Origin of the sequence: Nitrosomonas sp. sh817 (assembly GCF_030908545.1) — a bacterium.
Taxonomy (GTDB): Bacteria; Pseudomonadota; Gammaproteobacteria; order Burkholderiales; family Nitrosomonadaceae; genus Nitrosomonas.
The window spans coordinates 2,592,706-2,706,932 of sequence record NZ_CP133083.1 but is presented as its reverse complement, the minus strand read 5'-3'; the positions used below and the strand labels follow the sequence as shown (position 1 = coordinate 2,706,932).

Below are 114,227 nucleotides of genomic sequence, written 5' to 3'. Positions count from 1 at the left end.
CAGTGCTTCTGCAAACGGCAAGATATCGAAGGCCGGTTGCAACGTATGGATGGCTTTCATTTCGAGCACGGGCATGTGCATCAATCGGCCGAGCTGCTGCATCAAAGCATCGGGGGAGAAACCTTCTTCTTCCAGTATCTGGATGACTGAAACATTTTGCATAGCCGCTTTATGCCGGATTCCGGCCAGCCGGTTGAGGTCAAGGACGGGATTATTGGCTGTTTGCAAGGAAGTTTCCATCAATTAATACTTCCCGCCAATTCAAAAATAGGCATATACATCAATATGATGATACCGCCGATCACAATACCGATGAATGCCATCAGCAGCGGTTCAATCAGTTTGGTTGTCCATTCGACCCAGCGGGCAATTTCCTCATCATGAAAGTTGCCGATGCGCTCCATCATGTCGCCCATCAAGCCGGTACGTTCGCCGACACGGAGCATGCGATTACCGACCGCAGTCGTCAAACCTTCCATTTCCATGGCGCTGGAGATGGTTCTGCCTTCACGGATGTGTTTGGCAGCCGCAGCAACTTTGGGGCGCAGATGCGATTGCAACAAACCACCGACCATTTCCAATGCTTGCGTAATCGGAATACCGCCGCGTAATAACATTCCCAGCGTCTTATAGAACCGGGCCAGTTGATAGACCCGCATATGCTCGCCGATGGCGGGGATGCGCCATAGCCACTGCATGACTTTGGCGCGGAATGCCGGGCGGCTGACGGTATAAATCGTCAATCCCAGAATTGTGCATGAAGTAATGGCCAATTCCCAGCCGCGATCATGCACGAATTGTCCCCATTTGATCAGCAATAGCGAAAGCCATGGCAAGTCGCTGCCCATGTCGTCGTAAATAGCGCTGAATTTGGGAACGACAAACACCATCAGGAATACCGAAACCAGAAAACCGACCGCCAATAGCAAAACCGGGTAGATCGAGGCGCCGATCAGTTTCTTCCGGACAAAGTCCATTTGTGTCTGGTAAGTGATAAAACGCGTCAGCGCTTCCGCCAGATCGCCGGTGCGCTCGCTGGCTCGAACGGTGGCGATATACAATGGCGGAAACGCTTGCGGGTATTCTTCCAGGGTTTGCGAGAAAGTGACCCCTTCATACAGCCGCGCGAGAATACTTTGGATAATTTTGCGATTGCTGCCGTCCTGCTCTTTCTCCAATAGCGTTTCGATACTTTCGACCAAGCTTAATCCGGCGGTTTGCAGCGACAGTAATTCCTGGCTGAAGTGAACCAGCGGAAAACGCGTTTTCGATTTCAGCGAGAAGCCGGAGAAACTGCGCTTGATGCTGAGAACCATTCCGCCTTGCTCGATGATCTGACGGCGTGCTTCTTCCTCGCTGTTTGCTTCCAGTTCCAGATGCACGGTTCCTTGCCCGGAGATGACTGCTTTTATTTCAAACCGCATTAGCAATTTCTACCAATTGGTGATATCGGCTGCTTCGCCTTCGCCGCCGGGTTGCCCGTCCTTGCCGTAGGAAAGCAGATCAAATTCGGCGCGATCGCCCGGATACTTGTAAACATAGGGGCGTCCCCACGGATCGGCTGGAGGCAGTTTGGATAGATAGGGACCTTGCCATCTTGCTTCATTGCTGGGGCGGGTCACCAACGCTGTCAAACCTTGCTCGGTGGCCGGGTAGCTGCCGACATCCAAGCGGTATTGATGCAAAGCTTTCTCCAGGGCATCGATTTGCGCCTGCGCCATTTTGATTTCAGATTTGCCAACCTGAGAAAAGTATTTTGGTCCGACATAGGCAGCGAGTAAACCAATAATAACCATTACAACGAGAAGCTCAAGCAATGTGAAACCCAGCATATTATTTGTTTTTTGATGCCTAATCCGATACATCATAATTTTCCTTTAACTAGTAAGATTTATCATATTAAACTTTCACATGGTAAGTTGCTTATATGACAGGGTCAAGAAGGCATGCCACAAGGCAATGGATTTTGTTGGCTGTCAGCAACTATCGGCGGAGAATTGCCCACCATCGGGCGATATTGAGCAGTGTCATCAAGGACGCCGAAACGTAAGTCCAGGCTGCTGCACGTAATATTTTCCGGGCATGCGGCTCGTCGCCTTCCATCAGATAGCCGCCTTGCTCCAGCATCGGCAGCGCGCGGGCGAAGCTGGCATGCAGTTCCATCGGCAAGGTGATGAAATGAATGATGGTGGCAAACCCTAATGTTAACAGACCGCCCGCTAAAAATAGCGCGCCTGCGACCGGGGCTTTGGTGGTGACGGTAATGACCGGAGCAATCATTAAAATGGCTGCTCCCAGCTTTTCCACCGGGGCGGCGATTTCCACCAGACGCGTGCGCAACCGCAACGGCATATAACCATCACGATCCTGAATCGCATGACCGACTTCATGCGCCGCAACGGTGATTGCAGTCAATGATTTACCGTTATATTTATCGGCTGTCAGCCGAACGGCTTTTGCAATCGGATCGTAATGATCCCCCTGGTCCGTTAATTCTACCTTCACGGTTTGCAATTTTGCCCAATCCAGCAGGATGCGGGCCAATTCCGCGCCGGTACCGGGGTAGCGGTCTTCCGGAATGCTGTATTTTGCGAGCGTATGCTTAACCCAGTAAGAAGGTCCAACGATAACGGCGGTAATAATGATGATCAGTATCAAATAAAACATAAAAGTCTGATATTGACTCGAATAAATGGTTCCATCCGCTATTTTCCGATTATTTCGAAGGATGCGCCACCCGAGTTCGACGATATTTGCTTGCCAGCTTAGCAAAAATTTATTTTTCCGATTATGCGAGCAAAGTAAACAAATGCTGTTTATTCTTTTTTTAAAATTGCTTTATTCGCGAATAAAAATTGCGGACATATCGAATGCGGCGCAGCGATCGCACGATCGTGGCGGTCACATCCGGATCAGCTTCCGATTTTGATTGCGTAACATCCTTGAATGTTGGAATATCTCGGTTAGCAGCGCCGGTAAACAGATTTACGCGACGGATGGAGCTGCAAATTTCTTGTACCCAACTATGACAGTAATGTTGCAACCGATTTACTCAATGGCTTGTAATGGCAAGTAGCAACAGCTTTTTCAATCGAAGGTATTTTTTACAGCTATTGGGACTGGCCGGTTTGTATTTTGTTTTTGGCCATCTCAGTTTTATTACCGCTGTATCTCATTTTATTGTCACACCGGTTTTTTTTGTATCCGAAGGGATTGCGCTGGCTGCGGTTATTTTGCTGGGCCGTAAGGTTTGGCCTGGTGTCTTTCTGGGCCAATGGGCATTGGCTTTGAGTACCGGTCTTGATCTTCTGCCGTCGCTCATGATTGCCGCTATCAATAGCATGGAAGCCGTCCTTGGGGCGGTGATGTTCAAGCGTTGGGGAATGAATCCGGCGTTAAACGACGTTCACCACTTAGGCCGGCTGGTGGCGTTGATTTTTTTGATTTTGCAACCGTTCAGCGCCAGCTTGGGAACAGCCACGCTGTTTTTCTTTAATGCCATTGAGGCATCGCAAAATTTTCAGTTGGCATGGGTTTATTGGTGGTTCGGAAATAGCTTGGGGCAGTTTCTGGTGACGCCATTTTTGCTGGTAGTATTTTCGTCTCCGGGCCGGTTTAAGGATTTCCAGCAAGCCATCATGAGCGCAATTATCCCGCTGATGCTGATGCTGCCGGCTACCTGGCTGGTTTTCGGCGATACCGCTTTAAGCGGGATTGCGCTTGCCCTGGTGATTTATGTGCCGCTTTTGCTGTGGATTGCGATAGCAAGTAATTTGGCTGTGGTGTCGTTGATTTGCAGCGGCATTACTGTACTCGCCTTGTACGAGACGGCGCGTGGCTTCGGACCCTTTGTCGAAACGCAAAGCTTGCATATTCTCGACATGAATATCTTTATTCTGGGTATTTCGCTGACGGCGCAATTTGTCAGTGTACTGTTCGCCGAACGTAATCAAGTCGAGAAAGCATTGCGGGAAAGCGAAGCCAGGTTATATACGATAATCGATTCCTCGCCGATACCTAAAGCGATCAACGATGATCAGCAAAATATCGTATTTCTTAATAAAGCGTTTATTCAATCGTTTGGTTATACCTTGAACGATATCCCGGTATTAGCGGAGTGGTGGCTCAAAGCATACCCGGATCCATCCTACCGTCAATGGGTGAAAACCACCTGGAATGAACATTTGGAAAAATCATCCCGCGGCGGCATCGGTTTCGAGCCGTTCGATGTGGTGATCCGCTGCAAGGATGGCTCTGAACGGAGCGTGATCGCTTCTGCGTCATCACTGGGATCGGGCGCATCTCACAAGCATCGCTTGATTACCTTGGTCGATATCACCTTGCGCAAGAATCTGGAAAATCAACTTTTTAGAAGTCATAAGTTTCTTGAGGACTTATCCAATAGCATTCCCGGTTTTATTTACCAGTTTCAGCGCTTCCCGGATGGGCGGGTGTGTGTGCCGTATGCCAGTAAGGGCATTACCGGAATTTTCGGAATAACCCCGGAAAGCGTGGTTGTGGATGCTTCTGCAATCTTTTCCGCTATTCATCCGCAAGATTCCGGGTTAATCGACCGCTCGATCCGGGAATCCACCGATACCTTAAGCGATTGGTATGCCGATTTCCGGATCATTACCCCGCATAATGAATTCCGCTGGATACACGCGCAATCCAAACCGGAAAAACAAGCGGACGGCAGTATCGTTTGGAACGGTTACGCGACTGACATTACCGAATTGAAGAATATTTCGCTGAAATTTGCGGCTTTGCTCGAGCACGCCAGCGATGGCGTGCATATTCTGGACGAAGACGGCAATATCGTGGAATTCAGCCACTCGTTTGCGAAGATGCTGGGTTATTCCAACGAGGAAACCGCCCGGCTCAATGTCATGGACTGGGATGCCATGATTCCGAAAGATAAATTGATCGATGCCGTGCGCGAGGTATCGAGAACTCCGCGCGTTTTCGAGACGCTGCACCGCCGTAAGGATGGCGTCATCATCGACGTTGAGATCAATGCGCGAAGAATAGAAATTTCAGGCAAGCAATTGATTTATGCATCGTCACGGGAAATCACCAAACGGAAGTTACGTGAAAAAGAAATCGAATATCAACGTCTGCGTCTGTCCAATATTATTGAAGGCACGCATATCGGTACCTGGGAATGGAATGTACAAACGGGGGAAGTGATTTTTAATGAGCGTTGGGCTGAAATCATCGGTTATACCCTCGACGAATTGGCTCCAACCTCGATCGAAACCTGGCTTAGCTATGCGCATCCGGATGATCTAAAGCAATCCGAGGCGATCCTGAAAGATCATTTTGCCGGAAAAATTTCTTATTACGAGTTCGAAGCGCGGATGCGCCATAAAGCCGGTCATTGGGTCTGGGTGCTGGATCGCGGCAAAGTTACGAGCTGGACGGAAGATGGTAAACCGCTGATGATGTTCGGTACGCATCAGGATATTACGGAACAAAAAGAGCGTGAAGCGATGCTGATTGAAGCGCGCCGCCAGGCGGAAGCAGCCAGTATCGCGAAAACCCGTTTTCTTGCGATGATGTCGCATGAAATCCGTACTCCGATGAATGCTGTGATCGGTATGGCCTATTTACTAGGAAAAACCGCGCTCGATTCCCAGCAAAGCATGTTTCTCCGGAATATCGAGGGATCCTCCAAGATATTACTGGGTGTCATTAGCGATATTTTGGACTACTCCAAGATTGAAGCCAATAAAATTGAATTGGATAACATTCCGGTTGACTTGGATAATATTCTGGAGAATTTGTCGGCGATCGGATCTACAGCGGTAAAGGACAAAGCCATCGATGTCATGTTTTACATCGCGCCCGATGTGCCTAGATACTTTTCCGGCGATCCACTGCGATTAAGTCAAATTTTAGTCAACCTTATCAATAATGCGATCAAGTTTACCGATCAAGGCGAAGTAATTATCCGCATCGCGATTGAAAAGACGGGCCGTGCGGATACCGTCAAACTGATTTTCAGCGTGAGCGACACCGGCATCGGGATCAAGCCGGAGCAAATGGAAAATCTTTTTGAAGCATTTTCACAAGCGGATTCCTCCATCACCCGCCGTTTTGGCGGTAGCGGCCTGGGACTTGCCATTTCCCGCAGACTGGCCCGGCAAATGGGCGGCGACATCGTTGTTGAAAGCGAATATGGCAAAGGCAGTTGCTTTCGTTGCATCGTCAAATTGCAATTACCCGCAACTGACTTCCAGCCTTGGGTGGTTATTCCGGAAACCCTGCGTGCACTCAATGTGATGCTGATCGATGATCACGCGGTGACGCGCAAGGTATTGGCTGAAACAACGCAGTCATTCGGCTGGCAAGTGACTGCTGTAGAGAATGTTGAGCAGGCGGCCGGGCAACTGACGGGTGAAGGCTCACTGAGATACGATTTGATGTTGTTTACCCTACGCGATACCGGCGCTGACGGACGGGATGCATGTAAGGCGATTGCAATGGCGCTGCCAGCGCCTGTTAGACCCAAAATCATTCTGATGACCAATTCTCTGGATCCGGAGTTCTCAAGAAGATCCGAGACGGATAATGCTATTGGTATTTTGCATAAACCTTTTGTACCGTCGAGTTTGGTTAATCTCGTGATTGCGCTTTTCGGTAAAGAAGGGTCACGCGAGGGTGAGAGCGGTCATGGCGTGAAAAAATGAGCGGCTGGAGACGGTTTATCGATTCGCTCGTGCAGTCGATTAATCAGCGTTTTTTTAATAAGATCGAGAGCGTTTGGCCGGACATAAAGCGGCTATCGGTTTTGCTGTGATGGTATCCTGCCTGTGGTTGTTGGCAACGACAGTTTCCGATAGATTTCTCAATGCCCGGCCTGGAGGTGATCGTTATGAGATTGGCCGTCTGGTTAACAAGCGTTGTAAGCTACGGGGTCTGAATAGCGGCAGCGCGGTGAGTCCGATGAGCAGCATGATCCAAGCCTGCGGTTCCGGAACCGGCGTTACGGTTTCAAAGCTCACGTGATCCAGTGTATAGGAAGTGCTTGGTATCGGTCCGGAACGATTGATTAAGATCGCGATGCCGTCGACTTGATCCCAATTGAAAGCCAAGTTGTTGGATACGTCCAGGTTTACGGATAGCGGTCCCCCTGGAATGCCCGGCGCAATGTTTAGTCCGGACTGTGAATAATAAAGCGGACTGGATGGATCCAATGGCGCTGAGGTATAAAATACCGCGACCAGATTCAATGCATCTTCCACACCCGAAAAATTAAACTGCAGCGCGTTATACTCGGATAGATCCAAATTCAGCAGCGGTCCGCCCACCGACGGATCGCCGGTTGGTCTGGTGAAAGCGCCGTAATTGATCAATGTTTCGGCCATGGCGCCCGTTCCCTGCGCGACACTGAGATTGCCATCGCCAACCTGCAGCACGGATACGCTATGTAACGGATTATTGTAAACATGTAAAAAGGCTTCGCGGACGCCGCCGGGTACGGATGGCGTGGAAGTTTGAATTTCACCGGCTGCGCCGGGTGTAGTGAAATCGCCGGCGGTAGTGATTACGGTAAATTCTTTGGGCGTTGGCGCATCGAAGCTATCCAAAACGAAAGATGCCGCGCTTGCCGCGCTTGTTAAGAGCATGCCTGACAGTAAAAGCAAGCCGAATCGGCAATACGCTGATTTTAGAGAAAGGTTGTTGGTCGGCATATGGCCTCCTGCTGAAGAGAAGATAGAAACAAAGATACAATTAACTTTTGGTAGTATTGACCAGTTTACGAAGAATCAATGCCGCAGTCTGTGATAAAAATCACACTGCGCATTTGATTCCAACACACATGTTAAAAAATGCGAGATATCGATAAGGAATTGGATGCCCGCGGTTTGGTTTGCCCGCTGCCGATTTTACGAACCAAGCAATCGCTGGCGGCGATGTCGAGCGGGCAAATTTTGCGGATTATTGCCACCGATAAAGGTTCGGTGATCGACTTTCAAGTATTCGCCGAACAAACCGGTCATGCGCTGCTGTCGATGTCGCAGACGGCGGATGAGTTTGTTTTTGTGCTGAAAAAACGCTAATCCCCGTGCGTGCTCCGTGTCCAAAATGGTTTGATGCCATCGCTTCCGGTTGTTGGCTGCGGGTACAACAAGCCGATGCATTATTTCGCCCGGGATCGCGCGGCATTTAACAGGATAACGGTTGTGCCTGAATCGATCTATCCACTCTTCGCTTTTTTGCCGCTCGGGTTGGCCGCGGTATTGCTGGTGGGGTTCAACTGGCCCGCGCGGCGCGCCATGCCGTTGGTGTTTGCCGTCACCGTAGCGATTGCGCTGGTCGTGTGGGGCATGACCGTCAATCGCGTGATCGCATCCGCTTTGCAAGGATTGATTCTGACCGGTTCGATCTTGTGGATCATTTTCGGCGCGATTCTGCTGCTCAATACCTTGAAACACTCAGGTGCAATTACTACGATCCGGCGCGGATTTTCAAACATCAGCCCGGACCGGCGCGTGCAGGTCATCATCGTGGCATGGTTGCTGGGATGTTTTATCGAAGGCGCATCGGGATTCGGCACACCGGCGGCGGTGGTGGCGCCGCTGCTGGTGGCGTTGGGGTTTCCGGCTTTGGCGGCGGTGATGGCCGGCATGATGGTGCAATCGACACCGGTGTCGTTCGGCGCGGTGGGCACGCCGATCGTCGTCGGCGTTACCGGCGGACTGGACCAAACGGCCATCAGCGAGCGGCTGATCGAACACGGCTCAAGCTGGGATGCGCTATACCAAATGATCACATCAGAGGTTGCATTGATACATGCTGTCGCGGGCTTATTAATGCCGTTGCTGATGTGCACGATGCTGACGCGTTTTTTCGGTCGAGATCAATCCTGGCGCGAAGGATTGGCGATCGCGCCGTTTGCGCTTTTTGCCGGGCTGGCTTTCGTGGTGCCGTATGCGTTGGCGGGTGTTTTTCTGGGACCGGAATTTCCCTCATTGACCGGTGCCATGATCGGATTGGCGATCGTTGTACCGGCAGCGCGCACTGGGTTCTTGATCCCCAGGCAGCCGTGGGATTTTCCTGAAGCCCGCGATTGGCCATCGAAATGGCTGGGCAGTATCGACATCCGGCTGGAAAGCCTGGCGGCAAAAACACCGGTATCGCTGGTTGCGGCATGGTGCCCGTACGGGCTGCTGGCGTTATTGCTGGTAGTGTCGCGTGCCCATGACGGACTCAAATCGTGGCTGAATCAGCACGGCGTGCTGGACTGGGATGATATCCTCGGTGAAACCGGTATTTCCGGCAGCATCGCGTTGCTTTATCAGCCGGGCGGATTGATGATCCTGGTGGTGCTGGTGACTTTTTTTCTGCACCGCATGCAATTCGCCGAACTCAAAATGGCGGTTAAAGAATCGGCTCAAACCCTGATCGGCGCCGGTTTTGTGTTGATTTTCACGGTACCGATGGTACGCATTCTGATCAATTCCGGCGAGAATCTGGCGGGTTTGCCGGCGATGCCGCAGGCGATGGCGCAACTCGTTGCCGATAGTGTCGGCGCGGTTTATCCGTTTTTCGCGCCGTCGGTGGGTGCGCTCGGTGCTTTCATCGCCGGATCCAATACCGTGTCGAACTTGATGCTGGCACAATTCCAATTTGATACCGCGCAATTGATCGGTGTGTCCAGCGCGCTGCTGGTGGCGGTGCAAGCAGCCGGGGCGGCGGCCGGTAACATGATCGCAATTCATAACGTGGTGGCCGCTTCCGCGACAGTCGGCTTGCTCGGCCGCGAAGGCGAAACCATCCGCATGACCGTTGTTCCGACGCTGTACTATCTGATCGTAACCGGGGCAATCGCAATGATTGCGATTAACGGATTGGGCGTTACCGATCCTTTGATGCAGCGGTTTTGAGCGCCGTCAGCCGCCGGCAACGGTCATGCGGTCGATCAATACCGAACCGCATTGCTTCGAGCCGCGCACGATGACATCATCGCCGATTGCAATGATTCCGCGGAACATATCCTTCAGATTGCCGGCAATGGTGATTTCTTCCACCGGATAGCGGATGGCGCCGTTTTCAACCCAGAATCCGGAAGCACCCCGGGAATAATCCCCGGTCACCGGGTTAATGCCGTGCCCCAGTAACTCGGTGACCAGCAGGCCGGTATCCATTTTCTTTAAAAGACCCTGGAAAGACAGAGGGGTGCCATTTTTCATGATCAGGTTGTGCGTGCCGCCGGCGTTGCCGGTCGTGCGCATGCCGAGTTTGCGCGCGGAATAGCTGCCGAGGAAATAACCTTGCACAATGCCGTTTTCCACCACATGACGGTCAAGGGTGGCGACGCCGTCATCGTCAAACGGACCACTCGCCAAGCCTTTGTGCAAATGCGGTAACTCCACAATCTGAACATCCGGCGCAAAGACTTGCTGGCCGATGCTGTCGATCAGAAAAGAAGATTTCCGGTACAAGTTGTTACCGGATATTGCAGAAGCAAAATGTCCGAACAAGCCCGATGCAATGGGCGCTTCGAACAGAACCGGCACTTCGCAGGTGCTGATTTTTCTGGCACCCAGGCGTGCTGCGCTTCGTTCACCGGCTTTTCGTCCGATGCTTTCGACGGTTTCCAGATCCGCCGCATCGCGCACTACGCTGTACCAGTAATCGCGCTGTTTACTATCGCCTTGCTCGGCGATCATCGCGCAACTGATGCTGTGGCGCGATAATGGGTATCCACCCATGAATCCCAGGCTGTTGGCATAAATAAACTGCGATTCGCTGACGGAAACGCTCGCGCCTTCGGAATTGGCGATGCGCTTATCGGCGGCAAAACCGGATTGTTCGCATTGCTTGGCCAGTTCGATGGCTTCTTCGACGCTGATTTGCCACGGGTAATACAAATTCAGGCTCGGATAGTCTTTTGCCAGCAGCTCGGCATCCGCCAGACCGGCGCAATCATCGTCCGCGGTATAACGCGCAATCGACAACGCTGCGGCAACGGTGTCGCTGATTGCCTGCGGTGAGAAATCGGAGGTGCTGGCATGACCGCGTTTCTGCTCGATGTAGACAGTAACCGACAAGCCTTTATCGCGATTGTATTCAATCGTTTCCACTTCATGCTGCCGCACCGTGACAGTCTGGCCGAAGCCATCGGAAACGTTGGTTTCGCAAGCGCTGGCGCCGCCTTTTTGAGCGTGTTGCAAAATATCGCGGGCGATTTGTTGCAGCGTGCTGAGGGAATAGGAAAATCGGGTATCGGAAACAGTCAGGTTATTCATGTCGTACAATTAGAATGAAAATATAAGCGAATCTTAAACGAGGAAGCTATGATAACAGCTTCTTGATACCGCATTACACAGGTTACCGTGCAAAAAGAACCGCAACACGATGATAACGAAGCAATCGCGCCGAGCAAAACGCAACGCAAAAAAGATATGCACGATTTACAGGCAATCGGCGAGCAGCTGGTGGAACTCGATCCGAAGAAACTGGCCGAGTTTGACCTGCCGGAAATTTTAGTCGACGCCATCAAGCTGGCTCGGCCCATGCAAAAACACGGCGCGCGGCGGCGGCAACTGCAATACATCGGCCGCTTGATGCGCGAAGTCGATGCATCGCCGATCCAGGAAAAGCTCGACTCCTGGCAGCAAAACTCCAAACAACAAACCGCCCGGCTGCATCAATTGGAGCGCTGGCGTGAACGCTTGTTAAGCGATGAACACGCGCTCACCGAATTCGCCAAACAATACCCGCAAGCCGACTTGCAGCGCCTGCGGCTGCTGATCCGCAACGCGCAAAAGGAAAAAGCCGCCGAAAAACCGCCGAAGAGCTTCCGCTTGTTGTTTCAGGAGTTGCAGGGAATTGTTGAGGTCTGATGGTTCACTGCGTGTGGGTAATTAGCAGGCTATGTCACAGAATTGCTCGCCGGATCTGCATAGAGACATAAAAATAGAGGTATACACAATGAAATCAGCGGAATTTAAGCCGGAATGAGGTCATGGCATTGATCAAACGTAGCCAGGATGAAACCTGCCTGTCCTGCTTGTGAAACAACCGGGCTATACCGGCGATTGTTCACCGCCCGGTTAATATTGTTGCAGGTCAGTGTGTTATAAACAACATATTCAGAATGTTAATACTTATGGCAGCCGGCTCAATCAATGGATGAAAAGTTTGATGGAGTAGCTACGCGCTATCTTGGGAGTTATCTCGGATGGCGCAGAATGATTGACCGCCTCGGTCAAAATATTACACCGGCACTTTTTTCCCCGGCGTCTGTTGGAAAAACAAGACAGTTTCAACGGCTAAATGTGACATAGCCTTTTTAAAAGACAATTCCACAATGATTATCTACCACTTCACCCCTTCCGAATTTGCTCTCAGAGCCTTGCGTGACCGCCGGTTAAAAATTGCCCGCATCAATGAATTGATTGATCCATTTGAATTTTGTGTGGCGGATTTTTCCGATGCGGATACCCGGATCAAGCTGGAAACATTCAAGAATCAAACGAATGAACGATACGGCGTTATCTGTTTTTGCGAGAACTATCACGATCCGGTGCTGTGGAGTCATTATGCCGATGGGCATCGCGGTGTGGCGTTGGTGTTTGACATTCCGGACGATATGGCGATTCGCATCGGTTATCAGCCGGAGCGTTTTAAGCTGGATGTTGATGAGGCTATTCAGCGCGGCAGTTTCGATGAATCTGATTTGAAGACGTTTATTGCGACAAAATTTTCAAGCTGGGGTTATGAAAGAGAGATTCGAATGATGTGTCACCTGAGCGATCATTTTTGCCAGATCGATGCCAAAGGGAAAAAGGTTTATTTCGAATCGTTAAGTCTGGAATCGTATGGTGTGGATGCGTTGAAGCTGGTCGGATTGATCCGCGGCGTCGGCTGCGATTTGAAACCTGCGGATATCGCCAGTGAATTGCTGGCGGTGGATTCGCTGCCGGTTCAGGATGCGCGGCTGGATTCGTCGTCTTTCCAAATCGTTGCGGGTGAGTGCTATCCGGTCAGCGGTGTGCGATCGTTCTCCGCTTGCTGCTTCAGGGTCTGATCGTTTCATCAAATGTTCATGAATATTTCATCAACTGTTCAAATGCGCTTAACAATACCGCTCTAAACTTCCGTGTCATCAATATCCTATAAGGGCATTCATGATGACAGATAAAGCGCCAATCAAAGTTAGAAGTGTGTGGATCTCCGATGTGCACCTCGGTTTTCGCGGTTGCCAGGCGGAGGCGTTGTTGCATTTCTTGCATTCGGTCGAAACCGATTATCTTTTTCTGGTTGGCGATATTGTCGATTTCTGGAGCATCAAAAAAACGCCTTACTGGCCGCAGCAGCATACCAATGTGATCCGCTCTATTCTTGGCAAAGCCAAACACGGTACGAAAGTGATTTATGTGCCGGGAAATCATGATGAAGCGTTACGCGATTGCGTCGGCCATGTTTTCGGGAATGTGGAGATCCATCAGGATTACGTACATACCACCACGGACGGCAGAAAACTGCTGGTGATGCACGGCGACGAATTCGACATGATCGTCAAACACAGCCGCTGGCTGGCGAAGCTTGGCAATGTCGCGTATGACACATTACTGGATCTGAGCCATTATTTTAACGGCTTGCGCAAATTTTTCGGTTATTCCTATTGGTCGCTATCGGCGTACCTGAAGTTGAAAGTAAAAAATGCGGTCAGTTACATCAGCAGTTTTGAAGACGCATTGGCGCATCTTGCCAGGGAACGGGGTGTCGATGGTGTAGTGTGCGGCCACATCCATCATGCCGAGTTGCGGGAAATCAATTCGGTGCTTTATTGTAACGATGGTGACTGGGTGGAAAGCTGTTCGACGCTGCTGGAACATCTGGACGGTTCGTTGGAACTCGTGTTTTGGAACGAACGCTTTGAACAGTACCAGAATTTAGTCCAGGAACAATTGCTTGCCAGCAGAGAAGCCGCCTAGATTCTTGCTGAGCTTGGATGGCGGCGGCAGCCATCTGCTGATACAGCTGAGCGTGTTGGCCTGCCTGGAACAAGACACCGGCGTATCGACTTATGAGCGGTTCGATATGATTGCGGGCTCTTCCTCCGGCGGTTTGATCGCCTGTTTGATTCTAGGTCAAAAAACCAGTGCTGAGGCGCTCGTTCATAAGATTGTCAAAGAGCGGTTGTTGCAGGCAATGATGATTGAACATGGTATGAGCCGTTTTCTGAGCAGATTGCAGCTACGGCCGAAGTTTCAGAGCGCACCTAAAAGCAAAACACTGCAAGCGGCGCTGCAAGATTGCAGGCTTTCCTCGCTAGAGAAACTGCTTTTTATTCCTTGCTTCAATCTGAGCCGCGATTCCCTGGAGGTCTTTACCAATTCCGTTCAACCGGATTTTCTGCTGCATGAAATTGCCGATGCGTGTACCGCAGCGCCTTCGTTTTATGCGCCGGTCCGGTTACAAGACGGCGATTGGCGCATCGACGGTGGGGTCGGGATGAATAATCCCGGATTAAGCGCTTATTTATATGCGCAAAAAAACTGGCCGGACACCGGCATCAAAATGCTTTCGATCGGATCCGGCTGGCGCAGATTTGCGATGGATGGCGAGAAAGCCTGCCGCTATGGCGGGTTGCAATGGTCCGCATCCGGTATCGCCTCGCTGATTCTCCGGGAGAAGATGATTTCCAATGCCAATAATACGATGCAGGTACTTGGCGATCAGATGCTTTATATCAATGACTACTTGCAAGACTACAACATGCCGGATCACATGGATTCCGCCAAGGATCCGGCAATTCAGCGGAAAGCGCTGGATGTCGGCGTATCGTGGTTTCACCGGCACCGGCCGCAAATCAAATATTGGTTGAACAACGCGCACTGAGTGACTGACCCGTATGACTGCAACCTAATTGTCATGCGATTGCCAAGAATTCGTCATTCAGTTGTCACGCGGAGCCGCTAAAATTTCCCATCTTCATGATTTTTAGAATAATTAACTCTGATCTGAAATTACATAATGAAAATTTTTTACGGTATTCAAGGAACAGGCAATGGCCATATCACGCGCGGCCGGATTATGGCGAGGGAATTGCGGGCGGCTGATCTGGACGTGACGTATCAATTTACCGGGAGGCCGCAAGATAAGTTCTTCGATATGGAGATTTTCAACGGCCATCAGTGGCGAGAAGGGCTGACCTTCAGCACCCATAACGGCAAGATCAATCACCTGCGGACTGTGTTCCAGTCAAAGCCGCTGCGTTTTTTGAAGGATATCCGCGCGCTGGATTTGAGCCGCTACGATCTGGTGATTTGCGACTTCGAGCCGGTTACTTCCTGGTCGGCGAGACGGCAGGGTAAAAAAACCGTGGGTTTCAGCCACCAATACGCGTTTCAATACAACATACCGCGCGCCGGTAGCGATCCGATGTCTGAATTGGTGTTAAAAAAATTTGCGCCGGTCGATTTCGGTATCGGCCTGCATTGGCATCATTTCGATCAACCGCTGTTGCCGCCGGTCATAGAGACGCCTTTTAATGCCGAGCAGTTGCGGAAAAACAAGATTGTCGTTTATTTGCCGTTCGAAAATCAGCAGCACATCATCAAGCTTTTCTCGCGCTTTAAAGATTTCGAGTTTCATATTTATTCGCCGGATGTGATTCCATCACCTTTTACACATATTTTTTGCAAGCCTTTATCGCTCACCGGATTCCAGAAAGACCTGGCGGATTGCGCCGGTATTATTTGTAATGCGGGGTTTGAGCTGGCGAGTGAATCGTTGCAGTTAGGCAAGAAAATTCTGGTAAAACCTGTACATGCGCAAATGGAACAAGCATCCAATGCCGCCGCTTTGAAGGCCTTAGGTTATGGGCATACGATGCAGACAGTCGATGCGGCGATTATTGAGGAATGGCTGTATATCACGAAGGCGTTGCGCGTGACATTTCCCAATACGGCCAAGCATCTGGTGCAATGGATTAAAGCCGGAATGCCGCCAATCGATCAATCCTGGTGTCATCAGATTTGGTCGGAAGTCAAAATAATTCCCGTGGATCTTGCCTAAACACATTGTTGATATGTCGCTTTCTTTGATAAATGAGAATCTATTATTTCAATCCAGTCCGCTGATCCTCAAGATTCCAGCGCCGCAAAAAATCCTGATTATTTTCAATCCGATTTCCAGTGCCGGAAACACCGAAGCAACGGCGGTTGAATTGGCAAAAGAGCTGATGTGCGAGGGTAAAGTGGTGGAGGTGCTGCCATCCGAGAAAAAAACCAAGGGATATTCGCGTATTGCCGGCAAGATCGAGGAGAATGATCTGATTGTGGTGGCCGGTGGCGATGGTACGGTCAGAAAATTACTGAATCTGATCGATAAAACCGATATGCCGATTTATGCCATTCCCGGCGGCAATGAGTCGTTGTTTGCCCGTTCCTACGAAATGAGCGCCAGCGCGGATGATCTTTTGCGGGCGATTGTAGCTGGTTCCTGCATACAGCAATATTATGGTTTGATCAGCGGTAAAGGGATTAAAGGCAGCAAGCCTTTTTTTCATATGGCTTCGATGGGATTGGATTCGTTAACCGTCAAAAACATCGGCAAGCGCAAAGGTCCGCTGAACGATTCGATTTATCTTTGGCACGGCTTGAAAGCGTTGTGTTCGTTGCATCACCCTAAGGTTTCCGTGCAAGTGGATGGGCAAGCCGTTGTCGATCATCAATCCGGTTATCTCATCGTAGCCAATAGCTCTGCATACGCCAGAAATTTACAACTGGTGCCGAGTGCCAATCCTTCGAGAAATGAACTGGTGGCCGGCTTTTTGCCGGGCGCGCGGCATCAACATGAGTTGATCAAAGCCATAAAAATTTTGCAACGCAAACCCGCCAATTTGCCGATGCAATACTATTCCGGGAGGCACATTGCTTGCACTTTGCATGGACAATCCTATCCGTTACAAGTGGATGGCGATTATTTCCGGAACCGGGATATCGAGGCTGAAAGCACTATCGAGTTCACCATCAGTTCCCGTCCGATCCGGGTATTACTACCTTCGCGTTTCGGTGTATGAGCGTACGAGCGGTTTGTCGGCGATTCGCGTTAGAGATATCTTTGATTAATTGATTTGTTAATGGATTGATTTAGAGAGGGAACGTAGGGTGTAGTAATCCGGACTGTCTCAGTTAGCTTGGATTAAATACAATCCGGCTTAATCACCCTACATTGACTGCTTCTCAGAAGCTGGAGATCACGTAAAAGTAATTCCTATTGAAAACTTCCGAGGATTTACTTCCCTTGGTTTATTTCATTGCATTTATCTAAGAAAGCTTGTCGTGCTGGTTCATTGTTTTTGAATTCAGCCAGCGACTTTTCCATGCCTCGTCCTGCGCAATTGACTGAATCCGCTTCGGGAAGACCGCCACCACTACATCCTACTAAACCAACACTAAGAACAATGATGCCAACAACATTTTTATTAACCTTCATTTAAAATTTTCCTATAAAGAAACACTACGATCTAATATATCTATTGATTTATCAATAACTTCTGATGTTGGCCCAGCCACACGAACCTAACTTTTTTATTTTACCTTAATCCCATTGCCTTTGTATTTTGTTTCTGACTTCGTTTTGATGTTGATCAAACCTTGTTCCTTTAAGACTGGAAAGTTTCCCTAAAGGAAGTTTTTGCTTCAATTCAAATTTGTGCCCCTACGATTTTCAAGATGATTGCCGTTAACTTAGCGAAATAAATAACCTTCATTCAAGGAGAGAAAATGCTGAAAATCGATATGCGCAAGATTTATAATTTCTATCCCGTTGAACCCGCTCCAGATCCGGCGAAGCTCCCGACCAGCGGCGATTTATATTATGAATGCCTGGAATGTACGGAGATTGTTAATTCTTTGCCATTTATCAAATCAGCATGCAGCTGTGGAAATCTCGTAGGGAGTGAAGGAAAGCTTATTGTGAAAAATCCAGAATCTGTTCGGGTTATTCGTGGCAAATTACGATGAGCTGATATCTTCTATTGATCCGGGCAGATGAAGTTTGAAGTTTCAAGCGGCATATTTGACCCTCGGATCTTGAAAGAAGCTTTTGACCCGTTCGGGTGATTGTTCAAGTTTAACCATGTGTTCGGTGGCAGCGAGTTTGAGTTTGGCCTTGGTGCGCACCGGCACTTTCGTCCCGATGGCATGCTTGAGGTCGGCATTGAGGCGTTCCTCCGGATTCAGTTCCGGGCTATAGCTGGGCAGGTAGAACAGCTCGATTTTGTCTTGTCGTTCAGCGACCCATGCCTTGACCTGTTTGCTGTGATGAACCCGCAGATTGTCGAGAATCAAGAATACCTTCTTCCCGGCATCCTTGATCAGCGCTTCGAGGAATTCGATCAGCCTGTCGGCGTTGAAGGCCTCGTCGATAATCATCCAGCGTGTTTTGCCCTGATTCGTCACTGCGGCAATCATCGATAGCTTCTGTCGCGTACCACCAGCCGCGTAGGTGACTGGCGTCTTGCCTGCCGGAGCATAGCAACGACCGCGCACATCGGTATTGACCAAGGCGGTTTCATCGCCCCAGTGAATCTCGCCGCCTTCCGCCTTGGCGCGCTTCTCAATTTCCGGGTATTGCTCGTTGAGCCAGGCTTGTACGGCTTCAGGCCGCTGCTCATAGGCCTTCTTGATCGGCTTCTGGGGAGTGAAACCCCAACGTGACAGATAGTTGCCTACGCCGCGCACCGACAGCTTGATGCTGTACTCCCGCTCTATCAGTTGCATGACCGCCGCCCGATTCCACAGCGCAAATTCCATCTTCAGTTGCTCCGGACGCTTGTCACAAATGATCTTGCGGATGGCTTGTTCCTGCTCCTCTGTCAGTGACCGCCCTTGACCAGTACGCTTGCCTCGCATCCCTGGCTTCAGGGCGGAAAATCCGCCTTCTTCATACCGATCTATCGCAAACCGAACTGTCGGATACGAAAGCCCACTGAGCTCAACAATTTGCATCACGCCGTAGCCCTTGCGATGCAACCGCACCACTTGCTTGCGCCGTTCATGCAGTTGCTCCAGCGTCGAATATCTTGCGTCGTCTTTTTCCATTTCAACAAGATGGGGGCGGTTCATAAATTTCAAGTATTATTGTGCCGAGTCAATAAGTTACTCTTTGAGAATTTCCTTGTCTTAACTTAATACTGCTCAAGTATTGTCAATCGGAGTAATTCCGGCATAGATTGTTTTTCAAATCAAGCGAAGAACTGAAGGTTAAAAGTAGAAGCAGTAATTCTGAACTAAAAACCCAGTTCTTCCGCATTATCAATTTTCTCTAAATCTTTAATCCGGTTGCAATTCTAGGAAGTTTCTCCATGCTGCGAATCAGAAAGTATTCGATGCACTGCAGAAATAAATGAAGATCCCAGATTGCCGTTTGAACAAACCGTGGTGAATGTCATCAAAATTGAGTGTATCAAACAACCGGTTCAGCAATCATAAGCCTGTGATTCTGATTATTTCTCAATTCAGTGAGTGCTTGCTCACGAAATGATAGTTAATTCGATGAAAAAATATTCACGCAGGAAATTGCTGCAGTTTAGTCTGATCAGCAGTGTAGCTGGAATTTTAGGGATGGATAGCCGTTTTGCCAAGGCTTTAGCGTTGATGTCCACGCCCAGTGAAACCGAAGGGCCGTTTTACCCGGTAGCGAATCAAAAAGATAAAGATGCCGACTTGACGCACATCGATGGTTATCTTGACCGTGCAGCCGGACAATATATTATGATCAGTGGCCGTGTGACCGATATTTACGGTAAGCCGGTGGGAAAAGCATTACTTGATATTTGGCAAGCGGATGCCAACGGCCGCTACCGCCATCCTCGTGATCCCAACAAAGCCAAACTCGATCAAAATTTCCAAGGCTGGGCGGTGATTCAAACCGATGATGAGGGTTTGTATCGTTTCAAGACAGTGATGCCCGGTGCATATCCAGCCAGCAGAACTTGGACGAGACCGCCGCATATTCACCTGAAGATTTTTAAACCCGGCTATGAAGCATTGACAACCCAGATGTATTTTCCCAACCAGGAACTGAATAAAAGCGACTTATTATTGGGCCAAAAATCGGTTGTGGAACAATCCGCCATGATTGTCGCGGAAAAAGCCCGGGAAGGAAATTTGATTTTTTACGAGTACAATATCGTTCTTGATTTACTCCGTAACTAAACTATGACAACTAAACACAGTACACTGCTAATCCTTGGTTCCGGACCAGCCGGATATACCGCGGCAGTTTATGCGGCGCGGGCGAATTTGAAGCCGGTTTTAATCACCGGATTGGCGCAAGGCGGTCAATTGATGACGACAACGGATGTTGATAACTGGCCCGCTGATGCCATTGGGGTGCAGGGGCCGGAATTGATGGAGCGGTTCCAGAAACATGCCGAGCGCTTTGAAACCGAAATTATTTTCGATCATATTCATACAGCAAAGCTGACGGAAAAACCGATCCAGTTGATCGGCGATCAGGCAAGCTACACGTGCGACGCACTGATCATTGCGACTGGAGCTTCTGCTCAATATCTTGGATTGCCTTCGGAAGAAGCGTTTATGGGACGAGGTGTTTCAGCGTGCGCCACTTGTGATGGTTTTTTCTATAAGGGACAAGATGTCGCTGTCATAGGCGGCGGCAATACCGCGGTGGAGGAGGCTTTATATCTGGCTAACATCGCTCGTAGTGTTACGGTTGTGCATCGGCGTGATCAATTCCGGTCGGAAAAAATTCTGATCGACAAATTGATGGAAAAGGTTCAGAACGGCAATATCAAGCTAGCGTTAAACCATGTGCTGGATGAAGTGCTCGGCGACCAATCCGGTGTCACCGGCATGCGCATCAAGAGTACGCAAGATCATTCCACAAAAATGATCGACTTGCAGGGGGTTTTTATTGCCATTGGCCACAAACCTAATACCGATATTTTTACTGGCCAATTGCAAATGGAAAACGGCTATATCGTGACTCGTGGAGGTAGCCAGGGAAATGCGACGGCGACGGATATTCCGGGGGTATTTGCTGCAGGCGACGTACAAGATCATATTTACCGGCAGGCGGTTACCAGTGCGGCCAGCGGCTGCATGGCCGCGTTAGATGCAGAAAAGTATCTGGATGATTTAAAAAAATAAATCTAAAACCGGATCGATGTGAATTTGTGGTAAGGCAATGGCCCATAACGACTCTGTCAGTGACGAAGATGATAAAGCGCTATTTCACACTGCAATGCGTGATGTAGCGCCATTACCCGCTTCGGACAGATTGCCGCAAAGCCGCGCGAAGGCTTCGGTTCCGCGGAAATCCAGACATATCGATGAAACGGCCTTAGCAGACAATCTTTCCGACCATATTGCTATCGAGCTGGAAACAGGTGATGCGTGGTCTTTCATACAGCCTGGCATGTCAGCTCAGACGCTGAGGCGATTACGCCGCGGTTACTGGAAAATCGATGAGACATTGGATTTGCATGGATTTACTCGCGATGAAGCAAGGCAGGAATTGACTCTTTTCCTGGAAAATTGCTTACGTGATCGCTACCGTTGTATTCGTATCGTTCATGGGAAGGGATTAGGCTCAAAAGACCGCGAACCGGTTCTAAAGACAAGAGTCGGTAATTGGCTGATTCAGTGCGCGGATGTATTGGCTTTTTGTCAGGCGAGACCAGTTGATGGAGGAGGTGGTGCTCTGTTGGTCTTGCTTAGAAGTAAAAACTGAATCCGGCAATCCGCGACTCTATAGCGAAGGTGTCGATTCTTTCGGAAAGTCTCTCTCATACTTACTCTGACATTGAATGCAACGTTGCGCGGATGGTTGCGCAAGCAGGCGTTCAAATCCGATTTCATTACCGCAATCAATGCAGTCGCCAAATTCCAGTTCGCTTAGGTATTTCATGGATATTTCGAGCTCGCGCATTTCATTGATTTGCCGGTCGACCAACGCCGTGTCGATATCATCTGGAATCTGATTCAGATAATTCTCCAGTTTTGAGTTGCTAATATCTTGATTATGCGCCAGTTCATTCCGAACTTCCTGCTGTAAATCCAGGTATCGTTTGTGAAGCGCAGCTTTCAATTGAGTTAATTGTGTTTCGGTAAAATTGGCCATCTTTGCTCCTTACTTGATCTATATCCAATAATATTGCCGGAGTCGCTATTTTCAATCCTTTATTAATCGGGAAGGCGTGAACCGGAAGGATTTTTGTTCGATTCTTTTGCCTGAAATCCTTTCAAGTCCGCGATTATCTCCGTTGAATTTCGTGACGCGCTTGCTGATAAATACATGCGAGCAATTCTTCCTTCCGGATCAATCAAAAAAGTGTTGCGCTTAGCAAACTTGATGAATCCAAGATTAACGAGAGAATGATAATCAGCAGCCGTTTGTGCAGCGGTATCCGCCAGTAGCGGAAATTGCAATTGATATTTTTGTGCAAATTCGGCATGACTATCGGTATCGTCTACGCTCACGCCGACAACTGCCGCGCCTAAATGTACTATTTCCTGCAAGCCATCGCGAAAAGAACAGGCTTGCTTTGTACAACCTGGCGTGTCATCTTTGGGGTAAAAATACAAAGCTAGCCATTTTCCGTGAAAGTCCGAGAGGGTGTGGACTTTGCCGTGATGGTCGGGCAGTCTGAAATCCGGCGCAGATTGACCTAATTGGAGTGTTTTGTTTGTGGAAAAAAACCAAAACATAAATCCCAACGCAAGTGCTGACAACAGAATTGTAATCCATTCCATGATATTAAATCCTTATTCGGCTTGTTGTGCGTATCAATCTCGTTGAATCAATATTAGAACAGCTGTAATCGCCGGTTTCCGGCAGGAGTAATGGCTCATAATCTTGTGAATTGCTTACAGTAGCAGCTGCTCAAAGCTGCAGATCCCTAAATAGAACCAAACAAGAAAGTAAAAGTTTCAGACATACGTTCGAGTACAAACAGTATCACACCACAAAAAAACAATTCAATCCGCATCAGAGTAATCGCCGATGTTTGTCTGCGAACCACTGTTTTATCGTTATCCGCGATTGATTAGTGGCGATCTCGGCATCAATACTATCGCAGTCTGTGGTTTTATTGACGATTTCGTCGTTGAATCTTACAACCGCTGTCTCTATCGCTTTGAAGAAATCTACATATCCAGTTTATTCATTCCATGAGATTAGCGTAAAATGCGAAGTTTGCCCTGGTAGCTCAGTGGATAGAGCAACCCCCTCCTAAGGGGTAGGTCGCACGTTCGATTCGTGTTCAGGGCGCCAGTGAAGTTGAGAATTGGCGGCGATAACGGGTGTCGCTCTTTTTTGATCAAAGAGAAAGGGCTATGTGCTAATTGGAATGATGGTAACTGACAATTTCTTCGTTTAGAATTTGCAGATCGGCAGATCTTATCGGGGGCAGGATTAAAAGGGGTCTAAGATTCAGGTTTATTGGATGAACGGCCAAAGCAAGTTGGCAGCGCTTTGAGCAATCAAGCAATCAATGAATTGCTGGTAAGGAATACGCAAATAACGAGTGTTCAGTTCTTTGGAACCGCTGATTAGTTTTAGGTTTACTGGAAAAATGCTGCGTTATTTTTTGAAATCGAATACGAGTGAGTTTTTATTTTTTTAGATAGATGTTGTGTGCATTTCAACGTATGTACGCAATAAAAGAGCAAATATCCATTGTTGGAGGGATACAAATGATTAAAGTACTACTTTCAAATCCGCGAGGATTCTGTGCCGGTGTGGATCGTGCAATAGAAATTGTTGAACGCGCGCTAACGATGCATGGGGCACCGATCTACGTTCGCCATGAAGTAGTGCATAATCGCTTTGTGGTAGAAAACCTGGAGAAGAAAGGTGCTGTGTTTGTGGAAAATTTGGATGAAGTACCGCAAGACAGTATTCTTATTTTTAGTGCACATGGTGTGTCGCATGCAGTACGCCGTGAAGCTGCGGAGCGCAAGTTAAAAGTTTTTGATGCCACTTGCCCACTGGTTACCAAAGTTCATGTTGAAGTTGCAAAAATGCGTAAGGAAGGGAAAGAAATCATCATGATTGGTCACCAAGGACATCCCGAAGTTGAGGGGACAATGGGACAAATCGAGGGTGATGACAAAGGAATGTATTTGGTGGAAACGGAAGCCGATGTCGAAACTCTGAATGTCAAAGACGAAGCTAACTTGGCTTATGTCACGCAAACTACCCTGTCAGTTGATGATGCTGCAAGGATTGTCGATGCGCTAAAAAAACGGTTTCCGATGATAACCGGTCCGAAAAAAGATGACATTTGTTACGCTACTCAGAATCGGCAGGATGCTGTGAAAAAAATGGTGAATCAATGTGATTTGGTCATAGTGGTCGGTTCTCCAAATAGCTCTAACTCTAACCGTCTATGCGAGGTGGCAAGAAATGCAAATGTTGAAGCCTATATGGTTGATCGTGCCGAACAGTTGCAGGAAGGGTGGTTTGTCGGGAAGAGAAACATTGGTATCACAGCAGGAGCTTCTGCTCCGGAAATTCTGGTACAGCAAGTAATATCCCGTCTAAAACAAATTGGTGCTGAACAAATCGGTGATGATGTAACGATCGAAGAATTGAGCGGCGTGGTTGAATCTGTGGTGTTTCCTCTTCCTAAGGCTTGATTTATCAATGACCATTCCAGCCCATCCGATAAGGGCTGACATCAAATGGCTGCGCCGATTCCGTTAGTTCATTAACCAGTATTTCGGCGCTACCAGGAGCCATTGTTACGCCGTAACGGAAATGCCCGCAATTGATTGATAAGTTACGAATTTCCGGGTGTCGTCCAATAGTCGGGATATTTTTAGGCGATGCAGGTCTGAGTCCCGACCAATGCCTTTTGAGAGGCATTTGGTAAAGTAATGGCAAGATTTTTCCCGCATTCCCAATTAGGTGTTCGAACGCTGCTGCAGTTGTCTGTTTGTTAAACCCAACGTCTTCCAATGTGCTGCCTATGAGTACATGGCCATCTTTGCGAGGGATGATGTATAAATCTTCCCGGACGATGATATGGTCTATTGGCGGGGTATCGAATTTATATAACAGCATTTGTCCTCTTATCGGTTTGATGTCCAGCTTAAGAGCATGAATTCCCAATGTTTCTTTACTCCAGGCGCCGGTAGTGACGATAAAATGATCGGCTTTAAATTCTCCGCATGCGGTGGTGACAGATGTTATCTGCTGCGACTCTGTGTTTAGTGGATAAACATCGCAATTTTCAATGATTCTTCCACCTAACTGTTTAATTCGTGTAAATAAGGCGTTTATCAATCTTGGATTGCGTACTTGGGCGATATCCGGTAAATACAACGCGTGATCATCAATCTTTTTGCCGGTAGAACCGACACACTCTTCGTTGATTCGGGTGAGAGGGGTCTCGATATGTTCTATCGTTATTCCGCGAATTTGGCACCAATCCATCGCAATGTTTGCTTGGAAAGGCGGAAATATCAGCATGCCGGATCTATTGTATTCAGGATCTACCCCGGTATTTTTCTTCAAGCTGGACGTCCAGGCTGGAAATAGTCCAATACTGTAACCGGTAAGCTGGGTTACAGCATCAGAATAGTTCCAGGGGAAGAGCGGTGACAAGATACCACCACCAGCCCAGGAAGATTCCTGCCCTATTTTGTTTCTTTCCAAAATCGTGACGCTGGCACCTTGTGCCAAAAGACGCTCAGCTGATGCAAGACCCATGATCCCAGCGCCGATGATAATGATGTCCTGTTTCATGATGTTTGATTATCCGTTTATACCAAAAATGAAGAGCCCAGGGAAATCCAATAATTCTATCTGATACCGATCATAGTTAGTCGTAACCGACTGCCCAAGCGGTCAAAGAAGTGATTCATCTTTACTTCGCTAAAGTTTCTTGTGATTGCAGCCGCTAAAAAAACGACAAAAATATTCTGGTTTGATTTAAAAGAAAGCAGCAAAGCAGTAGTGGGGATCCCGGGAATGAATAATGTCTGTAAATATAATCAGTTACAAATTCAATGTGGTTTTACCATGGTTGAGTTGCTTGTGACATTAAGTCTGGCAAGTATTTTGTTATCCGTTGCAGTTCCCAGTTACCGTACTTTTACTCAAGATAATTTAATGGTTGTACATAGCAATAATTTCGCATCTTCAATTACTTTAGCAAAAAGCGAAGCAATCAGACGCAGCAGCCAGGCAACTATGTGTCCGAGTACTAATGGTACCAGTTGTACAGGGGGTACCGTATGGTCGGATGGTTGGCTGGTTTTTGCAGATGCCAACGGTAATGGCGTTGTTGATGCTGGGGATCAAATCTTGCATGTGAATGCGGCGCTTTCTGGTGGAAATACCCTTAGATCTGGGCCAACACGTACTAGAGTTACTTTCACGGCAAATGGTTTTTCATCAGGGTTTAATGGCACTTTCTCTTTATGTGACAGCCGTGGAGCAACGTATTCGAGAGCATTGGTTCTGAATAATCAAGGTCGTCTGCGTTCTGAAACTGGAACTGGAACATGTGGATGAATCGCGCATACTTGGAGAAAAAGCCACGAAATAATAGTGGTTTCAGCCTGATAGAAGTCCTCATTACGATCTTAATTGTATCTTTTGGCTTGCTTGGTATGGCAGCGTTGATTTTGTCAGGGGCGCGCAGCAACAATATTGCGCACTACCGTTCAATTGCTAGTAAGCAAACCGAAGACATCGCCGATCGTATGCGTGCGAATTTAGCTGGGGTTACTGCCGGAGCTTACAATGCACTCACAGCAACTATCCCCGCAAGTAACGACTGTTTGACGAATATTTGCAATGCCGCACAAGTCGCGGCGTATGACCATGCGCAATGGAACACCGCCAATTCCAGATTACTTCCTGGTGGTACAGGAACAGTGAATGGCAGTGTGGCGATTGGTTTTGTGATCACGCTAATGTGGACTGAAAAAGAAATGAATGGCCAAGCGGATCTTGCGTGTCCTGGCGGAACCCCAGTCAATACTCGCTGTTTTTTAACAAGATTTTCTCCATGAGAACGGATACTAAATTCTTTGAATGTTCAAGTCAACGAGGCTTTAGCTTGGTTGAACTGATGATAGCCATGACGTTGGGGTTGGTTTTGCTATTAGTCATTGGGACAGTTTTTGTTAGCAGCCGCCAGATTTTTCGTGAGCAAGAGGATAATGCCCGACTTCAAGAAAGTGGCCGATACGCACTTGAAATTATTGGGCGAAGTATCAAACAAGCGGGACATGTAGAGGTTCCTTTCACGGGTTTCAAAGTTGCTTTTGAGGGTACTGCGATCAGCGGAACGAATGGTGCCGGTGGCGTTGCAGATACTCTGACGGTGCAATACGAAGGTGCTGTCGGCGACAGAGATTGCGAAGGTACTGGGGTGACTGTTGCCGGAAGAATTATTCAAAATCATTTTAATCTTGACTCGCTTAATGCTCAATTACAGTGTAAAGGTGATATCGCGGATATACCTCCTGTACCAGCAGCACCGCCATCAGGACAAGTGTTACTGGATAATGTTGAAGATTTCCAAGTACTCTACGGAATAGATACCAGCGGCGATCAATCTGTTGATCAATATACAGAAATGCCGGTGGACTGGAATCAAGTTGTGACTACTCGTATCTGTGTGTTGATTCGTTCGGAGAAATTAAATGTGGTATCCGCAGGAAACTACCTCAATTGTAGTGGCACATCAGTAGCGATTCCTTCAGATAGACGGCTAAGACGAGCATTTACGGCAACTATCAATTTGCGGAACCGTATAAATTCTGCGCCATGAATAAAAATCCTAATTTTCATTTTAAGCAAAGGGGGGCTGTATTTGTTACCGGCCTAATCTTCCTTATGGTGCTAACCCTATTAGGTATTACTGCGGTGAGAATGGCAACAGTAGAGGAACGAATGTCTGGAAATATGCGTGACCGCATGCTGGCAATGCAAGCAGCTGAAATGGGACTGCGTTATGCTGAACAGCATATCCGCGATAACGACCCTACAACGACTTCACCGAAACCTATTGAGGGATTATCTGAATTTGATACTGGATGTACGGATGGGCTTTGTTACTACGGTGCTGGCGCAGAGGCGCCGGGAGTGGTTGTTGATACGGTATCTTCTTGGACTACTTATTGTACTCCGACATGTCCGATTGCCTATGTTGAAGGGACAATTTTCAGGGTGGACGGTGTGACATATACAGCACCTATATTACCTGCTGGAGTGCCCGCACCAACTTATCTTATTGAAGGGATACAGAAAACACCGCCAGGAAATGTATTGCGTAACTATTATCGAATTACGATTCGTGCTCAAGGTGCAAAACAAGGTACGGTTGTGTGGCTGCAAGAAATATTTAGACCATAAATCTTCCCGATAAATAAAAGGGGCTTGGTATCATGAAGAGGGTATTCTTTTGTAGTTCTATATCAGTAAATAGTCTGGTCGGGGCAGCCTTATTTTTTGCCGTTAATTTGTCCCATGCGCTTCCACCATTATCAAATGGTCCGCTTTTTCTCGGAGGAAATATCTCTCCGAATGTGATGTTCACACTGGATGATTCAGGATCCATGCATTTTGAGATCATGCCGGAAGAGTTGATTATCCAAGAAGTGCGTTATATGTTTCCACGCGCATCAGGTGTATACGGAGCTGATGATTACAACAGCTACGTGGTCGATTTTGATCCTGCGAACAGGTATGCCGCTAAGTTACGCTCTAGCTATGTTAACAAAATCTATTACAATCCAACTGTCAGATACTTGCCTTGGAGTAATGCAGATGGATCACTGATGAGCAATGCGAGTCCAACATGTGCTCACCATAATCCATTCAACACGGGAGTGGGTTGTCGAAATCTTACCGTGAATAACACGCAGACGGCTCGTTGGCTGAAAGATGACGGAACACGATCTTCCAGTACCTCTAAAACTTTTTATCCTGCAGTCTACTTCAATTACAATTCTGGCAGCATCAATGCTGCAAGCAGTTATACGCAAGTTCAGATTATATCAACAACTTCAACTTATACCGGTGGGCCTAATCGTACCGACTGTGTTGCAGCTCCTACATGTACTTATGCTGAAGAAATTCAAAATTTTGCCAATTGGTATACCTATTATCGATCTCGCATATTGTTGGCACGCGCAGGGATTGGGCGGGCTTTTGCTGCACAAGGTAATACCATGCGGGTTGGTTTCGCCGCAATCAATAAAGGATCTACGACGGTCGATGGTGTAGCAACAACCGTTGTAAAAACTGGTGTCCGGCAATTTACCGGAACCGATCGAACAAATTTTTTTAATAATCTTTATGATCATGATATTCCGGCAGAAGGTACGCCGCTCCGGGAAGCATTAATGGCGGTCGGTGAGTATTTTAAACGAGCGGATGATAAAGGGCCTTGGGGACAAACACCGGGATCGACTGGTGGTACTCAGCACGTATGCCGGCAAAATTATAATATTTTGATGACGGATGGTTATTGGTCCGAGACTTCCTTCACGAGCGTGAATAACTCCGATAATGAGTCTGGTAGCTCAATCGTCAATGACTCTTCTCCGGCCGTTCCCGCGAGTTATAGTTATGTTCCGGCGCTTCCCTATTCGGATGCGTATAGCAACACGCTGGCCGATGTGGCAATGCGCTATTGGAAGAGCGATTTGCGTACAGATTTACCCAATAAAGTGCCAACTAACCCGCATGATCCAGCTTTCTGGCAGCATTTGGTGAATTTTACCGTCGGTTTGGGTGTTCAAGGTTCCCGCTCTTCAATACCAACTGGGGCGGAGACCTGGCCGGACCCAATCTTAAATGATGCGAATAAAATTGATGATTTATGGCATGCCGCGGTAAATAGCCGTGGAGAGTTTTTTAGCGCCGCTGATCCAACAGCATTTACGAATGCGTTAACGAATGCTCTAAGAACTATTGTTGCCAGAACTGGTTCTGCTTCGGCAGTAGCAGCCAATTCCAACTCATTAACGACAAATGGTCGTGTATATCAGGCAAAATTTAATAGTGGCGACTGGAGTGGCCAGCTTCTGTCAATTCCGATCAACTCCTCAGGTGTAATGGGTACAACTGAATGGAATGCCGGAGAAATATCTCTTGCTTCGGGATCAATAAGCCCTTCTTCTCGAGTAATTATTACAAAAGGCAGTAGTAGTGATGGGGTTTCATTCGAGTATGGCAATTTAACTTCTGCACAAAAAGATCTGCTCAACAAAAATGCATCGGGTGTTATTGATAACTGCGGGCCTGAAAGAGTAGCATTTCTGCGAGGAGACGCAGCACGTGAAAATGCAAGCGGAACATTCACTTGCGCTAGTTCAACGGCTGTTAATAATTTTCGTGTTCGTCCAACAAGTAAACTGGGCGATATTATTAACTCTGGTCCACTTTATGTAGGGAAACCGATTGCTGGTTATTCCAATGTGGATCATCCTGGGTATGCAGCTTTTAAAAATAATTATAAAGATCGTGTACCCATGATATACGTGGGGGCTAACGATGGAATGTTACACGGGTTTAATGCCTGTATACCTGGCGTGACACCTGGATGCACCAGCGCGGATGCCGGCAAGGAATTACTAGTCTATGTACCTAGCACAACCTATGAGAATCTGAGTAGGCTAACTGATAAAAACTACACTTCAAATCATCGATATTTTGTTGATGGCTCTCCAATGATGGGAGATGTTTATTCGAGCGCTACTTCGACATGGAGAACTTTACTAGTTAGTGGCTTAAATGGAGGCGGGCAGGGATATTTTGCATTGGATGTGACTAATCCTGCAGATGCGGCAAAATCAGCTCCAACTTTTACTGCAGCGAATGCGGCCAGTTTATTGTTATGGGAATTCACGAGTAATGATGATGCGGATATGGGTTATAGCCACAATCTTCCGCAAATCAATCCATTTAACAGTCAATCGATGCAGATCGTTAAAATGGAGAATAATCAATGGGCTGTGATTGTCGGTAATGGTTATAACAGTACGGGGGGTAAAGCAGTTCTTTATATTTTATTTATTTCTGGTGGAGAAGATGGTTCTTGGACATTAGGTACAGATTATATAAAGTTGATCGCCGATGCTGGGACAGGAAACGGTCTTTCCACGCCAACTCCATTTGATTCGAATGGAAATGGGAAAGTTGATGTGATCTACGCCGGTGATTTCAAAGGGAACTTATGGAAATTCGATGTCAGCACATCTTCTCCGGCAAGCTGGAAAGTTGCTATTAGCGGTGCGCCCTTATTTTCATCGGGTACATCCAAGCCGATTATTTCTCCGCCTTCGGTAAGTTTTCATCCAAAAGGGGGGCAACTTGTCCTATTCGGAACAGGCAAATATTTGGAGACAGCAGATACAACGACTATCAATACCCAATCCATTTATGGTGTCTGGGATAACAATACAACTGCAACCGTAGCAGTAAGCTCACTTGTTCAACAAGTAATGACTGATGCCTCCTCCGTAAGAACACTGACACAGAATGCCGTGCCATACTCGACAACGGTTAAAGGCTGGTACATTGATTTACCAGTTAGCGGTGAGAGACTCACAGGCATTCCCAACTTGGAGGATGGCATTCTGGTTTTTAACACGATCGTGCCGTCTGCGTCACCCTGTGATTTTGGTGGTAGAGGGTTTGTTAATGCTATCAACTATTTGACGGGCGGGATGCTGCCATTTCCAGCATTTGATACCAATAGAAATCGAGTTCTGGCACTCGACGATGGTTTATCCGCAGGTATTGAAATCGGATTTTCCGTGGGCGGCGTTACGCGTATTAGAGGACACTCGGATGAGTCACATGATATTCTCGTTTATTCGCAAGCAGACGGTTTATTAAATCAAGCCACTACTGCAAAAGGCGCGGCGGGGCTGCGAGGCAGGATTACTTGGCGTGAGCTTATTCAATAATAGTCGAGTCAAAAAATATTTATTTAATTCTTAATATTGCGAGAACTATGAATTTAAAATTTTCTTCTATCAAAGTGACGGGATTTACATTAATTGAGTTAATGGTTGCCGTCGCTATTTTAGGTATCCTTGCATCGGTTGCTTTACCTTCCTACCAAAATTATGTAAGGCAGTCTAACCGCGCTGTCGCCAAATCGTTGCTCTATGAGAATGCACAATTCATGGAACGTTTTTATACACAAAATAATCAATATGACGCGACTGTAGGAGCGGATGGTGTTGCGAATAGAGGGGGAGACGATATCGCGGTTGCTTTGCCGCTTACACAATCACCCAGAAATGGAACAGCTCAATATAATATTTCATTGCAAGCGGTAACGGACAATACATTTATCCTCCAAGCAATTCCGACCGGGACGATGGCGGGCGATATCTGTGGAACGCTTACGTTGACACATACAGGCGTGCAAGGCGCCGATGGTAATATCGCGGATTGTTGGAATCGCTAGTTTAAAAGATAGCTTCTTTAGAGAAAATTGTCGGAAGGAAGCGTGTTGCTTAGCGTGAACTCTGCTTATTCTCTAATTTCTTGCTCAATCTGATCCGCCGTTACATGGCGCACATCTTTACCCTTTACCATATACACGACATATTCCGACATATTCTTGGCATGGTCTCCGATGCGCTCAATAGCTTTGGCAATAAACACAATCTCCAGGCACGTGGAGATTTTTCTAGGGTCTTCCATCATAAATGTAATTAATTGCCGCAGAATAGAGCGAAATTCTTCATCAACGAATTCATCCTGCCTGACAATTTGTGCGGCTGCGTTTAAATCCAGTCGTGCAAATGAGTCAAGTGCCTTATGCAGCATATCCATCGCGATACTTGCGACATGTTTAATCTCATTAAAACGTGGAATATGCATCCGATCCGAGGAATAGATTAATTTAGCCATACGCGCAATTTTCGCGGCTTCATCACCGATACGTTCCAGATCGGTAATGGTTTTTATGACCATCATAATCAAACGCAAGTCACTTGCTGTAGGTTGCCGACGTGCAATAATCTGATTGCAAATTTCATCAATGGATACTTCCATAGCATTCACTCGATGATCTCGCGTGATAACTTGATCGATCAATTCCTCATTTCCGCTGGTCAGCGCGTCAATGGCATATTCGATCTGTTCTTCGACAAAACCACCCATTTGCAGAACACGCGTACGTACTTCTTCGAGATCTGCATCGAACTGCTTAGAGATATGTTCTTTGTTTGCCATAAAATGTAGCCTTTGTCATTTCAAGATGAAATATACGAATCGGAACAGCTGATACCTATCAAGCAGTTATAGTACGTACACCATTATCGGTTCCCAGCAATAAAGTATCGGCTGGGCGTCGTGCAAAAAGCCCGTTGGTTACAATGCCTGTAATCTGATTAAGAGTTGCTTCAAGTTCTACAGGATTCATAATTTGCAAACCATGAATGTCCAAAATGACATTACCATTATCAGTTATAAAACCTTGGCGTAATGCCGGGTGCCCGCCTAAATGGACAATCTCGCGTGCAACATAACTACGGGCCATTGGAATAACTTCAATCGGCAATGGGAATTCCCCAAGAATGTTGACCAACTTAGTTTGATCGGTAATGCATACAAATTTACGTGCAACTGCTGCAACAATTTTTTCCCGTGTTAGAGCGCCACCGCCGCCTTTGATCATATGCAGATGTTCGGTAATTTCGTCGGCTCCATCAACATACACGGGCAAGTCAACAACATTATTCAGATCCAACACTTCAATGCCGTGACTTTTAAGACGCTGAGCCGTCGCATCCGAACTTGCAACTGCGCCTTCAATTTTGTGTTTTATTTTTGCAAGTTCATCAATGAAATAATTCGCTGTAGACCCCGTACCGACTCCTACAATACAACCGACTGGAATATGTTGAATTGCCGCTGCTGCAACTGCTCTCTTTTGTTCATCTTGTGTCATCGTAGCCATCATACTTTACAGAAAAATAATAATATAAGTTATCAGCATAGCGTTATCCGCTGAAATAGACAATGTTTCTAGCAGTCTAACAGAATGTCGTTTGATTACGGGCTGGAATAGAAGTACTATGGAAACGTTGATTTTTTGTTTTGCAATCGAGTTGCCGTGGTAATTAGCGCTTGACGCGCCTGCGACGAATTTGGTTTCGTGTGCTGTACTCAGCTTTTCTTGCATTTTATATTACTGGCGGATTGTGTAGCGCTTTCTTATTTTAATGGTATGAATTTGGCCGGCAATTCGGACACAAAAACACTGCGCAAGGTGACTAAATGAAAAAATTCCTTAGTTTGATGTTGATATCGCTAGCATTAGCTGCAATTACCATCAGTTCCGGCGTCTATAACTTTGCTGCCACAGAAAAGCACTGGCCTATTACAGAAAAGTTAATTGAGTGGATCCGGATCAGTTCTATCAATGCGCACGCAAAGGATATCGAAGTTCCACCGCTGGATAGCGGCGATATGATTAGGATCGGCGCCACGCACTACCATGCAATGTGCACAGGCTGTCATTTAGCTCCCGGCATGGAGCCGACTGAACTGTCGATCGGACTTTATCCGCAGGCGCCTGTTTTTTCTCAACGAGAAACAATCAGTAATCAAGCCGAAATGCTGGATCTGGCAAGGGGTTATTTTTGGGTTATCAAAAATGGCATTAAAATGACCGCTATGCCGTCTTGGGGATTGAGTCACGACGATGCGACCATTTGGGCGATGGTGGCGTTTATTTTTAAAATGAGCGGCATGACCCAAGCGCAATATAAGGAACTGACGCATTCAACCCGGGACCATGCGGCGGATCATGAGCACCATGATCATGCACGTTGATAATTGTTGTAATGCTTCCGATGAAATTCCGGTGGCTTCATCTGCAATAGCTTGCGATCTTGTTGATAGTTATCACCATGCAATTTACCGGATAGACACCGGGCCGGGATCAATCGCACTGCGAATCGGTCAATTTTCACGATCCCTTTCAGATCTTCTAAACGAACTTAAATGTACTCGCGCGGCAATTATTAGCGCTTACAACCCTTACAGCCAGCAATTGGGTCATGACGAAAACGAAACAGCGCATCGCTCGCTACGTAAATTATTAATCCACCGGTCTTACCCTATTATTGAAGGCATTAACCTCGACCCATCGGGGCATTGGCCCGTCGAAAAAAGCTTCTTTGTGGCGGGTTTGGATTTCGATACCGCTAAATTCATCGGGCAAAAGTATTCTCAGAATGCCATTTTATGGATGGCTGAGGATGCCGTGCCTCGTTTAGTCCTGCTGCGTTGACAGCATGGGAAATGCGTTGCGAGCCCATTTGCAATTTTTTTTGGAATTTACTATCAAATTAGTCCGGTATGGCTGGTAACGCAAACCGGATGCTATACTCTTTTTTTTCAATAACAGTTTGGGAGACAACGATGAAAAAAACACTCACCTTTCTGACACTGGCTTTTCTCAGTTTTGGATTGCTCGCCTTCGACGCAGAAGCAAAGCGCATGGGCGGTGGTAAAAATATCGGCACACAACGTCAAGCCGTAAACAAACAGCAAGCAACACCGACGCCACAACAAGCGCCTGCTGCCGCACCAGCGGCGGCGGCTTCTGGCGGCAGCAAATGGGGCGGCGCATTGGCTGGTCTGGCAGCCGGTGGTCTATTGGCAGCGCTTTTCATGGGTGGTGCGTTTGAGAATATCAATATGATGGATTTTGTTGTTTTAGCGTTATTGATAGGCGCAGTATTTTTCATTATCCGTATGCTGCGCAAACCCAGAACTGACGGACAAGCCGCTTCCATGCAATATTCCGGCATGAATACTGCGACACCGGATCGTTTTCAAACACCTCCGTTTGCCGGAGGGGCAACAACAGCCAGCGACAGCTCGTCAAATCAGCCGAATATTCCTGCTGACTTCAAGGTAGAGCCTTTCTTGCGCAACGCTAAAGCCTCGTTTATCCGTTTACAGGCTGCGAATGACCGTGGCGATATTAACGAAATCCGTGATTTTGCGACTACGGAAATGCTCGCTGAAATCAGCGCGCAAATTCAAGAACGCGGAGATGAGCCGCAACAAACCGAAGTCATGTTTATTGATGCCAATCTGCTGGAAGTCGAGACGACCAGCGACATGGCGATTGCCAGTGTCCGCTTTACCGGGCAACTGCGTGATTTGCCGGATGGCGAGCCTGAAGCGTTTGATGAAATCTGGCATGTGCAGAAAGATCTGAAAGATCCAGAGGCTACTTGGTTACTGGCCGGTATTCAGCAAGTTTCCTAGTATTATTCGCAAGAATTATTCAACACGAACCTGGCCGGGAAAGCATTGCATTGCTGGCCAGGTTTCTCAACAATCAGTCAGTGCTTAGAATGCTGCAATATTGATGTATCTCAATGGACGCTTAACTCGTATTGAATGAATTGAGACAGCGCTCTTCTCATGTATACGCGGCTATCGAAAGTCATACTGGTTTGGTCGATTGCATTTTTTGCAACCTTGGTGGCATTCAGCAATATCACCGATTACGACTCGAATTTTTTCTTTGTCGGCCATGTACTGACGATGGATACCACTTTTCCGGATAACAAAGGACTGTGGCGCGCCATCGACTCACCGTTTATCCATCATGCCGTGTATATTTTTATCATTGCGGTAGAAGCGCTGATTGCAGGGCTATGCTGGCTCGGTGGCTGGCGTTTGTGCCGGAACATCAAAGATCCCGCATCCTTTAATCAAGCGAAAAGTACGGCAATTCTGGGATTAACTCTTGGCTTCCTGCTGTGGTTCACGGGTTTTATGACCATCGGCGGTGAATGGTTTCTGATGTGGCAATCGGAAGTTGCCAATGGTCAGCAAGCCGCGTTCCGTTTTGTAATGATCATCGCTGTAACGCTGATCTATCTGATACAGGTTGATGACGAGCGTCATGCCTGAATGATCGGCAAAGGCTGCTATAAAAAACCCCCTGCACCTGCGCCCGATGCCGATTTAATTTTGCCGCGTCTCAGCGGCCTTGCAAGTGGGATATCAACGCGGCAATACCTGCCTGAGCAATCTGAGCATCTTGGAAAGACCGCACGCCGCTGACGCCGACGGCGCCAACGAATTGATCATCGATAATGATCGGCAAACCGCCTTCAACCGGCAATGCGCCGGGTAATTGCAAGTAATGCAGACGGCCTTCGGCAATGTTTTCTTCCAGGACTTTGGTCGGACGCCGGAAAGCGATCGCAGCGCGGGCTTTTTCAATGGCGACAGTGACGCTGCCAAACTGGGTGTTGTCGAGCCGCTGCAAGTACAGCAAATGACCGCCATCATCGACGATGGCAATCACAACCGGCCACTGATTCTGTAGCGCTTCGCTTTCGGCGGCTGCGGCGATTCGCTTAACATCGTCGAGTGTGAGTATTATTTTTTGAGTCGTCATCATGATAAGAATTGAAGATCGTCAGTGTTTATATTTTTGCAAAGGGTCAAATGCCGGCGCCGTTTTCAAATAGTTCATGCCGGGTTTGAGCTTGTGTGATATTACTGCCGGGCGGCACACTGCGGGTCAGCCAGACATTCCCGCCGATCGTTGAACCCCGGCCGATGGTGATCCGGCCCAGGATTGTCGCGCCGGCATAAATGACAACGTCATCTTCCACAATCGGATGACGCAGATTGCCTTTCACTAAAGCACCGTTTTCATCGACCGGGAAACGTTTAGCGCCTAATGTGACCGCCTGATACAAACGGACATTGTGGCCGATGATTGCCGTTTCACCAATCACCACCCCCGTGCCATGATCAATGAAAAAACTGCCGCCGATTTGCGCGCCCGGGTGGATCTCAACCCCCGTGACCGAATGGGCGATTTCCGAAATCATACGGGCGATTAAAGGCACGCCCAATTCGTGCAGCACATGCGCCAAACGGTAGTGCGTGATTGCCGTGATGCCGGGATAGCAAACCAGGACTTCATCGATATTACGCGCCGCGGGATCGCCCTCATACGCCGCTTTGATATCGCTTTCCAGCAAACGCCGGACTTCCGGCAAGCTTTTGGCGAGCGCCTGGGTAATGGCGACCGATTGCGCGCGATCTTCATCGCTGAGGATCTCCAGGCCGGAGTTATAGTGTAATTCGTGCTGAATTTGCACCATCAACTCGCGCAGTGTCATATTCAGAATATGCCCGACATAGTGATCGATACCTTCGTCCGCCAGCTCCGCGGAACCCAGCCGGTTTGGAAACATGGCGGCGCTTAAGCCTTCCGCGACACTTGCCAGAATTTTGCGCGATGGCAGACGGGGCGGCCGGTCGTGGCGGTTACGGCTTTCCAGTGATGCTACGCGCAGCGCGCGAAGTTCGGCTACGATGCTATCGATATCCAGATGCGTGCTGCGCAGCAAGAGCTCTCGCGTTCTTTTACTATTGTTCACTATGTTGTCAAACCTTGTGCATCAAACATGCCTTCAAACAAGATGCTGCTCAGATAGCGTTCGGCGGAATCCGGCAGTATCACCACGATGGTTTTGCCGGCGTTTTCCGCACGCTTGGCATGGCGCACCGCAGCCGCTACCGCGGCGCCGCAGGAGATACCCGCGAGTATGCCTTCTTCGCGAGCCAGGCGGCGAGCGTATTGTATCGCTTCTTCATTACTGACTTGCTCGATTTCATCGACCAGGGACAAATCCAGATTGTCCGGCACAAAACCTGCGCCGATGCCTTGAATTTTATGAGGCCCGGGCGCTAATGAAGCACCGGCGCGTTTCTGCGACAGTACCGGACTTGCCGAAGGTTCAACCGCCACCGAAGTGATTGCCTTGCCTTTGGTTTGCTTGATATAACGGGAAACACCGGTAATCGTGCCGCCGGTTCCGACACCGGCGACAAAAATATCGACCGCGCCATCGGTGTCGTTCCATATTTCCGGCCCGGTAGTCTTTTCATGAATCGCCGGATTGGCGGGATTCTTGAATTGCTGCAACAGCACATAGCGCCCGGGATCGGAAGCGACGATTTCTTCCGCCTTGGCGATTGCGCCGCTCATGCCGCGCGCGCCTTCGGTCAGTTCCAGCTTGGCGCCCAGCGCAACCAGCAGTTTCCGCCGCTCCAGACTCATGGTTTCCGGCATCGTCAAGGTCAACGGTATGCCGCGAGCCGCTGCCACAAAAGCCAATGCAATCCCGGTGTTGCCGCTGGTCGGTTCGACAATTTCTTTCCCCGGGCCGAGTAACCCTTTTTGTTGCGCGTCGTCAATCATTGCCGCACCGATGCGGCATTTAACCGAATAAGCGGGATTACGTCCCTCAATTTTTCCAAGCACCAGCGCGGGCGCGCCATCGGTTACCCGATTGAGACGCACCAGCGGTGTGCGTCCAATCGATAATGAATTATCTTCAAACCAATTTGCCATGATTTTCCTTTTAGTTGACGTTGCGCGAACTGCTTGTTCATTCAGTCAGTAAATTTTTCCCCGGATTTCGTTGCCGGAGCCGGTGTGGCAATTACCATACGCTTGCCGGTGTTCTAATTAAGCGGACTGTTCTTGATAACTGCCGTTTGATCCAGAAACAGATTCTATCATTGTTTTCAGGGTGAGATTAAAGCGGTAATTTTACGGAAAACCCTTGCTGACCGGAGGTACATGCTTCGGTGGTATCAGCTATTGAAGTTTACTGCAAAACTTGCGGATAAAAGCGATGGCCGGGATCGATCATATTGCGCCCTTGGTAACGTCAAAAATACTCCGGTTGTCACGAGTTAATCATTGGTTTTTTCTTAATAGCAATTGGCGCGAGACTAGGTATTTTTAAGCTGAACTTAATCCCTTATTAATCAGGTCTTTAGTTCAAACATATAGGAAAATCATAACGGTCGAAATAGCAGACGGTCTTAATCCCTTATTAATCAGGTCTTTAGTTCAAACAAGAAAACAACGACAAAAAGCCTTGGAACTGAAAGTCTTAATCCCTTATTAATCAGGTCTTTAGTTCAAACTCCGACGGTGCTGACAAGCAAGCTGAATCCGAATGGTCTTAATCCCTTATTAATCAGGTCTTTAGTTCAAACATGACGAAATGGATTGAATATACCGGCAGTGATGAGTCTTAATCCCTTATTAATCAGGTCTTTAGTTCAAACACAGACAGGTAAGAATAGAGCAGACATCTAAAGGTCTTAATCCCTTATTAATCAGGTCTTTAGTTCAAACGAACGTAAGCCATCACATCGAACCTTGTCTGTTGAGTCTTAATCCCTTATTAATCAGGTCTTTAGTTCAAACCCGGCTTTTCTCATCAATAAATGGGTAGGAATTTCCTGTCTTAATCCCTTATTAATCAGGTCTTTAGTTCAAACACCTTGTCTGTTGAAGCCTGAAAATTTCAGGTATGTCTTAATCCCTTATTAATCAGGTCTTTAGTTCAAACCGGCGAGAATTGCTTTATAAGTATTTATAGGTTCTAGTCTTAATCCCTTATTAATCAGGTCTTTAGTTCAAACTTCTGCTACAGATGCGGGAATTCATTGTATTCTACCGTCTTAATCCCTTATTAATCAGGTCTTTAGTTCAAACCTTTTATAATTGTTTATTAATGCACAGGAGATGAAGTCTTAATCCCTTATTAATCAGGTCTTTAGTTCAAACATAAAATCGAAATAGCTAAGCTGATAGTAAAATACGGTCTTAATCCCTTATTAATCAGGTCTTTAGTTCAAACTTCATCCAGCAGGGCCAAGTATTACCGGCTGTTAAGTCTTAATCCCTTATTAATCAGGTCTTTAGTTCAAACACCGCAATTATCTTTTCTTCATCGGCTGCTGCTGGTCTTAATCCCTTATTAATCAGGTCTTTAGTTCAAACCGACAAGAGATTTATAGATATTCAGGATTGTTGTCTTAATCCCTTATTAATCAGGTCTTTAGTTCAAACGGGTTAAGAAAATAAGAGCACATGGCAGGCAAGCGTCTTAATCCCTTATTAATCAGGTCTTTAGTTCAAACTGTTCAACGTCATCGACTCAGGTTCCGCAGCCGCAGTGTCTTAATCCCTTATTAATCAGGTCTTTAGTTCAAACGTACACCGTCGTTTTATCGGCTGTGATGGTTGGTGTCTTAATCCCTTATTAATCAGGTCTTTAGTTCAAACTGTCAGTGCGAGGATTGCAGGGGCGGGGATATTAGAGTCTTAATCCCTTATTAATCAGGTCTTTAGTTCAAACTTTAAATTCTGTTAAACAACTTGGAGACCACCCAGTCTTAATCCCTTATTAATCAGGTCTTTAGTTCAAACAGATCGATCTTTAAACACGCAGGTGCCACTAAAGTCTTAATCCCTTATTAATCAGGTCTTTAGTTCAAACTTCCAGTCGGAATTCGATAAACAGCGGCAATTATATATGTCTTAATCCCTTATTAATCAGGTCTTTAGTTCAAACACCATTTGACGCAGCAGCTAAGGCTGCCGAATGGAGTCTTAATCCCTTATTAATCAGGTCTTTAGTTCAAACGACAGAAAATCATGAAATTCAATTTTTACGCAGAGTCTTAATCCCTTATTAATCAGGTCTTTAGTTCAAACAATTCTTCAATACGGCCTATTCGCTGGAAAATGGTCTTAATCCCTTATTAATCAGGTCTTTAGTTCAAACCCTAGGTTTTATGAGATCGAAGACACCGAGACAACAGTCTTAATCCCTTATTAATCAGGTCTTTAGTTCAAACGCGGCCATCCAGTGAGCTATTAGAAATAATGGGTCTTAATCCCTTATTAATCAGGTCTTTAGTTCAAACTAAAGAGTAAAGGTATGTTCACAGCCGGAAATGTGTCTTAATCCCTTATTAATCAGGTCTTTAGTTCAAACAAACTATTAAAGTATTATTGAGTAATAAAGAAAGTCTTAATCCCTTATTAATCAGGTCTTTAGTTCAAACTTGATTTGCCATGTACATTAACCACCTAACCCTAGTCTTAATCCCTTATTAATCAGGTCTTTAGTTCAAACTTAACTTAACCACCAAAGGAGAAACTATGAGTCTTAATCCCTTATTAATCAGGTCTTTAGTTCAAACGGGACACATTACCCGATCATTCACCCGAATGATGTCTTAATCCCTTATTAATCAGGTCTTTAGTTCAAACTCTCAAATAGTATGGGGATTACCGGCTTTTCTAGTGTCTTAATCCCTTATTAATCAGGTCTTTAGTTCAAACGTGGAGGCAGGACTTATGGTGTATTGCTTGAGTCTTAATCCCTTATTAATCAGGTCTTTAGTTCAAACTTTGTGGTAATCAATGGGGGAATATTATGTATAGGTCTTAATCCCTTATTAATCAGGTCTTTAGTTCAAACAAATATATGCATTACATTGGTTTATCTGCGTGATGTGGGTCTTAATCCCTTATTAATCAGGTCTTTAGTTCAAACCAAATTTTACAAAACAATACCGATGTAAAGGAAACGTCTTAATCCCTTATTAATCAGGTCTTTAGTTCAAACAATTTGAAATTGCAAACAGGCAAGACCCGGATTTGTCTTAATCCCTTATTAATCAGGTCTTTAGTTCAAACAAAGCGTGGAGGTAAGGTAGATGATTATATAGAGTCTTAATCCCTTATTAATCAGGTCTTTAGTTCAAACGTACAGACCAATTACAAATATATCGTGCAACTCGAGTCTTAATCCCTTATTAATCAGGTCTTTAGTTCAAACTTCATGTTTTTAAAATAATCCTTGACACACACAGTCTTAATCCCTTATTAATCAGGTCTTTAGTTCAAACATTGTATGATGCTGTGCTCGCGTCGCTGGCTTTGTCTTAATCCCTTATTAATCAGGTCTTTAGTTCAAACCGCATGGTTCATTTCTTTTATAGTTTTCATAAGCTTATAGATGGGGTTGACAAAAAATTTCATTTCTCAAAAGTTAGCTTGACGCGATGAGCCAATTGGCCAGATGCTGCTGCAGATGTTTCAAATCTGAATGGCAGCATAAAGCAATATTGAGTTCTCTGGCGCGGGCGCGGCTGGCTTTATCGAGGTTATTGAAGCTGACCAGCATCGCGCGACCCTGCAGGCCGCCCATCAGGTCGCGCAGGCTGTCGAGTTTATACAGCATATCCGCATCCTTTTCAAAGTGTTTCGTTTTGCATTCGATCAGATGCAGGCGGTTGGCATGAATCAGGCCGACATCGATTTCATTTTTTACCGCAATTTTACCTGCCGGATGGCGCTGAATGGTAATGTTGCACGCCACATCCTGGATGCCGCATTTTTGTTTCAGTTGAAAACAGGCGGCATACGCGTGCATTTCAAGCCAGCCGCCATTCGCGATGAATCGTGCCTGCGGGTCGGAAAAACTGATCAGCCGGTGCTCGAGGCGGCAGATACCGGCGTTCTCGAATAATTCAAGCAATTCCCATAACACCGACCGGGCCTGACGGGTATGATCGATTCTGGCGCTCAATCGCGGGTTATTCGCCTGATACGCCAGATAATTCAGCGTACCGAGTTCATCGGCATAACGGTCGATACCGGCCAGCAATTGGCGGGTCAGTTCCTGAATCGCTGGCGGCACGCTTTGCGTTTCTGCAGGAATATCCACCTGATCGGCACCATAGGCCATCAGATAATCCTTCAGTCTCAAACGGTCGGCCAGCTCGTGCGGCGGCAGTTTCGGCGACAGCCACAGCAGCCGGTCATGCCGGGGATGCGCATAGTAAATCGGCGCATTTGCCGAACGAAATGCCTCGCAGGCGGCGATACTCATCAGCTTGGTGCCGCCGGTAGCGTTGAGCGCGATACCGCCATCCGGGTAATGGCAGAGAATGTCGAGCACTGTATCGCTGACCTGCTCCGCATCCCACGGGTCCGCGATGGCGCGGGATTCAACACCGATGCCGCGCGGCTTGAAAATATTCTCCAGCGCCCGCGCCCGTTCCCGCATATCCGGGCTGACCAGCATGATGACTTTCTTCGGCTTGACGGCATCGTCCAGCATGGGGGTGATGTTGGGAATGGGCTGGGCGGAGACGAGGATGAGGTGGGTATTAAGTTTCATCAGATTTGCGGTACTCCACAGGTTGCCGGTTTAACCGGGGTAATCGTCCGGGAGCTGTGCCGGCAGGGTTTTGATGCCGGACTTTGCGGTTTCCTCCAGCAACATGGGTATGAATTGACTTTCCAGCCATGCGTAGATGGGTTGCCACTGATTGTTTTGAATAGGCGTAAAACCATGCGCGAGTATCGAAGTATTGCGCGCTTCGATGTGGCTGCGCAGGGTGTTTTCCTGCTCAGTGATAAAAACCGCCGCAGGCCCTTTTGTGTGATGCTTGACCAATTGCCAGGCGTTAAACAGTCCCGCTTGCCACTGGCCTTTACGGTTTTGCGTCAGGGTCAGGTGACCAGGAATTTGCTCCGGCTTAATATCGCCGGTTTCAATATTAACCCGTGTTTTTAACAGCCATTGCGCGCTCCATTCAATAAGCCGGTAAATGCGAGCAACCGCATCGTCATAGCGACCCTGGGCGGCACGGCGTTCGGCGTTGCGGAATAAATCAAGCAAGCGCGCAGCGTCACATTTATCTTGATTGTTGTCATTCAGTTGGTTTGCGGTGCTGAGATATTTCTTCAAATGATCCGGCAGGCTGGGCGCATAAGTTTTCAGGATTGATAATGCCTGCGCATGATTGAAATTATCCCATTCGGCGAAGGCGCGGCTCAATTCACGAAAGCGCGTGTATTCATCCCGCAAGCCGCCGGGCGGTTTGAGTCCGGCCAGCCCCGCAACCGCCTCGCTGTAGGCGTAGCGCTCCCATGCCCGCCGGTAAGGTTCGGTTAACCTACGGTAACGCACCCGCTCGCAATCGGCTTTGCCGGAAAACTGCGAGCCATCCTGCACCTTGATCAAATCGGCGCGGCTGCCGGTAACGAGCTGCAAGTCAATGCCGGGACTTTCCACCACCGCCATCACCAACCCCGCGCTCATCGATTTGGTGCCGCCGGTATAATCGGCCACTATCCAGGCATCCGGAAAGCGGCGGCTGATGGCATCAATCGCGGTAATACAGTCCAGGTAAATGCGGTCAAGATTATCGGAAAGGGTCAGCACCGTTTCGTACTGTTCTGACGCAAGGCCGGTTTGGGTTGGAATGTTGGGCAAAGTGGGATTGGCGTCGCCGTTGTGCGCTTTAATGCAGTTACCCTTACCTTCGATTTGTACGCGGGAACCGGGCTGATTGGTCGCCTGGTCTTTGTCGGTACAGATAAACACCGCGAAATCCGGCCGCAAATCGTTGATCGCGCTAACGATAGGCTGATGACTTCCGCCGACGGTACAGATGAGGATTTGGGGCATAAAATTAATCCACTCGGTTATTCCACTATTACGTTTTTAAGGTTTTTATCAGCTCCTTGGCTTTTCTGTTGTCCGCAGCGCCAATGTATTGCACAATACTTTTTGCCACCGCCAACAATTCCAATCTGGACTCATTCGGCCAATCAGGGGCTTGTTCGATCAATTTGCGTAAATCGCCATAAAGCTGTCCACCGATCTGCTCGCGTACTTTGTTGGCCTGTTTTTGCTCAAACTGCTGGCGCAAAGTTTCGATTTGCAGTTGTTCCTGCGTCAGAGCGGCACGGCGTTGCTCTTCGGCCTGCTGCTCGGCAATCCGGGTTTGCTCTTCTTCGAGGTGGCGCTGCCGCTCAATGGCTTGCTGCTTCCGGTGCTGTTCTGTCGCCAGACGTTCTGCGGCACGTTTCTCAGACCATTGCTGTGCTTGCGCGTGCTGACTGCGGCAGAGCTCAGCCAGTTCCGACCAGTCATTGACCGGTGTATTACCGGCGTGGATTTCAACCAGCAACCAGCCGAAGGGAAGCAAGCCGGTGCGCTGTTTGGGATCATTGGCGGCGAGCCAGAGAGTTTTGGGCGCATCGGCGCATTCCGGTTGTTGCCCCTTACCTTTCATGATTCTGATGTTGCCGTTACGTGCACCCGATACGGTGACCGCTTCCGCACCGGAATGCCGCCCAATGCGCAACAAGAATACTTTACCGGTTTTGATGCGTTCTTGCGCCATCGCGAGTAGCTCGGCTAATTGTTTCAACCAATTGCCGTCGCCATAGCCTCGTTCTTGCAGTAATGTACATTCGGACTTCAATTGCGGCAAATAGAAATGATTACAGGCCATTGCAATATTGGTGATCGAAAAACGTAACGATTTGGCTGGTAATTTTTTAGGTGCTTCCAGGCCGACATGCTGAATCGTCATCTGCCCATTGAAGCCGTTACCGTAGAACGCCGGCACGCATTCCAAGATTTGATATAGGTTCTCGCCCATAGCCTGACGCAAAGTCCCCTTCTCATCAACCACCGGTGACTTTTTACGATTAACCGCCAGATAAATCTGAGTTGCTGGTAGACACTGCGCGGTATCCCAAGCCGCATCACCAAGCTGAATCAAACGCAGCGGATCTTGCTCCAGCACTGGCCTACCGCGTTCAGGATCGAGATACTGAAACAAGCGCCCCTGAAATTCGTGCAAGCCCTTGCGTTCGCTTGCACGCTCGCCTTGATTAATTTGATCCAGTAATGCCGTTCGTATTGCACCTTTTACCGATGAACCGAACAACACCGGTTGCCGGTTGACCGGATTGCAGGCGGTACGGTCGATTTCCAGCTTGTTCAAAACCTGGCCGCCGCCACTTTCGCGGTTGGCGGTTTGTCCGACCCGTTTGCCGTATAAATCCGCTACGCCGTTCAGTACCGGTATTGCGTTGATCGACCAAGGTTTGAGTTTATCGCGGCGCTCGTAAAAGAAACGCTGTACGGCTTTCAGCATGTCTTCGTTGGCGCGGGCATTGACGATTTTGTTCAGTTCGTTACGGTCGGTTCCGGTCAAAGCTGCCAAAGCACCGCCGGTGTCGAATTCGTACAGCGTGCCATCGTCGATGACATAGTTGGTGGGCTCGTAGCTGTCGCCGGTGCCGATATGAATGGGCGACAACGGCGTGTAAGTCAGGGTGTAGTGTTGTAAAAAATCGCTCATGTTCGCTCCTGGAGATGAATGGCGATACTGGGGGCATAGCCCTGATGCACAGTGGCGGACAGCGTTTTTGACAGCTTACCGTTACCGCCGATGCCCTGACCGATAAAGCCGGATGCAGGTGGCTGGGCAGCAAACACGGCGGCAGTCTGCGCCAGCAGCACTGGATTTTTGAAGGGTTTACTTTCCTGATGCACCGCAATATCGCCATGACGGCCGAAGCGGGTGAACAATTGATAGAAGCTGTTTTTACCGTCAAACCCCAGTCCTTGCGGTGCGCACGGGGCCAGCGTCAGACAGGCATTGGCTCCGGCTTGACCGGGTAGCGTAGTTTCCGCAAACCCGGATACCGAAAATTTGCCCTGACCGATACTGGCGTCGCGGCCAAAGCCAATGTTGCCGATGTCTTCCAGGCATTGCCGGCAGTCGTCCTGGCTCAAGCGTTCAGTGTTCAGCAACAGGTAAATTGTCCATGCAGCGGAGGTTAAGAACCATTCCTGCTCGATACTGTAGGGCGCAAAACCGCCTTCACCGGTAGTATGGGTCTGGCGGTTGATGGTGTTGTGCGGTTGCGGGTGTTTTTCACTGAGGTTTTTAGCCTGGCCGATAACATCGGACGCCGTTTTTGCCTGTGCCAGCCATTGTGTTACCGGCACGTTCGAAGCTTCCTCCGGCAACCAGCAGCGTTTTTTGACGGCTTTCCTGTCTGCGCCATCAATCTTATCGTAAAAACGACCGGGCAGTTTCGGCAGCGGCAAATAGCCCTGTGGAAAGGCATCCGATACCACGGCAAAAGGCTGACCGCTCGTATAGCCGTCCAACAGTCCAGTCAAACGGTTTTCACCCAACCGGTTTCTGATCGCCCAGCACAGTTGGCCAAATAGGGTGTCGCCTTTCAATGGCGTAGCGAAAGCCGACTGTAATTTGATGGTAATGTGAAATGCTTGCATTCAAACCTCCCAGTCGACCAGTTGCAATCCTTCGATACGGCTGAATTCGCGAGTGTTGTGCGTAACCAATGTCAGACTGTTGGCGAGAGCAATCGAAGCGATTTGCAAATCATAAGGACCAATTGGATTGCCTTGGCGGTGCAAATCGGCGCGGATTTTACCGAAAACCAGGGCTGCTCTACCGTCAAAAGCCAGCGATGGAAAGTGATCGAAAAGATTTTTCAGCAACTGCAGGTTTTCTCGCTGGCGGCTACTTTTATAAGCACCAAAATACAATTCCGCTTTGACCACATCACATAGTATAAGTCTGCCCGGTGCATGCTGGTGAATACGGGATTTAACCGGTGTATCCCCTGGATTCAAATAACGCACCCAAACGTTGGTATCTAGCAACCACATTATTCCAGCTCCAAACGTTGTTCGTAGCTGCCCTGCGATTCCCTGGTTAAAGGCTCGCCAGCCCATGCTCCGGCTGTAGCTTCAAAAAAACCTTGTGGCCAACCGTTTTCGTCCACTTGTCCTGCTAATTCTGTCTGCCCGGATAGCGGCCAGATTATGATTTCCACAGGCTGGTGACGTAATTCTTCAGGTATATCAATGCTGTCGGGCGCATCGTGGTAAATTTTACGTATCGGTTTCATCTTGTCTCCCTAGGGATTAATCGTTTCGAGTCTGTCCTGAACGGATTGGTCGTCCAGTTTCAAGTCAGTGAATCTGATTTTGCCGTAACCGCGCGAACCGGAACCACCCAAACCGGTTAATTCCAAGAGTTTCAAACCCTGCAGCACGGTATCCAATAAATCCTCGCTGTCATGGACGCGGATGGTCAGATTGAAATCGAATTTCGCGGTAGCCGGGACGCGTTCAGTGTTGCGAGGGTGTTCGGCTACACCACGGATGCGGTCAATCATGTTTTCCATCTTGGTCTCGGTGAGAGGCAGATTTTTAACATCCCTCATTTCCGTCACCCATGCTGGATCAAGCGAGCAATCCCAGAACGACAGGCGGCTGGGACCAATTTTCTTTACCAGATCATCGTTATTATTGCTGTCGGGGGCGCCACCGAACAAGCGAATCAAGTTTTCGGCCTTCTCTTTAACGTCACCGGGTAAATTGTTCAAATGTTTAAAGCTCAGCGGCTGGCCCTGGGTAATCTCGACCACGCCCAAATGCCACTCCAGCAAACTACGCATTTTGCCCTTGATACTGGAACCGGGAATGTAAGGCTCTTGAGTAATCGGGTTTTTGATCACCGGATTATCGGTGCCGCCGATGTGAATTTCGGTATTGCCGCTGCCAATATGCAAGCCGCTAACAAGTTCGATTTGTCCGGTGAGTTTTTGGATTTTAGTGAGTTGCATTTTTGGCTCCTTAATCTTTGGGTCTTTTTTCTTTGTAAAAGCCCATAAAGGCTTCCATGAACAGCTTGAAGTGGCGTAATTCATTGACCGTTTCCACTTGTTTCAGACAGTCAGATATCAACTTGACATAGTTGTGATCAACCAGTTTTCTACCCAGCGCATAAGCTGCTTTAGCATTGATCATGCGGACGAACGGCAGATATTCTGGGAATTTGTTGGGATTTAGACTGGCTTTATTCTCCCACATGACGATTTCATCGTAGAAGCGACGAAGTTGAGTCGGTTTGTTACTGTTTTTGTTTTCGGCGATCTTTTCGGCTGCTTCTCTGGCAACGTCGTCAAATAAATCAAAAGTGATGTTTTTAAACACTACTCTTGAAGTGTCGATAGGTGTCGACTGCCTATCTTCGTATCCGCCACGGTTCTGGCCAGTTCTTGATTGCGGTTGGTATGCCATCGAAATTCTCCTTTATAATTTTAATCAGACTACAGGAACAACGCTCTTACAAGCTGCATCAGTCACGTTGCTGGTACAAATGACAAAACAACGCAACGCGATAATTGCCGCCATACTCTCTAATACCGGCAACGGCAATTTCTTGCGCCAGCTCGGCTTGCCGGATTTTGCGCTGGTCTTTGTCGAATTTCTTGTTGCGTTCCAGCATTCGCGCGGTACGGTAGGCAAAATAGCTGTGCCAGAGCGCATTTTCCGGTTTCTCGCCAACCCTCTCCGCCATATCGATCAAGTGTAGCAAGCCATAGACGTAGCCGGTGCTCAAAGCATTCTCCTCAACCAGACTTTGTAGTCGCGGCAAACGCTGTGTCAATAATTCCTGGAACTCAACCCAGGACATGGTTTGTCCGAAACAGGTCACGGCATTTTTCGGCGGTATATCGGCTTTTTCAGGATTATGTGCCTTGGCTTGCTCCAGCGCCTGTTCCGCCAAGTCACCAATTTGATTGATCGGCAAACCCGGTTTTGTGGTGCTGATTCCAGCGGAAAAGTGTACATGCTCATTGTTGGCAACATATTTCTGAAAAGCTTGCCACATTTGCTTGGATAGTTTGATTTGCGACAGCCACGGTCCGATCAGGAAGAAATCATCGCCACCGGCAAACACGGTGTAAGTGTCGGGAAATTCGTGTTGGCATAGCCAGGGCAGATAAACGGTAAAGAAATTGTTGAGCTGCCGCGATAAGGCGGCGGTCTTGCTGAAGCTGGCATCGTCACCGAGACCGGATTCAAAGATACTGCCCAAATTGTCGACATCGCCTTTCAGGGTAGATAGTGCGCTGATGCCGATCCATTTGCCTGATTCATCTTGACGGCGATTGGCGCAAGCCAGATGATTCAGAGTTTTGGCGGCATCTATTTCCAGTTTTTCCTCGATGCCGATGTACTTGTCCCATTGCTCTTCGAGCAAGTCTGTTGCCGATGCAATCGGCACATAAGCGTTGATATTGCGGCGGGCATAACCATTCCACAGTGCTTTATCGGCTGATTTGGGCAAAGAAAAATCCCAAACACGCAAAAGATTGCCGTTTCTGACTTCAGCACCGAATTCACCTTTTGCGCTTTCATCGTCGGTGAAACTGAGTGCATAACCAAAGATCGTCAAACTCAGGGTACTCAGTTTCTTATCTTCCCGCAGTGGTTTGCGGGTGATCAGGATGCGTTGTTTGTTGGATTTGACCAGCCATGAACCAATATCAATTTGATCATTGGCTAAGTTGCTGATCCACTCGCCATCTTTTTGCACTTTAGCCGGTGAGCGCCCATCGATTTTGCACTCGCCATATTCGAATTCGTCGAGGAAACCATCGAAAACGATCCGTTCGTTGTTACAGAGATCGAAACGCTGGCATTTTTTGATTTCCATTTGCGCGAACAGCCTGTCGATCAATTGACGGTAAGGACTTTTCTCGTTCGCTTGATTACCGGTTTTGCGGCGAAAATTGTTGCAGCAGGCTTCCGTCCAGGCCAGACCGACACCGGCCTGACCAAAGCTATGGGCCAGGAACCACTGATCGAGTTCATTCTGCACCTGCTGTAATTTAGCTTTAGTCTGGTCAGTATTCGGCGCGACAATCATGAATTTACCGGCTGCGTTGATCACCTGACTGGTGGAGGGTAAATCCAGAACATCCAATACTTTGAGCGCAGCACATTCAGTCAGCAGCGACACGTAAAACGATCGGCCACGCAGCAGTTTTGCAGCACGTTTATTGGTTTCTCCGCTACTAGCGAAGATAAAATCCTGAATACCGAAGAAATCGCCTTGTACAAGCAGGAATTTTTTCTCTCGCCAACTTTCCGTCTGGTCACTCAGTTGCTTGCGGGCATTGTCATCGGTTTGGTTTTTTTCGTGGTGGAAACGCCATAGCGCAGTCGCCAATGCGGCGGTCACTCGCGAATGATCGTACAGCGAAACGTCCGGACGCACATTGAATGCCGTAGCAGATGGGATGGCTTGGGTGTAAACACCCCACGCCGTTTCGAAATGGTCTAGCCACAATGACCAGTTACCACGGTGCGATTGGGGTATTTTCTTTAGCGCCTGGGTAAACCCCTGCCAGAGTTCAAGATATTCTTGTTGCGCTTTATCTTTATCGTTATGTTCGTACTCCTCGGCTTCAACCGGAAAAATGCTGTCTGGCGAGAGTGGCTTGAGCGGATAGCGATAATCAAATTGACGTTTTTCCAAATTTTCTTTGTTTATTTGCTCAAACAATGTCATCTGGCGGGCGGTGTAATGGTTTTTACCGGTGCGAGTTATATCTTCGCCCTGGTTGTAAACTTCGAATTCCTCACGATCAAAACCCGAAGCAACCCGGTCTGCTGTGGCGATGATCCATTGCAGAAATGTCTCTGGTTTATGGTGTTTTGCAGCAGCGTTGATGAACGAATCGTCGGCATCTTTGGTTTTCCAGGAACCGAAAGGCGCAAAATCAGTGCCGGTTAAATCGGGTAAATAATCTTCGATCAAATCCATCGCCAAGCCGGTATAGGCGGCATGAACATGAGTGAAATAGCCCTTAGCATCGGTGAACGCCTTTGGATGCGGACAATAGAGCTGTTTGTTATCTTCCAAGATCTGCGAATTTACCGGTATCCTTGCCCGCTCGGCAAATTTCCCCAGATCATGCAGAAATGCTGCCAGAGCAATGCGGCTGGATTGTTCCAGCAAAGAGCTCATACTCATCCGTTAGTCTCCTGTCGAATTTCAATTTGATTATGTTCCAATGTAATTCGATACTGCGTCCTTGGCCGCTTCCCTTCCGGTGTTATCAAATACGGTTGCGCCGCATAAGCCAGGGTTTGTGTCAACGTTTTATTGATTCTTGATTTACGCTGCTCGAAAAATGTTTTACTCATACCATCCTTCAAAGTATCGATAGTGCGGTCTGCAACACCCATTTCACCGCTGATCCGGCGGTAGTGCTGTAAAAACTGACTGGCGTAGGTGTCATCCGGTGCGCCGTCGCAGGGGCAATGCGGCGATGGTTGTCCATCGGTTTGCCGCTGCAACAACCAGAGATAAAACGCCAGATCGGCGGGACTGAGCTTGATGGTCTTGCCGTGCGCGATGCACTGACGGTTTTTCAAGTTGATGGTCAGATGCGCCGGACCAAGCGCCTGTTGCGCGGCTGCCACCGATTGGGTGAAACTGGTTCTGCCTTCCAGCAAAGCCTGATCGAGTCCATGCCGCAGGCGCACGAAGGCGATGTCGGCCAGCATGACTTCTGCATTCTGCGTATCCAGCGGCTTGCGGCTGGGGTCGTTGCCGTAGATGACGTGCGAATACGGCGTCGGATAATAAAACTGCGGGTGCGATTCATAATCGGACGACACCAGCACATGACTGAGACGGTCCCTGGCGCGGCCGTACAGTGACAAGGCGTAACCCGCGTAAAAGCCCATGGTTTTGCGGCCACCGGCAATCGATACATGTAAATCGCTATGCGGGTCGACGGTAAAAGTCCTGATCCATTCGGTAATGGCATCGGCCATGGCCTGATTGTCGGCTTGCGTGCGGATGTCGGTGAGCGGTTCACCGTTGACTTGCCGCAGAACATGGATATTGGCTACTGAAAATTCCGGTTGCTTAAGGTGATAGTCTCGGCAGAAACGCGCCAGCCAGCCATCGTTGATCAGCGTCAGTCTGGCGCGCTGACTGCCTTCCGCTGTGGTCAGTATATGAACGGCTGAAGGCAGTTGTTCGCCCTGATCATGCAGGGCATACAGGGTTTCGGTGACGACCTGCGGCGTCAGTCCGGTAACGGCCAATAAAATGGTTTGTATGCTCATTGCGTCAGTATAGTCGCTTGGTTGGCGGATTGAATATCCGGCAAGCTTGTCGGTTCGATCGTGTATGCACCCATGCCCATGCTGGTGCCCTTGCCGACATGCGTCCATTGCCCGAGCCAAAGGTAGGGCCAGAAATCTTCCAGACCTTGCATGTTCAGGCTGATACTGCCCAGCAATCCGCCCATTTGCATTTCGGTTTTCTGGCGGGAGGAATAGCGGGTCCAATCGTACCAATGGAGATTCTGGGCGCTGAATTGGACGTTCCGGGCAGCAGCTGCAAGTCCGGCAAAATCCGTTTCCAATGGCGTGTCGGTATGAAAGTAGCAGATCATTGAAATACGCCGCAGTAAGGAACTAAACAATGCGCCAAAGCTGAAATGACCGGCGGCAAGATTTTTATTGTCCTGTTTGATACGCACCGGAGAATGAAAAATGATAGTGATTTTTTCCGGCATTTCAGGCAACGGCGGGCTTTGCAGCGGCTGCTGGTTGCGTAATTCCGCTTCCTGATAAACCGTGATAGGCTGGCCCTGAAAATCAATCGCGTCGACTTTGTTCAAACGGAACGGCTGCCGGTTTCCGCCGATACCATCCTGCCCCGCCATGTGCATGGCGTGAATAATATAAGGAAAAAAGCGCTGACCATGACCGAACAGGTTCATGTCAATACTGAATTCCTGCGTTGAGGATTTTGCTGCGGTAAAGCGGAAAACAAACGGATGCGGTGTGGCGGTATATTTGCGCATTTTTTCAGCATCGGCTGGCGGTGGCGTCTCGAAAATATAACTGTAAGCGCAGGCCTGTTTCAACAAACACTGCTGACAAGGCGTATTGCGAACGACGCAGACTGTTCTTTTCAAAGCATGGCCAAATGCACCGCGCCAGGCAGAACCGGGATAATCCGGTAAGCGTACCGGATTATCCGTATCAAAGTAAAAACGATAGCTGCTGAGAGGAATGGAAGGATTATTGATTGTTGTCATTTTCTTTTTTTCATGTATCAATCAAAGCCGGTAGATATCGCGCGCCGCTACCTTTGATTGTTTTTATTCAATACCGCTGGGTTTGTCAAAACAGTAACCGCCACTGCGAATATCAATGCCGCGTCAACATGCGATTGACGCCACCGGTAAACAGCATGACATCATCGGGAAAATACTGCTGACCGAGTATTTCAGCTGGGTTATTTTCCGGCAGACGGTAACAACGCACATCATCCTCGCGCTGATTAATCAGTGTATTGATCCGTTCCAGAAGGCGCAGCAAAGCCTTGCGTTTGAGAACCACCGTGAATACCGAATATTGCACGGGCAATCCTTGCTGCTTCAATACGCGATGAATCCGCGCAAGGCGTTTGGGATCCGCAATATCGTATGCCACCAGATATAAATTACTCTGACTGTCAGCCATCAGCTCACCTCCATTAAGAATTGATGCAATTTATTGTCCATCATAAGGTTAAAACCACCGGCTTCAGCCGGTCAGCTTTAGCTGCGAGAATATGCCACACAGGAGGTGTGGCATGGATTATAGATATGGAAGTCATACGGTTTATCAGATTGAATATCATTTTGTATGGGTAACGAAGTATAGATATAAGATTCTGAAGGGAGAAGTAGCAGAACGAGTACGAGAGTTGGTTCGTCAGACGTGTGAAGCATTTGAAATGAGAATTGTACAGGGTGTAGTAAGTAAGGATCATGTGCGTATTCTGGTGAGTTGTCCGCCGGAGATGGCTCCGAGTGAGATCATGAGGCGACTAAAAGGACGAACATCGAGCTATCTGTTTGAAGAATTTCCTCACTTGAAGAAGCGGTACTGGGGAAGGCATTTTTGGGCGCGAGGGTATTTCTGCGTGACAGTAGGTCAGATGACAGAAGAGATGATCAAACAATACTTGGAGCATCATTTTGAGCCAAATCCAAACGACAATTTTAAAATGGAGCCGGAATAAGACGCGTCGTTTAGTCGACGCGTATCCGGACTTTCAGTCCGTAACTCAAACCCACCGGCTTTAGCCGGTGGTTGTTTAGTGATGCTGCTTCGAAACAACCTGTAACAGCGTTCTTGGCGCTGCTGGAACAATTCCGCCATGATTTGCAAAGAATTTCCGCCAGGCTTTACCGCGTCCGGATCCAGGAGCGCGATATAGTAATCCCAAAGCAATAACCGGCTCAGATCAGCCGCTAGATCCAGCTCCATCGACAGCAACATTTCATTGTCCCGTTCAAAACCGCATTCCGGCAACCAGACCAGCAACTCACTGTAGAGGATGTTTTGGATTAACGCTGCGCGATGCCTGCCATGATGCCCCAGTGTTTGCCTGATCTGTCGGTGCAGTTCCAACGCAGGACGTTCGCGCCAATCGCACAGGCCAATTCGCCGCGCACAACCGCGCGCCGCCAGTTTTTCCATCGATAACAACCAGTTTGCATATAGCTCCGGCCCGTCGGCACGTGACAATAAATCGATCAATCTTTGAGTAAGCCGTTGCCGTTCACCGCTTTGACCCAGCCAGCGTGCACGAATAGCCCCGCTTTTTTCCAGAAACAGCAATTGGATACCCGCATCGGCGCAGGCCAGCAACGCCTGCATAGACCACTCCACACTGCCTTTGCAAACTACTCGTGAAATCCGCGATAATGGAAACAACTGATCCGCCTGATCCGGCATGGTTATCCGCAAGGCAGGGGCATCCAGTACTACCCGGCAATTGGTAGCGCCATCAATATACAGCGGTCTCATTATTTACCATCATGTATCAACTGATAGCGCCTGGCCAGCGCATACCCATACCGTCTCAGTAAACGCCGTGCGGGGCCACTATTCGATTCATAAAAGCCGTAAAAATGTTTTCGTCCGGCTTTATTCAGCAAGCAACGCCCGTTATCATCGCTGAAATGTTCCGCCCGTAAATCACGATCACGAAACATCTGCCACACCCAACGATCGATCAGCGGGCGCAATGGCTCCATCAAATCGCAGGGAAGCGATTCGCGTCCAAAACTGATGTCATGATAAAAACCCAACATCGTATCCAATCCGGCGATATGGCAGGCGTGCACGGCATCGTGGTGTAAAAGCGTATAGCCCAGCGACAAACATGCATTTACCGGATCGGGCGCAGGGCGTTTTTTTCGCCCTGTAAAATTCAACGATGGCGCGAATAATTGCGTAAATCCGCTGAAATAAGCGGATGCGGCAGCGCCTTCGAAACCGCGCAGACTTGATAGTGACGGTATGCTGGAATCTGCTCGCAATTGATTCATGATGTTGTCCAGTCGCTGCACTGCCACAGTCAGCGCATGCCGCAAATCCGCACGCACCGGCAAAGCTTCACGCAGCAGACGCTTTTGCGCGCGCACTTTTACCAGTACCAGCCAGTGCGCCAGTGGAGTACGCAAATCATCATCCAGGCTAACACGGTATTGCCCTAGCCGACGGGAATTCTCGTTATGGGATCTTCCCGCCAGCATGGCTGTCGCTTCGCTATTGCGTCCGGAGAGCACCAGCAGGCCGATATTCCGCGCCGATAACGCACCGAGCACCCGGCTTTCCAACTGCACATTACCGCGCATGACGACGCGTTCCAGCAAATGCAGCGGCACTGATCCTTTCCTCACGCCATCTTCATACAAAGCCAACGCCTGGCCGTCCAGCCTGATTTCCAGATTCTTCCGGTCAAGATATATGCAATTCATTAATCACCCGACATAATAAAAAGAACCATTCTGAGGAAGCACTGCTTTGCCAAGTGTATGAATATGGCTTCCTCCGCTCAACTTCAGCACAATGAATCGATCCTCATTCGGGTCGATGATCGTACTGATGCTCTTCAGCAAACAGGATTTTTCGGCATGCGTCAGATAACATTCGAATACCGATTTCTGCCCACCCGATGCATAACCGCGCAGCACATGCAGCGCTTTGCGCAATCGCTGATTACTGGAAATATCGTATGCTGCTAAATAGAGTTGCCGTTGAGTCATGGAACCAGTTTACCGAGAGTAACCAGACTCAGTTATGGTTGAAAAGCTTGTCAAATATCCGATAGTGCATTTGATCTAAAAACTCAATCAATTAAAGGCATCTCATCAAGTATTGTGTTGACTGCAATTTAATCTGTTCGTTAGTCACCCGATTGAAATCAATTTCTTTAGAAGAAATCCATTGGTATTTTCATTCGTGCCAAGTTCCCGGTACCAAAAATATTCCCGCATTCAAATTTTTAGCGATCACTGCATGCCCCGAAAACTCTAAATCTTGATCCCAGTGATCACCGGCTTTGCGGATAATGTTATCGCCATCAATCCAATAACTGCGTTGAAGGTTCGCGTGTTTGGTAATATTGGAGGTCAATGTTTTTCCCAATTCCCGATCCGGAACGGATGATTCATTGTTATTAGGCAGTAAGCATCACTTAATCAATTATTTTAAGCGGATACGACGAATGAGCATTTCGATTTTGCAATATAACCGCTGGCATTAAATATGAAATCCCAACCAGAACAACATACCCCGATGATGCAACAGTATTTGCAGATTAAAGCTCAGCATCCCGACATGCTGATGTTTTATCGCATGGGGGATTTTTACGAGTTGTTTTTCGACGATGCCGAGAAGGCGGCAAAACTGCTGGGGATTACGCTGACACAGCGCGGTGCTTCCGCCGGGAGGCCGATCAAGATGGCGGGGGTGCCGTATCACGCGGCCGAGCAATATCTGGCTAAGCTGGTAAAAGCGGGCGAGTCGGTTGCGATCTGCGAGCAAGTGGGAGATCCAGCCACCAGCAAGGGGCCGGTCGCGCGTAAAGTAGTCCGTATCATTACGCCGGGGACATTGACCGATGCCGCGCTGCTCGACGACAAGCGCGATTGCATTTTGCTGGCATTGTTCGTGCAGGATTCGACGCTGGGGCTGGCATGGCTGAATCTGGCCGCAGGCCAACTGAAAGTGCTGGAGACTTCCGCAAAGAATCTGCTGAGCGAGCTGGAACGGCTGCAGCCGTCGGAAATCTTGCTGCCGGAATCATTGCCTTCCGATGATTTGCAAGGCCGGCAGTGGGTGTTGAAGCGTTTACCATTATGGCAATTTGAGTACGATAGCGCGGTCAACGGATTGATTCGTCAATTTGAAACGCACGATCTTTCCGGATTCGGTTGCGATGATTTACCGGTTGCGTTATGCGCGGCCGGGGCTTTGCTGGAATATGTCCGCTTGACGCAAGGATCGGCTGCGCCGCATATCACGTCGATGCAAGCCGAACGCGAGAGCGTGTATGTGCGGATGGATGCTGCGACACGCCGCAATCTGGAAATTTCCGAGACGATACGCGGCGAACGGTCGCCGACCTTGCTGTCGCTGCTCGATACCTGCGCGACCAACATGGGCAGTCGCTTGCTGCAATTCTGGCTGCATCATCCGTTACGCGACAAGACAGCGATACAGCAGCGGCTCGACAGCATCGCGGCATTGCTCGGGGAAAACGGACAAAATGACTATCTTGCCGTCAGAAGCTTGCTGCGGCAATTTGCCGATGTGGAACGGATAACTGCCCGTATCGCACTCAAATCGGCGCGCCCGCGCGATTTGTCAGGCCTGCGCGACAGCTTGGGGTTGTTGCCTGGAATCATTCAAGCGCTACGCGCTTGTGCCAGCGAGCGCATCGGTCAATTGCTGCAGGCACTGCAGATCGATAAGGCATTGGTCGAGCTTTTAAACAAGGCATTATTGCCGGAACCGGGAGTAGTGCTGCGCGAAGGCAATGTCATTGCCGACGGCTACGATGCGGAGCTCGATGAATTGCGGGCGCTGCAGAACAATTGCGGCGAGTTCCTGTTGCAATTGGAAATGCGGGAGAAAGAACGCACCGGCATTCCGAATCTGAAAGTCGAATATAACCGCGTGCATGGGTTTTATATCGAAGTCACGCACGCGCACAGCGAGAAAATCCCGGACGACTACCGGCGACGGCAAACGCTGAAAAGCGCCGAACGTTATATCACGCCGGAGTTAAAAGCGTTCGAGGATAAAGCATTATCCGCGCAAGACCGGGCGCTGGCGCGCGAGAAATATTTATACGATGCGCTGCTTGACGCGTTGGGACAGTATATTCAAACACTGCAGCAAGTGGCGGCCGGTATCGCAGAAATCGATGGCTTGTGCGCTTTTGCCGATCGCGCGCAGGCATTGGACTACACCGCGCCGGAGCTGATCGATGACGACGAAATGATGATCGAAACCGGGCGCCATCCGGTGGTGGAGCAGCAAGTGGAAAACTTTGTCGCCAACGATGTGCAACTGGATGCCGAACATACAGGCAAGCCTCGCATGCTCATCATTACGGGGCCGAATATGGGCGGTAAATCGACCTACATGCGGCAAATTGCGTTGATCGCGCTGCTCGCGCATTGCGGCAGCTACGTGCCGGCAAAACGAGTGCGCGTCGGTATGCTGGATCAGATTTTTACCCGCATCGGCGCGGCTGACGACCTGGCCAGCGGACGTTCGACTTTCATGGTGGAAATGACCGAGACCGCCAACATTTTGCATAACGCGACGGCGCAAAGTCTGGTGCTGATGGATGAAGTCGGGCGCGGCACGTCGACGTTTGACGGTCTGGCGCTGGCATTTGCGATTACCCGGCATTTGTTGACCAAGAACCGCAGTTTTACCTTATTTGCGACGCATTATTTCGAACTGACCAAATTGGCGGAAGAATTCAGGCAATTGCAGAATGTTCATTTGGATGCAGTGGAGTACAAGCATCGTATCGTTTTTCTGCATAAAGTGGCCGAGGGGCCGGCGAGCCAAAGCTACGGCTTGCAAGTCGCGGCATTGGCCGGTGTGCCGGAACCGGTCATCCGGCTGGCAAAAAAACACTTGGTTCAATTGGAACGGGAAAGCATCCAATCCGCGCCGCAAATGGATTTGTTTGCTTTTCCACAGGCTGAACCGATCGAAGAAAAACCGGAGCAACATCCGGTAATCGCACTTTTGCAGAACCTTTCCCCGGATGATTTAAGTCCCAGGCAAGCGCTGGAGCAACTCTATATCTTGAGACAGGCGCTTGACGTTACGGAAAACCCATAAGGGCGCTTCTAAAAATCCAGATTTTGTTACAACACTTTGTTGCTCGCGCCTCGTTTTGTTTAAAACTTTGAATTTCCAGAGATGCCCGTAAATGATTTCCCGGCTGGCGGTTTGCCGCTAATGCGCATGGCCGTGCGGTCCGTGCACATGCTGGTGCGCGATTTCATCCGGAGTGGCTGGACGCACATCGGTTATCGTGCAAGCGAAAACTACCCGCATGCCCGCGAACGGGTGATTGCCATCGACAATTACTGAATCGTCGGTAACGTCGGTGACTTTGTAAATAATAAAATCGTCGGATCCTTCCACGCCGCCTTCAAAGTGCATGCCGACAACTACATTATCCGGAAACGAGTCGCGCGGCTCAACGCGGATCAATTCGGCATCGTACTCACCGAAGGTGTCTTCCGGTTCCATCGGAACCGAGCAAGAATGCCCGATCTCTTTTTCATGTAACGCTTCTTCCACCTGCGGAAAAATTCCCCCATAACCGCCGTGCAGATAACTGATTGGCGTATCGGTTTTTTCCAGGATTTTTCCCGAAGTGTCCGATAATTCATAATTTAGTGAAACTACAGTATTTTTTTCAACACGCATTTGATTTTGATCCTTTATTGAGTTTTGGATTGAAGCTAAATGAAACCAACGGTTAACACGAGTAACGATTTTTCAAATCACCCGGAATGACCAGCATTATACGCCTAAAGTTTTCTTCCCTTATATGAGTGCTCAATGATCCATGCTTGATGCGGGTTTTCTTTTGAAAAGCCTATCTATTTAGATTGATGTTCTTGACCGGCGCAAAACTTTGCCGGTGAATGTCGCAGGAGCCATGTTGTTGCAAGGCTTGAAAATGCGCTTTGGTAGGGTAGCCCTTATGCCGGTCGAAGCCGTACTGCGGATAAAGCTGGTGCAATCGCAGCATTTCGGCGTCGCGCGCGGTTTTTGCCAAAATGGAGGCGGCGGAAATTGCGGGAATTAAACGATCGCCGTTGACGATCGTTTGCACTTCGCAATTGAGCGCGGGGCTGTGTTTGCCGTCGATCAGCACCCGTCCGGGTTTGAGCGGCAGGCTTTGCACGGCACGCTGCATGGCGAGCAGGCTTGCTTGCAGGATATTGAGCCGATCGATTTCCTCAACCGTGGCGGATGCAATTGCCCAAGCAACTGCATGCTGCTTAATTTCGATAGTCAGCGCATCGCGTTGTTTTTCGCTGAGTTGCTTTGAATCGGCCAAGCCATCAATCACATGGTTCGGATTTAAAACAACGCAAGCGGCGTAAACCGGCCCTGCAAGGGGGCCGCGTCCGGCTTCATCGACACCGCAGACCGTGGTGCTATCAGCACTGGCTGATTGCAATTGCAACCGGGGCGAGGGAGATTAAACCGGACGGGCGGTACACATCAGCTGCGCTTCGGTGACCAATTGATCATCCACTTCAGCGCGGGCGGAATATTTCCATAAGCCTTTGATTTGACGTTCGATGGAAACTTTCAAGATAAGCTGATCGCCGGGCAAGACCGGCTTTTTGAAACGCACCCCGTCGATGCCGACAAAGTAATATACCGAATCGGTGTTGTTGGCGTTATTTTCGGTTTTGAGCGTCAGCAACGCGGCAGCCTGTGCCAGCGCTTCAACGATCAACACGCCCGGCATGACCGGATAATGCGGAAAATGTCCGGAAAAGAATGGTTCGTTGATGGAAACATTTTTTAACGCGACGATATCTTTGCCCGCTTCGAGGGAAATGACTCTGTCCACCAGCAATATCGGGTAACGGTGCGGCAGATATTTCAGGATTTCGTGAATATTCATAATATTGTCCTTTTGGGCCCTGTGTGATTTTGCTCGATATTTTTTGCGCCGCTTATTTGCCGGGTACTTTATTCGTTTTCGAGCACTTTGATAACTTTGTCGGTAATATCGATACGTTGGCTCCGGTATACCGAGTCTTGCAATTGCAGGATCAAATCATAATGCTCTTTTTCGGCAATATGATTGATGGCGCGGTTGGTGCGTTCCAGAATGATGCCGTATTCTTCGTTCTGGCGTACGCTCAGGTCTTCGCGCATTTGCCGTTGCGCGCGCTGATATTCCCGGCTCAGATTGGCAAGATTTCTTTCCAGATTCCGCCGTTCCGTTTCTTCCATGGCAGTCCCGTTTTTCTCGAGCTTGTCTTGAAGATTCTTAGCTTGCAGCGCCATTTTCTTGATGTCTTCATCGCGTGGAATGAATTCCTGCTCGATTTTTTTCTGCGCCTGTACTGCCGGCATGGATTCTCGCAGAATTTTTTCGGTATTAACAACGCCTATTTTGATTGCTTCCGCCAAAGCGACGCTATTGATTCCGGTTCCTGCGATCATGGCGAGTATCATCGCGATTGCATACTGCCGTTGAATGCTGCCAATTAGTCTTTTCACGCGTGACAGGATCCTGGTTGAATTCAGAATTGTTGACCGAACATGAATTGGAATCTTTGCAGATTATCGCTGGGAACATCGTTAAGCGGTTCGGCAAGACTGACTTTCAACGGCCCCATCGGCGATACCCAAGTCAGCGCGATCCCGGTCGAGTAGCGCACCAGCTCACTAAAATCATTCTGGGGACCGGGTTTGCTGAATCTGTTAAATACCGTTCCGCCGTCAACAAAGAAACTGAACCGCAGGGATCGATCGTCGCGCAGGAACGGCAGTGGAAACATCAGTTCCGCGTTGCCGACCACCCGTTTACTGGCGCCAATTGCGAACAGCCTTGAATTGACAGACGATATGCCAGTGATAAGTTCATCGCGAGGACCCAGGGAATTCAAATCATAACCTCTGATCGAATTATTTCCACCGGCAAAGAAGTTCTTGAAGAAAGGCAGGTTGTTGCCACTGTAACCATCGCCGTAGCCGAACTCGGTATTGATCATCAGCGTCATCCAGTCGGTGAATGAATAAAACCATTTTTGGTGGTAACTGACTTTATAATAATCCAAGTCTCCGCCTGGGACGCTGACTTCGCCGAACAAGCGGTGCGTGGTGCCCGAGGTGGTCCAGATTGCGCTGTCACGGCGATCTCGCGCCCAACTAAGGGTGAGCGGGAAATTGACGGTTGAATTGCCGAATTCTTTGACAAAGTCTTTATAGCGTACCGGGCTGTTTGTGAATGTACTGATGTCGGTATTTTCCGCAGCCAGACCCAATGATACGATGTCATTCTCCGCGATTGGAATGCCGAGACGAAAGCCTGCGCCCATGGTTTCGGTTTTAAATTCACCGAATCGGGTCAATGGTCTGGTATCGATATCGCGTTTGTACACATCAAAGCCGAGACTAACGCCATTCACCGTAAAATACGGATTAGTGAAGGACGCCGCATAAGTTTTATTGATCGCGCCGGTATTGACATCCAAGCTGAAGAAATTGCCGGTGCCGAAAATATTGTTTTGTGAGACCGAACCATTCAGAATCAACCCTTGGCGATCTGAATAACCCGCGCCAAACATGATTGATCCCGTCGGTCTTTCTTCGACTTTTACCTTAATGTCTACTTGATCCGTTTTATTCGGAACAGCGGGTGTTTCCACATTAACGCTATTGAAGAAAAACAGCCGGTCGACGCGCACTTTCGAGAGATTGATTTTGCTGGTTGAATGCCAAGCGCCTTCCATCTGACGGAATTCGCGCCGTATGACTTCATCACGGGTACGATCGTTACCATCGATATCAATCCGCCGGACGTAGACGCGCCGGCCCGGGTCAATAAAAAAAGTGAAGGCGGCTTGCCGGTTTTCGGCATCGATTTCCGGATTGGCATTGATATTGGCAAACGCATAACCGTCATCGCCTAAACGATCGGTGATCGCCTTGATGGATTCGGTCAGCTTCTGACGGGCAAAAACCTCTCCGGGCTTGATTAAAATTAATTTGCGGATTTCTTCTTCACCAATCAACGTTTCGCCAGCAACTTTAATGTCGGAGACCTTATATTGATCACCTTCGGTTAAATTGACGGTGATGTAGATATCCTTTAAATCGGGTGTGATCGATACCTGCGTGGATTCGATATTGAATTCCAGATAACCCCGGTCAAGATAGTGTGAGCGAAGTGTTTCCAGGTCAGCAGCTAGTTTTTGTTTGGAATATTGATCGTTTTTCGTGAACCAGCTCAACAAATCGGGTTTTCTGAGCACCAGCAGTGCGCGGAGATCTTTATCGGAAAACTTTTCATTGCCGATGAAGCTTATTTTCTTGATTCTTGCCGTGCGGCCTTCGCTAATATCAAAATTGATGGCGACGCGATTACGTTCCATCGGTGTGGTGGTGGTGGTAATCTTAACAGCGTATTTGCCCCGGCTGATGTATTGACGTTTTAATTCCAATTCAGCGCGCTCCAGCAACGAACGGCTGAAAATCCGCGACTCCGAAATACCCGCCAGCTTAAGGCCCTCAAGCAATTTGTCTTTTTCAAATTCCTTGGCGCCATTGATAATAATCTGAGCAATCGCGGGACGCTCGATCACTTCTACGATCAATATATCATTCTCGGTTTTTAAGCGGACATCTTTGAAGAATCCGGTGGCATAGAGCGCTTTGATAGCCTCGGTTGCCTTTTCTTCATCCATCACGTCGCCGACTTTAACGGGCAAGTAGCTGAAGACTGTGCCCGCTTCGGTTCGCTGGATGCCTTCGACGCGGATATCTTTGACGATGAAAGAATCACTGGCCCAAGTGGAGAAAGTTTGAAAGAGACAAACAAGTGCAACCAAAAGCCGGAATTTCATCATTTAACCAGTAATAAGCCGATTGATATCATTATAAATGGCAAAAGTCATCAGCATGAATAATAGGGTCAGTCCGATTTTTTGTCCGATTAACATGGCTTTGTCTGAAAGCGGACTACCTTTTACAATTTCGATGAGATAATACATTAAGTGGCCGCCATCCAAAATCGGTATCGGCAGTAAATTCAGAACCCCGATACTGACGCTGATCAATGCCAGGAATGCCAAATAGGATACCAACCCCATTTGCGCCGATTGACCCGCGTAGTCGGCAATCGAAATCGGGCCGCTGACATTCTTCCAAGAGACATCGCCAGTTATCATTTTAACAAGCATTTGCAACGTCAGAACAGTCGTTTCCCAGGTTTTCGACATCGCTTTTTGTAACGACTGGCCGATCGGGTAACTGACCGTAACGAGCAATTCATCGATTTCAGCTTGATTCACAACTGGCGCGACACCGATTTTACCAACTTGGTTGCCGCTTTCAGCCGCTGTTTCAGGTGTTACCGTGAGGGTAAGCATTTGTCCATGACGTAAGATTTCAAGCTCCAGCGTTTTTCCAGGACTTGACCGGATTTCTTTAACAAAATCCATCCACGTCAGAATTTCGGTATTGTTGACGGCTATGATTTCGTCGCCGGGCTGCAAACCGGCGCGAGAACCAACGCCATCGGCGATCACCTGTCCGATAACGGGATCAAATGTTGGCTGGTAGCTTGTTAGTCCGATAATGCCGGGAAAGTTCTCGTTGAGCTTATTCGGGTCTATTTGACTTAAATTCAATTGCCGTGAATTGCTATTGCCATGCTTATCAATTGTTTGGATTTTAACATTAGGCGATTGATCAACCGCGTAGCGCAATAACGTCCAGCGCGCATCTTGCCAACTGGAGACAGGTTCGTTTTCGATCTGAACGATGGTGTCGCCTTCTTCAAATTTTGCGTAAGCTGCAGGACTGCCTGGTTCAACAGGTCCAAGAACGGGTTTCATGCCATGGACACCCAGGATGAATAATAGCCAATATAAAACAATCGCCAGCAGGAAATTGGCAATCGGTCCGGCAGCCACGATCGCAAAACGCCGGCTGACAGGTTGACGGTTAAAAGCACGGGGTAAATCCGCGGCTGCAACCTTGCCTTCATTTTCATCGAGCATTTTTACGTATCCGCCTAAGGGAATGGCAGCGATTACCCATTCTGTGCGGTCTTTTCCCCAACACCGCCGGAAAATAGGTTGCCCAAAACCGATACAAAACCGTAAAACTTTTACACCACTCCATCGCGCAACCAGGTAATGACCAAATTCATGGAACGTGATTAAGATACCTAACGCGATAATAAAAGAAATGATGGTGTAAGTTATTGACATATTAATTGATTAATAAGGTAGTGCCGAGTAATGAAAACTTAGATTGCATAACCTTGTTAATTTTTATGCATGACCTTAGGGAAGCCCTGATTAATTGACTGCACGAGCGAATTGCTTCGTTGCGTGGTATTCACTCCCTCGCCTAACAGATTGATAGGTCTCGGTTGTTGCGTTCCGTGCGCCTCGCCCTTCATCACGTTCGTTGAATTAATCAGCGCTTCCTTAGAAATTCTGAATACTATCATTAATTAAAAAAAATGAAATCCAATCAATGCGACCTATGAATCTTTTTCACATTATTGCAACGTGGCCAGCCATGCATGGGCTTTTTCACGAGCAAGATGATCGGTTCTTAATACATCTTCCAGTGTCGTCAGCTCTTCGGGTTCGATTGTGCGCATGACGTTCTCAATCATGACCGGAATCGCTGTAAAGGGCATACGTCTTTGCAGAAAGGATTCCACTGCAACCTCATTGGCTGCATTGAGCACGGCCGGCATATTACCGCCAGTGGTCAATGCCTGATACGCCAGCCTCAAGCATGGAAATCGCTTGAAATCCGGTTCTTCGAAATTGAGCTGGGCAACCTTGAACATATCCAAAGCCGAGACACCACTTTCAATACGTTCCGGATAACCCATCGCATGCGCAATCGGCGTGCGCATATCGGGATTCCCGAGTTGCGCGATTACTGAGCCGTCGACATAAGCGACCATCGAGTGGATGACGCTTTGCGGATGAACGACAACCTGGATCTTGTCCGCCGGAGCATCAAACAGCCAGTGCGCTTCGATGACTTCGAGCCCTTTGTTCATCATGGTGGCAGAATCAACAGAAATTTTCTTTCCCATGTCCCAATTGGGGTGCGCGCAAGCTTGCTCAGGCGTGACTTGCTCCAGGGAATCGATCGATGCGCAACGAAATGGCCCGCCGGAAGCCGTAAGCAGGATCCGGCTAATTCCGGCCCTAGTGAAATTACCGTCAAATTGATGCGGTAACGACTGATAGATGGCATTGTGCTCGCTATCGATCGGCAACAAGGCGGCGTTGTTTTTCCTGACTAAGTCCATAAAAATCCGGCCGGCCATTACCAGCGTTTCTTTATTCGCTAACAATACTAACTTCCCGGATCGCGCGGCGGCAAAAGTCGGGCGGATTCCTGCGGCACCGACAATGGCGGCCATTACGGCATCAACTTCCGGCAAAGATGCAACTTTTTCCAACGATTCTATTCCGCATAATACTTCGGTTTTGATTCCGTCAGAGCGAAGGGCTCCGGCCAGTTGCTCTGCGCATTTCGCATCAAGCATTACTGCGTAGCGGGGTTGGAAGCGGCGGCACTGCAGGCGCATTTTTTCGACATTATGGTTCGCAGTCAATGCAAATGCTTGGAAACGATCGGGGTGGCGTGCGATGACATCGAGCGTGCTGTCTCCAATGCTGCCGGTTGCGCCGAGTACGGTTATTTGACGGGTTGTCTTCATATCGCAGGTGAATAAAATACAAGGATAGCCAATATGGCAAAGGGTAGGGCCGATGTCAAAGCGTCGATCCGGTCCAGTATTCCACCGTGACCCGGCAGGATATTGCCGCTATCTTTGACATTGGCTTGGCGTTTAACGAATGACTCATATAAATCGCCGATGATACCTAAGATAGCCATCATTATCAGCAATGGTACTAAAACTGGTGCTAATGACTGTTCTTCTGACCAGAAGTCCCACAGCAGGCCATAAATCAGCACGGCGGCAAGTGCTCCCGCTACACCTTCCCAGGTTTTATTGGGACTGATCTGCGGAGCCAGCTTATGCTTGCCGAGTGACCGTCCGGTAAAATAGGCAGCCGTATCGGAAATCCAAATGGTTGCCATTAAACCCAACAGTAACAGCGGACTGATGGAGCGCAATTGATAAAGCGCCAGACAGGTGGGTAACAATAAAATCCAGCCAATCAGCATCCACACCCAAGGTTTCGTAACTTTAAAGGATTGCTTCAGGTAGAGCGGTACCGCAAAAATCCAGAAGATTGCGGATAAACCGTATATCCAGATCAACTCGGTAGAAAGCGGGTCGATTTTTACAGCTTCGCTTACTTGAAGCAAAAGTTCGCCGCCAAGCAACGTGGTCAGTAACATAAAAACTATGGTATTTCTTACAGAGAGTTGCGCAAGGCGGCTCCATTCGCGTGAGCCGATGACAGTCAATGCAAGTAATACGATGGCCCAGAAAATATCTTGAAAATAGAATAAGGCGGCGAGGAAAAAAGGCAAAATGATACTAGCAGTCAGGATCCGGGTCTTAAGCATGAAAAAGCTCTTATTATCCTTCAGCAGGTAGTGCTATTTGCACTTGTTCGCTGGTACGCCCGAATCGCCGCTCGCGTTGTTGATAGGATTGGATGGCCAGTTCCAGCTCCTGCACGTCAAAATCCGGCCATAAGGTATTCGTAAAATACAATTCGGTATAGGCCAGCTGCCATAATAAGAAATTGCTGATCCGGTATTCTCCGCCGGTGCGGATGAATAAATCCGGCTCAGGCGCATAATTCATCGACAGATATTTGGAGAAGATTTCTTCGTCAATTTGAATCGGTGATTCTATGGATTGCGCCATCATTTTTCGCATCGCTTGCATGATGTCCCAACGTCCGCCATAGTTGGCTGCAATTGTAAAAGTGAGCTGTGAATTATTGGCAGTTAGTTTTTCACCGATATCGATAAATTCTACAATTTTCGGTTCAAATCTGGATAAATCGCCAATGACTTTGAAACGTATGCCGTTTTCATGCAATTTCGATATTTCTTGCTCCAACGCGCCCAGGAAAAGCTGCATCAGAGAAGCGACTTCATCAGACGGACGGCGCCAATTTTCGCTGCTAAAGGCAAATAGGGTGAGGAACGAAACACCGCGTTCCATACATGCTTTGATGACGCCACGGACAGTCTCTACTCCCTGTTTGTGTCCGGCAATTCTTGGCATGTACCGGTTTTGCGCCCATCGGCCATTACCATCCATGATAATTGCAATATGCGTTGGTACTGAGTTTACTTCAGGAGAGGGGGGCGTTGAACTCGGGCCTTCAAGCATATCAGACAGCCATCAGTTCGGCTTCCTTGACTTGCAAAACCTTGTCGATCTCGGATATGAACCGGTCGGTCAGTTTTTGTATTTCATCCTGACCGCGGCGTTCATCGTCTTCAGAGATTTCTTTTGATTTCAGCAGCTCTTTCAAATGCGCGTTAGCGTCACGCCGGATATTACGCATTGCAACACGTACTGTCTCAGCTTCATGCTTAACGACTTTTATCAAATCGCGGCGGCGTTCTTCCGTGAGCGGCGGCATGGGAACGCGAATGATGTCACCTACCGTCATTGGGTTTAAGCCTAAGTCTGAGTCACGAATGGCTTTTTCGATTGCATTCGCCATTTTTTTCTCCCAGGGGATGACGCCAATGGTACGAGCATCAATGAGATTGATATTGGCGACTTGGTTAACCGGAGTCTGTGCGCCATAGTAATCCACGGTAACATGATCCAGCAAGCCTGTATGTGCTCTGCCACTTCTAACTTTGCTCAAATCCACCTTCAATGCTTCCAGGCTTTTTTGCATTTTCTGTTCAGCAGATTTTTTTACATCGGTAATCATAATGTCTATCCCTATTACAGCTCTTCACAAGCATTCCCGGTTATTCAAAGTCAAACCGTTACCAAAGTCCCTTCATTCTCCCCTGTTATTATACGTCTAAGAGCGCCGGTCTTAAAAATGCTAAATACGCTGAGCGGTAATTTCTGATCCCGGCATAATGTCAATGCCGTTGCATCCATTACTTGCAGATTTTTTGAAATGGCTTCATTAAATGATAATTTTTCGAAGCGCGTGGCAGTCGGATCTTTTTTCGGGTCGCTGGTGTAGACGCCATCAACTTTTGTTGCTTTTAACATGATATCGACATTCATCTCCATGCCGCGCAACGCCGCTGCTGTATCGGTTGTAAAGAATGGATTGCCTGTTCCGGCAGCAAAAATTACGATTTTACCGTCTTTCAAGTAACGTATTGCGCGACCACGAATATAGGGTTCTACCACTTGTTCAATGCGTAATGCAGACTGAATACGCGGAACCAATCCCGCCAGTTTCATTGCATCCTGCAACGCCAGCGCATTCATGACAGTAGCCAGCATACCCATATAGTCCGCGGTCACTCGTTCGAGTCCATCATTGGCGGATTTCATGCCGCGAAAAATATTCCCGCCGCCCACGACGATAGCGATTTCAACACCTAACTTGCTGATTTCGTTAATTTCAGCAACGATTCTACCCATGACCGTGTGGTTGATTCCATAGCTGTCTTCACCCATCAGGGCTTCGCCAGACAATTTCAATAAAATACGTTTATAAACTGCAGCAGTCATCAATTATCAATCAGGTAAGTGAGAAAAGAGCTTTAATTAATTCGCTTGCCCCATCTGCGCTTTTACTTCTTCAGCAAAGTTTTCAACTTTCTTTTCTATTCCTTCACCGACAACAAACATCGTAAAACCATTCACTGCGGCGGATTTTTTTGCCAGCAATTTTTCTACAGTCTGTTCCGGATCTTTAACGAACGGTTGACCCAGCAGCGTAATCTCTGCAAGATATTTCGTGATGCGTCCATCGACCATTTTTTCAACGATATTGGCAGGTTTTCCGCTTTCTGCAGCTTGCGCGGTAAAAATCTGACGCTCGTGTTCCAATACCGCTGCCGGCACTTGTTCTTTTGATACGCAAATCGGCTTGCTTGCAGCGATATGCATCGCGATATCCTTTCCTAAGCTGTCATCGCCGCCCGTGTAATCAACCATCACACCAATCTTGGTACCGTGCAGATAATAGGCCAGCCGGCCTTGGGTTGTGTGCCGCCCACTGCGTCGGATGCTGATATTTTCCCCCAGCTTCATGATTAAAGCCTTGCGGGCTTCTTCAACGGTTTCGCCACTTTGAAGCGGAGCATCGCTGAGCGCGGCAATATCGGTTAGATTTTTTGTGGCGACCAATTCCGCCAGAGTCTTGGCGAAATTGATGATGTCTTCATTTCTTGCAACGAAGTCGGTTTCGCAATTTACCTCGACCAATGCACCGCATTGATTATCCGCAGAAACATACGCGCCGATCACGCCTTCGGCGGTAATTCTGCCAGCTGCCTTGCTTGCTTTGGCGCCACTTTTAATCCGCAGCAGATCTTCCGCTGCTTTCATATCGCCGTTCGTTTCAGTCAAGGCTTTTTTGCATTCCATCATGCCAAGCCCTGTCATCTCGCGAAGTTCTTTAACCATGCTTGCGGTAATTTCCGCCATATTTGCTCCAAATACAATAAAAGTTTATGAATAATTGCTGCTGAACATAATCTTTCAAGATAGCAATGTGATTTTTAGCTGAATTAACTCAGAGTATTCTCTGCTGCCGGTCAATCCCCGGAAATTCCGTTAAGGCCAACGGAAGATATTGGAAATTTTCGATCTGAATTGCCGGCAATCATTAAGAATGGAAGGAAAGACTCTTATTCCCCCCCTTCATTACTCATTTCGACAATTTCTTGGAGAGATTGATTACGGCCTTCCAGAATGGCATCGGCAGCACCTCGCGCATACAAGCGTATTGCTCTGCTTGAATCATCATTTCCCGGGATTATGTATTGCAATCCATCCGGGTTATGGTTGGTATCGACAACCCCGATGACTGGAATACCGAGCTTACTGGCTTCAGTGATTGCTCCTTTTTGATACCCCACATCGATTACGAAGAGCGCGTCTGGCAGACCTTTCATTTCTTTAATGCCGCCCAGGCTGCTGTTAAGTTTATCCAATTCCCTCTGCAGATCCAGCGCTTCTTTTTTTACGAGTTTATCCAATGTTCCATCGTTAACCATCGTTTCCATGTCTTGAAGGCGTTTGATGGATTGTTTGATCGTTTTAAAGTTCGTCAGCATTCCGCCTAACCAACGCTGGTCTACGTACGGAGAACCACAGCGTGCAGCTTCTTCGCGTACGATATCGCGGGCCTGCCGCTTGGTGCCGACAAATAAGATGACGCCTCTGTTAGCTGCTAATTGGCGGATGTATTTCATCGCCTCTTCATACATCACCAAGGTTTTTTCAAGATTGATGATATGAATTTTGTTGCGGTGACCGAAAATATACGGTGCCATCTTGGGGTTCCAGAAGCGTGTTTGATGACCGAAGTGAACCCCTGCTTCCAGCATTTGCCGCATTGTTACTGACATAAATTTCTCCTATAGGATTGAGCCTCCATCCGTGTTTTGCCATCTTTCAGATTAAATCTGATCTGCATAACATAACAGGATGTGTGAATTTAATTTGATTCACGCGATGCGATTAATCAAATTATCCTGCGATTATAACATTTTCTAAAACGTACTCAAGTTAACGCAACACCTATGCGCAAGATAAGCTATCTGCCTTGTATCTCATGTTGCCCCCGGATAGTTCAGTGTTGCCTTAAATCATTGCCTGAGACAATTTGTCGCATAGCCAAAACATAGAATTTACGTTAATGTTCCACAGTTAATCAAAAGAAAAATTTCGTTGTAATTGCCATCGAATGTTTAGTGATCTCAGTCAATCGCCGCTCAGTAAGAACCTGAAACGTTTATTTCTGCTTCGCAATATCGCCATCATTGCTCAATGCCTCACATTTGCGATCGTCTTTTGGACGATTGATATTGAAATACCTTGGGCTGAAATGATTTTTGTCGTGGCCTTGCTGGCTTTGCTGAATTTGTTGACGTGGATTCGGTTGCGTCGGAAGTGGCCGGTATCGCACCTGGAATTTTTTGCGCAATTGCTGATTGATGTTTTGGCGTTAAGCGCTTTACTGTATTTTAGCGGTGGCTCGACCAATCCGTTTATCTCTTTGTTCTTGTTGCCCCTTACCATCGCGGCCGCGACGCTGCCATGGCGCTATACTTGGAGCATGGCGATTATTACGATCGCTTGCTATACCTTGTTGCTAGTTAACTATGTGCCGCTGCCGCATGACCACAACAAGCATTTGATTGAGTTTGCGTTGCATGTCTCAGGGATGTGGCTGGCTTTCGTCTTGAGTACCGTGATCATTGCCTGGTTTGTCGTGAGAATGAGCGCTTCTATCCGGGAACGGGATCAAGATCTTGCCAAAGCGCGTGAGCATGCTTTGCGCAATGAACAAATCATCGCGCTTGGCACATTGGCAGCCGGTGCAGCGCATGAACTGGGCACCCCACTGTCAACGATGGCTGTCATTACCGGTGAATTGCAACAAGAATATCGAGATGATGCTGAGTTCCAAAACAATATTCATATTCTTCGGGATCAAATTACGCACTGCAAACAAACACTAACCCAGTTGCTGGCTAAAGCAGGACAAAGCAGAACCGAGCAAGGCAGTGAATTGCCGGTTGATGAATTTTTACGGCAAGTGCTTGATAAATGGAAACTGATCCGGCCTTCCGTGAAGTTTACCTATCAGGCAAACGGTGTGCAGCCCGTACCGAAAATAATGGACAGTCAATTACTCAACCAATCCTTACTGAATTTACTGAATAATGCAGCCGACGCATCTTCGGAATGCGTCACGATCAACAGTCATTGGGATCATTCGGCGTTGAATCTTGACATCATCGACGATGGCAAGGGATTGTCACCCGAAGCCTTGCAGCGCGCCGGCGAAGCGTTCTTTTCCAGTAAAGCACCCGGACAAGGTTTTGGAATAGGATTGTTCCTTGCCAATGCCAATATTGAACGGTACGGCGGCAGTGTCAGGCTGTTTAATCTGGAAGATGGCGGTGCTTGTACGCAAGTCGTATTGCCGTTGATAGGAGGGGCGCAGCCATGAATGATCTGCTGGCCGCCGACAATAGCGAAAAACCCAGTTTGCTGATCGTTGATGACGATACCGTATTCTGTGAGGTATTAACCAAAGCGATGAAAAAAAGAGGCTTTGATGTCACTTGCGCGCATACCATTGAAGATGCGCTGAATTGGGCCGAGCAGTCGACCCCGGAGTACGCCATCGTTGACTTGAAACTGTCCAGTGAATCCGGTTTGGTGCTGGTGGAAGAACTGCGGGCGCTGGATCCGGGTACCCGCATTGTGATGCTCACGGGTTATGCCAGCATCGCCACGGCGGTTGAAGCGATTAAATTGGGCGCCACCCATTATCTGGCGAAACCGGTCGATGCGGATCAAATCATGGCTGCTTTTGAACGGATCACCGGCGAATCCAGCATACCGATCAGCGCCAATCCGCTATCGGTCGGAAGATTGGAATGGGAATATATTCAACGGATTCTTACCGAGAATGACAACAATATTTCAGTGACTGCGCGGATATTGAATATGCATCGCCGGACGTTACAGCGAAAACTTGCCAAAAGACCGCTGAAAGAATAATCAGCGTCAGGTTTATAAAATGGAAGCAGTTATCCGGATATCCTGACCGATTAGCCGTAAATCTTTAATTCTTAGTGATTTCTTCTGATCCAGGCGCGTCAGTTCGGGTAACCTGATCATACCCTGCGCGGCATCGCCCAGCAGATGGGGTGCGAGGTAAATAATGATTTCATCTGCCAATCCGGCTTCAATCAAAGCGCCGTTGAGACCGCTCCCGGCTTCCACCAGCACTTCATTGATTTCCAATCCGGCAAGCAGGGCCATCATTTTATTCAGATCCACCGATCCCGCGCTGTCCGGCAAGATAAATACGCGGATTCCCATGTTTTCCAGAGCGGCGATTTTGTCTTGATCGTTACCGCATGCTGCGAAAACAAAAGTTTCAATTCCGCCTTGCAGCGCTTTTGCTTCCAACGGTATCGCCAAGCGGCTGTCGACAATGATTCTTTTAGGCTGACGGGGTGTTTCGATATGCCGGACGGAAAGCTGCGGATCATCCGATAGAATGGTGCCGATACCTGTCAAGATTGCACAGGATCGGGCGCGCCACCGATGCCCGTCGCATCGCGCGGCTTCGCCGGTAATCCACTGGCTGACGCCGTTGTTCAATGCTGTTTTGCCGTCCAGGCTGGCGGCTGTTTTAATTCTGACCCAAGGTTTCTGATGCGTCATGCGCGAAATGAAACCCACGTTCAGCGCCTGAGCTTCTGTTTGCATTAGGCCTGATTTTACCTTGATGCCGGCATGTTCCAGCAGCGCGAGGCCTCGCCCGGATACCAGAGGATTAGGATCTTGCATGGCCATAATGACCTGCGCAATGCCCGCATCGATCAACGCATTGACGCATGGCGGCGTGCGCCCGAAATGACTGCAGGGTTCCAGAGTCACGTAGGCGGTCGCGCCTCGTGACGCTGCTCCGGCATTTATCAATGCGTTGACTTCGGCGTGCGGTAGCCCGGCTTTCTCGTGCCAGCCGCAGCCGACGATTTGTTCATTGCGAACGATGACGCAGCCGACGCGTGGATTGGGCGCCGTGCTGTAAAGCCCTTTTTCCGCTAAACGCAGGGCTTGTGACATGAAAGTGTGATCGGCGGAAGAAAACATCTAAGAAACGCTGAATAATTGGCTACACAGGCGATCTGCTGCGTTGGGTGGTGCTCGGAAATTCGCCTATCACTATGATATATCTCATTTTCTGCGCTCCATCCGCCTTGCACCTCATCTTGTTCCCCGAATTAATCAGCATTTCCCAGGGAAGCGCTGATTAATTGACTGCACGAGCGAATTGCTTCGTTGTGCGGTACTCACTCCCTCGCCTATCGGATTGATATGTCTCAGTTGTTGCGTTCCGTGCGCCTCGCCCTTCATCACGTTCGTTGAATTAATCAGCGTTTCCCTAGGAAGTTGTGGTTGAACTACGATCCGTATGTGGCGTCGTGATGATACTTTGCGGAATCAAGATACTTTCTTCGACGGCATCGAAGGGTATTGCTTTTGCGCTTCTTTGATCGCGTCGCGGAAATCGTCAACGTCCTGGAAGCTCTTGTAAACGGAGGCAAAACGGATATAGGCGACCTTATCCAGCTTATAGAGTTCTTCCATCACGCTTTCACCGATACTGCGCGACGAAACTTCGCGTTCGCCCATTGCCAGCAGTTTTTGAACGATGCGGTCGATCGCTTCATCGACATAGCTGGTGGGAACCGGCCGCTTATGCAATGCCCGCTGAAAACCTGTCAGCAATTTGTTACGGTCGAATTCCGCCCGGCTGCCATCGTGCTTTACAACTTGCGGCAACCGTAATTCGATGGTTTCGTAAGTTGTAAAGCGTTTGTCGCAAGCGGGGCAGCGGCGGCGGCGGCGGATTTTGTGACCATCCTCGCTTACCCGTGAATCAATCACGTTGGTGTCATCCGCGTTGCAGAATGGACATTTCATAATTGATTAACGATCACAAGCATCAAGCCAGATTGATGTTTCCTCGGGAAATTTATCCATACACAGGAAATTTCGCGCACATTTTTTTGGCTTCGGTAGCCACTCTGGAAATGACCGCAGAATCTTCAGGCGCTGCTAAGACATCCGCGATCAGATTCGCCAGTTGCTCAGCCTCGAATTCTCTGAAGCCCCGTGTCGTAATTGCCGGTGAACCGACGCGGATACCGCTGGTAACAAATGGTTTTTGCGGATCGTTGGGAATGGCGTTTTTGTTGACGGTAATGTGCGCATGTTCCAGCGACTCTTCGGCTTGTTTACCCGTCAAATTCATCGCGCGCAGATCGACAAGAAACATATGGCAGTCGGTTTGACCTGAAACGATCCGCAGTCCGCGGCTGGTCAGTACTTTCGCCATAACGCGCGCATTCTCGATCACTTGTTCCTGGTAGTCCTTAAACTCTTTGCTAGCAGCTTCTTTAAAAGCAACCGCTTTGGCTGCGATCACATGCATCAGCGGACCACCTTGGGTTTGCGGGAAGATCGCTGAATTCAATGCTTTTTCATGCTCCGGCTTGGCCATGATGATACCGCCCCGGGGACCACGAAGCGTTTTGTGCGTGGTACTGGTCACGAAGTCGGCAATGCCGACCGGATTGGGATAAAAACCAGCCGCGACCAATCCCGCATAATGCGCCATATCGACAAACAGATAAGCGCCGACAGCATCGGCAATCTTGCGGAAACGTTTCCAGTCGATGACGCGAGCATACGATGAAGCGCCTGCCACAATCATTTTAGGCTTGTGTTCATGCGCTAAACGTTCCACTTCGTCGTAGTCTAGCAACTCCGTTTCGGGATGTAGTCCATAAGAAATGGAATTGAAGATTTTTCCGCTCATGCTGACGCTCGAACCGTGTGTCAAATGGCCGCCATGGGCTAAAGACATTCCTAGCAACGTGTCGCCCGGTTTTAACACCGAGAGGTAGACTGCGGCATTGGCCTGTGAGCCGGAATGCGGTTGCACATTGACGTATTCCGCGCCAAACAAAGCTTTCAGGCGATCGATCGCCAATTGTTCCACTTGATCGGCGTACATACAGCCGCCGTAATAGCGCTTGGTGGGATAGCCTTCTGCGTATTTGTTGGTGAGCACGGAACCCTGCGCTTGCATCACAGCAGGGCTCGCGTAATTCTCGGAAGCGATGAGTTCGATATACTCTTCCTGGCGTTGCATCTCGCCTTTAATCGCTTGCCATAGATCCGGGTCTACATTTTCAATCGTGTGTTTTTGCGAAAACATGGTGATACCAATCCTTTGAAATTTTGAGAATCAATTATCGCATTTTATCACTACCTGTTAAAACGCTGATAGCTGATCGGAATAAAGTCTGATAATAGGGTGAGAACAAAATTTATTACCAGCTTGGGTAGTTTTTCGATCCTCATTCTTGTGAATTTCCTTGAAAAATAACCGTTTGTAACTGTCCATCGGAAATTCCGTTACGTAACACCGCCGCAATAACCGCGTCATACTGGTTGCCTATACTGCCTTCCGTACTGTAAAGCCATCTCCGGCGTGAGCCGGTCAACGGAAAATCCAGGATCTGCATGACAAACCTATCCGTTCGGATAGCGCAGACAGCCGGATTGCCTGTACATCACTTCTTATCCACAAGAATTTTTTGATTACTTTTCGGGAGAACATGATGTTCCAGAAGAAAATACTGAATACATTAGTAACAGGTGCGATCGTCAGCATGGTTGCAGCAACACAGTCAATGGCGGCCAGCACCGGTTTTGATACTTTTACCCCGTTGGCCAGCAGCGTACCCGGCGGATCTTTACCGGAATCCAGCCCCTTAGAGCTTGGAAATGCATCCTGGACACAAATTTCAATTGCCAATCGTGCCAACCAGCTTGCACAGGGTCAAGCCAATAGCGGGAATTGGGATATGATTACCGCCAATGAAAGCGGTGTTGACGCGGGTCGCTATCTGTTCATGCCATTTGAAACCAGTACTGCGGGTGTGCAACGGGTTGATTTGTGGAATCCTGATTACAATACCCGCACCGTAACCCTGGTTGCACCCGGTACGCAAGGGTTTGTAGCGGGAGATGCTTCGCGCTGGACACCTTGGGGTGGTTATCTGACCGCCGAGGAATCGTGGGGCGCCGGTAGTACCAAAGGACGGCTGTTTGAATTGACCAACTCGGTAACTGCGACTGGCACCGGTGATTCCAACTTTATCCATCGCAGCCTGTTGCCACGAGTATCACACGAAGGCTTAGCGTTTGATAAGAACAACGCGATGTACTTTATTGATGAGTTTAATGGCGGCAGCATTTATAAATTTGTATCAGCCAATCCCAATGCAACTAACGGTGACGATTATTTTGCCGCAGGGCAAACCTTTGTGATGCTGGTAGATGGTGGCAGCAATTCCAATGCAACCGGCGCTATTACTTGGGAACCGATATCCGATGTCAATGGCGGTGCGATTCCGGGCGTATCGGTACTCAACGCGGACGGCAGCATCGACGGCCGCTTGACTGCCGATGTCGTGCATGGCACCAATTACCAGCGTCCCGAAGATCTGGAAATCAAAACATTGGCGAACGGCGATCAGATCCTCTACGTGGCGACTACGACCACCGATGAAGTGTATTCTTTCAACTTGGCCAGCAATACCGCCAATCTGTTTGTCAATTCCGCTACGCTGGATCTGGCGACTGGTCTTGGTGTAGGCGGGGTATTCAACAATCCGGATAATCTGGCGATCGATGCCGAAGGCAATATCTATATTGTCGAAGATCAACCGGGCGGTTCCGCCGATATCTGGTTTGCTACCGATGCCAATCACGATGGTATCGCTGAATCGGTTGGCCGCTGGGCATCGTTATCGACTTTAGGCGCTGAACCGACCGGCCTTTATTTCGATAAATTCAATCCCAATATCGCCTATTTGAATGTGCAACATCCAACCAGCGGCGATGACCGCTTAATCATGCTGGCTGTGCCGGAACCCGAAACCTACGCCATGCTGCTGGCAGGATTGGGTTTGATTGGTGCGTCGAGCTGGAAAAGAAGAAAGATATAGTATAGTGATTTGAAAAGTGAAAGCTTTGATCTTCACGGATATCTGATCACAGCAAGAAACCTAGAAATCCTAATCTTCGGTTTCTTGCTGTCCACTGTAATCATTCAAGTTAATCGAGTAGTTGTCTGGCTGTAATCAAAGCAATTGATTCGCCAGATTGGCCAAATTGGATCGCTCGCCTTTTTCCAGTTGGATATGCGCATAGATTTCATGATGCTTGATTTTATCGATCAGATAAGACAAGCCATTACTCTGCGAGTCTAAATAGGGTGTGTCGATTTGATAAATATCCCCGGTAAATATGATTTTGGTATTTTCGCCTGCTCGGGTGATGATGGTTTTAACTTCGTGCGGCGTTAAGTTCTGCGCTTCGTCGATGATGAAAAATACATTTGAGATACTTCTGCCCCGGATATAGGCCAGCGGCGTGATTTTGAGTTTTTCCTGCGAGACAGCTTCCGTGATTTTTTATATTCCTTGTCTTTTTCACTAAACTGGCTTTTGATGAATTTGAGGTTGTCCCATAACGGCTCCATGTAGGGCGCGAGTTTCGATGCGATATCGCCGGGCAGAAAACCGATGTCCTTATTGCTGAGCGGTACAACCGGGCGGGATAGCAAGATCTGCTTGTAATGTCTTTTCTGTTCCAATGCGCCGGCCAGTGTCAGCAAGGTCTTGCCTGTGCCTGCCACGCCTTGCAAGGTGACGAGCTTGATGCCGAGGTGGGTGATTGCGTGCAGCGCGAAGACTTGCTCGGCATTTTTCGGCCAAATCCGGTACGCGGGCTGTTTTTCGAGTTGCTCGATTCTTTGCGTGATGGGGTTATAAAACACCAGCACGGATGTACGGGTGTTTTTCAGGATAAAGTAGTGATTGGGAATGGGGTTTTGGATGCCGATGTCATCGGCGGAACAATAGCCGTGGGTATAGATATGATCGATGATTTCCTTACTCAGTCCGTGATCGTCGTCTTGCCGGTATACAGCGATTCCAGGTCAATTTGTTGTTGCTGCCAAGGCGATCAGCGACCGCATTGGTTGATAATGCTACCCTGCAGACAAAGGGGATTGCTCTATTGGAATTTTTCACCGGTCTGGGTGATAGCGATCCGGTTGTTCCGGCAGGTTCTGACGGAAAAGGCGCCTCCTTCGTTCATCCGGTTGGCGCCTTTCTTACGTGGTTCACAAATCTTAATTCAGCGCATTGCCCAAATTAAGAAATTGCGTTTCACCGGTTGAATTATCGACACCGTCGTTATCGGTGACGACATAGACGGTTCCGTCGATTGTTCTTGCCAAACCTTCCAGTTTGTCGTGAACCCAGCCATTACCCGCTTGCATGGCCGGCAGTACATCGATCGCCAGACTTTTGTTGAGTATCGGGAAACTGCCTTCCGTTTGGGTTTTGGGGGTTACTCCCGAGATATCGACGGTATAGACGCGCTTGATGCGTGCATCCGGTCCCGCTTGATTATCGCGCTCGATGATCGCAAATTTGCCGTTGCCCAGCGCTGTAATTTCGGACAATCCTACCCAGCCGCCGGTGGGAGACTCGACGGGGTCGAGCGGATAATAAAAGAATTTCCATTCGCCTTCGTCGATCGCCGGATCCAGGTCCAATGACGGCGTGTATTGCCCGATGCGCACCATACCAAGCGGATCGTCTTTCCATTCCCTTTGAAAGGCGACATAAACTTGTTCGTCGGCACCGGCGCGGCCAGTGACTGCAACACCTTCATAGCCATTGCTGACTTGCAGAGCATCAACTGCAGCCGGCAGGCGGATTTCTCGGATGACCGTGCCGTCGCTGTTGACCTCGATCAGAAGATTGCGCGTGGTCGATGTGCTGGCGCCTTCCGAAGCCAGCCAAAAACTGCCGTCGCTGCGCTGCGCAATACCCTCCAAATCGTAATTGACCGGCGAACCGTCTTTCAGAATGGGCGTAACCGCCGAAATTTTGGCAGGGTGGTTGCTGACATCGATCGTATAGATGCGGCTCTTGTTGTAAAAGCTGTCGTGAACGGTATACAAGCGGTTGGCGTCATCCTTATCTGCAGCGAGCGCCGACAGTGCGCCCCAAGCAATCGGCTTGCCATCGGTCAGCAGCTCGGATTCGATTTGCGGATAACCGGCCGGTTTCCGTTCTAAGCGGAAAATGTTGATTTGAGAACGGACAGGCGAATCCACCTCGGTGGATGCGATGAAAAGTTGACGATGCGGGATGGCCAGCAATCCTTCAGGACCCGCACCGGTCGGCAGTGCTTGTTTGTAATCCACCGAGCGGCCTTGGAAACTGTACACACCGACAAAATTGGCGCGTTCGGAGCCGACGAAAACCAGGTTTTCATTACCATAGCGGGCAGCCGTGATGCCTTCCGGTTCGCTGCCTTTATTGTCGGAGCGTTTTTCCGGATAATGGCCGATCTTGGCGGCAAGGTAATCGAATTCCATACCGGAGTCATATAGAACCGTACCGTTGCGATTGAAAAAGGTAAAGCCGCGGCTGCCGCCGAATAAATCCCCCTCGTTGGCGGTGATGACCATGTGGTTCAGCCAAGTGATGGCGTCGGGTTCCCGGGGAATGTTTTTCAAAGTGCTGGAAAAATCGATTAATTTGTTATCCGCGATGTCCACGCCTTCGAGGGTTACTTTACCTGCGTTAAAGTGCTGCAATATCTTGCCATCGGCGAGATTGACGAAAACGATGTGGTTATTCTCCTGCAATGTGATTGCGGCAATATTGCTCTGATTGATGCTGACAAATTCCGGTTCCGGGTCGTCAATGCCATAGTCCGCCAGACCGGTTAAATCGACGGGCCGTACTTTCCAATTTCCAGGGTTTCCGGTCAAGTCGATAATGTTCAGGTATCCGGCAGGAGATTGCGGCAATCCGCCTTTGACTCCATCTACAGTTACGGCTTCATCGCGCTCATTCTCAATCACAACCGCCGCATAACGGCCATTGGGGCTGACAGCAACCGAATCCGGCTGGCCGCCCATATCGATTTCCCGGATTGGCGCGCAGTTGGGCACATCAGCCAGACAGGACGGCAGGTGATAGACCGAGAGCATGCCGGAAGGCGCCACGAAGCTTGCCGAGGTGTTCACGCCAACCAGAACATAATTTCCGGTAACGGCGACCGAGGTCGGTTCGCCGCTGGTATTCACGGTACCGAGACCGGTAGGGTTGGCGGGATTACTGATGTTGACGAATCCTATTTTCCCGGCCGGGCTGTCGGTGTAAATCAAAACACTGCCATCTTTGCTGGCGGCAATGATTTCAGCAACGGTTTCTTTGACGGAATCCCGGTCGCAACTGGTATTCTCGCAAACGAGGTAAGTTGCGATACGTTGAAAGTAGGGTGTTGCGGGTGACGCCGCATTCGACGGCGTGGTGGCCGCGATGACCGGAAGCGCGGCCAATACTGCGGTATTCAGGGCCTTTTTGGTCAAGCCCAGTATTTGATTAAACGGTTTCATGTTAAGAGATCCCAGATGATTTGAATTAATGAGTCAAATTTTTGTTATATCAATGGCGCAACAGCCGCCGGTAATGGCGTGGCGGCGACGCGGTATAATATGGTAGTGTGTGATTGTTGCGCAGGTATTGCGGCAATGTGTCAGCCCTGACGGTTACTTGTCTGTCAAATATTTATCCGTTGTTTTATTTGATATTATTTTGATGTGACCGGCGATCGTCATCGTTGAATAAAGGAGAAGGAAATGAAGAGTCGCTTGATCGTGCTTGGCTGGTTGATTTTTTTGATAACACCGGTTTTTGCGGCAGAACCGGCGAGCGAACAGCGTCTGGACGAAGTCGCAGAGCGTGGTTCGCATGTGATGCCGTTCGATCTGGAGAAAACCACGCATATTTTTTCCAAAACGGATACTGGCGGCATTCAACAGGTGATCGCGAAGGACAAAGCGGATAGCGAACAAATCAGCCTGATACGGCTGCATCTGTCTCAGATTGCCGAGGAATTCCAGCAGGGTGATTACTTCAATCCGGAAAGGATTCACGGCGCCGCGATGCCCGGGCTGGCGGAATTGAGAGCGGCCAAACCCGGGCAAATAAAAATCGTTTATCGGGAATTGCCGGATGGCGCAGAAATTACTTATACCACTCATATCGAAGTGCTCAAACTGGCGATTCACCATTGGTTTGACGCGCAGTTAAGCGATCATGCCCGTCACGCCGTGCCGGGTCATCCTCATGGTTCCGGTCACCACCACCAGTGATCGAAGATGATGTTCTTTATCTGTATGACACTGACAGTCGATTATAAGCCTATGTTTCGAGGCAGGATTAAATCAATGTGACCAGCATTTTTATGCTCAAAAGCAGCGAGATGATGGCCAATGCCTTTTTCAGAAAAGCTTCAGGCAAACGATGCGTACAACGCGCGCCATAATGCGCTGAAACAGCGCTGGCTATCGATATCGCTAAGAATGCCGGTATGTATACGAACCCCAGAGTATAGGGATCGCTTGATGTGATAGACCAGCCGCTTATCACGTAACCGGCAGTTCCGGCGATGGCGATGGGGAATCCAATAGCGGCTGACGTGCCAATTGCTGTTTTTATGTCCGAATTCTTATAACTCAGGTAGGCAACGGTGAGAAAACCGCCGCCCGCTGCAGTCAGTGCTGATACGGATCCGATCCCAATCCCGGCCGTGAGTAGTCCGCGAAGCGTGATGGGCTGCTTGCTGGGTTCCGGTTGCCAATTAACAAACATTTGCAAAGCGATCAGCGCCATGAAGAGCGCAAAAAATGAAGCAATGTGAGCTGGATTAAGCTTTGCCGCGGCGTGGGCGGCCAGCAAAGCGCCCGCAGCGATTCCGGGGATCATGCCACCGGCGGCCCGCCACATAATGGCTCCCTGCGAAGCATGTGCGTGAATGCTTGCCGTTGAAGAGGTAATCATGCAAGCCAATGACGTTCCTAATGCCAAGTGAACGGCGGTATCCGCGCTCATGCCTTGCATGGTAAAAATGGATGCCAGCAAAGGAACCAGCATCCCGCCGCCGCCAAGGCCCAACAATCCGGCCATAAAACCAGTAATGGCTCCCAAAGCCATGTACAACACAATCCATTCGATGTCCGGCATATCAATTGAGCCTATTACTTGATTTTATGAAGTAACCAGGCGATCTCTGTCGACGCCACTTTTCCCTTCAATCCGCCTGCAATGATCTTGCTTTCAGCAGATTCCAATCGATACGCAGCCGCATAAAGCTGTTTGACTTCGCCCTCGTTAACCGCGAATGGCGGACCATCCATCAGCAGTTGGTTGTATTCATACGTGATCAGCAATTGCGGTGCCGCATCGGTTATATTCATCAGGTGCGAGGAATATTGCTTGCGCATGGAAGCAGGCAGCGCGACTAAAGCTGCCCGATCGTATACCGCGCTGATGGACCCAAGAGACTCAGCGGATACGTCGAAGAAATTGCCCGCTAAAATGTCCAGATTTTCAGCGCGGTAACGAGTCAATTTTCCATCTTTGGAGATTTCCGGTGTTATGCTAAGTTCTGTAAACAGATCGTTTATGGCCAGTTCGCTCAGCTCCGCGCCGATAACCCGGTATCCATTGGCAAGGAACCATCCAATATCGCGCGTCTTGCCGCACAACGGCAAGAATATCCGGCCGCCCTTTGGCGGATTTAAGGCTTCAAAATGCTTTATTAAAAAGGGATTTATCTCGTTTTCATGAAAACCGGTCTCACCCCGTTCCCATTTCTGATGCCAAAAACTTGCTTCCATAGCGGCTCCTTAAGTGTTGTACTAAATTGTGTACTGCGCTAGGATAAAAGCTCAAGTCGGCTTGAAGTCAAGTATTAATTACAACAGGTGAAATAGTGGATATCGCTGAAGTCGCAAAAGTATCCGGGCTGCCAGCTTCAACAATACGATTTTATGAAGAAAAAGGATTAATTCAGTCATGCGGCCGGAGTGGTTTGCGGCGTTTATTCAGCGCCCATGTCATTGAGCGGCTGGCTTTAATATCACTGGGGCGTAGCGCCGGTTTCTCGCTCGATGAGATCGCTGAAATGTTTACGCCCGAAGGGCCCGACATTAATCGCGCATTGCTTTTAGCCAAGGCGGATGAACTGGATAGAACAATTGAAATGCTGGTTGCTATGCGGGATGGGCTTCGTCACGCTGCGGTCTGCAAAGCGCCCAGTCATTTCGAATGCCCGAAATTTCTCCGGCTTCTCCGGATTGCCGGTAAAAACCGGTTTAGGCAGCCTAATAAATTAAAGGAAAACAAGCCGAAGCGAGAAAAGCAAAAACGTAAGACAGGCCAATTTAATTAACCAGGATAAATTTATTTTCAATTCCCTCTTAGCCATCTGTTTGGGCGCATCGCTCGGCGCCGTGTTGCGCTGGTTGCTGGGTATGTCGCTTAACGCGTTGTTTCCGGCGATTCCGCCCGGCACATTGGCGGCGAATCTGATCGGCGGTTACTTGATCGGTGTCGCACTCGCCGTCTTTGCCCATCATCCCGGTTTGACGCCGGAGTGGCGTTTGTTCGTCATCACCGGTTTTTTGGGCGGATTGACCACGTTTTCCACATTTTCCGCCGAAGTCACGGTGCTGATCCAGGAAGGGCGCATACTGTGGGCCTTCGGTGCGATCGCCGCGCATGTGACCGGTTCTTTATTGATGACGATGCTGGGGCTGGCGACCGTGGCCGCGTTCAAAACCGCCTGATTCCAGGGAGGATGCCATGAAAGGCTATCAACTGACTTTCTTTACCCAGCAAGACCGCCAGCACAATCAACAGCCGCTCGGGGAATGGTTGTTGCAATCGGCGATGAAACTGGGTATCGGCGGCGCAACATTGGCGGTCGCTGCCGAGGGTTTCGGGCGCGATCGCAAGCTGCATGCCGCGCATTTCTTCGAGCTGGCCGATCAGCCGGTCGAGGTGACGATGGCCGTCAGCGAGCAGCAAGCGGAGCGCATGTTCGAGCATCTGGAGCAGGAAGGCGTAAAGGTGTTTTACGTCAAAACACCGATCGAGTTCGGCATGACCGGAGAAACCTGATGCCGGAAAACGGCGTTCAAACGACTGATACAAAAGGCTGGTTTAACCGCACGGTCGCGGGCGCGGGCATTACCAGCGCGCTGGGCGATTTCTGCTACGAAACGACGACCGTGATTCTACCGGGCTTTCTCGCGGTGCTCGGCATTCCGGCGGCGATGCTGGGTCTAATCGAAGGCATCGCCGATGCGGTGGCGAGTTTTACCAAAATGGTTTCGGGTTACATCGCCGACAAGCTCGGGCACCGCAAGCTGCTGGTGCTGATCGGTTATGGATTGACGCCGTTTGGCCAGATATTGATTGCACTATCCTCAGGGTGGTTGCTCATCCTGCTCGGGCGCATGGTGTCGTGGTTCGGCAAGGGCTTGCGCGGCCCGTTGCGCGACGCCATTGTGATTCAAGCGGTAAGCCCGGCTACGCGCGGACGCGCTTTCGGCTTCCATCGCGCGGCGGATTCAGTGGGTGCGGTGCTCGGCCCTTTGCTGGGTGTGGCGTTGCTGGGATTAGCGCAAGACTGGCATTGGGAAGACGCCGCCGGGCCATTCCGCTTCGTACTGTGGCTGTCGGTCATTCCCGGGGTGCTGGCGGTGCTGGCGTTTCTGTGGCTGGTCAAGGATCCGCAGCATTCGCCGAATCCGGCGCTGAAGTTTTTCAGCACGCTGCGCGGATTGCCGGTGCGGTTCAAACGGTATCTGGGTGCGGTCGGTGTCTTCGGCATCGGTGATTTTTCTCATGCGCTGCTGATCCTGGCGGTCACCACGCTGCTCACTCCGTCGATGGGCGTGGTGCAGGCGGCGCAGGTGGCGGGGTTGCTGTATGTATGGCGCAACGTCGTGCAGGTGGCCGCTTCCTGGCCGGTGGGATGGCTGGCAGACCGTATCGGGCATTTGCCCGTTCTCGCCGCCGGTTATTTTCTGGGCGCCGCCACGGCAATGTCGGCGGCACTGGCATTCTGGTTCGCGGTTGACAGCATCGCAGCGCTGGCAGGTATTTTCTTCCTCGCCGGGTTATACGTGGCCGTGCAGGAAGCACTGGAGTCCACCGTAACCGCGGAGATGGTGCAGGCGGAAACCATGACGATGGGCATCGGCGCGCTCGGCACCGTCAACGGAACCGTCAAGTTTGTGTCGAGTGCAACCGTCGGCGTGGTTTGGACGGCGGTTTCTCCGGAAGTTGCCTTCACCCTGGCCGCCGGATTCATGCTCGCCGGTACCTGGCTGATCCTGCGGGTGCGCGATTGATGGATCGCGTAACGCTCGAACGGCGGCAGGTCTGGGTTTATCTCACCGCTATCGTATGCGGATTGTCGTCGGGCGGCGTCTGGCCCGGTATCGGGCCGCATCTGGAAATGTTGCTGTGGCCGGTGCTGGCTGTGCTGCTTTACGCCACCTTTGTGCAAGTGCCGCTGCTGCATATCCGCGATGCCTTTGGCGACCGGCGCTTCGTGCTGGCCGCGATGACCGGTAATTTCGTGCTGATACCGTTGATAGTCTGGTTCATGCTGCAATGGCTGCCCGCTGATCCGGCTTTGCATCTCGGCGTGCTGCTGGTGCTGCTGGTGCCCTGTACCGACTGGTTCATCACCTTTGCGCAGCTCGGGCGCGGCAACACGGCGCGGGCAGTTGCCGTCACACCGCTGAACTTGCTGGCGCAGTTGCTGCTGCTGCCGGTTTATCTGTGGCTGATGCTGCCGGCGGCGGATTTCAGCGCCGCGCTGCGAATCGAAGATATGCTGCCCGCCACACTCGTTTTGATCGGCATACCGCTGCTGGCGGCGGTATTCACGGAATATTGGATCGAAGCCAAGCCCGCGCGCGCGGTCTGGCGCGAACGCCTGGGCTGGTGGCCCGTGCCTTTACTCGCGGTGGTGGTGTTCCTGATCGCCGGAGCGCAAGTTGGCACGGTGCGCCATGCCGGGCCAGTGTTGCTGACGGTGCTGCCCGTATTCGCGGGCTTTTTGCTGACAGCGGCGTTGATTGCCCGTCTGCTCACCCGGGCGCTGTGGCTGCCGATGGATTCCGGGCGTACACTGGCGTTCAGTCTCGGTACGCGCAATTCCTTTGTAGTGCTGCCATTCGCGCTGGCGCTGCCGGCCGGCTGGGAGACGGTCGCGGTGATCGTCGTATTTCAGTCGCTGGTGGAACTATTCGGCATGGTGTTTTACCTCTGGTGGCTGCCGGACCGGTTGTTCAAGGAAACATCCGCCGCTGCGACTGAACCTGAAAATTTATAGCTTGAAAGGAATGCTTTATGAGTGCTGTCATTCTGGAATCCACGCTGACCTGTCCGGTATGCGGCCATGCCAGGACGGAAACCATGCCCATGGATGCCTGCCAATGGTTCTACGAGTGCGGGCAATGCCACACTGTGCTTAAGCCGAAGCCCGGCGACTGTTGTGTCTATTGTTCCTATGGCACCGTACCATGTCCGCCTATCCAGATGCGAGATAAAAACAGCGGCGATGGTTGTTGCGGCTAGGCAATACGCTGCACGATACTTTTGCTTGGATTTCTCAATGTTTGGTTGTTGACTGATGACTTTCGGACAACGTCAATAATTTCTCAATGCCCACCGGCTCTTCCTTGAGCAAGGGTACGACGGCATAACGCTTTGCGTGAATCGTGGCTGCCGTTTCGATATCTTTGAGTTCATTGGCGGCGCGTTGCGCCAGCAAAGGTGACTGGACGGTCGTAGCGGCAACGCTGTTATTGACGATCCAGGCCCACGGCTCGATTCCGGCGCGGCGCAAATCAGCTTGCAGGTTGGCAGCTTCCAGCACGGGCGTCGTTTCCGCCAATGTCACCAACAGTATCTTGGTTTGCTTGGGATTTTGCAGTTGCATCATTGGCGTGGTGTAGCGCGTGATGGATTGGTGATCCATTTGCTTGATCACTTCGCGATGATAAGCACCGGTGGCATCCAGTAACAATAACGTATGGCCGGTCGGTGCGGTATCCATCACCACGAATTTCCTTCCCGCTTCGCGGATCATGCGTGAGAATGCCTGAAATACCGCAATTTCCTCGGTGCATGGTGAACGCAAATCTTCTTCAAGTAATGCCTTGCCTTGCGCATCCAGATGTGCGCCCTTGGTTTGCAGAACGCGCTGGCGATAGCGTTCGGTTTCCACCTGCGGATCAATCCGGTCCACCAGGAGATTATCCATTGTGCCGCTGAGCGTTTCGCTTAAATGTGCGGCCGGATCGGAAGTGGTTAAATGAACTGGCAAGCCTCGATGCGCCAAGTTGACGGCGATTGCAGCTGCTAGCGTGGTTTTACCGACACCGCCTTTGCCCATCAGCATGATTAAGCCGCAGTCATCTTTGGCAATCTCATCGATCAAGACGGATAAGCCTGGAAACGGTATGGCTTGATGGATCATATTAATATCGTGAGCGGCGGGCAATTCATCCATCAGCAATTGCCGTACAGCGATCAATCCAACCAGGTTGAATGGTTTAAGCGCAATGTGATCGCGCGGCAAGGGTTTGAGAATTTCAGGGATAGCTGCCATGGTCTTTTGCTCGCGTTCGAAAATAGCGGCTGCCAAATCATCTTGCGTTGCTTCTGACCGAGGCAATAAGCCATTGACGACGAGGAATTGATTGGTCAAACCGATGGCCGTGAGTTCTTCCTGTGTCCGTGCTACTTCACGTAACGTCGCTTGCTGCGCACGTGCCACCAATATGAGCCGGGTGCGTTGCGGATCGGCGAGCGCGTCCACTGCCGCTTTGTATTGCGCGCGTTGTTTTTCCAGACCAACCAGCGGGCCAAGACAGGATGCATTGCCTTTGCCTTCCTCAAGAAAATCGCTCCATGCGCCGGGCAGTTGCAGCAGCCGGATGGTGTGGCCGGTCGGCGCGGTGTCGAAGATAATATGATCGTAATCCGCAGTTAGCGCTGAATCGACCAGCCAAGCGGTAAATTCATCGAAAGCGGCAATTTCAGTGGTGCAAGCGCCGGATAGTTGTTCTTCGATGCCTTTGACGACCGTGTCTGGTAATACGCCCCGAACTGGATTGACAATGCGATCACGATAGACTTGTGCTGCTGCTTGCGGATTGATTTCCAGAGCGGCTAAACGAGGTACCTCGGTAATTGCTGTAATCTGATTTCCAATCGTGATACCGAATACTTGGCCTACGTTAGAGGCCGGATCGGTGCTAACCAATAATACCCGCTGACCGGCATCGGCCAGCGTAATCGCTGTAGCGCAAGCTAATGAAGTTTTGCCGACACCGCCCTTGCCAGTAAAGAACAGAAATCGCGGCGGATGATCGAGAAATTCAAGTTGGCTCATGCGGTTGGCTCAGGCTTCTGTTAGCAACAACCTCCGCAACAACTCGATTCTTCCGCTTTTTCTTGCAGCGGGATGCTCGCCCAACGCGCGAGCTCGCTGCGCTGCGGGTAGCGGCCTGCCAATGCTACTTCACCATCCACCAGAATAAGTGGCAGCGCTTCTGCACCAGATCGTTCCAGGAATCCTTTCACCGTAGCATTATCCGCAAAAGCCATGGGTTGTTGCGCCAGATTAAAACGCTCGATGGCGATATCGTGCTGTTTGAGCCAATCGACATCGGCGGAAAAAGCGGTCAATGCCTGGTCTACGTCGGAACTGCAAACGCCTGAGCTACAGCACGAAGCAGGATCAAATACTTGAATAGTTGCCATTTTGATTCTCCATTAAAAAAGTAACAAGGTTGATGTAATTCACTTTGTTCGGTTGTTGTGTTTTGCGATGATAATCTCATTGAACACTCAGCCACATGGCCAGGGCAGCCAGCGTAACGAGCAATACCGGAACCGTCAACACAATCCCTACTTGTAAGTAATATCCCCAGGTAATTACCATATTTTTACGTGCCAGCACATGCAACCATAATAAGGTTGCCAAGCTGCCGATCGGGGTGATTTTCGGTCCCAAGTCACAACCGATGACGTTGGCGTAAATCATGGCTTCCTTGATCGTACCGGTTGCAGAGCTTGCGTCGATGGATAATGCGCCGATCAACACTGCGGGCATGTTGTTCATGATCGACGATAGGAAAGCGGCCAAAAAACCGGTGCCAAGCGTTGCGCCCCACACGCCATAGCTGGCGAAGACATCGAGCAGATTGGTAATGTATCCGGTCAAGCCTTCGTTGCGCAGGCCATACACCACGAGATACATTCCCAATGAAAAAATGACGATTTGCCATGGCGATTCGCGCACGATTTTGCGTGTGTTGATGATATGGCTACGCGTGGCTACCGCTAGCAGCACTAACGAACCGGCGGCGGCTACCAGGCTGATCGGCACGCCCAACGGTTCAAGACCTAAAAAACCGATGAGCAGCAACGCCATCACGGCCCAGCCGGCGCGGAAAGTTGCCGGATCGCGAATTGCTTCACCAGGCGGCTTCAGTTGATTGACATCGTAACGGGCCGGAATGCTGCGGTGGAAATAAAGAAAAAGCACGCCTAGACTGCCTGTTACCGAAGCGATATTGACCGGAATCATCACCGCAGCGTACTCGGTAAACCCGATTTTGAAATAATCAGCCGAGACAATGTTAACCAAATTGGATACCACCAGCGGCAAGCTGGCCGTATCGGCGATAAAGCCCGCCGCCATGACGAAAGCGAGCGTAGCCGCCGGACTAAAGCCAAGCGCCAGCAGCATCGCCATCACAATTGGCGTTAGAATCAAAGCTGCGCCATCATTGGCGAACAGCGCTGCAACCGCCGCACCCAGTAATACAATATACACAAATAATAAATACCCATTGCCGCGCCCCCAGCGCGCTACATGCAATGCTGCCCACTCAAAGAACCCCGCTTCATCTAGCAATAAACTAATAATAATGATGGCAATGAAAGCTGCTGTCGCGTTCCAGACAATATGCCACACCGCCGGAATGTCGCTGAATTGAATCACGCCGAGCAGCAAAGCCGCGGTAGCGCCGAGCATAGCGCTCCAGCCGATACCCAAGCCACGTGGCTGCCAAATGACCAGCCCGAGCGTGACGATGAAAATGAGTATGGCAATCAGCATGTCAATCACTCCTTGCGCTTGGACTCAGGCCGGTGGCTGTCACTTTGCTTGGGATTGCTTGAATTTCAAAATGCCGATGTAATCCAGCTTAGTCCTGAAGGCGGAAGGATTTTGCTGCAGCTCGTCGAGTGGCAGCGATAAAAAAGTCTCGATGCCTTCGCGAAAGGTTTGATAAGCCTTGATGAACGCTGCATTGATTTCCTCCTCGGTTCCAGCCGCTTCCGCGGGATCATCGACTCCCCAATGCGCGCGTAGCGCAGGGCCAAGATACGCCGGGCAAGCTTCACCGGCCGCATTGCCGCAGACGGTGATTACAATATCCGGCGTAGCCGGTAAGTTGTCCCACGATTTACTGAAAAGCCCTTGGGTTCCGATGCCTTCGCGTTCAAGCAGGGCCAGAGAGCGCGGATGAACCTGGCCGGTCGGTTTGCTGCCTGCGCTCATCGCTTTCCAGCCGTCGGGTGCAAGATGATTAAAAGTGGCTTCCGCAAGGATAGAGCGGCACGAGTTTCCGGTACAGAGAAATAATACATTCATGATGACGCCGCGCAACAGGTTCCGGTTTTTGCGGGGATAGCGGTATCTTGCCCGAATACCGGAATCGCCGTCAGCGAATGAAACGCTTCCCAGGCGATGCCTTGCGGATCAACCGTCCAATATTTATTCGACGCGGCATAACAGCATTGCGCGTTTTGTTGTTCCGCAGCGGGCAATCCGGCTTGCGTCAAGCGCTGGTTGACTTCGGCCAAAGCTTCATCGGAATCGACCTGAATTCCGACATGATCCAAGCCCGGTTTTGAGCCTCGTTCGGACAAGGCAAAATTGATGAATGGATCATCCAGCATCCACTTGGCGTAATCTGGTTTGCTGACGGATGGTTCGCTACCGAATAACGCCGAATAAAAGCGGATATTGTTTTCTAAATTATCGACGGCGATATGGATATGAAAACGTTTCATTGTGTTGTCTCCTTGGTTAAATGCGCAGCGGTCAATGCCAGGTCATTTTTTTCATTACAACAAACTTCGGTTGGGCTGCACGGTATACCGGCGCAGCAATTCTCGGTGAGGTAGCCCAATAGCGCATTCATGGTTGTGAAATTCGCGGAATAATAAATAAAACGGCTTTCCTGCCGGGCGATTATCAATTCTGCATGCGCCAATTCTTTCAGATGAAAAGAGAGCGTTGCATTCGGGATGCCCAATTCTTTCGCCAATTGTCCAGCCGGAAGACCGGATTCACCGGCTTGAACCAGCGTCCGGAATATCGTCAAGCGGGTTTCGTGCGCCAAGGCTGTTAGTGCTTTTATTGCAATTTTAATTTCCATGTTTCCATTATATTGGAAATATTGGTTGTGTCAATTATGCTGGTTGAGTTACGAGTATACTTTCGAGCGATTGTACCTTCATGTCTGGGCCGGACTGAACTGAGGTAAAGAGTGTTCGACATAAAGATGGGCGAAGGAGTGATATCGCACAACGAAGCGATTTGCACGTGCAGTCAATTAATCAGCGTTTTCTTAAAAAACTTCAGAAAAAAGAAAAAGTAACTACATCTATGAAAATAGCATTCATCGTGGTTGCCGTGGTTCTCATTGCAGCCTATTCGATCTCCAGCCGCTCAGGTGACGTCAATCACATCGAAAAAGACATTGCCTACGGACCCTTTACTGTCCGTGTCACAGCGACTAAGAGCAAGCAGTTCAATCTAAATTCCGGCATAGTCAACCAGACAAACGTGGCCTACACAATTTTTTACAACGGTAAGCCGATTGTCTTTCCCAGCGCATTACAGAGCAATACGGGGCTGCCGTACTTGTGGCGCGTCTATACCCTTCCCGGCGCACCTGATCCGACTTTGATAGCAGGCAGCCAGAGTTTGTACCTGATTTACTTGAAAAATGGCGAACCCGCCGTCGAACCTATTTTGGAGCAACACCACGATTTTGCCTCCCTGCAATTCCTGGACAGCGAAAACGGGCAGCCCGGACCCTACCTGGAGGTGTTTGCCAGAAGCGATACCGGCGATTTGGATAAATTGGATGGTCTCGCCGACGGGCGGCTTCTTTTAGTCAGTAAGCATGCCGTTCTCGACGTGCAGACTCGCAGCATCCGGCGCTTTAATCCCAGCAACAATGCTGTCGAAAATTATTCCTTCCCTTCGCCGCATGGGACGCTGGCGTTCTCACCTGATCGCAAAAGCATCGTTTTTCGCGGTGCATTCCAGAGTTGGAACACGCCGGACGAGGATTTGCCCGATTCCGAGCATGCTCTTGTGGTGTATAACATTGAGCAGGACAGTGGCTACGCGGTTAAATTTGATGATACCGGGGTGCGCCTGCTCAGCGTGGATGAAATGGATTTTGCATGGTTTGAAAAGTTTTTTGAGTGGGAGAAATCGGCGCAAGGTGAGCGTTTGCGTCTGCGTAAGCTCGAAAAAGCACCCTTGTATCTTTCTTTTCGTAGTGGTTAGCTACCACTACCCGAGTTGAAGGCAGCTTGTGTCCACCCTTAAGGCAAGACCTTGTTCTGTAGATCAAGCCTTCCTTCTCATCTTCCACGCCAGCACAGACACTGAACGGTAGCCAAGGGATAAACCCTGCATGCACAAGGCAAGTGGGCGAGGTTGGTAAATATTGTAACAGGAGAACATCATGTTTTATCTCGGTATGGATATTGCCAAGGCCAAATTGGATTGTTGCCTTTTACTTAACGAAGCAGGTGATAAACGTAAATCCAAGGTCATTCCCAACACTAAAGCAGGCGTGAGCGCACTGTTGGAGTGGGCGGCCAAACAAGGTGTGTCGGCTGCGCAACTGCACGTGGTAATGGATGCCACTGGCGTATATCACGAGCAAGCTGCTTTGGCTTTAGTAGATGCTGGGGTAATGGTTTCGATCATCAATCCGGCACAAGTTAAAGATTTTGGTCGAGGCTTGGGGATACGCACTAAGACGGATGGTGTGGATAGTGTTGTACTGGCGAAATATGGAGCGCTGCTCAAGCCCGCGGCATGGCAGCCGCCATCGGTGGAAGTCCGTGCATTACACAAGCACTACTAGCCCGGCGTAATGCGGTGGCGGATGATTTGCACCGAGAATTGAACCGGCAAGAAAAGAGCGAAGCTATCGAGACGCCTGAACTGATTGTCCAGTCTATCGCTCAATCTATCGCCTTTCTTGAAGCAGAATTGAAACGGCTGCAACAAGCGATAGACGATCACATCGACCGGCATCCCGGTCTGAAGCGGGATATGGTTCTGCTGACCAGTATTCCGGCAGTAGGTGAGCGAGTGGGAAATAACCTCCTGGCGATCATGCACGGCAACCGTTTCGAATCTGCCGAACAAGTGGCAGCTTATTTGGGTTTAGTGCCCGTAAAACGGCAGTCTGGAAGCACGGTGCTGGGCCGGGCCCGATTGTCGAAGGCGGGTCCGGCGCGAGTGCGAGCCGTGCTATACATGGCAGCAGTGGTCGCCACACAATACAATCCCCATGTCAAGGCGCTTTATGAACGGTTACTCGCCAGAGGCAAATCCAAAATGTCCGCTATCGGCGCTGCTATGCGCAAGCTGGTCCATTTGTGCTTCGGCGTTATAAAAACACAACTCCCTTATCACCCAAACTATCCAAAAATTGCTTGACTTGAAAGACGGTATCTACTGGAGCGGTAGCTTCAAAGTTGAATACTCCTCTCCTTATTACACGCTCTACCCGGTGAAAGCAGCAATGCTGCCGGCATTCCTGGCTTTTTTGGAGCAACAAACAGGATGGACAAAAGCCAACATCGTTGAAGACAAATTTCACGAATATACCGGCCGTATCCTCACTTTCACTTCTGGGGAATTGAAATTCGATGTCACGATGAAGGAAGATGAACAGATATTGCAATTCAGCAAACATCTCTACGCCGATGCCAATCCTGAGCATACGGTGTTAGTGAAAAAAATAGCCGACGCTTTCGAGGTCGAGCTTGCTTCGGGAAAATTTCAGGAACATTTCGGGCGGATTGAGAGCGAGACCAAAAAAATCCGCGGAATCGGCAATAGCGACGAATGAAATGACGCGATGCATTGCCAGCCTGGCAACAAAATCATTGAAGCAAATTCGACTACTCATTGAAAATCCCGGTTTGTTGCGGCGAAACGCGCTAAGCTGGTAAAGTCGGGTTCCGGTCTTTCCTATCAAGGAGTATCAAGTGCAAAAAACACGAATGATCATTGCCTGTTTGTTGATTTCCACGTCTGCAATCGCAGCCGAAAAAGACAGCCGCCAGATTCTCGCGCTTTCCGAAGCGCAGCGCGGCCACGTGCTGGAAGAAATGCGGGCATTGCTGTCGGGCACGCAAAACATACTGGCAGCGCTTTCAACCGATGACATGGCATCGGTTTCCAAGCATGCCCGTCCTTTGGGGTTGGGCATGGCGCATAAAGCCGAGGATCACCTCAAAGGCGTGCTGCCCAAGGAATTCATGCAGTTGGGTATGTCTCTGCACCAGGATTTCGATCAAATTGCCGTGGATGCGGAATCCAAGAAAGATCCCAAACTTACGCTGCGGCAATTGAGCGACGCGATGGCCAAGTGCGTTGCCTGTCATGACGCCTATCAAATCCGTGCAACACCGGCATCCGGACAACCGGTAAAAACTCACAAACACGAGCATCATCCGCATCATTAGGGTTTTCAAAGTAATACCGGTTTAAAGGTCTTTTCGTTTTAAATGTAAGGCGGACGGCTTTCTATTCCGCATCCGTCGACGGATTGACGCTCAAGCGGATATCCGCTTCGTTGAGCGCCGGGGTGCACAGTTCGATAAAGCGGTAGGCGTAGCCGCGTAGATAGTGATTGCGGCGGACGGAAATGAAAGTGGTGTTTTTTTCAAACAGGTATTCGCTGTCCAGTTTCACCAGCGTGGTGTCGCGGTCGGTGGAAAACGCGACGGACGCGATGATGCCGATGCCCAATCCCAATTTTACGTAAGTTTTAATCACGTCCGCATCCAGGGCGGACATGGCGATATCAGGTATCAATCCAGCCTTGGCAAAGGTTTGGTCGATTCGTGACCGGCCGGTGAGTCCTTGGTGGTAGGTGATGATCGGGTATTCGGCGATGGCTTCGAGCGTGAGCGGTTGCACGGACTGCAGCGGATGCCCGGCAGGAACAATGACGATGTGTTGCCAGGTGTGGAATGGAAAAGAAACCAGATCGGCGGCATTTTCCAAAGCCTCGGTGGCGATGCCGATATCCGCTTGGCCGTCGATCAGCATCGATAAAATATCGCCGGGCTTCGATTCGTTCAGGATCAGATGAACTTTTGGGAACGCTTTCTTGAATTCGGCGACGACCGGCGGCAAGATATATTGCGCTTGCGTATGCGTGGTGGCGATCGTTAAGTGCCCTTGGTCGTGATTGCTGAATTGCTCCGCCAGACGCTTGATATTGCGGGTGTCGAACAAAATCCGCTCGACGATTTTAACCAGCTCCTTGCCCGGTTCGGTCAATCCTACCAACCGTTTGCCTTTGCGGATAAACAGCTCGATGTTCAGTTCATCTTCCAGATCCTTGATATGTTTGCTGACACCTGATTGCGACGTAAATAAAGCGCTTGCCACTTCGGTCAGATTGAAATTCCGCCGCACGGTTTCATTGATGATGCGCAATTGTTGAAAATTCATTGTGATTGTTCAAATAGAAGTTGTTCGATCGGTTGTAGATTTGTCAGTCATCTTTGAGTATGGTGAGGTTATTTACTATCTTTATTCAATTAATTAGAGGGGATTTCAATCACGTAAACCATTTGAACCGATGTCAGATTCCGGCACCACCTTCAAACATTTCGCTACGGGTTTGCGCTTGCATGATATGACTGCCGGGTGGAACGCTATGGGTCAACCAGACATTCCCGCCAATCGTCGAACCGCGACCAATGGTGATGCGCCCGAGTATCGTTGCGCCAGCATAGATTATCACGTCGTCTTCGACGATCGGGTGACGTAAGATACCTTTGACCAGCATGCCTTGTTCGTTAACCGGAAAGCGCTTGGCGCCAAGTGTGACTGCCTGATATAGCCGGACATTGCGCCCAATGATAGCGGTTTCGCCAATCACCACGCCGGTACCGTGATCGATAAAAAAGCTGCCATCGATTTGAGCGCCAGGATGAATTTCTATGCCGGTTAGTGAATGCGCGATTTCGGAGATCATACGGGCAATCAACGGTACTCCCAGTTGATGCAATTCATGCGCAATGCGGTAATGAATAACGGCGGTCACGCCAGGGTAGCAAACTAGTACATCGTTGATACTGCGAGCTGCCGGGTCGCCTTCGTAGGCCGCGCGGATATCGCTTTCCAACAGGCTGCGGATATTCGGCAACTGTTGAGCAAAAGCGTTTGCAATGTCTGCTGCTTGTCTACGAGCAGCATTGCCGCCGTTTTCTTGCTCGGAGACGAAGTACAACTCATGATGGACCTGATCGAGCAAGTCGCGCAACGTAATATCCAGCGTATGGCCGACATAATAATCGATGCCGTCGCTGGAGATGCTTGATGCACCCAATCGATTCGGGAACAATACGGCGCTGAGACGCTCGAGAATCGAGGTCAGTGCTTTACGGGACGGAAGTTTCGGCGGGTTGTTGAGCCGTTGCCGTTGTTCCAGCGATGCCAGCCGCAGCGTGCGTAACTTCGATACGATGTTATCGATTTCCCGGTGGTTGATTTCCTGCTGTGAATCATCATGCATGATTATTTCATCGGTCATGCGGTGAATCCTTATGAGCGCTTTTTTGCATATGAGTAGCCGGTATGCCGGATTGAAATGAGAAGCTCCTTATTAATGTTTCAACTGGCTTTGAGAATAGTTTGGAAATAAATCGAGCCGCTTGGGCTTGATAAAGACTTTATCGCCTTTTACCAATTGCAATTCACGGAAACGTTCCTTGCTGATTTCGGCATGTACCGGATTCCTATGCTCGTCGTTGTCGCGCACCATTTCCAGGCGCACGATCGGTCCGACGGACAAAATATGCACGATGTGCGCGGCTAAAGCCGCTTCGCCATTGCGGATGCGCTCAACTTCGATTTCATGCGGACGGACATACGCAATGGCTGCCAGTTCTTCGGCTTCGGCGTGTTCCGGCGCATCGACTTCGAGATCGCCGATCCAGGCTCGGCCGCGATGCAAGCGGCTATGAAATAAATTGACATTACCGAGAAATTCATAAACGAAAGGATTGGCGGGTTGCTCGTAGACTTCGTCGGGCGTGCCGATTTGTTCGATCCGGCCTTCGTTCATCACGACCACGCGATCAGCGACTTCCAGCGCTTCTTCTTGGTCGTGTGTGACGAATACGCTGGTGATGTGCATATCGTCGTGCAGCCGTCTAAGCCATGCGCGTAGCTCCTTGCGTACTTTGGCATCCAACGCGCCGAAAGGCTCGTCGAGCAATAACACTTTCGGTTCTACCGCCAGTGCCCGCGCCAAGGCGATGCGCTGACGCTGGCCGCCGGAGAGCTGGTGCGGATAGCGATCCGCGAGCCAATCCAGTTGCACCAGATGCAGCAGTTTCATCACGCGTTCGCGGATTTCCGCTTTCGCCGGGCGGAATTTCTTCGGGCGTACCTTCAAACCGAAGGCCACGTTGTCGAAAATCGTCATGTTGCGGAATAGCGCGTAATGCTGGAATACAAACCCGACTTGACGATCGCGCACATGCTGATCGGTTGCGTCTTCACCATGAAACAGCACTTGACCGCTGTCGGCGGTTTCAAGCCCTGCGATTACGCGCAGCAGCGTCGTTTTACCGGAGCCGGATGGCCCCAGCAGCGCGAGCAATTCACCTGAATGGACTTGCAAGCTGACATCGTGCAGTGCGGTAAAACTGCCGAATTGTTTTGAAAGATTAAGAACTTCAATGCTCATGCATCACCTCGTCGTGTTTGATGTTGTTGGGTGCGAAACTCAATCGCTGTTTTAAGCGCCAGTGTGACCAAAGCCAGCAAGGCCAGCAGTGAAGCCACGGCAAAGGCAGCGGCAAAGTTGTATTCGTTGTAGAGGATTTCGACATGCAGCGGCATGGTATTGGTGCTGCCGCGGATATGGCCGGAGACTACCGATACCGCGCCGAACTCGCCCATCGCGCGGGCATTGCAGAGAATGGCGCCGTACAAAAGCCCCCATTTGATATTGGGTAACGTGATCTGCCAGAACGTCTGCCAGCCGCTGGCACCCAGCACGATTGCCGCTTCTTCTTCCTCGGTGCCTTGTGCCTGCATCAAAGGAATCAATTCGCGGGCAATGAACGGCACGGTGACAAACACGGTTGCCAGCACGATGCCGGGAACGGCAAAAATAATTTTGAGATCGTGTTCCGCCAGCCACGGCCCCAGCCAGCCTTGCAAACCGAACACCAATACGTAAATCAGTCCGGAAACTACCGGCGATACTGAAAAAGGCAAATCGATCAAGGTAATCAGCAAATTCTTGCCGCGGAATTCAAACTTGGCGATTGCCCAAGCTGCGGCGATACCGAATACCAGATTCAGCGGTACCGCAATCGCCGCCACCGTCAGCGTCAGTTTGATCGCCGAAACCGCATCGGGGTCGGTGATTGCCGCCAGATAGACATCTACGCCTTTCTTGAAAGCTTCATAGAAAACCGAAATCAGTGGTACAAAAAGGAATAATGTTAGAAATATCAGTGCTATTCCGGTCAAAAGCCAGCGTATCCAGGCAGGCTCTTCGGTCGCGCGCTGCCGGAAGGTTTTACCGGATACCGGAAATGTAATCGTCGTCGTCATCGTGTCCTCAAGCTTGCGCGCTGCGGCGGCTCCACCATTGCAGCAGATTAATGATTAATAACAGAATGAAAGAAATCACCAGCATGACGACCGACAATGCCGTGGCCCCGGCGTAGTCGTATTGTTCCAGTTTGGTGACGATCAACAGCGGCGTGATCTCGGAAATTAACGGCATATTGCCGGCGATGAAAATAACCGAGCCGTACTCACCGATCGCCCGCGCAAAAGCCAGTGCAAAGCCGGTCATCAAGGCGGGAAAGAGTGCGGGGAAAATAACGCGCGAGAAGGTTTGCCAGCGATTGGCACCGAGCGTCGCCGCCGCTTCTTCCAATTCGGCTTCGATGTCTTCGAGCACTGGCTGAACCGTGCGCACCACGAATGGCAAACCGATAAAGGTCAACGCTACAAAAATACCCAGCGGCGTGAATGCTACTTTGATGCCGAGCGGTTCAAGATGCTGACCGATCCAGCCATTGCCGGAATACAGCGCAGTCAGTGCAATCCCAGCCACGGCGGTTGGCAATGCAAACGGCAGGTCGACTAACGCATCGACGATTTTCTTGCCGGGAAAGTGGTAACGCACCAGCACCCACGCCACTAACAAACCGAAAACCGCGTTGACCAGCGCGGCTGCGAACGACACACCGAACGTCAAACGGTACGAAGCCAATACCCGTGGCGTCGTGACAATCGCCCAAAATTCCGGCCAAGTCAGCTCGGCTGTGCGGATGAATGCCGCCGAGAGCGGAATCAAGACGATCAGACTGAGGTACAACAGCGTGAATCCCAATGCCAGATTGAAACCGGGCAGAATGCTGTGCTGCTTGAATGTGCTCAATTAGAAACCTCGTAAAGTAAATTAGTGTGACTCATGCTAAAAACTGGAGCGGCCTCCCTGGATGCGAAGTAATGCAGAAATGAGAAAGTCGATTTCCGCACAGGTATTATAAAATGCCAATGACGGGCGAACCGTGGTTTCTAGGCCATAACGCCGCAAGATCGGTTGTGCGCAATGATGCCCGGCGCGTACCGCTATTCCTTCGCGATTCAATGCCGATCCAACTTCTTCGGAACTGAATCCTTTAAGGACAAAAGACAAGACGCTGGCTTTCTCCGGTGCCGTGCCGATCAGTTTCAAACCGGGAACCGTGCTGAGACCGCGCGTCGCATATACCAGTAGTTGATGCTCGTAGCGGCTGATGTTGTCGATGCCGATGCGCTGCACATAATCAATCGCCGCTCCCAATCCGACGGCATCGGCGATATTACCGGTACCGGCTTCAAAACGTGCAGGAGCGGACTGGTAGGTGGTTTTTTTAAAGGTCACGTCTTCAATCATGTTGCCGCCGCCTTGCCAGGGCTGCATCGAATTAAGCAATTCGGCTTTGCCGAACAACGCACCGATTCCGGTAGGTGCGAATACCTTATGACCGGAAAACACGAACCAGTCGCAATCGAGCTGCTGCACGTCGACGCGCATGTGCGAAACCGATTGCGCGCCGTCTACCAGCACTCGTGCGCCAACACGGTGCGCCATCGCAATCATTTGTTGTGCAGGCGTGATGGTGCCCAGCGCATTAGAAACTTGAGAAAAAGCAACTAACTTGGTGCGTGAATTGAGTAGTTTTTGATATTCATCCAGCAAAACCTGACCATGATCGTCAACCGGCGCAACGCGCAATACCGCACCCTTTTCGTTGCATAACTGTTGCCAGGGAACGATGTTAGCGTGATGCTCCAGCCAGGAGATCACGATTTCATCGCCTTGCTGGATGTGCTGCCGTCCCCAGCTTTGCGCGACGAGATTGATCCCTTCGGTGGTGCCGCGCACAAATACGATTTCGTCAGCCGACGGCGCATTGAGAAACTGACCGGTTTTTTTGCGTGCGTCTTCATAGGCATCGGTGGCGCGCGCTGCCAGCTCGTGCGCCGCCCGGTGAATATTGGAGTTCTCGTGGCGGTAAAAATGCGACAGGCGATCAATGACGGCTTGCGGTTTTTGCGTCGTGGCGGCGTTATCCAGCCAAATCAGCGGCCGTCCGTGCACGAGCTCTTTCAACACCGGGAAATCGCGCCGGATCGCATTCACATCAAACGGCGGATGCGCCGGTGCGAATTTAACGGTTGCTTCATCCGCGCGCGGTGATACGAGGCTATCGATGAAATAGAATGATGAATCGTTGCCGGCGCGACCCGGGATGCCGGCATGGGCATCAGGGTTAAGCGGTGCTGGCGGGAACAGGTTGCGCAATTCCTCCTCGAACGGTAGCGGGATGGCCGCTAGCACAGCGGAAATGGTTACGTTGGAGAGGTTGCCGGTACCCGTTGGAGGAAACGCGGAATTCCCCGCATGGAAATGATCTGCCGGGAATACGGGAATCTCCAGTGCAGGCGGCGAAGTAACCGGTGCAGCGGGCGATGCGGTTGAAGCCGGAGCGGCAGCCGGTAACGCAGAAAAATATTCATTCGCCAGCCGCGTGAGTAACTCCACATCCGGCAGATAGCCGGCCGTCGTGTTTAGTGTGTCACTGGCCGGTTGCTCGAAATTATTTGTACTCATGATATTTACCTATTTCGACGTTTTCGAGCACGCCGAGCGCATCTTCGGTCAATACCGCCAGCGAGCAGTAGAGAGACACCAGATAAGAGGCAATCGCTTTGTGATTGATACCCATAAAACGTACTGATAAACCCATGCCTTGCTGGCCCGGCAAGTCAGGTTGATACAATCCAACCACGCCTTGACGGCTTTCCCCGGTGCGCAGCAGCAGGATATTGGTTTTACCGCCGGTGATATTGAGCTTGTCGCTCGGAATCAATGGAATGCCGCGCCAAGTCAGGAATTGTGAACCAAACAGCGAAACAGTCGGGGGTGGAACGCCGCGGCGGGTACACTCGCGGCCAAACGCGGCGATTGCTTGCGGGTGCGCTAGAAAGAAACCAGGTTCTTTCCAGACACGTGCAATCAGTTCATCCAAATCATCAGGGGTGGGGGCGCCGGTTCGTGTCTTCACCCGCATTGATTTTGCGGCGTTATTGAGCAGCCCGTATTCTTTGTTATTGATCAGCTCGCTTTCCTGGCGTTCTTTTGCAGTCTCGATCGTGAGGCGCAACTGTTCGCGGATTTGATTGTGCGGGCTGCTATACAGATCGGAAACGCGGGTATGAACATCCAACACGGTATTGACCGCGCTTAGGACATATTCCCGGCCCCATTCTTCATAGTCGACAAAGGTAGCAGGCAACTCGCGCTCATCTTTGGCTGAGCAATCCACTTCGACTTGATCGGGGTCTTTCACTTTGTTGACGCGGTAAATACCTGCCTCGACCGGCACCCAATGTAGCAGATGGGTTAACCAGCGTGGCGTGATAGTTCCCATCATTGGAACGGTTTTAGTGGCGTTCGCAAGCGTCCTTGCTGCGACATCGCCTAATGCGGTATGGGCTTGATGAATATCGGTCATGTCATTCTCCTCGGATTAAATAATGTGATCATTGTGCGGACGGCTTGTTTAGAAAGATTCAGTTTGGTGTCGGTTGATATTGGCTCCTTCATTGGTTGATCTATTTTGAAATGAATGTCGACTCAAGCGCATGAATGGCTCGTTGCGGCTCGCCGAGCATGTTTCCCTGTAAAAAATCCGCTTGATTTCGTAAGGCGGTAACCAAGTGAATGGATGTTTCGATGTCTCTTACCAGAAGGCTTGATCCGAAGCTGTGGATAGTCTCCACCAGTGAAACGAGATCGGAATGGCGAGTCAAGTCTCCTGCAGTGATCCGCACAATATCCGGATACAAACTGCCAAGTTCCACCATCCAATCGCTTTGTGTGCCGCTGTAATTGGCGGCGATTTGATAACCACGCGAGCGGTAGTTGGTGATGACGTGTTGTAGCAATTTCCAGTTGCGATTGACCGTCTGTGGAATTTCAATGACAACTTGAGAAGTTTTTACGCCGATCAAGTCGAGAAAATTTTCAAAGGCACGGCCATGGTCGTCCTTGACGCTCTCTAACAGTCGCGGATGAACCTCGACGAACAGTTTGTCCGTTTTGGAAGTACTATTAAAATAAAAATTAAGTGCATGAATCGCCCGGCATAAACGATCCAATTCAATCAATTGTTCGTCTTTCGATGCCATGGAGAAAACCTGCCATGGCCATAGTGATGGTTCGCTATTGGATTTGGAACGAATATACGCTGCGTGTCCAATGATTTGGCTTCTGCCGGGATTGAAAACCGGTTGAAAGACGCTGGTTAGTTCGCACTGGTAAAAACGTCCGCTGATCCAACCCTGCTCGTCTCTTAGTAACGAATAATCAGTAGCCGATTGAATGAGTTCAAATTCGTCTTTATTGCTGGCTGAATAGCTGACCGATGCATTCATGGGTGTATCTCCTTGCCGTATGTTTTGATGAAGAGAGACCGGTTGCAGTTAAACAACAAAATCATTAATGCAGTCTCCTGAATGAATTGCTGTTTGGATAACAACAACTTTCATCGGCTTGATCGCTACCTTGCAGTTTATGTTTCAGTTCGTTAATTGAACGGTGGCAATACACCAGCGGTATGCCTTTACGGCTGGCTTTTTTCTTAACCGAATGTGTCAGGCTATGATTGACAAAGTCGCAAATGACGATCACGAGCTGTGTTTCATTCGGGAATGATTTTTTAATAAACCCTTTTTTTCGGCCATCCCAATGCTCGATATGTTTATCTTGCTGGGTAGAAAGCAAATGCTTGAATGATGTGATGTAATCGCCACCGACAATTAGAACTGTCATTTTCAATTCCTTATTTCTGGAAGCGCACCTTTAGGTGCGCTATTGGATCGTTATTTCAGATAAATCTGGTCAAAATATGCATCATCAGCAAAATGCACTTTGTGCGCATTTTTCCAGCCGCCAAAGGCATCGTCGATTGTGAACAAATCGATTTTGGGGAATTGCGCGGCATATTTCTCGGCTATCTTGGCGTTCGTAGGACGATAGTAATGCTTGGCGGCGATTTCCTGTCCTTCATCCGAATAGAGGTATTGCAAATACGCTTCGGCGATCTGGCGGGTGCCGCGCTTGTCGGCGACTTTGTCGACCACTGCTACCGGCGGTTCAGCCAGTATGCTTAACGAGGGGATGACGATCTCGAATTTCTCCGCGCCGTATTCTTTCAATGCCAGGAATGCTTCATTTTCCCAGGTGATCAGCACATCGCCCACGCCGCGCTCGACAAAGGTGGTGGTGGAGCCGCGCGCGCCGGAATCCAGCACGGGCACATTTTTATAGAGATTGGCCACAAAATCTTTTGCTTTATCTTCACCGCCCAAACGCCGCTTGCCGTATTCCCACGCGGCCAGATAATTCCATTGCGCGCCGCCGGAGGTTTTGGGATTCGGCGTGATGACGGCCACGCCCGGACGCGCGAGGTCTTCCCAGTCTTTGATGCCTTTGGGGTTGCCTTTGCGCACCAGGAAGATAATCGTCGATGTGTACGGGGTGCTATTAAGCGCCAGCCGTTGTTGCCAATCTTCCGGCAGCAATTTGGCTTTCTCGGCGATGGCGTTGATATCGCTGGCTAATGCCAGCGTGACGACATCCGCTTCCAGACCATCGATGACGGAACGCGCCTGCTTGCCGGAACCGCCGTGCGATTGTTGCACTTTGACGGTTTCATTGTTTTTGCTTTGCCAATATTTGGCAAAAGCTGCGTTGAATTCCTGATAGAGCTCACGGGTCGGGTCGTATGAGACATTCAGGATGGTTTTTTCAGCCAGCGCGTGACCGCTGACGATGAGACCTGCGGTTAAGATGCTTGTTGTGAACAGTTTTTTAATATTCATGCTATTTCTCCATTAAAGACAGGGTTTATAAGAGGCTGATGAGTACTTCAAAGTACAGAAAGTCGGTGTCTCCTGAGCGGTGGTCGACGCAAGGATGCGCGTGTCCGGTCGCGCAAGACGGGCTTGCGGCAATACGATTCTTGACGAAATCTTCCGCGGTAAAGTGGGTATAGCCCAAGACGGTATTGATTCTCGGCGATACTTGATAGCGTATCCGTCCTTCGAGCGCGTGTCCCGCGTAATCGCCGCTTTGGCCGGTGCGGTCCCGGTTGAAGCCCGGATCCCTGACGGTTTGGCTGATGTTGCCGTCGAGAATATCAAACATGCGATCGCGTTTGCTCGCCAGGAAATACCAGCCATACGTCAGTTCAAACCCCAGTTTCTGCGTTGGCTGCAAGTCCATCCGGATTTTCGGTGCTTTCAAGTTTTCATAGACTACGTAGTGATCCGCCGACCAAGGCCGGGCGAAACCGAAAAAGCGGTCGAAACGGTTGTCGACGCCGTCGTTGGGATCTTTATCGCCGCTGGCGTAACCATAAAAACCGGTGAGGCGCGGTTTCCACGGATGATTGAAGGTTTTGCCGACTTCGATGGTGTAACCTTGCGCATCCTGCCGCAGCGGTCCGCTGTAGCCAAATTGATGGTTGTAGCTGACGTCAAAGTCAAACAGATCGCCGACCTTGCCATAGGTGCGGAAACCCGGCATGTAAATTTCCCGGTCCAGGCGGTTGGCGGCGGTGAAGCCATTGGGGTCGGCATTTTGTTTCTGCCCCATGAAATATGGTTGTATCGTGATGATGTCGGACCACCGGCGCCAGTGACCGATGGCGCCGAAGAACCAAAGCCGTTCGTTGGACATGTCGAACTTGGTTTGCGCGCGCCGTACCGGCTGATAACCGAATAAATCCAGTTCCCAGTCATTGGCTTCGCGTCCGAAGTTCAGACGAAAACCTTCAAACGTATTGGTGGTGTTACGCCATTCGTTACGGGCGATAAAGCGCCGGTCGGTGGTCTCGTAAGCCATCCGGCCCACGCGGAAGCGGATCGGACGGTCATTGCCACGATCGTCGGCGCCGAGTGCTTTCTTGAAATTAAGCTCACCGTAGGCGTTGATTAAATCGTATTCGTTTCTTTCCTGGTCGGTTGTTACGTATTTATTGTTGACGACACGGGAATCCTGGAATTCCACCGCGAAACGGAACGGATCCAAAATATCCCGGATACCCAGCCAAGCGCGATGCCGGAAAAAGATCGGATTGTCTTCCCCGCCCTCGACACGCCGGAGATCGTTGTTGCGCCACTCGTAGCGGGTGCGGTGTTCGAAACCGATATCCAGCCAGGTAATGTCCTTAAATGCGTCGACACCGATGTCGCTTAACCGGCGCACGTAGCGCGGCGGATCCGATTCCGGATTGGTTGCGTAGCTATCCGAGCGGCGATGAAAACTGGTTGATTGCGCAGCCGCCGGTGCTGTTGCCGGTTTTTGCGCTTGCGGTACTATCCCCGGCAGTGTTTTTTCAACTTCTTTCGCTTGGTCCGCCGGTTTGCTGGGTTCGGCAACGATTTGCTGTGCCAATTGGACAATGCTTTTCTGGATATTTTGAAAGTCTAAGGCAGGCTTGCCGTCCGAAGACGCTGCCGCCGGAATGGCAGTCGATAAGATGACTGCCGCAATAGATAAAGAAAACTTAAGAAACCTCACTGTATTCTCCTGAGTAAGCCCTCCGGTCTACCGGTTGAGTTACGGATATTGTTTTTGCTGTTACCCCCAGTGTTACTGGCCGGTATTACTGATTGCTGGTGCCGGTTGATTTGCCGCAAGCGAATCTTGGCGGTATTTCTAAGATCATGATTTCAATGCCTTACGCCCTGACCCGCTGTGATTGATGCGGATTTTCTTGCGGCACTCGATTTGCACGACTTTGCCGTCGTGTATCACCACTTCAACCGAGCCATAGTCGATGCTGGTGACGGCATCCACAATTTCCTGGACGACTTCTGCGTTGAGCTGGTCGCTTTTGTGTGTTGTTGAAAGCTGTGTCATTTCTGTAACAATCAGAGTTATGAAGGCCGCAAATTTACACAGCTTTCTTTATTCTTGGAACTAATAGTTTTTCATTTGCTTATCATCTTTTCGTATAACAAAACTTGCGATACTGTGGATTTCATTTTTGGGGAAGCGCTGATTAATTCAACGAACGTGATGAAGGGCGAGGCGCACGGAACGCAACAACCGGGACATATCAATCTGATAGGCGAGGGAGTGGGTGCCGCGCAACGAAGTGATTCGCTCGTATAGTCAATTAATCAGCATTTCCTTAAGCGAGGATAATCTCTGCGGAAAAGTGAGCAGCGCTGCTGGCTAAAGAGCAGGGGGATATGACCGGACGGGATTGTCCGGTTATGTTGCGGTGATGTCCCGGCCGAGCAGCCGGCGGGATAATTTTGCGATTCTGGTGTTGGAACGGAAATCGTTCAACGTCATGCCGTTGCCGTAAACATCCAGAAATTTTCCATCGGCTGGATCGATCAAGTGTTCGCTGAGATTAGTGTTAACGAACCGGATTGATTACTCGGATGAACACATCTCATGCTTTTGCTCCTTCGATGAACAAGGCGACGATGATATCGAATTCATTTTTCAGCTTGAGATCGCGATTTGTGATCCAGCGCATCAGTGCTCCGAAATAAAGATAATGGAAATAGATTGCCAGCTGTTCGGTTGGCAGACGGTTGTTCAATTCACCGATACGTTGCCCCTGTGCAATCAGCCTGATCCAGGTTTGCACAATATCGCCGCGGTTTAGCCGTTCGGCCGCCGGATCGAAGGTGGCGAACTTGTGGCGGATAAACGGCAGCAAGTAATCGGGATGTGTTTCGCACCATGCCGCTGATTGTTCGAGCAGAGCCGAAACGCTGCCGCGAAAAGTCGACTCTTTTTTCAGTTTCAGTTCGAAGGTGGCCATGTCACGCGCCAGTTCGGCTTCTAGTATATAGGCCAATACTGCATCTTTAGACTGGAAGTGCTTGTACAGCGTACGCTTGGATACGTCTGCTTCGGCTGCGATAAGCTCCATGGTTACCGATTCAAAGCCTTTGGTTCCGAACAGATTGGCCGCAGCCCCTGAGATTTGCTCCAGCATGGCTGCTCGCTTCCGGGTTCGTCTGCTCGTTTTGTTTGTTATTTCTATCATGTTGACCAAAAAGTATACGTCGTGCTAAAGTATACGACGTATACCTATAAAAGGTCAATGAGGTTGAGATATGAAGTTTACTGTCGTGACTTATGGCACTGAAGGCGATACCCGTCCGCTGACGGCGCTGAGTCGTGCGCTGATGGATAATGGTTATGAAACGCTGATGCTGGCGGATCCCGGTACTTTCGAGTCGATTCACGCTTTGAATGTGCCGGTGCAAGCACTGTCCGGCGATATCCGGAAAAGCTTGGCCGCGGGCATGGCGGGGCCAAACACGATGCCGCGGAAATCCGGTTTTAAGGATACCGCCAAGCTTTTGGCGAATATTGCCAACGAGAACACCGCAGCCTGGATGGCCGAGCTTTTGGCGAGTGCGCGTGGCAGCGATGCAATCATTTTTTCCGGGATGGCCGGTTTCGTGGCTCTTTCAGTTGCCGAACGTCTGAATATTCCTGCGATTGGTGCAGCTTTAATCCCGATGACGCCGACGTGTGAATTTTCTTCTCCCTTTCTGCCGCCTAATTGGGTACCGGGCTGGTTGAACCGTGCCAGTCACAATCTCGTGAATGGCATGTTTTGGCGAGCATTTAAGGACGGTCTGAATGAAGCGAGAGCAACGGTTTGCGGCTTGCCTGCACGTAACAAGCTTTGGACCGATTTTCCGCTGCTCTATGGTATTTCTCCCAGTTTGCTGCCGCAGCCGACCGATTGGCCGGCGCATATCCGCATGTGCGGACAGTGGTTGCAACCGGCAGGATCTTGGATACCGCCAAATCAATTGGAGGATTTCTTGCATGCAGGACCGCCGCCGCTTTACATTGGGTTTGGCAGCATGAGCGGATTTGATCAAAAGCAGATGCTCGATATCTTGGTACGGTCGCTCAATGGCCGTCGTGCGCTTTTCTATCCGGGGTGGAACGGTTTGGAACAAAACGCGCTGCCCGGCAACATTCTTGCCATAGGTAATGTGCCGCACGATTGGCTATTTCCGCAGACTGCCGCAGTCATTCATCATGGCGGAGTCGGCACTACACACTCGGCGACACGTGCAGGAAAGCCCTCCATCGTCGTGCCTTTCATCGGCGATCAATTTTTTTGGGCCGACCGGCTGGCCAAACTGGGTATCGCGCCTGCGCCAGTCACAGCAGCCAAAATGAATGCGGCTGAACTGACAAAGGCCATCGAGTTTATAGAGCGCGAGGAAGTCAGCGCGCGTGCTGCAAAATTGGGCGAAGCGGTTTCCAAGGAAAACGGTTTGGTGATCGCGGTGCGTGCCATCCACGATTTGTGTCGAAACTATTGACTCGGCACAATAATACTTGAAATTTATGAATCGCCCCCCATCTTGTTGAAATGGAAAAAGACGACGCAAGATATTCGACGCTGGAGCAACTGCATGAACGGCGCAAGCAAGTGGTGCGGTTGCATCGCAAGGGCTACGGCGTGATGCAAATCGTTGAGCTCAGTGGGCTTTCGTATCCGACAGTTCGGTTTGCGATAGATCGGTATGAAGAAGGCGGATTTTCCGCCCTGAAGCCAGGGATGCGAGGCAAGCGTACTGGTCAAGGGCGGTCACTGACAGAGGAGCAGGAACAAGCCATCCGCAAGATCATTTGTGACAAGCGCCCGGAGCAACTGAAGATGGAATTTGCGCTGTGGAATCGGGCGGCGGTCATGCAACTGATAGAGCGGGAGTACAGCATCAAGCTGTCGGTGCGCGGCGTAGGCAACTATCTGTCACGTTGGGGTTTCACTCCCCAGAAGCCGATCAAGAAGGCCTATGAGCAGCGGCCTGAAGCCGTACAAGCCTGGCTCAACGAGCAATACCCGGAAATTGAGAAGCGCGCCAAGGCGGAAGGCGGCGAGATTCACTGGGGCGATGAAACCGCCTTGGTCAATACCGATGTGCGCGGTCGTTGCTATGCTCCGGCAGGCAAGACGCCAGTCACCTACGCGGCTGGTGGTACGCGACAGAAGCTATCGATGATTGCCGCAGTGACGAATCAGGGCAAAACACGCTGGATGATTATCGACGAGGCCTTCAACGCCGACAGGCTGATCGAATTCCTCGAAGCGCTGATCAAGGATGCCGGGAAGAAGGTATTCTTGATTCTCGACAATCTGCGGGTTCATCACAGCAAACAGGTCAAGGCATGGGTCGCTGAACGACAAGACAAAATCGAGCTGTTCTACCTGCCCAGCTATAGCCCGGAACTGAATCCGGAGGAACGCCTCAATGCCGACCTCAAGCATGCCATCGGGACGAAAGTGCCGGTGCGCACCAAGGCCAAACTCAAACTCGCTGCCACCGAACACATGGTTAAACTTGAACAATCACCCGAACGGGTCAAAAGCTTCTTTCAAGATCCGAGGGTCAAATATGCCGCTTGAAACTTCAAACTTCATCTGGCCGGATCAATAAGAGGATGAATATGACAGATACGTATACGCTTAAGCTGAATGATGGCAGGACGCTGGCTTATGCATGTTACGGTCGGGTTGAAGGTAAGCCGCTGTACTTCATGCATGGTTTTCCCGGCAGCCGTTATCAGGCTGCACTGATTCACGAACAAGCCAAATCCGCGGGTATTTTCGTGGTTGCGCCGGAACGACCGGGCTTCGGAAAAACATCTTTAATGCCGAAGCGGAAAATAACCGATTGGCCGAACGATATGTGTCAACTTGCAGATAAGCTTGGGCACGTAAGATTTGGTGTGCTCGGTACTTCCTGCGGTGGGCCTTATGCGCTGGCATGTGCCCACAGCATTCCGTCACGGCTGAACTTTGTCGGCGTGGTATCGGGGATGGCGCCGAGGCAGGATGCCGCCATTCGCAAGGGTGAATTGCCCATGCTCAAAGCACTGTTCGCACTTGCGCGCATTCATCCTTGGTTGATTGCTCCCTTGATGCTTATAGATCGCGTGATGTTCATGCGCGATGCGCAGAAAGCAGTGAAGGTATTGGCCGGGATGCTGTCCGAACCAG

At 49.6% G+C, this 114,227-nt stretch carries 116 protein-coding genes, 1 tRNA gene, 2 pseudogenes and 1 CRISPR repeat array (2 of these 120 only partly in view); of the genes and pseudogenes, 46 read left to right on the top strand and 73 right to left on the bottom strand.

The genetic code is table 11. The features are described 5' to 3' along the window. From RBH92_RS12840 to RBH92_RS12825, 4 genes are all read right to left on the bottom strand, one after another. A protein-coding gene (locus RBH92_RS12840) for a GspE/PulE family protein (protein ID WP_307932399.1) crosses the window boundary here: on the bottom strand, positions 1–240 show its beginning. It extends 1,446 nt beyond the left edge of the window; only the first 240 of its 1,686 coding nucleotides appear in the window; its start codon is at positions 238–240; the stop codon falls past the left edge of the window. Next, a complete protein-coding gene (locus tag RBH92_RS12835; RefSeq protein ID WP_307932398.1) occupies positions 240–1,424 on the bottom strand; it encodes a type II secretion system F family protein in 1,185 nt (394 codons plus the stop codon). The genes RBH92_RS12840 and RBH92_RS12835 overlap by 1 nt, the downstream gene beginning before the upstream one ends. Before the next feature lie 9 nt (positions 1,425–1,433). Then, positions 1,434–1,868: a type II secretion system major pseudopilin GspG gene (gene gspG / locus RBH92_RS12830; protein WP_307932397.1), complete on the bottom strand. Its 435-nt coding sequence runs from the start codon at positions 1,866–1,868 to the stop codon at positions 1,434–1,436. Between the two features lie 115 nt (positions 1,869–1,983). Beyond that, positions 1,984–2,772, bottom strand: a complete 789-nt coding sequence (locus RBH92_RS12825) for a zinc metallopeptidase (RefSeq protein WP_307932396.1) — start codon at positions 2,770–2,772, stop codon at positions 1,984–1,986. Positions 2,773–3,065: 293 nt separating this feature from the next. Between RBH92_RS12825 and RBH92_RS12820 the strand changes: the two genes are divergently transcribed. Beyond that, entirely contained in the window at positions 3,066–6,692 is a 3,627-nt protein-coding gene (locus RBH92_RS12820; RefSeq protein WP_307932395.1) for a PAS domain S-box protein, read from the top strand. Between the two features lie 183 nt (positions 6,693–6,875). Here RBH92_RS12820 and RBH92_RS12815 read toward each other — a convergent pair whose 3' ends face one another. Continuing rightward, positions 6,876–7,697 (bottom strand): hypothetical protein, encoded by an 822-nt coding sequence (locus tag RBH92_RS12815; RefSeq protein WP_307932394.1) that lies wholly within the window; start codon positions 7,695–7,697, stop codon positions 6,876–6,878. 138 nt (positions 7,698–7,835) lie between these two features. On the opposite strand from RBH92_RS12815, the gene RBH92_RS12810 reads away from it, so the two are divergent. Together RBH92_RS12810 and RBH92_RS12805 are read left to right on the top strand one after the other, a co-directional pair. Further along, entirely contained in the window at positions 7,836–8,066 is a 231-nt protein-coding gene (locus RBH92_RS12810) for a sulfurtransferase TusA family protein (RefSeq protein ID WP_292922880.1), read from the top strand. Between the two features lie 123 nt (positions 8,067–8,189). Next, entirely contained in the window at positions 8,190–9,893 is a 1,704-nt protein-coding gene (locus RBH92_RS12805; RefSeq protein WP_307932393.1) for an L-lactate permease, read from the top strand. A 6-nt stretch (positions 9,894–9,899) separates the two neighbouring features. Here the strand turns inward: RBH92_RS12805 and pmbA are convergent, their stop codons facing one another. Further along, positions 9,900–11,258, bottom strand: coding sequence for a metalloprotease PmbA (gene pmbA / locus RBH92_RS12800; RefSeq protein ID WP_307932392.1), 1,359 nt, complete (start codon positions 11,256–11,258; stop codon positions 9,900–9,902). Positions 11,259–11,345: 87 nt separating this feature from the next. On the opposite strand from pmbA, the gene yjgA reads away from it, so the two are divergent. The 7 genes and pseudogenes from yjgA (at position 11,346) to RBH92_RS12765 (ending at position 17,044) form a co-directional block, all read left to right on the top strand. Then, positions 11,346–11,855: a ribosome biogenesis factor YjgA gene (gene yjgA, locus RBH92_RS12795; RefSeq protein ID WP_307932391.1), complete on the top strand. Its 510-nt coding sequence runs from the start codon at positions 11,346–11,348 to the stop codon at positions 11,853–11,855. Between the two features lie 244 nt (positions 11,856–12,099). Further along, a pseudogene (locus tag RBH92_RS12790) lies at positions 12,100–12,299 on the top strand (IS1595 family transposase); the annotation flags it as partial. Positions 12,300–12,322: 23 nt separating this feature from the next. Continuing rightward, positions 12,323–13,042 (top strand): DUF2971 domain-containing protein, encoded by a 720-nt coding sequence (locus RBH92_RS12785; protein ID WP_307932390.1) that lies wholly within the window; start codon positions 12,323–12,325, stop codon positions 13,040–13,042. 100 nt (positions 13,043–13,142) lie between these two features. Further along, on the top strand, positions 13,143–13,952 hold the full coding sequence (locus tag RBH92_RS12780; protein WP_307932389.1) for a UDP-2,3-diacylglucosamine diphosphatase: 810 nt from the start codon (positions 13,143–13,145) through the stop codon (positions 13,950–13,952). Then, entirely contained in the window at positions 13,930–14,859 is a 930-nt protein-coding gene (locus tag RBH92_RS12775) for a patatin-like phospholipase family protein (RefSeq protein ID WP_307932388.1), read from the top strand. Before RBH92_RS12780 ends, RBH92_RS12775 begins: the two co-directional genes overlap by 23 nt. A 135-nt stretch (positions 14,860–14,994) precedes the next feature. Continuing rightward, positions 14,995–16,038, top strand: coding sequence for an MJ1255/VC2487 family glycosyltransferase (locus tag RBH92_RS12770; RefSeq protein WP_307932387.1), 1,044 nt, complete (start codon positions 14,995–14,997; stop codon positions 16,036–16,038). A 13-nt stretch (positions 16,039–16,051) separates the two neighbouring features. Beyond that, positions 16,052–17,044: a diacylglycerol/lipid kinase family protein gene (locus RBH92_RS12765; RefSeq protein WP_307932386.1), complete on the top strand. Its 993-nt coding sequence runs from the start codon at positions 16,052–16,054 to the stop codon at positions 17,042–17,044. Between the two features lie 215 nt (positions 17,045–17,259). On the opposite strand, the gene trbK is transcribed toward RBH92_RS12765, so the two are convergent. Further along, the gene (gene trbK, locus RBH92_RS12760) at positions 17,260–17,460 is read right to left on the bottom strand and encodes an entry exclusion lipoprotein TrbK (protein WP_292922868.1); all 201 of its coding nucleotides are present in this window, start codon (positions 17,458–17,460) and stop codon (positions 17,260–17,262) included. A 290-nt stretch (positions 17,461–17,750) separates the two neighbouring features. Between trbK and RBH92_RS12755 the strand changes: the two genes are divergently transcribed. Next, positions 17,751–17,990, top strand: coding sequence for a hypothetical protein (locus RBH92_RS12755; protein ID WP_307932385.1), 240 nt, complete (start codon positions 17,751–17,753; stop codon positions 17,988–17,990). A gap of 42 nt (positions 17,991–18,032) precedes the next feature. On the opposite strand, the gene RBH92_RS12750 is transcribed toward RBH92_RS12755, so the two are convergent. Beyond that, positions 18,033–19,070: an IS630 family transposase gene (locus RBH92_RS12750; RefSeq protein ID WP_307931811.1), complete on the bottom strand. Its 1,038-nt coding sequence runs from the start codon at positions 19,068–19,070 to the stop codon at positions 18,033–18,035. A 453-nt stretch (positions 19,071–19,523) separates the two neighbouring features. Here RBH92_RS12750 and RBH92_RS12745 point away from each other — a divergent pair, with 453 nt between their 5' ends. The 3 genes from RBH92_RS12745 to RBH92_RS12735 are packed head-to-tail and all read left to right on the top strand — an operon-like array spanning position 19,524 to position 21,726. Continuing rightward, a complete protein-coding gene (locus RBH92_RS12745; RefSeq protein WP_307932384.1) occupies positions 19,524–20,186 on the top strand; it encodes a dioxygenase family protein in 663 nt (220 codons plus the stop codon). 3 nt (positions 20,187–20,189) lie between these two features. Then, a complete protein-coding gene (trxB, locus tag RBH92_RS12740; protein ID WP_307932383.1) occupies positions 20,190–21,143 on the top strand; it encodes a thioredoxin-disulfide reductase in 954 nt (317 codons plus the stop codon). A 37-nt stretch (positions 21,144–21,180) separates the two neighbouring features. Then, on the top strand, positions 21,181–21,726 hold the full coding sequence (locus tag RBH92_RS12735; RefSeq protein WP_307932382.1) for a Smr/MutS family protein: 546 nt from the start codon (positions 21,181–21,183) through the stop codon (positions 21,724–21,726). 18 nt (positions 21,727–21,744) lie between these two features. Here RBH92_RS12735 and RBH92_RS12730 read toward each other — a convergent pair whose 3' ends face one another. Then, positions 21,745–22,116, bottom strand: coding sequence for a TraR/DksA family transcriptional regulator (locus tag RBH92_RS12730; protein ID WP_307932381.1), 372 nt, complete (start codon positions 22,114–22,116; stop codon positions 21,745–21,747). A gap of 62 nt (positions 22,117–22,178) precedes the next feature. Then, complete coding sequence (locus RBH92_RS12725) at positions 22,179–22,748, bottom strand: peroxiredoxin (RefSeq protein WP_307932380.1); 570 nt, start codon at positions 22,746–22,748, stop codon at positions 22,179–22,181. 444 nt (positions 22,749–23,192) lie between these two features. On the opposite strand from RBH92_RS12725, the gene RBH92_RS12720 reads away from it, so the two are divergent. Continuing rightward, positions 23,193–23,268 (top strand) — tRNA-Arg (locus RBH92_RS12720). 422 nt (positions 23,269–23,690) lie between these two features. Beyond that, complete coding sequence (gene ispH / locus RBH92_RS12715) at positions 23,691–24,635, top strand: 4-hydroxy-3-methylbut-2-enyl diphosphate reductase (protein ID WP_292922860.1); 945 nt, start codon at positions 23,691–23,693, stop codon at positions 24,633–24,635. 4 nt (positions 24,636–24,639) lie between these two features. On the opposite strand, the gene thiO is transcribed toward ispH, so the two are convergent. After that, on the bottom strand, positions 24,640–25,746 hold the full coding sequence (thiO, locus tag RBH92_RS12710; protein ID WP_307932379.1) for a glycine oxidase ThiO: 1,107 nt from the start codon (positions 25,744–25,746) through the stop codon (positions 24,640–24,642). A 141-nt stretch (positions 25,747–25,887) separates the two neighbouring features. Here thiO and RBH92_RS12705 point away from each other — a divergent pair, with 141 nt between their 5' ends. From RBH92_RS12705 to RBH92_RS12680, 6 genes are read left to right on the top strand one after another with little or no spacing between them, the layout of a single operon-like run. Next, positions 25,888–26,517 (top strand): GspH/FimT family pseudopilin, encoded by a 630-nt coding sequence (locus tag RBH92_RS12705; RefSeq protein WP_307932378.1) that lies wholly within the window; start codon positions 25,888–25,890, stop codon positions 26,515–26,517. Next, entirely contained in the window at positions 26,514–27,020 is a 507-nt protein-coding gene (gene pilV, locus RBH92_RS12700; protein WP_292922857.1) for a type IV pilus modification protein PilV, read from the top strand. Before RBH92_RS12705 ends, pilV begins: the two co-directional genes overlap by 4 nt. Beyond that, on the top strand, positions 27,017–27,784 hold the full coding sequence (locus RBH92_RS12695) for a PilW family protein (RefSeq protein WP_307932377.1): 768 nt from the start codon (positions 27,017–27,019) through the stop codon (positions 27,782–27,784). Before pilV ends, RBH92_RS12695 begins: the two co-directional genes overlap by 4 nt. Beyond that, positions 27,781–28,368, top strand: coding sequence for a pilus assembly PilX family protein (locus RBH92_RS12690; RefSeq protein WP_292922854.1), 588 nt, complete (start codon positions 27,781–27,783; stop codon positions 28,366–28,368). Before RBH92_RS12695 ends, RBH92_RS12690 begins: the two co-directional genes overlap by 4 nt. A gap of 32 nt (positions 28,369–28,400) precedes the next feature. Further along, on the top strand, positions 28,401–31,931 hold the full coding sequence (locus RBH92_RS12685; RefSeq protein ID WP_307932376.1) for a pilus assembly protein: 3,531 nt from the start codon (positions 28,401–28,403) through the stop codon (positions 31,929–31,931). Positions 31,932–31,978: 47 nt separating this feature from the next. Then, on the top strand, positions 31,979–32,440 hold the full coding sequence (locus RBH92_RS12680) for a type IV pilin protein (RefSeq protein WP_307932375.1): 462 nt from the start codon (positions 31,979–31,981) through the stop codon (positions 32,438–32,440). Between the two features lie 65 nt (positions 32,441–32,505). Here RBH92_RS12680 and phoU read toward each other — a convergent pair whose 3' ends face one another. Further along, positions 32,506–33,213 (bottom strand): phosphate signaling complex protein PhoU, encoded by a 708-nt coding sequence (phoU, locus tag RBH92_RS12675; RefSeq protein ID WP_292922851.1) that lies wholly within the window; start codon positions 33,211–33,213, stop codon positions 32,506–32,508. 58 nt (positions 33,214–33,271) lie between these two features. After that, positions 33,272–33,931, bottom strand: a complete 660-nt coding sequence (gene rpiA / locus RBH92_RS12670; RefSeq protein ID WP_307932374.1) for a ribose-5-phosphate isomerase RpiA — start codon at positions 33,929–33,931, stop codon at positions 33,272–33,274. Positions 33,932–34,260: 329 nt separating this feature from the next. Here rpiA and RBH92_RS12665 point away from each other — a divergent pair, with 329 nt between their 5' ends. From RBH92_RS12665 to RBH92_RS12650, 4 genes are all read left to right on the top strand, one after another. Next, positions 34,261–34,818: a c-type cytochrome gene (locus tag RBH92_RS12665; RefSeq protein WP_307932373.1), complete on the top strand. Its 558-nt coding sequence runs from the start codon at positions 34,261–34,263 to the stop codon at positions 34,816–34,818. After that, positions 34,793–35,278 (top strand): DUF3293 domain-containing protein, encoded by a 486-nt coding sequence (locus tag RBH92_RS12660; RefSeq protein WP_307932372.1) that lies wholly within the window; start codon positions 34,793–34,795, stop codon positions 35,276–35,278. The genes RBH92_RS12665 and RBH92_RS12660 overlap by 26 nt, the downstream gene beginning before the upstream one ends. A 131-nt stretch (positions 35,279–35,409) precedes the next feature. After that, positions 35,410–36,267, top strand: a complete 858-nt coding sequence (locus RBH92_RS12655; RefSeq protein WP_307932371.1) for a Tim44 domain-containing protein — start codon at positions 35,410–35,412, stop codon at positions 36,265–36,267. A gap of 159 nt (positions 36,268–36,426) precedes the next feature. After that, complete coding sequence (locus tag RBH92_RS12650; RefSeq protein WP_307932370.1) at positions 36,427–36,921, top strand: DUF2165 family protein; 495 nt, start codon at positions 36,427–36,429, stop codon at positions 36,919–36,921. A 70-nt stretch (positions 36,922–36,991) separates the two neighbouring features. On the opposite strand, the gene RBH92_RS12645 is transcribed toward RBH92_RS12650, so the two are convergent. The 15 genes from RBH92_RS12645 to cas2 (RBH92_RS12575) form a co-directional block, all read right to left on the bottom strand. Further along, positions 36,992–37,417, bottom strand: a complete 426-nt coding sequence (locus RBH92_RS12645) for a GlcG/HbpS family heme-binding protein (RefSeq protein WP_374049939.1) — start codon at positions 37,415–37,417, stop codon at positions 36,992–36,994. Between the two features lie 43 nt (positions 37,418–37,460). Next, positions 37,461–38,411 carry a serine O-acetyltransferase EpsC gene (epsC, locus tag RBH92_RS12640; protein WP_374049938.1) on the bottom strand — a complete coding sequence of 317 codons (951 nt, stop codon included), beginning with the start codon at positions 38,409–38,411 and terminating at the stop codon, positions 37,461–37,463. Beyond that, positions 38,411–39,388, bottom strand: a complete 978-nt coding sequence (gene cysK, locus RBH92_RS12635; RefSeq protein ID WP_307932369.1) for a cysteine synthase A — start codon at positions 39,386–39,388, stop codon at positions 38,411–38,413. The genes epsC (RBH92_RS12640) and cysK overlap by 1 nt, the downstream gene beginning before the upstream one ends. A gap of 404 nt (positions 39,389–39,792) precedes the next feature. Beyond that, positions 39,793–42,826: a CRISPR direct-repeat array (repeat unit 37 nt; unit sequence GTCTTAATCCCTTATTAATCAGGTCTTTAGTTCAAAC). A gap of 73 nt (positions 42,827–42,899) precedes the next feature. Further along, positions 42,900–44,033 carry a Card1-like endonuclease domain-containing protein gene (locus RBH92_RS12630; protein ID WP_307932368.1) on the bottom strand — a complete coding sequence of 378 codons (1,134 nt, stop codon included), beginning with the start codon at positions 44,031–44,033 and terminating at the stop codon, positions 42,900–42,902. Between the two features lie 30 nt (positions 44,034–44,063). Beyond that, positions 44,064–45,329, bottom strand: coding sequence for a TIGR02710 family CRISPR-associated CARF protein (locus tag RBH92_RS12625; protein WP_307932367.1), 1,266 nt, complete (start codon positions 45,327–45,329; stop codon positions 44,064–44,066). A 28-nt stretch (positions 45,330–45,357) separates the two neighbouring features. Further along, on the bottom strand, positions 45,358–47,019 hold the full coding sequence (locus RBH92_RS12620; RefSeq protein WP_307932366.1) for an RAMP superfamily CRISPR-associated protein: 1,662 nt from the start codon (positions 47,017–47,019) through the stop codon (positions 45,358–45,360). Next, positions 47,016–47,966, bottom strand: a complete 951-nt coding sequence (gene csm4 / locus RBH92_RS12615) for a type III-A CRISPR-associated RAMP protein Csm4 (protein WP_307932365.1) — start codon at positions 47,964–47,966, stop codon at positions 47,016–47,018. The genes RBH92_RS12620 and csm4 overlap by 4 nt, the downstream gene beginning before the upstream one ends. Next, positions 47,967–48,365: a type II toxin-antitoxin system VapC family toxin gene (locus RBH92_RS12610; protein WP_307932364.1), complete on the bottom strand. Its 399-nt coding sequence runs from the start codon at positions 48,363–48,365 to the stop codon at positions 47,967–47,969. Next, entirely contained in the window at positions 48,365–48,607 is a 243-nt protein-coding gene (locus RBH92_RS12605) for a hypothetical protein (RefSeq protein ID WP_307932363.1), read from the bottom strand. Before RBH92_RS12605 ends, RBH92_RS12610 begins: the two co-directional genes overlap by 1 nt. A gap of 9 nt (positions 48,608–48,616) precedes the next feature. Further along, positions 48,617–49,327 (bottom strand): type III-A CRISPR-associated RAMP protein Csm3, encoded by a 711-nt coding sequence (csm3, locus tag RBH92_RS12600; RefSeq protein WP_307932362.1) that lies wholly within the window; start codon positions 49,325–49,327, stop codon positions 48,617–48,619. 10 nt (positions 49,328–49,337) lie between these two features. Then, on the bottom strand, positions 49,338–49,784 hold the full coding sequence (gene csm2 / locus RBH92_RS12595) for a type III-A CRISPR-associated protein Csm2 (RefSeq protein ID WP_307932361.1): 447 nt from the start codon (positions 49,782–49,784) through the stop codon (positions 49,338–49,340). A 58-nt stretch (positions 49,785–49,842) separates the two neighbouring features. Continuing rightward, positions 49,843–52,530: a type III-A CRISPR-associated protein Cas10/Csm1 gene (gene cas10, locus RBH92_RS12590; RefSeq protein ID WP_307932360.1), complete on the bottom strand. Its 2,688-nt coding sequence runs from the start codon at positions 52,528–52,530 to the stop codon at positions 49,843–49,845. Further along, positions 52,527–53,636, bottom strand: coding sequence for a CRISPR-associated ring nuclease Csm6 (gene csm6 / locus RBH92_RS12585; RefSeq protein ID WP_307932359.1), 1,110 nt, complete (start codon positions 53,634–53,636; stop codon positions 52,527–52,529). Before csm6 ends, cas10 begins: the two co-directional genes overlap by 4 nt. Beyond that, on the bottom strand, positions 53,633–54,619 hold the full coding sequence (gene cas6, locus RBH92_RS12580; RefSeq protein WP_307932358.1) for a CRISPR system precrRNA processing endoribonuclease RAMP protein Cas6: 987 nt from the start codon (positions 54,617–54,619) through the stop codon (positions 53,633–53,635). Before cas6 ends, csm6 begins: the two co-directional genes overlap by 4 nt. A gap of 112 nt (positions 54,620–54,731) precedes the next feature. After that, positions 54,732–55,046, bottom strand: a complete 315-nt coding sequence (gene cas2, locus RBH92_RS12575; RefSeq protein ID WP_307932357.1) for a CRISPR-associated endonuclease Cas2 — start codon at positions 55,044–55,046, stop codon at positions 54,732–54,734. Positions 55,047–55,158: 112 nt separating this feature from the next. Between cas2 (RBH92_RS12575) and tnpA the strand changes: the two genes are divergently transcribed. Continuing rightward, a complete protein-coding gene (gene tnpA, locus RBH92_RS12570; protein ID WP_307932278.1) occupies positions 55,159–55,590 on the top strand; it encodes an IS200/IS605 family transposase in 432 nt (143 codons plus the stop codon). Here the strand turns inward: tnpA and RBH92_RS12565 are convergent. The 3 genes from RBH92_RS12565 to cas2 (RBH92_RS12555) are packed head-to-tail and all read right to left on the bottom strand — an operon-like array spanning position 55,542 to position 57,625. Then, a complete protein-coding gene (locus tag RBH92_RS12565; RefSeq protein ID WP_307932356.1) occupies positions 55,542–56,381 on the bottom strand; it encodes a CRISPR-associated endonuclease Cas1 in 840 nt (279 codons plus the stop codon). The two genes, tnpA and RBH92_RS12565, sit on opposite strands and share 49 nt — an antisense overlap. Continuing rightward, a complete protein-coding gene (gene cas1 / locus RBH92_RS12560; RefSeq protein WP_307932355.1) occupies positions 56,381–57,337 on the bottom strand; it encodes a CRISPR-associated endonuclease Cas1 in 957 nt (318 codons plus the stop codon). The genes RBH92_RS12565 and cas1 overlap by 1 nt, the downstream gene beginning before the upstream one ends. 3 nt (positions 57,338–57,340) lie before the next feature. Then, positions 57,341–57,625, bottom strand: a complete 285-nt coding sequence (cas2, locus tag RBH92_RS12555; protein WP_307932354.1) for a CRISPR-associated endonuclease Cas2 — start codon at positions 57,623–57,625, stop codon at positions 57,341–57,343. Positions 57,626–58,127: 502 nt separating this feature from the next. Here cas2 (RBH92_RS12555) and mutS point away from each other — a divergent pair. After that, on the top strand, positions 58,128–60,728 hold the full coding sequence (gene mutS, locus RBH92_RS12550) for a DNA mismatch repair protein MutS (RefSeq protein WP_307932353.1): 2,601 nt from the start codon (positions 58,128–58,130) through the stop codon (positions 60,726–60,728). A 117-nt stretch (positions 60,729–60,845) separates the two neighbouring features. On the opposite strand, the gene RBH92_RS12545 is transcribed toward mutS, so the two are convergent. The 13 genes from RBH92_RS12545 to rpsB all read right to left on the bottom strand — a co-directional run bounded on the left by RBH92_RS12545 (position 60,846) and on the right by rpsB (position 73,127). Further along, positions 60,846–61,325 (bottom strand): FKBP-type peptidyl-prolyl cis-trans isomerase, encoded by a 480-nt coding sequence (locus tag RBH92_RS12545; RefSeq protein WP_292922832.1) that lies wholly within the window; start codon positions 61,323–61,325, stop codon positions 60,846–60,848. Between the two features lie 172 nt (positions 61,326–61,497). Next, positions 61,498–62,088, bottom strand: a complete 591-nt coding sequence (gene rnhB / locus RBH92_RS12540) for a ribonuclease HII (RefSeq protein WP_307932352.1) — start codon at positions 62,086–62,088, stop codon at positions 61,498–61,500. Positions 62,089–62,109: 21 nt separating this feature from the next. Then, positions 62,110–62,544, bottom strand: coding sequence for a 3-hydroxyacyl-ACP dehydratase FabZ (gene fabZ / locus RBH92_RS12535; RefSeq protein ID WP_292922828.1), 435 nt, complete (start codon positions 62,542–62,544; stop codon positions 62,110–62,112). 68 nt (positions 62,545–62,612) lie between these two features. After that, the gene (locus RBH92_RS12530) at positions 62,613–63,104 is read right to left on the bottom strand and encodes an OmpH/Skp family outer membrane protein (protein WP_292922926.1); all 492 of its coding nucleotides are present in this window, start codon (positions 63,102–63,104) and stop codon (positions 62,613–62,615) included. A 68-nt stretch (positions 63,105–63,172) separates the two neighbouring features. Next, positions 63,173–65,497, bottom strand: a complete 2,325-nt coding sequence (gene bamA / locus RBH92_RS12525) for an outer membrane protein assembly factor BamA (protein ID WP_307932351.1) — start codon at positions 65,495–65,497, stop codon at positions 63,173–63,175. Positions 65,498–65,500: 3 nt separating this feature from the next. Beyond that, positions 65,501–66,868 (bottom strand): RIP metalloprotease RseP, encoded by a 1,368-nt coding sequence (gene rseP, locus RBH92_RS12520; RefSeq protein ID WP_307932350.1) that lies wholly within the window; start codon positions 66,866–66,868, stop codon positions 65,501–65,503. A gap of 296 nt (positions 66,869–67,164) precedes the next feature. After that, the gene (ispC, locus tag RBH92_RS12515) at positions 67,165–68,352 is read right to left on the bottom strand and encodes a 1-deoxy-D-xylulose-5-phosphate reductoisomerase (protein ID WP_307932349.1); all 1,188 of its coding nucleotides are present in this window, start codon (positions 68,350–68,352) and stop codon (positions 67,165–67,167) included. Continuing rightward, positions 68,349–69,173 carry a phosphatidate cytidylyltransferase gene (locus RBH92_RS12510; RefSeq protein WP_307932348.1) on the bottom strand — a complete coding sequence of 275 codons (825 nt, stop codon included), beginning with the start codon at positions 69,171–69,173 and terminating at the stop codon, positions 68,349–68,351. Before RBH92_RS12510 ends, ispC begins: the two co-directional genes overlap by 4 nt. 13 nt (positions 69,174–69,186) lie before the next feature. Next, the gene (uppS, locus tag RBH92_RS12505; protein WP_307932347.1) at positions 69,187–69,954 is read right to left on the bottom strand and encodes a polyprenyl diphosphate synthase; all 768 of its coding nucleotides are present in this window, start codon (positions 69,952–69,954) and stop codon (positions 69,187–69,189) included. Between the two features lies 1 nt (position 69,955). Beyond that, positions 69,956–70,513 (bottom strand): ribosome recycling factor, encoded by a 558-nt coding sequence (gene frr / locus RBH92_RS12500; protein WP_307932346.1) that lies wholly within the window; start codon positions 70,511–70,513, stop codon positions 69,956–69,958. A gap of 50 nt (positions 70,514–70,563) precedes the next feature. Next, complete coding sequence (gene pyrH / locus RBH92_RS12495; protein WP_307932345.1) at positions 70,564–71,280, bottom strand: UMP kinase; 717 nt, start codon at positions 71,278–71,280, stop codon at positions 70,564–70,566. 36 nt (positions 71,281–71,316) lie between these two features. Next, entirely contained in the window at positions 71,317–72,201 is an 885-nt protein-coding gene (gene tsf / locus RBH92_RS12490) for a translation elongation factor Ts (protein WP_307932344.1), read from the bottom strand. A gap of 203 nt (positions 72,202–72,404) precedes the next feature. Then, the gene (gene rpsB / locus RBH92_RS12485; protein WP_307932343.1) at positions 72,405–73,127 is read right to left on the bottom strand and encodes a 30S ribosomal protein S2; all 723 of its coding nucleotides are present in this window, start codon (positions 73,125–73,127) and stop codon (positions 72,405–72,407) included. A 338-nt stretch (positions 73,128–73,465) separates the two neighbouring features. Here rpsB and RBH92_RS12480 point away from each other — a divergent pair, with 338 nt between their 5' ends. Beyond that, entirely contained in the window at positions 73,466–74,737 is a 1,272-nt protein-coding gene (locus RBH92_RS12480; protein ID WP_307932342.1) for an ATP-binding protein, read from the top strand. Beyond that, positions 74,734–75,294 (top strand): response regulator transcription factor, encoded by a 561-nt coding sequence (locus RBH92_RS12475; RefSeq protein ID WP_307932341.1) that lies wholly within the window; start codon positions 74,734–74,736, stop codon positions 75,292–75,294. Before RBH92_RS12480 ends, RBH92_RS12475 begins: the two co-directional genes overlap by 4 nt. A 12-nt stretch (positions 75,295–75,306) precedes the next feature. On the opposite strand, the gene ribD is transcribed toward RBH92_RS12475, so the two are convergent. The 4 genes from ribD to RBH92_RS12455 all read right to left on the bottom strand — a co-directional run bounded on the left by ribD (position 75,307) and on the right by RBH92_RS12455 (position 78,842). Next, positions 75,307–76,398, bottom strand: a complete 1,092-nt coding sequence (gene ribD, locus RBH92_RS12470; RefSeq protein WP_307932340.1) for a bifunctional diaminohydroxyphosphoribosylaminopyrimidine deaminase/5-amino-6-(5-phosphoribosylamino)uracil reductase RibD — start codon at positions 76,396–76,398, stop codon at positions 75,307–75,309. A 351-nt stretch (positions 76,399–76,749) separates the two neighbouring features. Then, the gene (nrdR, locus tag RBH92_RS12465; protein WP_292922808.1) at positions 76,750–77,232 is read right to left on the bottom strand and encodes a transcriptional regulator NrdR; all 483 of its coding nucleotides are present in this window, start codon (positions 77,230–77,232) and stop codon (positions 76,750–76,752) included. A 52-nt stretch (positions 77,233–77,284) separates the two neighbouring features. Beyond that, a complete protein-coding gene (glyA, locus tag RBH92_RS12460) occupies positions 77,285–78,532 on the bottom strand; it encodes a serine hydroxymethyltransferase (RefSeq protein ID WP_307932339.1) in 1,248 nt (415 codons plus the stop codon). Positions 78,533–78,674: 142 nt separating this feature from the next. Further along, on the bottom strand, positions 78,675–78,842 hold the full coding sequence (locus tag RBH92_RS12455) for a hypothetical protein (RefSeq protein WP_307932338.1): 168 nt from the start codon (positions 78,840–78,842) through the stop codon (positions 78,675–78,677). Between the two features lie 96 nt (positions 78,843–78,938). On the opposite strand from RBH92_RS12455, the gene RBH92_RS12450 reads away from it, so the two are divergent. Beyond that, entirely contained in the window at positions 78,939–80,330 is a 1,392-nt protein-coding gene (locus RBH92_RS12450; RefSeq protein WP_307932337.1) for an alkaline phosphatase PhoX, read from the top strand. Between the two features lie 135 nt (positions 80,331–80,465). Here RBH92_RS12450 and RBH92_RS12445 read toward each other — a convergent pair whose 3' ends face one another. The 3 genes from RBH92_RS12445 to RBH92_RS12435 form a co-directional block, all read right to left on the bottom strand. Beyond that, positions 80,466–80,744 carry a PhoH family protein gene (locus RBH92_RS12445; RefSeq protein ID WP_307933968.1) on the bottom strand — a complete coding sequence of 93 codons (279 nt, stop codon included), beginning with the start codon at positions 80,742–80,744 and terminating at the stop codon, positions 80,466–80,468. Next, positions 80,687–81,169 (bottom strand): PhoH family protein, encoded by a 483-nt coding sequence (locus RBH92_RS12440; protein ID WP_307932336.1) that lies wholly within the window; start codon positions 81,167–81,169, stop codon positions 80,687–80,689. Before RBH92_RS12440 ends, RBH92_RS12445 begins: the two co-directional genes overlap by 58 nt. Before the next feature lie 351 nt (positions 81,170–81,520). Then, positions 81,521–83,809, bottom strand: a complete 2,289-nt coding sequence (locus RBH92_RS12435) for an esterase-like activity of phytase family protein (protein ID WP_307932335.1) — start codon at positions 83,807–83,809, stop codon at positions 81,521–81,523. A gap of 243 nt (positions 83,810–84,052) precedes the next feature. Between RBH92_RS12435 and RBH92_RS12430 the strand changes: the two genes are divergently transcribed. Beyond that, complete coding sequence (locus tag RBH92_RS12430; protein ID WP_307932334.1) at positions 84,053–84,568, top strand: aspartate carbamoyltransferase; 516 nt, start codon at positions 84,053–84,055, stop codon at positions 84,566–84,568. Positions 84,569–84,635: 67 nt separating this feature from the next. Here RBH92_RS12430 and RBH92_RS12425 read toward each other — a convergent pair whose 3' ends face one another. Together RBH92_RS12425 and tmpT are read right to left on the bottom strand one after the other, a co-directional pair. Next, positions 84,636–85,439 carry a sulfite exporter TauE/SafE family protein gene (locus tag RBH92_RS12425; protein WP_307932333.1) on the bottom strand — a complete coding sequence of 268 codons (804 nt, stop codon included), beginning with the start codon at positions 85,437–85,439 and terminating at the stop codon, positions 84,636–84,638. Between the two features lie 14 nt (positions 85,440–85,453). Then, a complete protein-coding gene (tmpT, locus tag RBH92_RS12420) occupies positions 85,454–86,095 on the bottom strand; it encodes a thiopurine S-methyltransferase (RefSeq protein WP_307932332.1) in 642 nt (213 codons plus the stop codon). A 95-nt stretch (positions 86,096–86,190) separates the two neighbouring features. On the opposite strand from tmpT, the gene RBH92_RS12415 reads away from it, so the two are divergent. From RBH92_RS12415 to RBH92_RS12390, 6 genes are read left to right on the top strand one after another with little or no spacing between them, the layout of a single operon-like run. Then, positions 86,191–86,649, top strand: a complete 459-nt coding sequence (locus RBH92_RS12415) for a helix-turn-helix domain-containing protein (protein ID WP_307932331.1) — start codon at positions 86,191–86,193, stop codon at positions 86,647–86,649. A gap of 40 nt (positions 86,650–86,689) precedes the next feature. After that, positions 86,690–87,046, top strand: a complete 357-nt coding sequence (gene crcB / locus RBH92_RS12410; protein ID WP_489684773.1) for a fluoride efflux transporter CrcB — start codon at positions 86,690–86,692, stop codon at positions 87,044–87,046. A gap of 16 nt (positions 87,047–87,062) precedes the next feature. Continuing rightward, complete coding sequence (locus RBH92_RS12405) at positions 87,063–87,380, top strand: DUF190 domain-containing protein (protein ID WP_307932330.1); 318 nt, start codon at positions 87,063–87,065, stop codon at positions 87,378–87,380. Then, on the top strand, positions 87,380–88,618 hold the full coding sequence (locus RBH92_RS12400; RefSeq protein ID WP_307932329.1) for an MFS transporter: 1,239 nt from the start codon (positions 87,380–87,382) through the stop codon (positions 88,616–88,618). Before RBH92_RS12405 ends, RBH92_RS12400 begins: the two co-directional genes overlap by 1 nt. Beyond that, entirely contained in the window at positions 88,618–89,610 is a 993-nt protein-coding gene (locus tag RBH92_RS12395) for an arsenic resistance protein (RefSeq protein ID WP_307932328.1), read from the top strand. Before RBH92_RS12400 ends, RBH92_RS12395 begins: the two co-directional genes overlap by 1 nt. Before the next feature lie 17 nt (positions 89,611–89,627). Further along, the gene (locus RBH92_RS12390; RefSeq protein WP_307932327.1) at positions 89,628–89,855 is read left to right on the top strand and encodes a GDCCVxC domain-containing (seleno)protein; all 228 of its coding nucleotides are present in this window, start codon (positions 89,628–89,630) and stop codon (positions 89,853–89,855) included. Positions 89,856–89,889: 34 nt separating this feature from the next. Here RBH92_RS12390 and arsA read toward each other — a convergent pair whose 3' ends face one another. The 6 genes from arsA to RBH92_RS12360 form a co-directional block, all read right to left on the bottom strand. Further along, the gene (gene arsA, locus RBH92_RS12385) at positions 89,890–91,677 is read right to left on the bottom strand and encodes an arsenical pump-driving ATPase (RefSeq protein WP_307932326.1); all 1,788 of its coding nucleotides are present in this window, start codon (positions 91,675–91,677) and stop codon (positions 89,890–89,892) included. A 20-nt stretch (positions 91,678–91,697) separates the two neighbouring features. Further along, a complete protein-coding gene (gene arsD / locus RBH92_RS12380; RefSeq protein ID WP_307932325.1) occupies positions 91,698–92,048 on the bottom strand; it encodes an arsenite efflux transporter metallochaperone ArsD in 351 nt (116 codons plus the stop codon). Between the two features lie 76 nt (positions 92,049–92,124). Further along, entirely contained in the window at positions 92,125–93,411 is a 1,287-nt protein-coding gene (locus RBH92_RS12375) for an arsenic transporter (protein WP_307932324.1), read from the bottom strand. Between the two features lie 39 nt (positions 93,412–93,450). Further along, positions 93,451–93,948 carry an arsenate reductase ArsC gene (locus tag RBH92_RS12370; protein WP_307932323.1) on the bottom strand — a complete coding sequence of 166 codons (498 nt, stop codon included), beginning with the start codon at positions 93,946–93,948 and terminating at the stop codon, positions 93,451–93,453. Continuing rightward, a complete protein-coding gene (locus RBH92_RS12365; RefSeq protein ID WP_307932322.1) occupies positions 93,945–94,370 on the bottom strand; it encodes an ArsI/CadI family heavy metal resistance metalloenzyme in 426 nt (141 codons plus the stop codon). Before RBH92_RS12365 ends, RBH92_RS12370 begins: the two co-directional genes overlap by 4 nt. After that, positions 94,367–94,738 (bottom strand): ArsR/SmtB family transcription factor, encoded by a 372-nt coding sequence (locus tag RBH92_RS12360; protein WP_307932321.1) that lies wholly within the window; start codon positions 94,736–94,738, stop codon positions 94,367–94,369. Before RBH92_RS12360 ends, RBH92_RS12365 begins: the two co-directional genes overlap by 4 nt. 167 nt (positions 94,739–94,905) lie before the next feature. Between RBH92_RS12360 and RBH92_RS12355 the strand changes: the two genes are divergently transcribed. From RBH92_RS12355 to RBH92_RS12340, 4 genes and pseudogenes are all read left to right on the top strand, one after another. Further along, complete coding sequence (locus RBH92_RS12355; protein ID WP_307932320.1) at positions 94,906–95,883, top strand: hypothetical protein; 978 nt, start codon at positions 94,906–94,908, stop codon at positions 95,881–95,883. 181 nt (positions 95,884–96,064) lie between these two features. Further along, positions 96,065–97,053: pseudogene (locus RBH92_RS12350) on the top strand (IS110 family RNA-guided transposase). Beyond that, positions 97,046–97,468: a hypothetical protein gene (locus RBH92_RS12345; RefSeq protein WP_307932319.1), complete on the top strand. Its 423-nt coding sequence runs from the start codon at positions 97,046–97,048 to the stop codon at positions 97,466–97,468. The pseudogene RBH92_RS12350 and the gene RBH92_RS12345 overlap by 8 nt, the downstream one beginning before the upstream one ends. 139 nt (positions 97,469–97,607) lie before the next feature. Next, positions 97,608–98,087: a hypothetical protein gene (locus tag RBH92_RS12340; RefSeq protein ID WP_307932318.1), complete on the top strand. Its 480-nt coding sequence runs from the start codon at positions 97,608–97,610 to the stop codon at positions 98,085–98,087. Positions 98,088–98,148: 61 nt separating this feature from the next. Here the strand turns inward: RBH92_RS12340 and RBH92_RS12335 are convergent, their stop codons facing one another. The 12 genes from RBH92_RS12335 to RBH92_RS12280 all read right to left on the bottom strand — a co-directional run bounded on the left by RBH92_RS12335 (position 98,149) and on the right by RBH92_RS12280 (position 110,089). Further along, complete coding sequence (locus tag RBH92_RS12335) at positions 98,149–99,084, bottom strand: CysB family HTH-type transcriptional regulator (protein ID WP_307932317.1); 936 nt, start codon at positions 99,082–99,084, stop codon at positions 98,149–98,151. A 133-nt stretch (positions 99,085–99,217) separates the two neighbouring features. Then, positions 99,218–100,171: a serine O-acetyltransferase EpsC gene (epsC, locus tag RBH92_RS12330; protein ID WP_307932316.1), complete on the bottom strand. Its 954-nt coding sequence runs from the start codon at positions 100,169–100,171 to the stop codon at positions 99,218–99,220. Between the two features lie 72 nt (positions 100,172–100,243). Beyond that, on the bottom strand, positions 100,244–101,332 hold the full coding sequence (locus RBH92_RS12325; RefSeq protein WP_307932315.1) for a sulfate/molybdate ABC transporter ATP-binding protein: 1,089 nt from the start codon (positions 101,330–101,332) through the stop codon (positions 100,244–100,246). Continuing rightward, positions 101,329–102,210, bottom strand: coding sequence for a sulfate ABC transporter permease subunit CysW (gene cysW, locus RBH92_RS12320; RefSeq protein WP_307932314.1), 882 nt, complete (start codon positions 102,208–102,210; stop codon positions 101,329–101,331). Before cysW ends, RBH92_RS12325 begins: the two co-directional genes overlap by 4 nt. 7 nt (positions 102,211–102,217) lie before the next feature. Beyond that, a complete protein-coding gene (gene cysT / locus RBH92_RS12315; protein ID WP_292924177.1) occupies positions 102,218–103,048 on the bottom strand; it encodes a sulfate ABC transporter permease subunit CysT in 831 nt (276 codons plus the stop codon). A gap of 36 nt (positions 103,049–103,084) precedes the next feature. After that, a complete protein-coding gene (locus RBH92_RS12310) occupies positions 103,085–104,770 on the bottom strand; it encodes a family 2A encapsulin nanocompartment cargo protein cysteine desulfurase (RefSeq protein ID WP_307932313.1) in 1,686 nt (561 codons plus the stop codon). Beyond that, the gene (locus tag RBH92_RS12305) at positions 104,757–105,674 is read right to left on the bottom strand and encodes a family 2A encapsulin nanocompartment shell protein (RefSeq protein ID WP_307932312.1); all 918 of its coding nucleotides are present in this window, start codon (positions 105,672–105,674) and stop codon (positions 104,757–104,759) included. Before RBH92_RS12305 ends, RBH92_RS12310 begins: the two co-directional genes overlap by 14 nt. A gap of 100 nt (positions 105,675–105,774) precedes the next feature. Further along, positions 105,775–106,596, bottom strand: coding sequence for an EAL domain-containing protein (locus tag RBH92_RS12300; RefSeq protein ID WP_307932311.1), 822 nt, complete (start codon positions 106,594–106,596; stop codon positions 105,775–105,777). Positions 106,597–106,660: 64 nt separating this feature from the next. Next, positions 106,661–106,993, bottom strand: coding sequence for a DUF2325 domain-containing protein (locus RBH92_RS12295; RefSeq protein WP_292924183.1), 333 nt, complete (start codon positions 106,991–106,993; stop codon positions 106,661–106,663). Positions 106,994–107,043: 50 nt separating this feature from the next. Continuing rightward, on the bottom strand, positions 107,044–108,045 hold the full coding sequence (locus RBH92_RS12290) for a sulfate ABC transporter substrate-binding protein (protein WP_307932310.1): 1,002 nt from the start codon (positions 108,043–108,045) through the stop codon (positions 107,044–107,046). A gap of 25 nt (positions 108,046–108,070) precedes the next feature. Further along, positions 108,071–109,747: an alginate export family protein gene (locus tag RBH92_RS12285; protein WP_307932309.1), complete on the bottom strand. Its 1,677-nt coding sequence runs from the start codon at positions 109,745–109,747 to the stop codon at positions 108,071–108,073. Positions 109,748–109,891: 144 nt separating this feature from the next. Continuing rightward, positions 109,892–110,089, bottom strand: coding sequence for a YezD family protein (locus tag RBH92_RS12280; protein ID WP_307932308.1), 198 nt, complete (start codon positions 110,087–110,089; stop codon positions 109,892–109,894). A gap of 114 nt (positions 110,090–110,203) precedes the next feature. Here RBH92_RS12280 and RBH92_RS12275 point away from each other — a divergent pair, with 114 nt between their 5' ends. Next, entirely contained in the window at positions 110,204–110,344 is a 141-nt protein-coding gene (locus RBH92_RS12275) for a hypothetical protein (RefSeq protein ID WP_307932307.1), read from the top strand. 102 nt (positions 110,345–110,446) lie between these two features. Here RBH92_RS12275 and RBH92_RS12270 read toward each other — a convergent pair whose 3' ends face one another. Together RBH92_RS12270 and RBH92_RS12265 are read right to left on the bottom strand one after the other, a co-directional pair. After that, a complete protein-coding gene (locus RBH92_RS12270) occupies positions 110,447–110,578 on the bottom strand; it encodes a hypothetical protein (RefSeq protein ID WP_307932306.1) in 132 nt (43 codons plus the stop codon). A gap of 55 nt (positions 110,579–110,633) precedes the next feature. After that, the gene (locus tag RBH92_RS12265; protein ID WP_307932305.1) at positions 110,634–111,188 is read right to left on the bottom strand and encodes a TetR/AcrR family transcriptional regulator; all 555 of its coding nucleotides are present in this window, start codon (positions 111,186–111,188) and stop codon (positions 110,634–110,636) included. 121 nt (positions 111,189–111,309) lie between these two features. On the opposite strand from RBH92_RS12265, the gene RBH92_RS12260 reads away from it, so the two are divergent. The 3 genes in view from RBH92_RS12260 to RBH92_RS12250 are tightly spaced (at most 50 nt apart) and all read left to right on the top strand, a layout consistent with a single transcriptional unit that may run on beyond the window. Continuing rightward, positions 111,310–112,545, top strand: coding sequence for a glycosyltransferase (locus tag RBH92_RS12260; RefSeq protein WP_307932304.1), 1,236 nt, complete (start codon positions 111,310–111,312; stop codon positions 112,543–112,545). 50 nt (positions 112,546–112,595) lie between these two features. Next, a complete protein-coding gene (locus tag RBH92_RS12255; protein WP_307931811.1) occupies positions 112,596–113,633 on the top strand; it encodes an IS630 family transposase in 1,038 nt (345 codons plus the stop codon). Between the two features lie 41 nt (positions 113,634–113,674). Next, positions 113,675–114,227, top strand: the 5' portion of a protein-coding gene (locus RBH92_RS12250) for an alpha/beta fold hydrolase (protein WP_307932303.1). The gene runs 170 nt beyond the window's last position; the window shows 553 of its 723 coding nt (coding positions 1–553); its start codon is at positions 113,675–113,677; its stop codon lies beyond the right edge, outside the window.

Excerpts from the sequence above, each read along its gene's own strand:
- RBH92_RS12835 (WP_307932398.1), bottom strand. The coding sequence starts at position 1,424 with ATGCGGTTTGAAATAAAAGCAGTCATCTCCGGGCAAGGAACCGTGCAT.
- gspG (WP_307932397.1), bottom strand. The coding sequence starts at position 1,868 with ATGATGTATCGGATTAGGCATCAAAAAACAAATAATATGCTGGGTTTC.
- RBH92_RS12820 (WP_307932395.1), top strand. The coding sequence starts at position 3,066 with ATGGCAAGTAGCAACAGCTTTTTCAATCGAAGGTATTTTTTACAGCTA.
- RBH92_RS12815 (WP_307932394.1), bottom strand. The coding sequence starts at position 7,697 with ATGCCGACCAACAACCTTTCTCTAAAATCAGCGTATTGCCGATTCGGC.
- RBH92_RS12810 (WP_292922880.1), top strand. The coding sequence starts at position 7,836 with ATGCGAGATATCGATAAGGAATTGGATGCCCGCGGTTTGGTTTGCCCG.
- pmbA (WP_307932392.1), bottom strand. The coding sequence starts at position 11,258 with ATGAATAACCTGACTGTTTCCGATACCCGATTTTCCTATTCCCTCAGC.
- RBH92_RS12785 (WP_307932390.1), top strand. The coding sequence starts at position 12,323 with ATGATTATCTACCACTTCACCCCTTCCGAATTTGCTCTCAGAGCCTTG.
- RBH92_RS12780 (WP_307932389.1), top strand. The coding sequence starts at position 13,143 with ATGATGACAGATAAAGCGCCAATCAAAGTTAGAAGTGTGTGGATCTCC.
- RBH92_RS12770 (WP_307932387.1), top strand. The coding sequence starts at position 14,995 with ATGAAAATTTTTTACGGTATTCAAGGAACAGGCAATGGCCATATCACG.
- RBH92_RS12765 (WP_307932386.1), top strand. The coding sequence starts at position 16,052 with ATGTCGCTTTCTTTGATAAATGAGAATCTATTATTTCAATCCAGTCCG.
- trbK (WP_292922868.1), bottom strand. The coding sequence starts at position 17,460 with ATGAAGGTTAATAAAAATGTTGTTGGCATCATTGTTCTTAGTGTTGGT.
- RBH92_RS12755 (WP_307932385.1), top strand. The coding sequence starts at position 17,751 with ATGCTGAAAATCGATATGCGCAAGATTTATAATTTCTATCCCGTTGAA.
- RBH92_RS12750 (WP_307931811.1), bottom strand. The coding sequence starts at position 19,070 with ATGGAAAAAGACGACGCAAGATATTCGACGCTGGAGCAACTGCATGAA.
- RBH92_RS12745 (WP_307932384.1), top strand. The coding sequence starts at position 19,524 with ATGAAAAAATATTCACGCAGGAAATTGCTGCAGTTTAGTCTGATCAGC.
- trxB (WP_307932383.1), top strand. The coding sequence starts at position 20,190 with ATGACAACTAAACACAGTACACTGCTAATCCTTGGTTCCGGACCAGCC.
- RBH92_RS12735 (WP_307932382.1), top strand. The coding sequence starts at position 21,181 with ATGGCCCATAACGACTCTGTCAGTGACGAAGATGATAAAGCGCTATTT.
- RBH92_RS12730 (WP_307932381.1), bottom strand. The coding sequence starts at position 22,116 with ATGGCCAATTTTACCGAAACACAATTAACTCAATTGAAAGCTGCGCTT.
- RBH92_RS12725 (WP_307932380.1), bottom strand. The coding sequence starts at position 22,748 with ATGGAATGGATTACAATTCTGTTGTCAGCACTTGCGTTGGGATTTATG.
- ispH (WP_292922860.1), top strand. The coding sequence starts at position 23,691 with ATGATTAAAGTACTACTTTCAAATCCGCGAGGATTCTGTGCCGGTGTG.
- thiO (WP_307932379.1), bottom strand. The coding sequence starts at position 25,746 with ATGAAACAGGACATCATTATCATCGGCGCTGGGATCATGGGTCTTGCA.
- pilV (WP_292922857.1), top strand. The coding sequence starts at position 26,514 with ATGAATCGCGCATACTTGGAGAAAAAGCCACGAAATAATAGTGGTTTC.
- RBH92_RS12695 (WP_307932377.1), top strand. The coding sequence starts at position 27,017 with ATGAGAACGGATACTAAATTCTTTGAATGTTCAAGTCAACGAGGCTTT.
- RBH92_RS12690 (WP_292922854.1), top strand. The coding sequence starts at position 27,781 with ATGAATAAAAATCCTAATTTTCATTTTAAGCAAAGGGGGGCTGTATTT.
- RBH92_RS12685 (WP_307932376.1), top strand. The coding sequence starts at position 28,401 with ATGAAGAGGGTATTCTTTTGTAGTTCTATATCAGTAAATAGTCTGGTC.
- RBH92_RS12680 (WP_307932375.1), top strand. The coding sequence starts at position 31,979 with ATGAATTTAAAATTTTCTTCTATCAAAGTGACGGGATTTACATTAATT.
- phoU (WP_292922851.1), bottom strand. The coding sequence starts at position 33,213 with ATGGCAAACAAAGAACATATCTCTAAGCAGTTCGATGCAGATCTCGAA.
- rpiA (WP_307932374.1), bottom strand. The coding sequence starts at position 33,931 with ATGACACAAGATGAACAAAAGAGAGCAGTTGCAGCAGCGGCAATTCAA.
- RBH92_RS12665 (WP_307932373.1), top strand. The coding sequence starts at position 34,261 with ATGAAAAAATTCCTTAGTTTGATGTTGATATCGCTAGCATTAGCTGCA.
- RBH92_RS12660 (WP_307932372.1), top strand. The coding sequence starts at position 34,793 with ATGAGCACCATGATCATGCACGTTGATAATTGTTGTAATGCTTCCGAT.
- RBH92_RS12655 (WP_307932371.1), top strand. The coding sequence starts at position 35,410 with ATGAAAAAAACACTCACCTTTCTGACACTGGCTTTTCTCAGTTTTGGA.
- RBH92_RS12650 (WP_307932370.1), top strand. The coding sequence starts at position 36,427 with ATGTATACGCGGCTATCGAAAGTCATACTGGTTTGGTCGATTGCATTT.
- RBH92_RS12645 (WP_374049939.1), bottom strand. The coding sequence starts at position 37,417 with ATGATGACGACTCAAAAAATAATACTCACACTCGACGATGTTAAGCGA.
- cysK (WP_307932369.1), bottom strand. The coding sequence starts at position 39,388 with ATGGCAAATTGGTTTGAAGATAATTCATTATCGATTGGACGCACACCG.
- RBH92_RS12630 (WP_307932368.1), bottom strand. The coding sequence starts at position 44,033 with ATGAAACTTAATACCCACCTCATCCTCGTCTCCGCCCAGCCCATTCCC.
- RBH92_RS12625 (WP_307932367.1), bottom strand. The coding sequence starts at position 45,329 with ATGCCCCAAATCCTCATCTGTACCGTCGGCGGAAGTCATCAGCCTATC.
- RBH92_RS12620 (WP_307932366.1), bottom strand. The coding sequence starts at position 47,019 with ATGAGCGATTTTTTACAACACTACACCCTGACTTACACGCCGTTGTCG.
- csm4 (WP_307932365.1), bottom strand. The coding sequence starts at position 47,966 with ATGCAAGCATTTCACATTACCATCAAATTACAGTCGGCTTTCGCTACG.
- RBH92_RS12610 (WP_307932364.1), bottom strand. The coding sequence starts at position 48,365 with ATGTGGTTGCTAGATACCAACGTTTGGGTGCGTTATTTGAATCCAGGG.
- RBH92_RS12605 (WP_307932363.1), bottom strand. The coding sequence starts at position 48,607 with ATGAAACCGATACGTAAAATTTACCACGATGCGCCCGACAGCATTGAT.
- csm3 (WP_307932362.1), bottom strand. The coding sequence starts at position 49,327 with ATGCAACTCACTAAAATCCAAAAACTCACCGGACAAATCGAACTTGTT.
- csm2 (WP_307932361.1), bottom strand. The coding sequence starts at position 49,784 with ATGGCATACCAACCGCAATCAAGAACTGGCCAGAACCGTGGCGGATAC.
- cas10 (WP_307932360.1), bottom strand. The coding sequence starts at position 52,530 with ATGAGTATGAGCTCTTTGCTGGAACAATCCAGCCGCATTGCTCTGGCA.
- csm6 (WP_307932359.1), bottom strand. The coding sequence starts at position 53,636 with ATGAGCATACAAACCATTTTATTGGCCGTTACCGGACTGACGCCGCAG.
- cas6 (WP_307932358.1), bottom strand. The coding sequence starts at position 54,619 with ATGACAACAATCAATAATCCTTCCATTCCTCTCAGCAGCTATCGTTTT.
- cas2 (WP_307932357.1), bottom strand. The coding sequence starts at position 55,046 with ATGGCTGACAGTCAGAGTAATTTATATCTGGTGGCATACGATATTGCG.
- tnpA (WP_307932278.1), top strand. The coding sequence starts at position 55,159 with ATGGATTATAGATATGGAAGTCATACGGTTTATCAGATTGAATATCAT.
- RBH92_RS12565 (WP_307932356.1), bottom strand. The coding sequence starts at position 56,381 with ATGAGACCGCTGTATATTGATGGCGCTACCAATTGCCGGGTAGTACTG.
- cas1 (WP_307932355.1), bottom strand. The coding sequence starts at position 57,337 with ATGAATTGCATATATCTTGACCGGAAGAATCTGGAAATCAGGCTGGAC.
- cas2 (WP_307932354.1), bottom strand. The coding sequence starts at position 57,625 with ATGACTCAACGGCAACTCTATTTAGCAGCATACGATATTTCCAGTAAT.
- mutS (WP_307932353.1), top strand. The coding sequence starts at position 58,128 with ATGAAATCCCAACCAGAACAACATACCCCGATGATGCAACAGTATTTG.
- RBH92_RS12545 (WP_292922832.1), bottom strand. The coding sequence starts at position 61,325 with ATGCGTGTTGAAAAAAATACTGTAGTTTCACTAAATTATGAATTATCG.
- fabZ (WP_292922828.1), bottom strand. The coding sequence starts at position 62,544 with ATGAATATTCACGAAATCCTGAAATATCTGCCGCACCGTTACCCGATA.
- RBH92_RS12530 (WP_292922926.1), bottom strand. The coding sequence starts at position 63,104 with ATGATACTCGCCATGATCGCAGGAACCGGAATCAATAGCGTCGCTTTG.
- bamA (WP_307932351.1), bottom strand. The coding sequence starts at position 65,497 with ATGAAATTCCGGCTTTTGGTTGCACTTGTTTGTCTCTTTCAAACTTTC.
- rseP (WP_307932350.1), bottom strand. The coding sequence starts at position 66,868 with ATGTCAATAACTTACACCATCATTTCTTTTATTATCGCGTTAGGTATC.
- ispC (WP_307932349.1), bottom strand. The coding sequence starts at position 68,352 with ATGAAGACAACCCGTCAAATAACCGTACTCGGCGCAACCGGCAGCATT.
- RBH92_RS12510 (WP_307932348.1), bottom strand. The coding sequence starts at position 69,173 with ATGCTTAAGACCCGGATCCTGACTGCTAGTATCATTTTGCCTTTTTTC.
- uppS (WP_307932347.1), bottom strand. The coding sequence starts at position 69,954 with ATGCTTGAAGGCCCGAGTTCAACGCCCCCCTCTCCTGAAGTAAACTCA.
- frr (WP_307932346.1), bottom strand. The coding sequence starts at position 70,513 with ATGATTACCGATGTAAAAAAATCTGCTGAACAGAAAATGCAAAAAAGC.
- pyrH (WP_307932345.1), bottom strand. The coding sequence starts at position 71,280 with ATGACTGCTGCAGTTTATAAACGTATTTTATTGAAATTGTCTGGCGAA.
- tsf (WP_307932344.1), bottom strand. The coding sequence starts at position 72,201 with ATGGCGGAAATTACCGCAAGCATGGTTAAAGAACTTCGCGAGATGACA.
- rpsB (WP_307932343.1), bottom strand. The coding sequence starts at position 73,127 with ATGTCAGTAACAATGCGGCAAATGCTGGAAGCAGGGGTTCACTTCGGT.
- RBH92_RS12480 (WP_307932342.1), top strand. The coding sequence starts at position 73,466 with ATGTTTAGTGATCTCAGTCAATCGCCGCTCAGTAAGAACCTGAAACGT.
- RBH92_RS12475 (WP_307932341.1), top strand. The coding sequence starts at position 74,734 with ATGAATGATCTGCTGGCCGCCGACAATAGCGAAAAACCCAGTTTGCTG.
- ribD (WP_307932340.1), bottom strand. The coding sequence starts at position 76,398 with ATGTTTTCTTCCGCCGATCACACTTTCATGTCACAAGCCCTGCGTTTA.
- nrdR (WP_292922808.1), bottom strand. The coding sequence starts at position 77,232 with ATGAAATGTCCATTCTGCAACGCGGATGACACCAACGTGATTGATTCA.
- glyA (WP_307932339.1), bottom strand. The coding sequence starts at position 78,532 with ATGTTTTCGCAAAAACACACGATTGAAAATGTAGACCCGGATCTATGG.
- RBH92_RS12455 (WP_307932338.1), bottom strand. The coding sequence starts at position 78,842 with ATGCAGATCCTGGATTTTCCGTTGACCGGCTCACGCCGGAGATGGCTT.
- RBH92_RS12450 (WP_307932337.1), top strand. The coding sequence starts at position 78,939 with ATGTTCCAGAAGAAAATACTGAATACATTAGTAACAGGTGCGATCGTC.
- RBH92_RS12435 (WP_307932335.1), bottom strand. The coding sequence starts at position 83,809 with ATGAAACCGTTTAATCAAATACTGGGCTTGACCAAAAAGGCCCTGAAT.
- RBH92_RS12430 (WP_307932334.1), top strand. The coding sequence starts at position 84,053 with ATGAAGAGTCGCTTGATCGTGCTTGGCTGGTTGATTTTTTTGATAACA.
- RBH92_RS12425 (WP_307932333.1), bottom strand. The coding sequence starts at position 85,439 with ATGCCGGACATCGAATGGATTGTGTTGTACATGGCTTTGGGAGCCATT.
- tmpT (WP_307932332.1), bottom strand. The coding sequence starts at position 86,095 with ATGGAAGCAAGTTTTTGGCATCAGAAATGGGAACGGGGTGAGACCGGT.
- RBH92_RS12405 (WP_307932330.1), top strand. The coding sequence starts at position 87,063 with ATGAAAGGCTATCAACTGACTTTCTTTACCCAGCAAGACCGCCAGCAC.
- RBH92_RS12400 (WP_307932329.1), top strand. The coding sequence starts at position 87,380 with ATGCCGGAAAACGGCGTTCAAACGACTGATACAAAAGGCTGGTTTAAC.
- RBH92_RS12395 (WP_307932328.1), top strand. The coding sequence starts at position 88,618 with ATGGATCGCGTAACGCTCGAACGGCGGCAGGTCTGGGTTTATCTCACC.
- RBH92_RS12390 (WP_307932327.1), top strand. The coding sequence starts at position 89,628 with ATGAGTGCTGTCATTCTGGAATCCACGCTGACCTGTCCGGTATGCGGC.
- arsA (WP_307932326.1), bottom strand. The coding sequence starts at position 91,677 with ATGAGCCAACTTGAATTTCTCGATCATCCGCCGCGATTTCTGTTCTTT.
- arsD (WP_307932325.1), bottom strand. The coding sequence starts at position 92,048 with ATGGCAACTATTCAAGTATTTGATCCTGCTTCGTGCTGTAGCTCAGGC.
- RBH92_RS12375 (WP_307932324.1), bottom strand. The coding sequence starts at position 93,411 with ATGCTGATTGCCATACTCATTTTCATCGTCACGCTCGGGCTGGTCATT.
- RBH92_RS12370 (WP_307932323.1), bottom strand. The coding sequence starts at position 93,948 with ATGAATGTATTATTTCTCTGTACCGGAAACTCGTGCCGCTCTATCCTT.
- RBH92_RS12365 (WP_307932322.1), bottom strand. The coding sequence starts at position 94,370 with ATGAAACGTTTTCATATCCATATCGCCGTCGATAATTTAGAAAACAAT.
- RBH92_RS12360 (WP_307932321.1), bottom strand. The coding sequence starts at position 94,738 with ATGGAAATTAAAATTGCAATAAAAGCACTAACAGCCTTGGCGCACGAA.
- RBH92_RS12335 (WP_307932317.1), bottom strand. The coding sequence starts at position 99,084 with ATGAATTTTCAACAATTGCGCATCATCAATGAAACCGTGCGGCGGAAT.
- epsC (WP_307932316.1), bottom strand. The coding sequence starts at position 100,171 with ATGACCGATGAAATAATCATGCATGATGATTCACAGCAGGAAATCAAC.
- RBH92_RS12325 (WP_307932315.1), bottom strand. The coding sequence starts at position 101,332 with ATGAGCATTGAAGTTCTTAATCTTTCAAAACAATTCGGCAGTTTTACC.
- cysW (WP_307932314.1), bottom strand. The coding sequence starts at position 102,210 with ATGACGACGACGATTACATTTCCGGTATCCGGTAAAACCTTCCGGCAG.
- RBH92_RS12310 (WP_307932313.1), bottom strand. The coding sequence starts at position 104,770 with ATGAGTACAAATAATTTCGAGCAACCGGCCAGTGACACACTAAACACG.
- RBH92_RS12305 (WP_307932312.1), bottom strand. The coding sequence starts at position 105,674 with ATGACCGATATTCATCAAGCCCATACCGCATTAGGCGATGTCGCAGCA.
- RBH92_RS12300 (WP_307932311.1), bottom strand. The coding sequence starts at position 106,596 with ATGAATGCATCGGTCAGCTATTCAGCCAGCAATAAAGACGAATTTGAA.
- RBH92_RS12295 (WP_292924183.1), bottom strand. The coding sequence starts at position 106,993 with ATGACAGTTCTAATTGTCGGTGGCGATTACATCACATCATTCAAGCAT.
- RBH92_RS12290 (WP_307932310.1), bottom strand. The coding sequence starts at position 108,045 with ATGAATATTAAAAAACTGTTCACAACAAGCATCTTAACCGCAGGTCTC.
- RBH92_RS12280 (WP_307932308.1), bottom strand. The coding sequence starts at position 110,089 with ATGACACAGCTTTCAACAACACACAAAAGCGACCAGCTCAACGCAGAA.
- RBH92_RS12265 (WP_307932305.1), bottom strand. The coding sequence starts at position 111,188 with ATGCTGGAGCAAATCTCAGGGGCTGCGGCCAATCTGTTCGGAACCAAA.
- RBH92_RS12260 (WP_307932304.1), top strand. The coding sequence starts at position 111,310 with ATGAAGTTTACTGTCGTGACTTATGGCACTGAAGGCGATACCCGTCCG.
- RBH92_RS12255 (WP_307931811.1), top strand. The coding sequence starts at position 112,596 with ATGGAAAAAGACGACGCAAGATATTCGACGCTGGAGCAACTGCATGAA.